Here is a 115343-nt window from a genome sequence, read left to right on the forward strand (position 1 = left end):
AAAAATATTGAAAGTTGTGTTTAAAAAAATATAATCTACTTCATTAACTTTAAAACAGACTTTGTTAACCAGTTTTGTTTTTGGTTTACTAACTTGTTCATTAAGGTGTCTAAATCGTCTGTAAGTTCTTTTAAAGCCTTGGTTTGTTTAATCAATTCCTTTGTCTTTTCTGTGCCATCATCTTTAATAGAGGAGACATCTTCTAAAACTTTGATTACAGGTTTTATTTCTCTACGGCTACGTTCTTTGGCAACAATGCGAGCAAGCTCTTGTACATCTTTTTCTGTTGTAAAAAACTCTTTGCGTTCACCACTTACTAAGACCTTGGTTACAATTCCCCAATCTATAAGTTGTCTTAAGTTCATACTGGTATTACCACGTGAGATTTTAAGTTCTTCCATAATCTCTTCCATGGATAAGGGTTTTGTAGAAATAAAAAGCAAAGCTTGTATCTGAGCCATCGCTTTATTGATGCCCCAAAGTGTACCTAAACTACCCCAAGTACTAATAAACTTTTCTTTTGCTTCTTGATAATCCATGTAGCAAATATACAATAAATTTTAAACTTTCAATAATTACTGAAAGTTTATTTTATTTCAAAATGTATATGGTCGTCATGCCTTACAGCTTGGCATCCATGAAATCTGACATTATCGTATTTGCTTAATCCTAATTCTTTTTTTAGATAAGGTTCTATAAAAATTTTTGAGTTTTTATCTCTGTAAAGCAATCCTTGAATAAGCGTTTTAGTGTTTTCTCTATCCAATTGGAGTGCATCACTTTTGTCTGGAGATAAGTATTTCGTTAGGTCGTACTGCCAATAGCCTTGTTTTTTACACTGATTGGACGTAGGGTTTGATTCAGTTGTAAAAGCTCCATAACCCATAAACGAAGGCTTTTGATCTGTTTTGTTGTTGTTTTCTAAATACATAAATGCGATATCTATTTTTTTTCCATCATTATGACTAAGATGAGGAAATAGAGGAAACCCATTTAAAAAAGGGAAATTAGCATCTAGGTAAGTTGTTTTAATGCCTAAGTGAGCTAAATCTATGGTTGATTTTTGTAAAACATCATAAAGTTCATTGTCTACATAATTTCGGAACAATAACGGATAGATAAGGTTTTGAGGTTTTAGTGCACTTTTTATTAGTGGGAGTTTTTTTCTTCCAAAATAAGGCGTCACACTTGGAATTATAATGAGATTGAAAGCAAGATATACAATAGGGAAAGTGTACCGTTTCCTTTTTTGAAGCTTTGCAGCAATAAAAACACTCATTAACCATAGTAATCCACCAACTTGGGTTAATATGGTTAAGAGCGCTATAAATAAGATATGTCCTATAGGTTTTAGAAACTTCATGCAGTACTAAAACGAATTAAGTTTGTGCTTATTTTATCAAACCAGCACGTCGTAACAACGCTTCAGGTTGAGGTTCTTGCCCTCTAAACTTTTTATATAATGTCATTGGGTTTTCAGTCCCTCCTTGAGATAGCACAAACGTTTTAAATTTATCGGCAACCGTTTTATTAAAAATGCCTCCCTGTTTAAAATATTCAAACGCATCTGCATCTAAAACTTCTGCCCATTTGTAGCTGTAGTAGCCAGAAGAATAACCTCCTTGAAAGATGTGTGCAAAAGCTGTGCTCATACAGTTTTCTTCAACATCAGGATAAAGTTTTGTCGCACCAAAAGCTTTAACTTCATGCGCTTTTACGTTTGTAATTGCTGTTGGATCTATACCATGCCAGCTCATGTCTAGCATTCCAAAACTCAGCTGACGTAAGGTTTGCATACCTTCATGGAAGGTTGATGATGCCTTTATCTTTTCAACGAGATCCATCGGAATTACTTCTCCTGTTTCGTAATGCGTAGCAAAGAGTTTTAGAGATTCTTCCTCGTAACACCAATTTTCTAAAACCTGGCTTGGTAATTCTACAAAGTCCCAATACACGCTTGTGCCAGAAAGGCTAGGATAGGTGGTGTTGGCTAACATGCCATGAAGTGCGTGCCCAAATTCGTGAAACAAAGTCGTAACTTCATTAAAGGTTAATAACGAAGGTTTACTCTTTGTTGGTTTGGTGAAATTACAAACGATAGATGCATGAGGTCTTTCATTAACACCATTTTTTATCATTTGTGGTTTATAAGAGGTCATCCAGGCACCATTACGTTTTCCTGATCTAGGGAAAAAGTCGGCATAAAATATAGAAACCAATTCGCCTTCACTGTCTGTAACTTTATAAGTTAAAACATCTTCATGATATTTATCGATAGTATTTATTTCTTCAAACTGAAGCCCAAATAATTTATTGGCAACAGTAAATGCACCATCAATAACATTTTCTAATTTGAAATATGGCTTTAATTTTTCGTCATCCAAATCGAATAATTTTTGTTTCAATTTTTCAGAATAGTAAGCCGAATCCCATTTTTGTAATTGATCTATATTATCAATTTCTTTTGCAAAAGCTTCAAGTTTTTCAAATTCTTCTTGTGCGGCTGGTTTTGCTTTATCTAAAAGTTCATTTAAAAAAGCATTGACTTTCTCAGGTGTTTCTGCCATTCGCTCTTCTAAAACAAAATGAGCATGGGTTTTATAGCCTAAAAGTTGAGCGCGCTCAAAACGAAGATTAGCAATCTTTAGTACAATATCTTGGTTGTCTAAGTCGTCGTTATGAAATCCTTTGCTGCCAAAAGCTTTGGATAATTTTTCGCGTAGTTCGCGATTATCAGCATAAGTCATAAAAGGGATGTAACTAGGATAATCTAAAGTGATTAGCCAGCCATCTTTACCTTTGCTTTCAGCTAATTGTTTTGCTGCTTCTTTTGCTCCTTCTGGTAAACCAGAAAGATCAGATTCGTCAGTAAGAAGCATTTCAAATTTATTGGTTTCTGCTAAAATGTGCTCACCAAATTTTAGTTTTAGCTGACTTAATTCTTTGTCAATAGTACGTAATTTTTCTTTTTTGTCTTCAGATAAATTAGCACCATTTCTCGAGAAACTTTTATACTTTTTATCCAGAAGCGTTTCTTGTTCTGTTGTTAATTCTAAGCCATTTTTAGAATCGTAAACAGCCTTTACACGTTTGAACAAATCTTCATTCAATGTAATATCGTTGCTAAATTCAGATAATATAGGCGAAACTTCTTGAGCAATTTTTTGAATCTCATCATTTGTTTCTGCTGAATTTAAATTGAAGAAAATACTAGAGATTCTATCTAATTGTTCGCCCGAATAATCTAGGGCCTCAATAGTATTTTGAAAAGTTGGTGATTCAGTATTGTTTACAATCGCATCAATCTCATTTTTAGCGTTCTCAATAGCTGTTTTAAACGCTGGAAGAAAATCTTCATTTTTTATTTTTGAGAATGGAGCTGTATTGTATTGAGTATCAAAAGTTTTATTTAGAATAGTCATTGTCTTATCGTCTAATTTTTCTTACGTATATTGTTGATAATGTGAATTTTAACGCTATTTTATGATGTTGGTGTTTACCAGTTAAATAAGTTTAATTACCTTTGCAGCATCTTTGACGAACAAGAACTTTTTGTTCTTAAGGATTGGTTAATAGCAAAAAAAGCCTTGACGGAAGTTGAGGCTTTTTTATAGGTCTTTTGCAGACTCGATAACCTTAGCTTTTAAACCTTCTTTGTAAACAATTACCTTGTCTAAAATACACTGATCTGAACTGCCTAAAATTTGAGCTGCTAGGATGCCTGCATTTTTAGCTCCATTTAGTGCTACGGTCGCCACAGGAACTCCGCCTGGCATTTGTAAAATTGATAAAACAGAATCCCAACCATCTATTGAGTTGCTACTTTTAACTGGAACTCCTATAACAGGCAGAGGTGATAATGAAGCTACCATACCTGGTAAATGCGCTGCACCACCAGCACCAGCAACAATTACCTTAATACCTCTGGTATGTGCATTTTTACTATAATCGAATAATTTATCTGGTGTACGATGTGCAGATACGATATCAACTTCTACTTCGATATCAAATCCTTTTAATATATCAATAGCGTCTTGCATTACTGGCAAATCGCTTTTGCTTCCCATTATAACTCCTACTTTGCTCATGGTTATTCGCTTATTACTTCTATAGTTCGTTTTACGTTTTCGGCAATTTCTCTTGCTTTGTTGATGTCTTTATTTACAATGGTTACATGGCCCATTTTACGGAAAGGACGTGTTTGTTTTTTACCGTAAATGTGTGGTGTTACGCCATCCATTGCCATAATGTCTTCAATGTTTTTGTAAAGTACATTTCCTGTGTGGTCCTCAGCACCAACCAAATTCACCATAACACCTGCTACTTTACTGTCTGTATTACCTAGCGGAAGTCCTAAAATACATCTTAAATGCTGCTCAAACTGGTCTGTATAACTCGCTTCTATGCTGTAATGACCAGAGTTATGAGGTCTTGGTGCAACTTCGTTTACAATAATATCATCATTTTCAGTTTGAAACATTTCTACAGCCAAAAGTCCAACATGCTCAAAAGCTGCTGCAGCTTTTAAGGCTACAAGTTCGGCCTTTTTTGCAATGTTATCTGGAATTCTAGCCGGACAAATTACATACTCAACTTGATTGGCTTCAGGATGAAACTCCATCTCAACCACTGGATATGTTTTTAAATGACCTTTACTGTTTCTTGCAACAATGACTGCCAATTCGTTTTTAAACGGAATTAAATCTTCTGCAATGCATTCAACATTCGGTAAATCTACCAAATCCGTGTAGCGTCTTACAACTTTTACACCTTGCCCATCATATCCAAACCGTGCACTTTTCCAAACGAATGGATAATCTAATCCACCATTATCTACAGCATCTTCAATTTCGGATGTATGTGCAAATCTCGAAAAATCAGCCGTTGGGATGTCGTGGTCGCGATAAAATAATTTTTGATTTGCTTTATTTTGAATGGTGCGTAACGTCTTTGCAGAAGGGTAAACTTTTACGCCTTCCTTTTCAAGTGCTTCAAGAGCTTCAACGTTTACGTTTTCAATTTCAATAGTAAGGATATCAACTTGTTTTCCGAAGTTAACAACCGTTTCATAATCCAATAAATCGCCAACCGAAAATTCATCACAAGCCAGTCTTGCAGGTGCATCTTTGCTAGGGTCTAACACGCATGTATGTATGTCGTATTTGCGCGTATGATACAAAATCATTTTGCCTAATTGTCCACCACCAAGAATGCCGAGTTTAAAGTTTGAAGAAAAGTAGTTCATGTTTACTTCCCGAATACATGGGAAATTTTTAAGATTCAACATTAATTCAATGCAAAAATAAGCTAATTATAGCAGATACTGTTAAATTCGTAATTCAAAAAATCGGCAATCGGCAATCAATTCATTATCTTTGCATTTCTAAAATAATACCATGGTTGTTAAGCTTCACGATTTATATTTCAAACCTTTTGTAAATGCAGATGAAATTGATGTTATCGTTCAACGAATGGTTAATGAGATTGCTGCTGATATAGGTGATGAAATTCCTGTGTTTGTTGGGATTATGAATGGGTCATTTATGTTTGTGAGTGACTTCGTGAAAAAATATCCAAACCCTTGTGAAGTTACGTTTATAAAATTAGCGTCTTACGAAGGTGTTAAATCTACCGAAGATATTCAAAGACTTATTGGATTAACGCAAGACTTAACAGGTAGAACGGTTGTTATTTTAGAAGATATTATAGACTCAGGTAACACGCTTGAAGAAGTGCATCGCATTTTTAAGAACGAAAACGTAAAGCAGCTTCTTATTGCTACACTGTTTTACAAGCCTGAAGCTTATGACAAAGATTTTAAACTTCATTATGTAGGTAAAGAAATTCCGAATAAATTTATTGTAGGCTATGGATTAGACTACGATGGTTTGGGAAGAGATTTGCCAGATGTATACCAATTAAAAACAACACAACACATGACAAACATCGTGCTATTTGGCCCTCCAGGTGCAGGAAAAGGAACACAAGCAAACTTCTTAAAAGAAAAATACGATCTAGTACATATCTCTACAGGAGATGTTTTTAGATATAACATTAAAAACGAAACGGCCTTAGGTATGTTAGCCAAGTCTTACATGGACAAAGGTGAACTGGTACCAGATCAAGTAACAATTGATATGTTAAACAAAGAGGTTGAAAAAAATGCCGATGCTAACGGTTTTATTTTTGATGGTTTTCCAAGAACAAACGCACAAGCTAAAGCATTAGACGAATTGATGGATAGCAAAGATTCTCAAATTAATGCTATGGTGGCTTTAGAAGTTGATGACGAGGTGTTGGTAGAGCGTTTATTAAAACGTGGCGAAACTAGTGGAAGAGCCGACGATGCAGACGAAAGTATCATAAGAAATCGTATTAAAGAATACTACGATAAAACAGCAATACTGAAGGATTATTACTCTGCACAAGACAAATATTACGGTGTTGATGGAGTAGGTAGTATTGAAGATATCACAGAGCGTTTAAGTGCTGTGATTGATAAGCTGTAAAAGTTTATTCCTGCGAAAGCAGGAATCTTATGATTATAAGCTCTATTTTAATTTAAAAGATTCCCACTTCCGTGGGAAGTTAATATGACAGAAGGAAATTTTGTAGACTACGTAAAAATGCATGTTGCTTCCGGTAATGGAGGTAAAGGTTCTGCGCATTTACATCGCGAAAAATATATAGCCAAAGGTGGACCTGATGGTGGTGATGGTGGTCGTGGAGGTCACGTGATTATTAGAGGAAATGAAAACCTATGGACGCTATTGCATCTTAAGTTTAAGCGACACATTAGAGCAGGTCATGGTGAGCATGGTAGTTCTGGTAGAAGTACAGGAGCCGATGGCGAAGATGCTATAATCGAAGTGCCACTTGGAACTGTGATAAGAGATACAGAAAGCAATAACATCCTTTTTGAAATCACAGAAGCTGGCGAAGAAAAAATCGTTGCAGAAGGTGGTAAAGGTGGTCGTGGTAACTGGCATTTTAAGAGTTCTACAAACCAGACTCCTCGTTATGCACAACCAGGTATTCCTCTCGAAGAAAGAGATATTACTTTAGAGTTAAAAGTACTAGCAGATGTTGGTTTGGTTGGTTTTCCAAATGCAGGAAAGTCAACGTTGCTGTCTGTGTTAACGTCTGCAAAACCAAAAATTGCAGATTACGAGTTTACAACGCTCAAGCCTAATTTAGGTATTGTGAAATATCGCGATTTTCAGTCGTTTGTAATGGCAGATATTCCTGGTATTATTGAAGGAGCAGCCGAAGGAAAAGGACTTGGCTATTACTTTTTAAGACATATAGAGCGTAATTCAATCTTACTGTTTTTAATTCCTGCAGACGCAAAAGATATTGTTGAGCAGTACGAAATTTTAGTAGATGAGTTAAGACGCTACAATCCAGAAATGTTAGATAAAGAGCGTTTTGTTTGTATTTCAAAATCTGATATGCTCGATGACGAATTAAAATCTGAAATGTCTACCATTTTAGACAAGGATTTAGAATGTGAGTATATGTTTATTTCATCTGTAGCACAGCAAGGGCTTACTGAACTGAAAGACAAACTTTGGAAAATGTTAAACAATTGATGTCTCTAAAATCGATCTCTTGTCATTCTGAACTGTCATACTGAGCGCAGTCGAAGTGTTGTTTCAGAATCTCATTTTTTAGACTAATTATTTAGACACTGAAACGAGTTCAGTGTGACAAATAATGCTATTTTTAACTAAATTATTTAGTTACGAGAAGATGAAAGATACCATTAAAAACATTGTAGAATATAATGACAATAAGCTCAGTAAGAGTTTTGCTTTTTTTATTCAGTTTTTAATTGTGTTGTCTGTCATTACTTTTTCGGTAGAAACACTTCCAAACTTAAAACCGCAAACCAAAGCAATTCTCAATTCTATTGAAGTGTTTTGTGTGGTCGTCTTTACGGCTGAATATTTAGCTAGAATCTATGTAGCAGGCAACAAACCAAAATTCATTTTTAGCTTTTTTGGTCTTATTGATTTATTTGCCATTCTGCCTTTTTACTTGTCTTTTGGTTTAGATCTTCGATCTCTCAGAGTGTTGAGAATGTTTAGGTTATTTAGACTGTTAAAATTGGTAAGATACAACAGAGCGATGCGACATTTTGCCAAAGCCATGCTATTGGCAAAAGAGCAAATAATTCTCTTTATGGGAGTCACTTTAGTGCTTATTTATTTTGCAGCAATAGGCATTTACTATTTTGAAAACGAAGCCCAGCCAGAGCATTTTTCTTCTATTTTCGATAGCCTTTGGTGGTCTATCGTTACTTTGACAACTGTAGGTTATGGAGATGTGTATCCTATAACAGTTGGTGGCAGAATTTTTACCTTTTTTATACTTTTAATTGGTTTAGGTATTGTGGCTATCCCAACCGGAATTATTTCTTCTTCGCTCACTAAAGTTGTTGAGCCAGATGCTGAGGAAGAATAGTTAAAGTTTTCCTACTGTTTTTTTGTAAACGATACAGCATCTAATTTTTAAGTATCTTTAAAATAAAAAATGAAAGCTATAAAATATTTATTCTTGTTACTCTTAGTGTCGTCTTGTGGATCAACTTTTGTTAACTACGACTACGAAAAATCAACAGATTTTAACCAATACAAAACCTATAACTACTTCGATGACATGCAAACAGGTCTAAGTAAGTTTGATAGTATTCGTATTGTGGAGACCATTGATGCTAAACTATCAACAATGGGTATGTCTAGATCTGAAAATCCAGATTTCTATATTGATATTCAAAGTAGAGAACTGATAAACCGAAACAGTCCTAATGTTGGAGTTGGTGTCGGTGGAGGTGGTGGAGGCGGTTTTGGAGGTGTCTCTGTTGGAGTGCCTTTAAATAGCAATAAGTACACGAGGGAAATTACCATCGATTTTGTAGATAAAAAGCAAAACGAACGCTTGTTCTGGCAGGCTATTAGTGAAAGTACCTACAAGGGAAATGCCTCAGTTGAAAAACGCGAAGCTACTTTGGCTAAATTAATAGACAAGATTTTTGAAAAGTATCCTCCCGAGTAGAAGTAATGTCATTCCGAACTTGATTCGGAATCTATTGTAAGCTTAGAACTTTATCATTTTCCTAACATTATAAACTTCATCGTGGTCATTCGGTTTTGTAATTTTGGTTGAATTCAAAAAAAACAAAAACGATGAGCATATTAGAAGGTAAAGTAGTACTGATAACAGGCGGAACTAAAGGTATTGGTTATGGTATTGCTGAGGCATTACTTAACCAAGGTTTTAAAGTTGCTATAACAGGAAGAGATCAAGAATCTACGGAAGCAGTGGCGAAAGAACTAGCATCTAAAACCAATTCAGAAAACCAGGTAATCGGACTTGAAGCCGATGTAAGACAATTAGAAAGTCAGGAAAAAGCAGTAAAAGCAACGCTTGACACTTTTGGTCAACTAGATTTAGTGGTTGCAAATGCAGGTTTGGGGCACTTCGGAAGTATTGAAGATTTAACCGTAGACCAGTGGAATGCAGTTATAGATACTAACTTAACTGGTGTTTTCAATTCTATAAAAGCAAGTGTTGATGCATTAAAGGATTCCAAAGGCTATTACATCACGATTTCAAGTTTAGCAGGAACCAATTTCTTCGCAGGAGGTTCTGCATACAATGCTAGTAAGTTTGGTGTTACAGGATTTACACAAGCTGTAATGTTAGACTTGCGCAAATATGGTATCAAAGTCAGTACGATAATGCCAGGTTCGGTTTCTACACATTTTAATGGTAATGAACCAAGTGAAGCAGGTGCTTGGAAAATTCAAATTGAAGATATAGGCGAACTGGTTGTAGATTTATTAAAAATGAATCCAAGAACCTTACCAAGTAAAATTGAGGTAAGACCAACTACTCCTCCTAGTAGTAAGTAAAAATTAAATAGCTGTCTGAAAATTTAAAAAATCTGTCATTCTGAATTTATTTCAGAATCTCAATAGATAGATTTTCTATTGTTTTAGAATCTGAATCAAGTTCAGATTGACAAAACAGAAATTTCCGGACAGCTTTAACTTTTTTTCCTTTGCGTCTTAGCAAGAATAAGATTTTAGTCATAAACAAAAGTTCTCGATACAATTTTTCATACTTCAAAATCACTCGAACTGACGCTTTGTTGAGTTTAATTGTTTTCAACGTTTATTTTCTTATCTGCACTTCGACAATTGAATCTAGAATAACAGCTTTAGCTTATTCACTTTGCGTCTTTAGCGTCTTAGCGAGAATTAAAACCTATTCAACTGTAACTCTCACTCCCTCACTATGACTACTGAACTCAGGTGCATACATTGACTGAATTGTGCTAATACCATTACTCATATCTCCAGCATTGTTGACACGTAAATCATATTCAAACACATAAACGCCTTTTGGTAAATAATCCATAAAGAAGTTTGTTGCTGCATCTTTAGTGCTTTCATAATAGCCTAAACCATCTTGCCATTTGTATTGCGATAACACATTGATAGGCTCAAAACCTGCCGCACGCATATCTTTGAGATGAACAAATTCCATGTCTCTATCAGAACGCAACTCAATACGAACGCGAACTAGATCACCAACGTTTAGTTTAGTGTCTTTATTAATTTCTGAAATTTCTTCACCTTTATCAGTATTCGATTTTAAGAATAGTTTTTTACTCAACTTTAAAGGTGTCTCTGCTGACGTAATTTTATCTAAATCTTCAAAATACTGCCAGTAAAGTGCTCCCCAAGCAATACCATCTCCCTTTTTAGAAATAGTAACATTGGCTTGTTCTGCTTTAATTTCTTCACCTGTCCAAGAAGTTTTATAGTAACCTGTGCCAGCTTCAACTTTTACATTATCTAATGTTGAAGGGTTTATAGTTTCGTTACCAATTTTTACATCAACCATTTCAGTAACCTCTAACCAAGAACTACCTTGAAGCAATAAAGCATATACAGCTTCAGTGGTTGCTTTTGTGGTTTCCCACTTATTGGTTTGCTTATTTTTAAGAAGCCAGATTTTTAGGTTGTCGATGTCTTCAAGGTTCTTCGCTTCGCTTTGAATCACAGTTCCAACTTCAGAAAACGCTTCAATTAAAAGTGCTTGCGTCTCAATAGGTGCTTGGTGCCAGTACCAAGAACTCGTGTTCGCTTTCCAGTACATACCCAATTCGTCTGAGGTGATGCTGTTTTCTTTTAGTGATTTTAAAATCTTTCCTGCTGTTGCATCATCATTCATTCTGTGAAGCGTTAAAGTCATTAAACCTTTGGCATATAACGAACGTTTTAACCAATACTTCTGCATTTGCGATTTGTAGTAAGCCATTATGCTTTCCACTTCTTTTGAAGCTTTTACTTCAGGATAAAAACTACGAACATACATATAATGCAGTTGCGTGTAAGATAAATGGTCTTTGCTTAAATCTGCATCCTTATTGTATTTTCTGATGTCTTTATATTCTTTAACGAATTGAGCATCTAGGTACTGAATGGCGTTTTGAATCATTCTGTTTTCAGAAGCGCCTTCGACTGCGCTCAGGCTGACACCCAATTTGTTCAGATGACCAAACCCAGAAATAATGTGTTGTGTGATAAAACGATTAGCATAGCCACCATTAAACCAAGGCCAAGCACCAGATGGTAGTTGGTTTTGCTTTAGTTTATTTAAAGCTGAACTCAGTTCATTATTCATTTTATTAAGATCGAATAACAAACCAATACGTTTTTTCTGCTCAGTTTCAGATTGTGCATCACGTAACCAAGGTGTTTCCTGAATTAAAAGTGATTTTAATTCTTGATTTTTCTCAAGGTTAGAAAGTAATGCGTCTGAAGATTTCCAGCTGTTAAACACAGCTTCAATCTTAGGATTAGACTTTACAATATGCTGAGCCAAAGCATTAGCATAATATCTTGAAAATGTCTGCTCGTTACAATTATAAGGATATTCCATTAAATATGGTAAAGCCTGTACAGCATACCATGCAGGATTAGACGTCATCTCTAAAGTTAACTTATGATTGGTCAACGTTGTTGAGGTGTTGTCCTTTAGCTTATCCAAAGTAAACGTCTTCGTTTCATTAGACTTTACCCACATTGGTAATGTTTCTGTAACTAACATTCTGTTGGATAATACTGGTAAAGCGTTTTGTTCACCATCGCTAAAATCACCAGCTTTTGCAATGATTTGGTATTGCACAGATTGTAAACCTTTAGGAATATTTAGTTTCCAAGACACTTGCGTGTTCCCTTTTGCATCAACAGAAAAAGAAGAAGCCCCTTCTAACTTCCCCAAAGGGGAAGAACTGAGCAAGTTTGCGGATATATCTTCTCCTGTAATAGGATTGGTTAATATGAGTTGTGCAACTCCAGACAATTCCTTCTCAGTAAGATTAGCAATTTTTGTACTAATCGTAATTTGGTCACCTTCTCTTAAAAAACGAGGTGCATTTGGTATCACCATTAACTCTTTTTGAGTTACAGTTTCTAATTGTGTTACTGCACTTTCTAAAGTTTTGGTATGAGCTAATAATTGCAGTTTCCATTTGGTTAAAGCCTCTGGTGCTTTAAAGTTGAAACTTACATTACCATCTTCATCAGTTTGTAATTGTGGAAAGAAAAAAGCTGTTTCGTTCAGGTTTTTTCTAACTAGAATATCCTTTTTAGGGACATCATAAATATACATCTGAGACATTCCTGTAGTTATTTTTTTATCAGAGGTTATTTTCTTTTTTTCAGCTAGAATATTACCTCCGCTTTGCTCTGTAACACTATTATAAACAAGAGCTTTTTTGTTTGTTGAATCCATTACTATAACTGATTCTAATTCTTCATCTGCTTCAAAAGCACTGCTTGCAAGTTCATTTAACTCTATTCCAGATGCTCTGCCTCTTAAAAGATATTTAGTTCTGCCAAACCCAAAATAAAAACCAAACCAATTTAATTGGTCATATTTTTGAGGGTTTAAATCGGCAATATTTCTAAAATGATTAAAAAGTCTAAAGCTATTAGTACCAAAACTGCGTCCACCATTCTTGTTTATTCTACTGTAGTAGTGTGGTTGCTGTATAGGGTTGAAACTCCAGTTGTGTGTTCTAAATTCATCTAAAGAGGCATCGTACATACTTGCTAAAAGTTCAGCAGAGACTTTATCTCCTTTTGGTCCTTTAATTTTAAAACTCCAGGTTTCATCTTGTCCTGGCTGTAACTTGTCTCTAAAGGTTGTGGTTTCAATCTCTAAATCTGTTTTAGGGTAAGGTACATTGATATTAAAGGATTGAGACACATAACTATTAAAAGCCGCAAAACTAGTGTGAACTTCGAAACCACCTAAGTCATCTTCTAAAACAGGAATGCTAATGGTTTGTTTAGAGTTGTTCAATTTTACCAATTGCGTTACAATGATGTTGTTGTCTTTTTCAACTTCTACAGTCACTGTGATGTCTTTTGCTGCTGAACCAATAGTGAGTTTTGCAACATCACCAGCTTTGTAGCTGTCTTTGTCTAAAGACGCTTCAAAAAGTTGATTGTCTGCAACGGTTTTATCTTTTTCGCTAAATAGTTTTGTGAATGCTTCTGCTTTTACGTCTTCTCCAAATTTATCCTTGCTTTCTGCAATAATAATGTACTGACCAGAGTTCCATTTTTTTAGTTTTTTTAATGTGATTGTCTTTTCTTTTTCAGTATCGAAATCTGTTGAGAAAACTTCCTCTCCTTTATCCCAGTTGGTCGATAAATGCTCATCGTTGTATGGATCGTGAGGAAATAAACGTTTAAATTCTTCCTTTGAAATTACCTGAAAATCTGGCGCATCCCAAGGTCTGGCTCTCAGTATAGCATTAGGTGACTTCAGTTTAAAGACCTTTAAGGTCCCTTTTGCAGGTACAAACTCTCCATTAAGATTTTGGGAATTTAAAGTTAGTTCTACTTCCTTTTTAGCTTTATCAATCTGATTTGGAGTAGAAATCTCCAAAGTCATAGCATGATAACCGACATTTACAACCGTTGATGTAGAACGTGTTTCTCCATTGACATCTGTAATGTCAGCAGTGACTTCATAATTAAAAACAGGAAGGTTGTCCTTAGAAACGCTTTCATCTGGTAAGGCTTTAAATGTGATTTCAAATTCGCCTTTGTCGTTTGTTGTACCTTCTCCAAAAGCGATTTCTTGTGCTTCAGAACTGTAATAACCTGGTCGTCTCCAATACCACCAAGTTGGATATTGTACCTGACGTTTTACACGATACACCACCTTAGCATCTGTAATATTACTACCTGCAAAAGCAACGGCTTTTCCTTTTACGGTAATACTGTCGTTAACTTTAAACGTTTCAGTAATTGGTTGAAATTCTGGTTTAAATTTTGGACGTTTATATTCTTCAACAGAGAAGTACGTGTAGCCTTTTTTGCCACAAACCATTTCAATTGTAAAGCTTCCTGTAAGTCCATCGTTAGGTAAAATAAATTCGCCAGCAACAGAACCAAATTCGTTAGTCTCAAGTTCTAGTTCGCTTACAACTTCGCCATTAACATTTTTTAATTTTACAGTTGCTTTTTCGTTAGCATACACTTCGGTTTTGTCATCTTTGGTAGCTGTAACAATGCCTTTAAAATAAGCTGTTTGTCCAGGTCTGTAGATGCTACGGTCTGTAAATAAAAAGACGTTGTATTGCGTGTCTGTATTTTTGCGAGGTTTGTACGCTCTAGAAAAGTAATAATCGCCAAAATACGCTTCGTTGTTATTGTGGTCTATTTTAATTTCTACTTGTCTGTAGTAGTTGTCGTCTTTTTTAAAGTTGAATTTCCCAAAACGATCCGTTTTTAGACTTTTAGAAAAATCCTTGTTTCTATTATTTGTATACGAGATTTTTACAGAAGCATCAGAAAATGGCTCTCCATTATTTCTGTTAATAAGTTGATAGTATATAATCTCATTCTGTATGCTCTCTAAAAGAGCAAAATCTGTGATTTGAATATGCGTTGCGGCAAATACATTGTCTTTATTACTGCTAGCTTTAATAATATAAAGACCATTTTGCAATTGTAGAAAAATGATTTCTGTGCGATGTGCTTGGTAATCGTTTTCAGACTTTAATGTGCTTGTAAATGAATTTATTGGTTTTAGATTCTTAAAAAAGCGTTCTTTTTCCTCAGCGTTGTATAATTTTTGGTAATTTTTTAATTGTTTTTTGTTGACTTTATAAATAATGAAATCAAGCGCCTTTAGATTTTTGTAATTCACTAAAATTCTAGACGGAGTATTTACAGAAATAAATTCTTCAGCTTGAAGTCCTAAAGATGGTTGAAGAATTTGTTGTTTAAGAATTTCACATTTTTTGGCACCATCACTTTCTGGAAATGCAGCTATCACTTCGTTGCATAGGTCTATAGCCTCTTTGTTTTTCCATCTGTTTTTTTCGTTCGCTTTAGTGTTTAAAATCTCTGAATCATATTCAAAACCTTGTTGTTGATAAAGGCTTGCTATTTCGTAATTGTAGAGCGCAGATAATGGTGAGCTCTTTAAGGCGTCTGCGTTAGTCGTTAAAGTCTTAATTAATACATCTTCTTTGTTATCAAAAGTGGCATGTTGTAAAACAAAACTTAGTCGCGCAATATCTATATGTACAAAGGCTTTACTTTGTTTGTCCTTACGATGAAATTTTAAAAGATTCTGATAAACTTTAAGTGCATTTAGCTCTAAGCTTGTAGAGTCTTTTGAGCTTAATTTTAAATTGATAAAAACCTCACTATCACCTAAAAATGAATGATTATCAAACTTAAATTGATATGCAGGTTTGGTAATGCTATTTTCACTGGTTTTATAAAACTCAAGTGCGTTATGACTCAATAAGTCAAACAACGTAGGTCTGTAGATTTTGGAATCTTTGGCTTCATATAAAAGTGCACTATAATTTTCTAAAGACTCTTGTTGAAGCAATAAACCATTCTCTAAAGAACGTTGATAATACACATGAATTTCATTGAACAGGGTTTCTAAATCCCAAGTTCTAAAATCATCGCTTGCCTTTTCTTCGGTTTTAGATCTATTGTAAAACTTATATCTGTTTTGCTGAAAATACTGCCAATACATCGTTGCCAGCATATTTTCTAATAAGCGTTGTGTTGGAATATCTTTAGTAGCTTCAATTTCAGATTTAAAAATATTAACAATACTAAGCTGAGCATCTTCTTCAAGAATCAACATGTATTTACTTTTGTGCAATAAGGCTTTTATCTGCTGCTGTTTGTTTTTAGCAGATTTTGTGCTTTGGTATATGGTGTCAACAAGTACTGCCGCACTTTTTGTTAAGCCTTCACTTTCTAGTTGTATAACCTTTTTCCATTGGTCATCAAAATCGTTTTGTGCTGAAGAAAATGTTGCAAAGCAAATAAGCATTAGTAGAGATATATAGTTTTTCATGTGTATTCTAATTTTCTACAAAATACCTTCAAAAGGTATTCCAAACAAAGTTATAAAACGTCAAACTCTTATTTGGTTGAGTTAAGTTAAACAATTTGTGAGTGAATGCGCTCGTTATTAAATTGTATTTTTGTAAAAAATAGTCTTTAGCCAATGAATAAGTTTCTGTGGATTTTTTTCGTGTCTGCCTTTTGCTTTTCTCAATCTTCCAAGGATAATGCAAAAAGCTATATTTCAGACAAAAATTATAAAAAGGCACAACAAGAATTGACCTCTTATTTAGAATCTAATTCCACAGATATAGAAGCAATTGAGCTGTTGGGTGATGCATATGGTTACCAAAAGAAATGGGATGAAGCCATAGAACAGTATGAAAGGTTAAAGGATAACTATCCAAACAATGCCAATTACCATTATAAGTATGGAGGAGCTTTAGGTATGAAGGCGTTAAGTATAAGTAAAATTAAGGCTCTTGGTATAATTGGAGATGTAAAGAAAGCGTTTTTAAGAGCTGCTGAGTTAGATCCTAAACATATTGATGCACGATGGGCTTTGGTAGAGCTATATGTGTCGCTTCCAGGAATAATAGGAGGAAGCAACTCTAAAGCCTTAAAGTATGCTAATGAACTTCAAAATCTTTCTAAAGTTGATGGCTATTTAGCTAAAGGATATGTCTACGAGTATGATGACGAACCAGAACTAGCAGAAAAATATTATAAACTAGCGATTAAGGTAGGTGGTTCTGTAACCTGTTATGAAAAGCTTACCAATTTTTATGAATCTAACGATCAGCCAGACAAAGCCATCGGAAATCTTGAAGAAGCACAACAAAAGCACCAACGAAATGCTATGCATTACCAAATTGGGAAAGTTTGTGCAGATTATAATATTCAATTAGATAAAGGAGAAAAATGCCTTAAAGCCTATTTGTCTAACCATTCGGCAAAAGACGGAGTGCCAAAAGCGTGGGCTTATTATCGTTTGGCGCAAATCTACAAGCATAAAAAGAATAAGGCAGAAGCACTTAAGTGGATTGATAAAGCCATTACAGGTTTACCCGAAATTGAGGTTTTTCAAGAGGAGAAGAAAACCATCAATAAGCTGTAACTCACTGATTTTTTGAAATTACTGTTTTGCAGCAGAAAAGTTTGTTGCTAAATTTTTGTTAATCAAAAACAAAATTAATAGTAATACTATTATTTTTGCAATCAAATGCTTTGATTATGTTAAACCTACTATCAAACTTAAGAATTTCTGTACCAGAATCTATCTATATTAAGGACCCTGAATCTTCAGATTTGGGTAAACGAATTATTGAGCATAGCATACTTTTAATAGACGAGATTGGTTTTGATCATTTTACCTTTAAAAAACTTGGAGCCAAAATAGGCTCTAACGAGAGTTCAATCTATCGCTATTTTGAAAGCAAGCACAAGTTGTTATTGTACATAACGTCTTGGTATTGGGCTTGGTTAGAGTATCATCTAGTATTTGCTACCCACAATGTTTCCGATGCAAAAGAGAAATTATTTAAAGCCATTGAAATAGTAACTCAGACTATAGAACAAGACATGAGTTATGCTCATATTAATGAAGTCGCTTTAAGTAGAATAGTGGTTAATGAGTATTCAAAGTCTTATTTAACAAAAGAGGTAGATGTTGAAAACAAGGAAGGTTATTTTGTGGTATATAAACGTTTAATCACAAGGTTAAAAGAAATGCTTTTAGAGATTAATCCAAATTATAAGCATCCTTCTAGTTTGGCGAGTACTATATTAGGTGGTGCATTGCATCAACATTTTTTAAAAGAACATTTTAAATCTATAACAGATTGCCATTCAGATAATTCTACAACTAATTTTTTTAAGGAACTAGCTATAAAAACCATCAGTTAATCCATATGATAGAGCAAAAAAATACAATGTCACCGTGGGAGAGGCTCATGGGACTTTTAAAATTAGAGAAAAGAGACATTTTGCAAGTAGTATACTATGCAGTGTTCTCGGGACTTTTAGGTCTTACATTGCCATTAGGAGTTCAAGCTATTGTAAATTTAATACAAGGTGCCCAAGTAAGCACATCATGGATTGTCCTGGTTGTTTTAGTTACAATTGGTGTTGCTTTTGTTGGTGTGTTGCAAATAATGCAGCTGAGAATGATTGAAACTATACAGCAACGTATTTTTACCAGAGCATCTTTTGAATTTACGTATAGGTTTCCAAAGATTAAAATGAACGAATTACGCAACTATTATCCACCAGAATTAGCGAATCGTTTTTTTGATACACTAACTATTCAAAAAGGATTGGCCAAGATCCTTATTGATATACCATCAGCTGTACTTCAAATTATATTTGCTTTAATTCTATTGTCATTTTACCATCCATTCTTTATTGTCTTTGGTATTTTCTTACTGTTGCTTATTTACATCGTATTTAAGTTTACGGCAAAAAAAGGTTTAGAGACAAGTATACAAGAGTCTAAACACAAGTACAGAGTAGCGCATTGGATTGAAGAAATTGCTAGAGCCGTTGTGAGTTTTAAGCTATCTGGAAGGACAAATTTGGGTATGCAAAAGAACGATGATATCGTTAATAGTTACCTGGAGGCAAGAGAAAATCACTTTAAAATATTAGTACTTCAGTTCATTCAAATGATAGGCTTTAAAGTTATAGTTACTGCCAGTTTACTATTAATTGGTGGTTTGTTAGTACTCAGTCAAGAAATGAATATAGGTCAGTTTGTTGCAGCAGAAATTATAATACTTTTAGTTATAGCTTCAGTTGAAAAATTGATTTTGGGCTTGGAAGCATTTTATGATGTATTAACATCGCTTGAAAAAATGGGTGAGGTTGTAGATAAGGAACTAGAGTCTCAAGATGGTGATAGGCCAGATTTTAAGGATGATTTTGTTTTAGAGTTAGACAAAGTAAACTATAGTGTGCCAGGAAGAGAAGATCCTATTCTTAGAAATATTTCACTAAAAATAAAACCTAAAAGTAGAATTTTAATAGAAGGCGCAAGTGGCTCAGGTAAATCTACGTTATTAATGTTAATAGGTGGACTTGTTGAGGCAACCAAAGGAAAGATCTACCTAGATAAGTTTATGTTAAGTAATGTGAATCTTAACCACTATAGATCTCATTTAGGGCTAGCACTTTCTGAAGAAACCACCTTTGAAGCTACTATAAAAGAAAATATCACTTTTGGAAATCCAGATGTGTCTGATGAGCAGCTAATGTGGGCTATTGAGAAAGTTGGTCTGTATCAATTTATTAAAGAAAGTCCTAAAGGTGTCAATACTATACTACATCCAGCCGGAAATCAGATTCCTTTTACAATTACTAGAAAAATAGTATTAGCCAGAGCTATTGTAAATAAACCAAAGATTTTAATTCTCGAAGATCCTTTAGAGCAGTTCGAAAAATCAGAAGTTGATAGAATTATTAAATTTTTGTTAGACAAATCTAACCCTTGGGCATTAGTAGTTGTTAGCAAAAACAATGATTGGTCTCAAGGCTGTACAGAGGTTATTACTTTAAAAAATGGTGAAATCGCTTAAAGAAATTTAATATGCTTAATATATCTAAAAACCAGCTTAATAAAACTGTTGACATTAAGAGTTCAAAATCTGGTCAGCGTGTGTTTCATGGCAGATATTATAAATATTTTAACCAATTCTTGGGTGCTTTTGCCATCGTTGGTGTTATCATTTTATTCTTACCATGGACACAAACCATCACAGGAAGAGGTAATGTTACAACATTAACACCAGATCAAAGACCACAAACCATACAATCACCAATTCCTGGACGTATAGAAAAGTGGTATGTTAGAGAAGGAGATTTTGTATCTAAAGGTGATACCATTATTCAAATATCAGAAATTAAAAGTGAGTATTTCGATCCTAATCTTGTAGAGCGTACCGAGCAGCAACGCGATGCCAAAGCACAATCTGTTGGCTCTTATGCCGAAAAAGTAAAGGCCTTAGATCGTCAAATAAATGCTTTAATGAATGAGCGTTCATTAAAGTTAGAGCAAGCCAGAAATAAATTAACACAATCAAGATTAAAAGTTAAAAGTGATAGTATAGATTTAGAGGCTGCTATAACCAACAAGAATATTGCGCAACGTCAGTACGATCGTACAGTTACGTTACAAGAAGAAGGATTTAAAGCTACTAAAGATGTTGAAGATAAACGTTTGAAACTTCAGGAAACCGAAGCCAAATTAATTTCTCAAGAAAATAAATTATTGGCAAGTAAAAATGAGGTGATTAATGCACAAGTAGAATTATCTCGACTTGGAGCTGAATATGCCGATAAAATTTCAAAAGCACAGAGTGATAAGTTTACAGCACAATCTAGCCAGTTCGATACGGAAGCTCAAGTTTCAAAATTAGATAATGAGTATTCTAATTATCAAATTAGGAATGAACTGAGGTTTATTAAGGCTCCCTATGATGGCTATATCAATAAGGCGCTTAGAGCTGGTGTCGGACAAACATTTAAAGAAGGCGAAGCATTGGTTGGTATTATGCCAGCACAAGCAGACTTAGCCGTAGAGACCTATGTAGAGCCAATAGACCTGCCTTTAATTCATATAGGAGAAAAAGTAAGAGTGCAGTTTGATGGTTGGCCTGCTATCGTATTTAGCGGTTGGCCAAATGTCTCTTACGGAACCTATGGTGCAAAGGTGGTTGCAGTAGAAAATTTTATCAGTCCAAACGGAAAATTTCGAGTGCTTTTAGCACCAGATGAGGAAGACCATGCTTGGCCAAAGGATATTAGAGCAGGCTCAGGAGCTTATACAATGGCATTATTAGAAGATGTTCAGATCTGGTACGAATTGTGGAGGCAACTTAATGGTTTTCCACCGAATTATTATCAACCAGAAACAGGAAATTCAAACCCAGAAAAGAAATGATAAAGCACTTGGCAATACTTATAGTTTCTAGTTTTTTCTTTGTTGGCTTTTCTCAAACCGAATTACCAACGGATAACGTTATGCGTTTTAATGAGTATTTGGGTTATGTAAAAAAGTTTCATCCTGTTGTAAAGCAAGCGCAGTTGGTTATAGATGAGAGTCAAGCAAAATTGATGAAGTCTCGTGGTGCTTTTGATCCAAAGGTCGAGGTGGATTACAGCCGAAAGAAATTTAAAGGCACCGAATATTACGATAAGCTCAATGGAATGTTTAAAATACCAACGTGGTTTGGTGTGGAGTTAAAAGCAAAGTTTGAAGAAAATTCCGGATTTTATCTAAATCCAGAGTCAACTGTGCCAGACGATGGTTTGTTTAGTGCAGGAGTATCTGTTCCTGTAGGACAAGGATTGTTTATTAATAACCGAATGGCAGCTTTAAAGCAGGCAAAATTATACAGAGAACAGGCTAAGGCAGACCGTGATATTTATGTCAACAATATTTTATATGAAGCGTCATTAGTGTATTTTAAATGGTTGCAAGCCTATAATGAATTGGTGTTATTTCAGAATTTTTTAGCCAATGCAGAATTGCGTTACGAAGGTGTTGTTAAAGGAGTAGAAGTAGGCGAAAATGCAGAAATCGATGCTACAGAAGCAAAGATTGCTGTAAATAATAGAAAACTCGGTTTAGAGCAATCTAAAGTAAAACTGATGAAAGCAGCTTTAGAACTCTCTAATTTTTTGTGGTTAGAAAATAATATTCCTGTAGAGTTGCAACCAGATGTTATTCCAGATATAAATGCTGAAGCTAGTATTGATGCAACCTTTGATATTAATACATTACAAACTGAGGAACAAGAATTGGCCTCACATCCAAAAATGCAGTCTTTAGATTATAAGTTGCAAGGTTTGGAAGTGGATACCAGATTAAAAGCTAACAAGCTTTTACCTAAAATAAATTTGGAGTACAATTTTCTTACGGAAACACCAGACCAAACCAACAGCTTAAATACCGATGACTATAAAAGCGGGTTGAACATAAGTTTACCTTTATTTTTACGAAAAGAGCGAGGCGATTTAAAGTTAGCGCGAATAAAACAACGTGATGCTGAATTTGAAATAGATGCGACAAGACTAACACTTAAAAATAAAATTAACGCTATAAAGCAAGAGTTAGAGTCTTATGTTACCCAAACCGAAATCACCACAGAAATGGTTTCAGATTACCAACGAATGCTTAAGGCAGAAGAGCGTAAGTTTCAGCTCGGAGAAAGTTCTTTGTTTTTGGTTAATTCTCGAGAGTCAAAGCTTATTGATGGTCAGCTAAAAGCTATTGAACTTCAGAATAAATTCTTCAATACTAAAGCGAAGTTGTTTAATAGTTTGGCGGTGAATCCGGATCTTTAGTTTTGTGCCTCAGTTGGCAATGCGTCAGTTCGAGTGATTTGTGAAGTATGAACAAATCGTATCGAGAACTCAATCATAGAATTACCTACATGAATAGTTTACGTTAGCTCCGTTTTTAAGGTTAAAGTTTAGACTTTTGAGGAAAATAGTGTACTCTTAGTTTTTTCTCATCTCTCATCTCTAATATCTCTTTTCTATAATTTATATTTGTTGTATGAACGTACATTTTATAGCTATAGGTGGTGCCGCAATGCATAATTTAGCGTTAGCACTGCACAATAAAGGATACAATATTACAGGAAGTGACGATACTATTTTTGACCCATCAAAATCGCGATTAGAAGCTAAAGGCTTGTTGCCTGAAACTTTTGGTTGGTTTCCAGAAAAAATCACAACTGATTTAGATGCAGTGGTATTGGGTATGCATGCTAAAGCCGATAACCCTGAGTTATTGAAAGCCCAAGAATTAGGTCTTAAAATCTATAGCTATCCAGAGTTTTTGTACGAGCAATCTAAAAACAAAACCAGAGTAGTTATTGGTGGTAGCCACGGCAAAACGACGATTACTTCAATGATTTTGCACGTTATGCATTACCACGACAGAGATGTGGATTATATGGTTGGTGCGCAACTCGAAGGTTTTGATGTGATGGTAAAACTTACCGAAGACAATGATTTTATTGTTTTAGAAGGCGATGAGTACTTGAGCTCGCCAATAGATAGACGACCAAAATTTCACTTGTACAAACCTAATATTGCGTTGTTGAGTGGTATCGCTTGGGACCATATCAATGTGTTTCCTACATACGAGAATTATGTGGAACAGTTTAAAATCTTTGTAGATTCTATTGTTTTAGGTGGAAGTATTAATTACAACGAAGAAGATGAAGATTTAAAGCAAGTGGTTGAAGCTTCAGAAAACCAAATACGTAAAATTCCATATCACACACCAGAATATACGGTTGAAGATGGAGAAACTTTATTAGAAACACCAGAAGGTCCAATGCCAATTGAAATTTTTGGTGCTCATAATTTAAATAACCTTGCAGGTGCAAAATGGATTTGCCAACATATGGGAATTGATGAAGATGATTTCTACGAAGCTATTTCTACTTTCAAAGGAGCGAGCAAACGCTTAGAGAAAATTGCAGAAACTTCAAAAAGTGTGGCCTACAAGGATTTTGCACATTCGCCAAGTAAGGTAGAAGCTACTACCAAAGCAGTTAAGGCTCAATATAGTGATAGAACCTTGGTGGCTTGTTTAGAGTTGCATACCTACAGTAGCCTGAATGCTGAATTCTTAAAAGAATACAAAGGCGCTTTAGATGCTGCTGATGTGGCAGTTGTTTTTTATTCGCCTCATGCTGTAGAAATTAAAAAATTAGAAGAAGTAACGCACGAGCAAATAGCTAATGCCTTTGAGCGCGATGATTTAATTATTTATACCAATCCAGAAGAATTTAAAGCCTTTTTATTCTCTCAGAATTTTGATAACAAATCCTTATTGTTGATGAGCTCTGGAAATTATGGAGGTTTGGATTTTGATGAGGTGACAAAACTGTTTTGATGATTTTGTCATCCTGAACTTGTTTCAGGATCTTATTTATAGTTTTCCATGTTTGTAGATTCCAAATTAAGTGCGGAATGACAAAAGATTTTCAAGATTCTGTTGTCTTATCTTCTTTAATATTTACTGTTGGGATATTTACAATTTCAAATGTAGCAGATGCCAAAGTCACTTTACCATTAGTTTGCTCAATACGTTTGCCAATTTCTTCGTTTAGCAAATGTTTGGTGTACCTTCTTTTCTTGTAATCTACAATGTACCTAAGGTTAAATTGTACCCAATTGTCTGTCATTGTAATGGCAAGTGAAGGGTTAACCTGTGCATCTTCGATATAGTACTTATCTACAACATCTTTCCATTTTGAGATGGATTCTGTTACATAGTCGGAGAGCTTTTCCTGAGCTACAGAAATTACAATTTCTTTCGCCAATTCTATATCAGAACCATATCTAATAGGCAAATTAAATTCGTCCCAAACAAAAGGGAAATCCTGTGAGTAATTATAAACAGGACCTTTAAACACAAAGGCATTACTGAGCTTTACAATTCTGCCACTATAATTATCGCTGCTTACCCATTGGCCAATTTCCATCATTGTGGTATAAATGCTATCAATATCTATAACATCGCCTTTTATTCCGTTTATTTCAATACGGTCGCCAGGTTTGTAAACACGCACAAGAAAAATATAGAACGAACCTGCAATGCTCAGTATTAATTCTTGAAGTGTTATGGTAATACCAGCTGTTAATAAACCAATGGCAAGACCAAAATCTTTAATGTTACCTGTAAAATAGGTTATGGTAATAAGTACAACCAAGAAGTAACCAATAATCTCAATGCCTTTTTGAGATTTGTAGCGTAAAGCATTGTCTGGAAGTCGTTTTTTTAGCAGTCGTCTTACCCAAGCTATAATAAGGAAGATAAGTATAATCCAAACCAAATATTTGGTAATACTCACAATAACAGGATATGCCTCTAACCAATGCTTTATGTCTTCCACAGTACTCTAAATTAAGAGTTTATATTACCTTATAATGACGTTGAAACTATCAACTAAGTCAAATATAAATGAAAGTTGGCTCGATGATAATGATTTTAATCAGTTGAAGATTGAAATTAAGAGTTTAGGTAACTCCTATGTTTATGGTTTGATATAGAAAAGTAAGTCGTTATGTTTTCGTTCTAAAATACTAGAGTAAGTAATTGTAGTTATTTATTATTCCCAAATATAGTTGTCGACATATCATGATTAATTGACGAATCGGTTATTCTTAAATAACAGTACTCTTTCATTTTGTAAGCCATTATTTTTCTGTTTTTTTCAATCCAATAATGTGTAAATGGTCCATTTTCTTTTGTTTTTGAAAGAACTGAGTAAAGTTTTAAGTGTTCATTACCATATTTTTTTCTTAAAAACTCAATTAATTTTTCAAATCCGAGTTCAATATTTTTTTCATCTGTGATAAAGACTAATTCCAATTCATGTAGTTTGTCTTTGTGATGATTAACTCTTATTAAAGTTGGAACCTCAAAGTCGGTGAATTTCCAATTTATACCATAATTCTCAAACTCATGTGTGCTCGTGTTTATGGATTCAAAATCAGACTTTTGTTTTAGAATCGAATCAACCGTCTTACTAGATTGGCCAAATTCTAAATCTAAAATATTTAAATCTAAAATTGAGCCTTTAGATTTTTCTTCTTCCGTTATTCTATTTAATTCTCTTTGGTCACGTTCAATTAGTTGTGCCAAATCAGGTTCAGGGTTTGATTGACCTTTGCAGTTAATTGAAGTCAAAATTATTAATGATAGCAGTAGTTTTTTCATTGGATTGAAAAATTAGTGGCATGTTTTTAATACATATAAGTAGTTAGCTAGATTCACCCAAAACTTTAGCTAATTAAGCATGTGTCACCCAATCTTAGATTTAATTAAAAACAACAAAATCAAAATGTTGAGAGGTAATAACCACCAAACCCATTTGGTGTTGTTGTTTCCAAATATGGTGTTAGAGATAAAGCCATCCATTTTGTTGTAAAGTTTCGAGCTGGCTTCCATTTTATTACCACTTGTAATTTCTTCTTTTAAGTCTATGAGCATACCAGCAAAAGGAATTTTACTTAGAATTAAGATGATACCTTTTCGCAAAAACTTTGGTGTTTTTTTGTATCTGGAATTTACCATTTTACCAAAGTCTAAGGTTTTCTGTAGCTGATTGTCCGACACTTTGCCTTTACCTTTAAATACGTGCTCGGTTTTATCAATAATGAGTTCGCTTATTTTGTGAAAAAGCGATGATAGATTTTCATAAATAACTCTCATGGTGTCAATAATAACGTACTGATACGCTCTGTAAGAGGCATAAATAGTTACGGCAAGACCAAGTATAAAAACCAGAATAACGAACATAAGTTTGCTGAACTCAAAATCCGTAGAGAAAAGCCGCTTTATAGCATAAAAAAACAAAATGGTATTAGATATGGCAAAAAGAAATAATACAGTAAAAAAGCGTTTTACACCATTTACACCAAGTTTTCCTCCCTCTTTTATCAATCGCCAAGGGTGATTGAGTAGTTGCAGAAGTCTGTTGTTGTTTTCTTCGTTTTCAGGAAGGTTGTTGTATTCTATTTCAAACTCTTTTTCTTCACCGCCATTTACTTGATAGCTACCATGAATTGAAAATTTCTTTTTCATCTGTATCGATTAATCAATTTTTTGTAAAAGGTCGTTTAAATTTTTGAAAAAGACAAAATCTTGTTGAAAGTTGGTTTGGTGGTTTAGATTTTAGTGGATTTTCAGAAGTAGTAGAGAACAAGCAATTACTTATAGCTTTTGTTGGGCGTAGTTATTTTTGAATATTTATGTTATTGTCAATATAATTTTCAAAACTATCTTTTATAAAAACAGTATTCTTATTAAGGCTTTTATAATTACTTTCAATATTATTATTTAAAAAAGGGTCAACTACTTCAATTATAGTGTCTTTGTTTAAATTTTTTTTGAATAATGCTTTAATATGAACATCTGCTTCTGGAAATGAATATCCAACAAAAACTATTTTTTGGGCTTTTCTTATTTCTATAGAAGCTTCGTCAAATAACTTTGATATTGCGTTATGATTCAAATCTTTTATATGAGAAGGTGGTACGATAAAAGTATCAAATGGATTATCATCTATTGGGCATTTGAGGTCAAATATTATTTCCTCTGGGTTTTCACAATTTGCTCGAATTCGCCCTTTGAACCCTTGAGCATCAACATCAATTTTAGTGTCCCATGGCGTCAATAGCACTTGACTACAACAATTACAATATTTCCAATTTAAAGAACCATGTATTTTGATAATCTTTATAGGGAAAGGAATTTCTTCATTCCAAATTGGTACAGGTTCGCGAGGATTTATCCACCAATTATAAGGGTCTATTTGGTCATAATCATCATAATTCATGAAATTTATGCAATAATCTATCAGTGCTTTACTTGGGTAAAGAAAATCAAATGACTCATCTAATAGAGTATCATAATTCATTGTAATGATTGAAATGTTTTTATCACTTTTATCTACAGCTTCCCAAAAATTACGATATACTCCTTTACTTTTATTTGATTCACTTATTGAGTGATGAATGAGTCTAATCAAAGCTTCTTTTAGAGATAATAATTTGGCGGTTGTAAATTCTCCACCTAAACTCTCTTTTTGCGAAATAAAGTAATCTAAATACCCAAAAACAGATTCTAAAGAAGGGCAATTTCCATCTTCAATATCAAAGTTATTTGAAATGAAATCTTTAACAAGAGTAGCTAATTCTGAATTATCGTATTTTTCACTCAAAATATCTGGAAGTAAATCCCTTTGTAATGGTCCTCCGTCGGCTATAGACGCACCAGCTCCAAATACATAAAGTGTTTTTCTTTTATCCTTATATGATATGTAAGCTGTAGGTTGATCCATCTTTGCTCTTAATTACGCCAAACTTTAATGATATGAGTCCATATAAATGACTTATATCAGACGATAGCGAAGTTCGGCTAAATTTCTGATAAAGTCAAAGTCTTGTTCAAAGTTAGCTAGGAACCTTACCTTCTATAAGATCCAAACTTAACTAAACTCCAAAAAATAAAGAGTCCTATTAGTCCAATTCTGGCATAACCATAAAAAACTGCCACTAAAAGCAGTAAGCTAATTATGAGAACAGCTGTTTTAAAAATGCGGTTAGACTTTGTTTTGAGTTTAGATGGTGGTTTGTTGTTTAATAGTTGATTTATGTAGATTTCATCAGATTTTTTTAAGTAAAACTCTATGTCAGTTTCATCAAAGCCATTAGCTTTCATTTCTTGGATTATTTCGTTTTTAGATAACCCTTTTTCTCTTAATGAAACACTATAGTTTAGTTTATTCAATTTTACTTAATCTGTGATGTTACATGCCTAATTCTGCATTAAATCTACAAACTTTCAACAAAATCTAAAAACACAGCCTTATGCTTTTCTAAATCTAAGTCTGGTGAAACCGCAACTCTGGCAATATAATCTTTGTCTCCTTCCTTGGTTGTACCTTGTGTTGAGGTCGCAGGAATGGTCCAATAACAACCTTTTAATTGGCCATAACTTACACAGTATTTACTTTCGGTAGGAACTTCAGTAATCATCAAATTAATTAATCTGAGATTTAAAGCACGTTTGTAAGTTTCGCGCTCTTCATCTGTATTACCTTTTGTTGGTAAGTCTAACGAAAAAACAGATGGTGTAAAGCCTTCAGCAGCAAGTTCTTCTGAAACAAAGTTAATTTTAGCATCTGGTAATACCTCGTGAATATAATTAACAAAAGCTCTTGTGTTTTTATAAGCGTCTGCAATACGCGTTAACATCGATGGCATTTGGGTAGCCAAAATTTGATATTGCAAAGCAGTAGCTTCGTTATCGCAAAGTTCTAAATGCCTAGCTATCGGTTGAATTAAATATTCAGCTTTTGCATTGGCTACAGCGTAACCAGCAGTACATTTTCCACCACTAGGAAACTTGGAGCCACTAACGTAAGCAATGGTTTTTATGTTAGAAAGGATACCGTCATCACCTAAAAACTGTACGTTAGGACAAAATGTTTGGTCTAAAATAAACACAGGTGCAATGGCAGTTGTACCATTTGGAGTTTGGCGCACTTTGCTTAATGCTGCATTAAGTTGCTCTAAATCCGGAACTTCTACACGTGGATTTGTTGGTATTTCTGCAATGATGTATGGTATAGCATCTTCTTTAGCAAGCTGTGTCAATACTTTTTCTACACTGTTTACCATATCGTTGTCACCATCAACTGGTAAATCAACAATTTCCACATTATCTAGACAAGCAGCAACACGTCTGGCTTGGTCGTTGGTGCCTCCATAACAGTTAGGTGGTACTACAAATTTTATGGCTTTGCCAGTATGTTCTTTTTGAGCGTTGTCTATCAATCCCATCATAATGGCATACTGGATAGACAATCCGCTAGAAGCCACTAAAGCTTCACCAGAAGTCGCGTTAATTTCATTAATGATAGATTTTACTTTGGCTTTGTGAGTAGCTGTATTTAACTGCTGTGGTGAAAAAGTAGTTTCATTAGTATATGCTTTTAAAGCCACCAAGCAATTTGATGGTGTCATGGCAATAGTCTCGCGACGTCTTACATGTTGAATATCTGAAATAAAACTTGTTTTTGCCTTATCTGAAATTAATAATACACTACCTAAATCTTCAAAAAGATTAACATAAAAATCAATAGCATCATTTTGAAGGTTGGCAGTAACCGTTTGATGTTTAGAAATTAGTATCGTTGAACCATCAAAAGCTTCAATATTTTTAATATCCTCAACCTGCAGAATTTCAAAATTGTAATTGTAAACAGATTTTAAAAGTTCAACATTTAGCCTTTTTGGTAAATTGTTAGTATATACAATCCGTGTGGCTCTTTGCTCTAAAAGATTGGTGCGTAATACGGCTAAAACCGGAATGCTTTCTGAAGAAAAACTAATCACATTTTCTGCGTTTAAACCATTTAGTTTGGCAATGGTCCATTCTAAAACCGAGGATAAAGGATGTCCAAGTCTTATGTAATCATAAGCCGTTGGTAACTGGTTTAAGGATTCGGTACTAGAATCTTCAGACTTGTAAAGGTTTTCAAATTGCGCTATAAATTGAGTTTTTGCTAATTTTTCGTTGTAAATGTCTAAACGATGTGTGGTTAAATTCAACCAATCGCTAGGCATATTTTCTATAGTATTTTTTATGTAATTCAGCATTTGAAAATCTTTCATTTATTCCTTTTTCTTTTGGCTTGCAAAGATACATTAGTTGAGCGTTCTCTAAAGCGTTATAGGTGTTTTGTTTGTCCTTGCAATAAATAAAAACATCTTTCGTTCTTAGTTAAAACCAACTAAACAAATTTACCCATAAAGTAAAATTACGTTTCAATTTATTAATCAATCTTATCAATTATGAAACGTATTATCTATGCTTGTCTTATTGTTGCTTTATTTTCTTCTTGTACATCTGACGATGATGGCGACTCACAAAACGACAATTCTAATTTTTATGCCCTTACTGTAGGCAATCAATGGGTTTATAAAAATTATAGGTTTAAGTTTAGTACTCAGGAATATGTTGATACAGGTATAGTGGACTCTGTAAGTATTATTGGTATAGAAAATATTAATTCTAAAGAATATTATAAATTCAGAATTTTTACTTCTGGAAATGATGACGGTATTCCCTTATATAATCTAAACGGAGAGCGCTTCGAATTGTTAAGAGACTCTTTGGGTTATTTAGTATATGATGACGGTACAATAAAATATACTAATAGTGATTTTTCATCAAGGCTACTTTTTTCGACAGAATGGGGAAGTGTTTATGAACGGCTTATTTCTTTAGGTCATGAGATTACTGTGGAAGCAGGTACTTTTAATAGTAGTTATACACAACGCTTCGTTATTTTAGAAAATGGGGAACAAGCCGTAGGAATGGACCATATTTATTATGCAGATGGTTATGGATTAATATACGATACAGTTTCTTTTGTTTCTCAGGAAAATCCACAAGTGATAAGGCGTTTAGATTCTTATTCTATTGAGAATTAGATTAAAATATGTTATCTAAAAACTCACGAATATTTTCTTGATTGGCTCTAATCAATTCTTCTCGAGCTGCTAGCATATCACTCTTTTTTTTGTCTTGTGAGAGTTTAAATTTTCCTTCCCAATGCGTAATGTCTATTTCAAACATTTTGATGTAACTGAGATTAGCATCTAGGCGAGGATTATCTGGTTCTAACGTGTATTTTGGGTTAGGATTTTCTAAAAACTCAGTCATTGTAATTAGTGACTGTTTTAAGGCGTTTTTGTCTTCAATCTCAGTTACTTTTCCTTTGAGGTGTACTCTAATGTAATTGTAGGTAGGCAATTGTGTGGTGGAATATATACTTGGTGAAATGTAGCATTGCGGTCCATAAAAGAGCACTGTGATATCGTTGTTATTTTTTAACAATTCGGTTTGCGGATTGTAAATATCAATATGCCCAATTAGTTTTCCGTTTTCATAAATTAAAGGAAGATGGGTTACTAAAGGTGTATTATCTACAACCGACATGATGGTTGCCAAAGGGTAAGCTTTAATCACTTCGATAATATGATTTCTATCTGAGTCTTGGTGGTGCTTTGGAGGGTATTTCATGTTTTGTCATGCTGAACTTGTTTCAGCATCTCATTTTTGATTTTTATTAGATCCTGAAACGAGTTCAGGATGGCAGCGTCATTATACACCAAACTGCTTTAAATGATGATCTAAATGTTTGTACTGCATTTGTCCCCATTGTTGTGCTGTAAAATAGCCAAATGCAGGATGAGGATTCCACTCTGACTTATCTTTATGAGAGTAGGTTTCGTCTAATAAAGCTTCGAGTTTTGCTTTTTCTGTATTAAAGTCTTTAGTGTCTTTGGTTTTTAGAAATTTAGCTGTTGGTAATCCCTTTTTCCAAGGTTTATCATTGTACAATGATTTTTTGAAAAACACCTTGGCAATCCAACTCGGTTTCATGCCATAATCCTCTTTTTCTAAAATAATATTAAGAGGACCTTGACAATGCCATGCCATTTGCCCAACATTCATTTTTCCCCAATTCGCTTTAGCATTTTCATTTAGGTTTTTAAGTCGATCTTTAATTTCGTTATAAGCGCTTTCTTCAAATATAGATTTCATTTTGATTGATTTTAATTGAAAAATTTAGACGCTTCAAGTTACAATTTTTTATCTTTAGAGCATGTCGGAAAATTCAAGTTCATTCTCCATAAAAAACTGGTCTCAAGACGATCAGCCCAGAGAAAAATTAAGAGACAAAGGTAAGTCTGTGCTTTCTGATGCAGAGTTAGTTGCCATTCTCATCGGTTCTGGAAGCAGAGAAGAAAGTGCAGTTGATTTGTGTAAGCGCATATTAGCCAGCGTAGATAATAATCTAAATGCTTTAGGGAAATTATCGATTAAACAATTGATGGAATTTAAAGGTATAGGTGAAGCTAAAGCCATAACCATTGCTGCGGCTATGGAGTTGGGTAGAAGAAGACGATTAGAAGATGCAGTGCAGTTAGATAAAATAACATCGAGCCGTTCTGTTTTTGATTTGATGCAACCTATAATTGGCGAATTGCCTCATGAAGAATTTTGGATTCTTTATTTAAATAATTCTAACAAAGTTATTCAGAAAAATCAGTTGAGTAAAGGTGGTATTACAGGAACCTTGGTAGATGTACGTTTGGTGCTAAAGTCTGCACTAGAGGTTGGCGCAACAGCTTTAATACTTTGTCATAACCATCCATCGGGTACTTTAAAGCCAAGCCAAGCTGATAAGGATGTTACATATAAATTAAAAACAGCAGCCCAGAGTTTAGATATAAAAGTTTTAGATCATTTAATTATAACAGAGAATACCTATTTTAGTTTTGCAGATGAAGCAATGCTTTGAATTATTTAAAATAAACTCAATAAAATACTGCAAAGAGTAAATATGCTATTAGTTTACACACATAAAATTACTCCACGTCTTACGTATACCTTTAAGCATATTTGTAAGCGTATTTTAGGTTTAGATATAAAGTTTACCTCTAAGGTAGAGGATTTTATAGCGCACGATAGCCTTAAGATGTCTTACACTAAGCAGCCATTGAGTAATGAGTTGTTTGTTCGTAGTCATTATTTATTATTTGAAAGTGGTATTTCAGATTTAGATATAAGTGTACAGCAATGGGAAAATACCAAAGGCTTCTTTCCTACAGGAGAACGTAGCGATTTAGCTTTCGACATTTTTGCAGCTTCATTTTATTTATTAAGTCGATACGAAGAGTATTTACCTCATGTAAAGGATGATTTTGGAAGATTTACTGCAAAAGAAAGTCTGGCATACAAACATCGGTTTTTAAGCCAGCCAGTTATAGATATTTGGGCATATAAGCTAAAGGACGTACTGCAAGAGCGTTTCCCAGAATTTGTTTTTCCTAATCGCAACTATAAAGTGCAGCCAGTTATAGATGTACCTATGACGTATTATTTTCGAAAAAAAGGGTTGTTGCGTACTATTGGTGGTACTTTAGCAGATATTGGTAGATTTAGGTTTAAGCAATTGTATCAGCGTTATTCTGTGCTTATGGGTTTTAAACGTGACCCTTACGATACATTCAAGTGGATTATTACCAAACAAAAACAATGCGATTTTAAGTTCATGGTTTTGTTTTTAATAGGAGATTATTCTACCTACGATAAAAACATCAGTATTAATAAAAAGGAATTTGTGTCCCTCATAAAGTCGGTTGCGGATTATTGTAATGTAGGTTTAAAAGCCTCTTATTTTGCTTTAGAAGATATTTCGATTTTAAAGAAAGAAAAGCTAAAAATGGAAGCTGTAATCAATAGAGATTTGCAAGCGGTTAGGCATTCCTTTTCAAAACTAAATCTTCCACAGTCTTATAGAAATTTAGTTGAATTAGAGATTCATCAAGATTATACAATGGGTTACATAGATACGCTTGGTTTTAGGGCAGGTACATGTACGCCATTTCAGTTTTATGATCTCGATTTTGAGGTGCAAACTCCATTGCAAATCAATCCGTATCATTGTTTAGATTTTGCCTTATTAAAGTATCAATCAGAGTTAGATAAAAAAGAACATTTACAAAAGCTAATCAAAGAAATTAAAGAAGTTAATGGTACATTTACACCAGTGTTTCATAACTATACATTTAGTAATCTAGAACGTTGGGAAGGTTTTAGGTCGCTTTTTACATTAATATTAGAATCTGTAGATGAAGGATAAAATAAAGCATGTTTTTTTTGATTTAGATCATACGCTTTGGGATTTTGATAAGAACTCTGGATTAACATTCGAGAAGATTTTTAAAATTAATAATCTAGATGTAGAACTTTCAACATTTCTTAAGGTTTATGAACCTATAAATTTAGATTATTGGAAACTCTACAGAGAAGAAAAAGTGACTAAAGAAGCTTTGCGGTATGGTAGATTGAAAGATGCGTTTAATGCTATAAATATTAACGTAGAAGATGATATGATAAATCATTTGTCGGTTGCGTATATAGATCACCTTACTACTTTTAACCATTTGTTTGACGGAACACTAGATATCTTAAATTATTTGAGAGATAAATATGAACTGCACATTATAACTAATGGTTTTGAAGAGGCCCAAGAACGCAAAATGGATAATGCTAACATAAAAAGTTATTTTAAGACCATAACCAACTCTGAAATGGTTGGTGTAAAAAAGCCTAACCCTAAAATTTTTAATTTTGCATTAGATAGCGCTAAAGCTAGTCCAACCGAAAGTGTAATGATTGGTGATAGTCTTGAAGCTGATATCGAAGGAGCCCACAGTATTGGAATGGAAACCATTTATTTTGATTACAGAAATTTAAATAACTCTAATGGATATAATAGAGTAACGACCTTAAAATCTATAGAAACTTACCTTTAAAAAAGAGAATATTATGAATAAGAGATTAACAGTATTAATGTTTTTTATGTGTATAGGATTTACAGCCATAGCACAGAAGAATATCAATAATTATAAATATGTCATTATACCTTTAAAGTATGAATTTTTAGATGAAAATAATCAGTATAGACTTAATACATTAACCAGATATTTATTTAAACAAAGAGGATTTGAAGCTCTTTTTGATGAAGAAGAATTCCCTGAGGAATTAAATAAGGATAGATGTAAAGCACTATTCGCAAATGTAGAAAAAGCTAAAGGAGGACTTTTTACGACTAAAGTTGAAATAACACTTAAAGATTGTTTTGGTAAAGAATTGTTTAGAACAGAAACTGGTTCTAGCCGAGAAAAAGATTTTCAAAAAGCATACACGGAAGCCATAAAAAAAGCCTTTTCTTCCTTAGATCTTATTGATTATGAGTATCAACCATTAGAAGAAAAGGTAGAAAAAGAAGAGTCTGTTATTGAGAGTGCGGTAGATATTAATGAAGTAGAAACTAAAACGGAAGAGGTAGAGGCATCAACAGAAGTGGTTGAGGTAAAAGCGCAAACTACTAATACAACTCTTTATGCTCAAGAAAAATCTTATGGTTATCAAGTTGTAGATGCAACACCAAAAGTAGTTATGCAGCTATTTAAAACGTCGGCAGTAGATGTTTTTATTGTAAAAGATAGAAATGCGATTGTATATAAAGAAGATGGCTTTTGGTATTACTCCGAAAATGACGGAGAACTAAAAGAACCAAAAACTTTAGATATTAAGTTTTAGTTAGTGTTTAGTAAATGCAGTAAAGTAAATTGTATTTATCTAACAAATCTAATACCCATATTTTTCTTTCCAACGCGCTTTTAAAAATTGGCGTTGTGCATTTTCGCGAGTATTATTTCCTGGATTGTAGAGTTGGATGTTCTTAATTTCATCAGGTAAAAACTCATGCTCAGCAAAGTTGTTTTCGTAATTGTGAGCGTACTTGTATTCATCGCCATAACCGAGTTCTTTCATCAGTTTTGTTGGAGCATTTCTAATAGATAAAGGAACTGATAAATCACCTGTTTCTTTGACTAGTTGTTGTGCTTTATTAATAGCCTCATATGCAGCATTGCTTTTAGGAGAGCTTGCTAAATAAGTAGCGCATTGACTCAGAATAATTCGAGATTCTGGATTACCAATTACAGAAACAGCCTGAAAAGTATTGTTAGCAATAACCAAAGCTGTTGGGTTGGCATTACCAATATCTTCACTTGCTAAAATTAACAAGCGCCTGGCAATAAACTTTACATCTTCGCCACCTTCAATCATTCGCGCTAAATAATAAACAGCAGCATTTGGATCGCTACCTCTAATAGATTTTATAAATGCTGAAATAATATCGTAATGTTGTTCTCCGGTTTTGTCGTAACGAGCTGCTTTGCTTTGCACTTGTTTGGTAACAAGCTCGTTGGTGATTACAACCGGTTCCTTTTCAAAAGAGGTAACTAATAATTCAAAAATATTAAGCAGTTTTCTGGCATCTCCACCAGAAAATCTCAGTAGTGCTTCTGTTTCTTTTAATTCTATCTTTAATTTAGATAAAACGTCATCTTCAGACATGGCACGTTTTAGTAAAGCTTCTAAATCGTCTTTGCTAAAAGCTTTTAAAGTATAAACCTGACAACGTGAAAGTAATGCAGAAATAACTTCAAAACTTGGATTTTCTGTAGTGGCACCAATTAAGGTTACCCAACCTTTTTCTACAGCTTCTAATAATGAATCTTGCTGCGATTTACTAAATCTGTGAATCTCATCAATAAATAAAATAGGATTTTTAGCCGTGAATAGTCCTCCACTTTTTTTAGCTCGGTCAATAACATCTCTAATGTCCTTAACACCAGAATTTATGGCGCTCAGTTTAAAAAAAGGTCGCTCAGATTCATTAGCAATAATGTTAGCTAGAGTAGTTTTTCCAATTCCTGGTGGTCCCCAAAGTATCAGTGAAGGTATAACACCACTCTTTATTTGGTTGTAGAGCATACCGTTTTTACCTACCAAATGTTGTTGGCTTAGGTAGTCGTTTAGGGTCTTTGGTCTTAAGCGTTCTGCTAATGGAATATTCATAAATCAAAATTACAAAATGAGAACTTAACGATGGTGATTATGACAATATTTCATACAATGCTTTTTTGGTTTTAAATTTGAAGGAGGTATTAGAAAATAGTACAATGTCTAAGCAGCAATTCAAATTTTCAAATGGTGTCATCATATATCCGGTTTTGATGTTACTTGCTGTGTGGTTGGTGTTTTGGTATCAGACAACCGTTGATTATGGTATAAAGTCGTACGGAATAAGACCGCAAAAAACTGAAGGCTTATTAGGTGTTTTTACAAGTCCGTTTTTGCATGGAGATTTAAACCATCTTTATAACAACTCATTTCCGTTATTAATTTTATCGCTCGCTTTGTTTTATTTCTACAACAAAATAGCGTGGAAGGTTTTAGGTTTTGGAGTTTTGCTTTCAGGATTTTTAACTTGGCTTATTGGGAGTTCAGGAAATCATATAGGAGCAAGTGGACTTATCTATGTGCTGTTTAGTTTCATCTTTTTTAAAGGCATTTTTGCTAAACACTACAGGCTGATTGCTTTATCTTTAGTTGTGATTTTTATGTATGGTAGTATGATATGGTACGTATTTCCTATAAAACAAGGCATGTCTTGGGAAGGACATTTAGGAGGTCTAATTACAGGTTTGTTGTTTGCGTTAGTGTTTAAAAACAATGTCGCAAAACCAGAACGCTATGTTTGGCAGCAACCAGATTATAACGAAGAAGAAGATCCCTTTATGAAGCATTTTGATGAAAATGGAAACTTTATAGAATCCTTACCAGAAGAAGCTATTGATCAAGAGATAGAAACTGAACAGTCGACTCAGATTAATTATGTTTTTAAGGAGAAAGAAGATTAGTTTTTTTAGTAAAAAAAAATAAATTTCACTAACTACTAACTACTAACTACGTTGCCTTACAGCTTCATACAAAAATGCACCACAAGCTACAGAAACATTAAGTGATTCAATCTCACCTAAAATTGGAAGTTTAGCTTGTTTGTCTACCACTTTTAATACCGAAGGATTAATACCTTTTCCTTCAGATCCCATAATAATAGCGCAAGGTTCTTTAAACGAAACATCGTAAATAAAATCATTGGCTTTTTCGGTTGCAGCAATAACTTTTATTCCAGAAGATTGCATGTGAAAAACCGCATCTTTAATATGGTCTACTTTACAAATCGGAATTTTAAAAATAGCACCTGCACTGGTTTTTATAGTATCTCCATTAATAGGAGCACCACCTTTTTTCTGAATGATAATTCCTGAAACACCTGTACATTCTGCGGTTCTTACTATAGCACCAAAATTTCTAACATCACTAAGTTGGTCTAAAAGCAGAAACAATGGTGTTTTTCCTGATTCTATAACATTTATAACTAAGTCGTCTATATCATGAAACTCGATAGGAGAGATGTTGGCAACAGCTCCTTGGTGATTACCTCCTTTGCTAAGTCGGTTTAATTTTTCAACAGGTACGTAAGATGAGTTAATTCCTTCAGAGCGAAGCAAAGCTTCAAATTCCTGAAAGAGTTCTCCTTTTAAACCTTTTTGAACAAATACTTTGTCTATAGTTTCGTTAGACTTTATAGCTTCAATAATAGCTCTAATGCCGAATATGGTTGTTTCGTTTTTCATTGGTGTAAAGGTATAAAAAAACCATCCTAACTTAGGATGGTTGTGTATATTTTAAAGCAACTTAGTTTTTGACAACTTTTTTGGTTAAGGTCTTTTCATCAGAATGTATTTTTAATACATAAACACCATTTGGTTGTTGAGATAAATCCACTTTAGGTCCTGCAGTTACGGAAATTCGTTTTCCTAAAATATTGAAAACTTCAATTTTGTCAATTATATTTTTCGATTCAATTTGAACAAAATCTGCTGTAGGATTTGGATAGATATTAACTGATGTAATTTCAAATTCAGAGGTACTTAGATTGTTACATATTGTTAAATTTGGGTTTAATTCTATTGGATTACCTGGTGTTAAGTCTCTGCTAGTGAAAGCAGAATACGTTACTGGGTATTTCTCAGCTCTGAAAGTTAAGTTTGCATTAGGTGGAGGATTTCCTTGGGTAGAAATAACACCAGTATTACTATTAACAGGATTAATATATTCCCATACCTTTTCTTCGTTACTGTTTATCTCAAAAAAGTGACCTTGGTTACCTTCGCAAATTAAGATGTTACCATTAGGTAATTGTTGAGCACTGCTTACAATAGGGCTATAAAAATCTGATCCTCCTGTAGTGTGCTCATCGTAGGTGTAGTCTGAACTAACAGGAAGGTAGGAGGTGTTTGGTGTATAATCGTATACTCCAAGACTTGATTCAGGTGGTGAAATTATATCTATTTGTGAATATGATGGAGTTCTGGTAATCCCATTATTAAAAAGTAATATTTTTCCAGCATTTGGGAGACCAGATGGTATAAAGTAAGGTGTATGCTGTCCAAATAAAGTGCGATTACCAGAATTACCTTGTCTATATGCTTCAGGATTTCCCCAGCGATATAATAAATCGCCACCTTTACCATAAGTTCCGCCAGTATCTGATGCGGCTTCTATAGTTGTAGTTGAGTGGTCTATTATCCATATTTCACTAAGATTTCTAACACTAAGTACAATTTGATCTCTTTCAATATTGTACTGAATTGAATTGATGTGTAGCCAGTTAGATGCGCCTGAGCCTCCGTTTAAGAAATTTACATCGAGTTTGTTGGGATTCAATCCAACATCACCAAAATTATCTTTAGTGGCATCAAAGTCTTGTATAAGATGATCTTTTATGTTCCATTCCCAAACAATATTGCCACCATTAAAGTCTACAGGAGTAACTTCTGTAAGTTGCTCATTATATAATTCCGATTCGGTGAGTAATACTGGGTTTCTTCCTGCTTGTATAGCTTCATTATTACTCATTACTGTAGCAGCCAAAATAAGAACATTTCCATTAGGCATTGGATATATATCATGATGTTGTCGCATTGTAGGAGTATCATAAAAATATTGCCAAATTAAATTTCCTTCCCAGCTGTAAATCTCTACAACACCACCTTGTCCGCCAAAAGTAATATCTGTACTACTGGTTCTACCTGCTCTGAGTAGATTTCCATTGGGTAGTAAATAAACGGAATTACCAGGAGGAAAAGAGCTAGTCCATTGGTTTATTACCTCTCCGCAATTGTTAATTAAGTAAGTCTCATTGTACACAGTAAATAATGTATAACCATCATATACGTCTTCAGTAATAAGGGTTGTTCCGATGGTATTTTGTGCAATAACAAAATTTGAGACAGTAAAAAGTATAAGAAGTAATTTTTTAATCATAGTTTTCTTTTTCTAACGATTTCAAAAGTACCGGTTTATTTCAAGTAATCAAAAAGTGGCTGTTAAACTCACATGAACTTTAGAGTCCGATAATCTAAATTGTCTGTTTTCAGATTTTCCGCTAGAATAGTTTAACCTAAACAGTCCTGCATTGGTAAGAAGTCCTAAACCAAAGCCAAATCCAAACAATTTTTCCTTTGTGTCTGTAATTTGATTTTCAAAATAAGCAGCATCTAAAACAGAATGTACATATATACTATTACTTAGTCTGTATCTATATTCCGTATTTACTACTCCATAAAGGTTTGCTACAAGACTATTTTCTTCAAATCCTCTGATAGAGTTGATACCTCCAAATCTAAAAAGTTCATTGTCGAGATAATCATCTGAAGTTAAGATTACACCATTAAGTCTTGTGTAAATACTGTTTTTAGAGTTTAGGTTGAATATTTTATACGTGTCTATATCAAAGACAGTTTGATTTTGAATTCCTAAATTATTTTCTCTGTCTCCGAATCCGGCAGAAAAATTCAACCAAAAGTTTATTGGAAACAAAGGGTCTTGGAATTGAGGCTTTGTAAAAATGTAGCCTAGTGTGTAATAATTTGTGGTGAAATCGTTTAAAACAGAGGTGTCATTATCGAGAAGGTTAGTAGAGTTGGTTGACGATATACCGGCTGCAATACGATGCTGAGAATTAATTTGATAATTAATTTTTAAATACTGCTTGGCATTAGAAAAAGTTGTGTCTTTTCTAAAAAGATTTAAGCCTGCTTGTATACCTATGGGTGTGCCAAATATATATGGCAGATCGGTATCAATTCTAAATGTTTGTTGGTCTATCTCGTCACTTTTGTAAAAAAGATTTATTGCTTCACCGTAATTAAGGTTGTTGACTAATCGTAAATCTAAGTAACCATCAAACTCAATTTTGTTGGTGTTTTCATTCGTGCCAAAACCCAGAAATCCATCAAAGTTATTGGTGCGCGCCTTTTCAATATATAAATATAAAGATGTAGAATCTTGGGTGAATAAAACCTCAGGTTCTCTTATTGTTTTTGCAAAACGTAAATCTTCAAGTAGCTCAACTTTTTCTTTTATTTCATTTAGATTAAAGGTTTTGCCTTTTTTGAGTTTTAAAAATCTCTTTATGTAGGATTTAGGAAACTTCTCATACCCTTTAACTATAATCTTATCTATTTGTCTTTTTTGATTCGTCACAATTCTCAGTTCGGCAGAAATTAAGTCTGAATGCTCTTTTGAGATATTAATAAGCTGTAGGGTAGAAAAAGGGTCTCCTTGCTCAGCGATTTTAGAATTAAGGGTATGTAAGGAGTTTTCTAATTCTATAATTTCAATTTCAAAGGAGTTTTCTGTTAGCTTATGGTCAATGAAATTTAGAAGATTTTCATTAAATTCTTTATCATATTTTATTCGTATTCGCTCAATTCTTTCACCTAAAAAGAAATATGCATTAAATAACGTATCTTTTTCTCTTATGATGTTATCAATAGTAGCATCAATGTATCCTAATCTGGTAAGTTTGTTCTTTAGTCTATTTAGTTCATTTTCTACACCATTATAATTGTCAAAGGCCTTAACATACTTAATAGAGTCTATGATTTTCGTTTTCATCTCATTTTCACCTTTAATATTTAAACTTAACGATTGACTAAAAACCTGATGAGAGAAAGTCAATAGAAGAAGTAAAAGATAATGTTGAATGTTCGTCATTAAATTAAAGGTGCAATAACTAAAAAGGTAACGTAAAAATAGACCATTATATATATGTATAAAATGAATTTTAATAATTCTTTGAAAAATAAATTCTCAACTATTTGAATTATAAATATATATTTCTACCTTTGCAGCCCTCAAAAGTGAGGGTTAAACAAATATTTATATAGTAATATATGCCAACAATTTCACAATTAGTACGAAAAGGAAGAGCCAAAATAACTAAGAAGAGTAAATCGGCTGCTTTAGATTCGTGTCCTCAAAGACGTGGTGTATGTACTCGTGTTTATACAACGACACCTAAAAAACCTAACTCAGCAATGCGTAAGGTAGCAAGGGTTCGTTTAACAAACGGAAACGAGGTTAACGCATACATCGGTGGTGAAGGTCACAACTTACAAGAGCACTCGATAGTATTAGTTAGAGGTGGAAGGGTAAAAGATTTACCAGGTGTTAGATATCACATCGTTCGTGGTGCATTAGATACAGCAGGTGTTGCTGGTCGTACCCAACGTAGATCTAAGTATGGTGCAAAACGCCCTAAAAAGTAATTTAAAAAACTTTAAGAAGAAGACATGAGAAAAAGAGCAGCAAAAAAGAGACCGCTTTTACCAGACCCAAGGTTTAACGATCAGTTGGTAACACGTTTTGTTAACAACATGATGTGGGATGGTAAGAAGTCTGTGGCTTTTAAAGTATTCTACGATGCAATTGATATTGTTGAGGAGAAAAAGAATGACGAAGAAAAAACAGCTTTAGAATTATGGAAAGATGCTTTATCAAATGTGATGCCTCACGTAGAAGTACGTAGTCGTCGTGTTGGTGGTGCTACATTCCAGATTCCAATGCAAATTCGTCCAGATCGTAAAGTTTCTACAGCGATGAAGTGGTTAATTGGCTACGCGCGTAAAAGAAACGAAAAATCTATGGCACAACGTTTAGCAGCAGAGATTTTAGCTGCAGCTAAAGAAGAAGGTGCAGCCGTTAAGAAAAGAGTTGATACTCATAAGATGGCAGAAGCAAATAAAGCATTCTCACACTTTAGATTTTAATAATAATGGCACAAAGAGATTTAAAATTCACTAGAAATATAGGTATTGCAGCACATATTGATGCTGGAAAAACCACAACAACAGAACGTATCCTTTATTATACAGGTGTTTCTCACAAGATTGGTGAGGTACATGATGGTGCGGCTACAATGGACTGGATGGAACAAGAGCAAGAAAGAGGTATTACAATTACTTCTGCCGCTACTACTTGTACCTGGAACTTTCCATTAGAGAATGGTCAGCCAACTCCAGATACAAAAGGATATCACTTTAATATTATCGATACTCCTGGTCACGTTGACTTTACAGTTGAGGTGAACCGTTCTTTACGTGTATTAGATGGTTTAGTATTCTTATTTAGTGCAGTTGATGGTGTTGAGCCTCAATCTGAGACTAACTGGAGACTTGCAGATAACTATAAAGTACCACGTATTGGTTTCGTTAACAAAATGGACCGTCAAGGATCTAACTTTATGGCAGTATGTCAGCAGGTTAAAGATATGCTTGGTTCTAACGCAGTGCCAATCGTTATGAATATTGGTGACGAAGCAGATTTTAAAGGTATTGTAGATTTAGTTAAGAACCGTGCAATCGTATGGCACGATGAGACTCAAGGATCTACTTTTGATGTTATCGATATTCCTGAAGAATTAAAAGCGGAAGCAGCTGAGTTAAGAGCTCAGTTAATAGAAGAGGTTGCTAGTTACGACGAGAACCTTCTTGAGAAATTCATGGAAGATGAAGATTCTATTACAGAAGAAGAAGTGCACGCTGCATTAAGAGCTGCTGTTATGGATATGTCTATCATTCCAATGATTTGTGGTTCTGCATTCAAAAATAAAGGTGTACAGTTTTTATTAGATGCTGTATGTCGTTATTTACCTTCTCCGGTAGATAAGGATGCAATTGTTGGAACTGATCCAGATACTGATAATGAAATTTCTCGTAAGCCAGATGTAAAAGAGCCTTTCTCTGCATTAGCATTTAAAATTGCAACAGATCCATTCGTTGGTCGCTTAGCATTCTTTAGAGCTTATTCAGGTCGTTTAGACGCAGGTTCTTATGTTTTGAATAACAGATCAGGTAAAAAAGAGCGTATCTCTCGTATCTATCAAATGCACTCTAATAAGCAAAATGCTATTGAGTATATTGAAGCTGGAGATATCGGTGCAGCTGTAGGTTTTAAAGATATTAAAACAGGTGATACACTTTCTGATGAAAAAGCACCAATCGTTTTAGAATCTATGGACTTCCCAGATCCAGTAATTGGTATCGCGGTTGAGCCAAAAACTAAAGCGGACGTTGATAAGTTAGGTATGGCTTTAGCCAAATTAGCTGAAGAGGATCCAACATTTACGGTTAGAACAGACGAAGCTTCAGGTCAGACTATTATTTCTGGTATGGGTGAGCTTCACTTAGATATTATTGTAGACCGTCTTAAGCGTGAGTTTAAGGTAGAGGTTAACCAAGGTCAGCCTCAAGTAGAGTACAAAGAAGCTATTACGCAACGTGCAGAGCACAGAGAAGTTTATAAGAAACAATCTGGTGGACGTGGTAAATTTGCCGATATTGTATTTACAATTGAACCAGCAGAAGAAGGTAAGCAAGGTTTAGAATTCGTTTCAGAAATTAAAGGTGGTAACGTTCCTAAGGAATTTGTTCCTTCAGTTGAGAAAGGATTCAAAATGGCAATGGTTAATGGTCCTTTAGCAGGTTACGAAGTAGATGCAATGAAAGTTACTTTAACTGATGGTTCTTACCATGATGTAGATTCTGATCAGTTATCGTTCGAGTTAGCTGCTAAATTAGGATTTAAGGCTGCTGCAAAGGCTGCAAAGGCTGTAATCATGGAGCCAATCATGAAGTTAGAAGTGTTAACACCAGAAGAAAGTATGGGTGACATTGTTGGAGACTTAAACCGTCGTCGTGGTCAGGTAAATGACATGAGCGATAGAGCAGGTTCTAAAGTTGTTAAAGCAAATGTACCATTATCTGAAATGTTCGGTTATGTAACATCATTGAGAACATTATCTTCAGGTAGAGCAACATCTACAATGGAATTCTCTCACTATGCAGAGACTCCATCAAATATATCAGAAGAAGTAATCAAAGCAGCTAAAGGCGTAGAAGCTTAAAACTAAAAGAAAATGAGTCAGAAAATTAGAATAAAATTAAAGTCTTACGATCATAATTTAGTTGACAAGTCTGCTGATAAGATTGTAAAAACTGTAAAAAGCACAGGTGCTGTAGTAACTGGTCCAATTCCATTACCAACACATAAGAAAATTTTCACTGTGTTACGTTCACCACACGTTAATAAGAAGTCGAGAGAACAATTTCAATTAAGCTCTTACAAGAGATTATTAGATATCTACTCTTCATCTTCTAAAACAATTGACGCTTTAATGAAACTTGAATTACCAAGTGGAGTTGAAGTTGAGATTAAGGTGTAATTACATATTTCTGTAAAAACAGAAATTATAAAATGTCCCACCGATGCGGTCGCGGGAAAAACGGAAAAAAATACAATTCAAGGCTGAAAGTATTTTTCGGCCTTGAGTTTTAAATAAAAACTAATAATTAATAAATAATAAATATGTCTGGGTTAATTGGAAAAAAAATCGGTATGACCAGCATTTTCGATGAAAATGGGAAGAATATTCCATGTACAGTAATCGAAGCAGGTCCATGTATCGTTACCCAAGTCAGAACTGAAGAAGTAGACGGTTATAGCGCACTTCAATTAGGTTTCGATGACGCGACAGAAAAGAACGCTACTAAAGCTGCAATTGGGCATGCTAAGAAAGCTGGGACTTCTGTAAAACGCAAAGTCGTAGAATTTAAAGGTTTTGACAAGGAGTACAAGTTAGGTGATGCTATCACAGTAGAGCAATTTATCGAAGGTGAGTTCGTGGATATTTCAGGAACTTCTAAAGGTAAAGGGTTTCAAGGTGTTGTAAAGCGTCATGGATTTGGTGGTGTAGGTCAAGCAACGCATGGTCAGCATAACCGTTTAAGAGCTCCTGGTTCTATTGGTGCAGCTTCTTATCCTGCGAGAGTATTCAAAGGAATGAAAATGGCCGGAAGAATGGGTGGCGACACAGTAAAAGTTGAAAATTTAAGAGTTTATAAAGTAGTTCCTGAAAAGAACTTACTTGTTGTAAAGGGCTGTGTTCCTGGTCACAAAAACTCTTATGTAATTATTGAGAAGTAATGAAGGTAGCAGTTTTAGATATAAACGGAAAAGATACGGGTAGAAAAGCTGAGCTTTCTAAAGACGTATTCGCTATTGAGCCTAATAACCACGCTGTTTATTTAGATGTTAAGCAATATTTAGCAAATCAAAGACAGGGCACACATAAGGCTAAAGAAAGAGGTGAAATCGCTGGTAGTACACGTAAGATTAAGAAACAAAAAGGAACAGGTACAGCACGTGCTGGTTCTATAAAGTCTGGTGTATTTAAAGGTGGTGGTCGTATGTTTGGGCCTAGACCAAGAAATTACGGTTTTAAATTAAATAAAAACGTAAAACGATTAGCACGTAAATCAGCATTAAGTATTAAGGCAAACGATAAAGCGATTGTAGTATTAGAGGACTTCAATTTTGATGCTCCAAAGACTAAAAATTTCGTGAACGTATTGAAAGCCTTAGAGGTAGATAATAAAAAGTCTCTATTTGTGTTGGGTGACTCAAATAATAATGTATATTTGTCGTCGCGCAATTTGAAAGGCTCTGAAGTTGTAACTAGCTCAGAATTAAGCACTTATAAAATAATGAATGCGAATAAAGTAGTTCTTTTAGAAGGTGCATTAGAAGGAATTGAATCGAATTTAAGTAAATAGAACACAGATGAGTATCTTAATTAAACCTATCATCACAGAAAAAGCAACCACTCAGAGTGAGTTGTTAAATGCTTATGCATTCGAAGTGAATACAAAGGCGAACAAGGTAGAAATCAAAAAAGCGGTTGAAGCTGCTTATGGTGTTTCTGTAGAAAAAGTTCGTACGATAAATGTCCGTCCAGATAGAAGAACGCGTTATACAAAAACGGGTATTCAGCATGGTAAAACAAATGCTATTAAAAAAGCAATTGTACAACTGGCGGAAGGTGAAACAATAGATTTATACGCTAACATGTAATTAGACTAAAATGTCAGTTAGAAAATTAAAACCGATCACATCAGCTCAGCGTTTTAGAGTAGTAAATGGATTTGACGCCATCACTACTGATAAGCCGGAGAAAAGTTTATTAGCTCCGAAAAAAAGATCTGGTGGTAGAAACAGTCAAGGAAAAATGACCATGCGCCACATGGGTGGAGGTCATAAGAAAAAGTATCGTATCATTGATTTTAAACGTAACAAAACTGGAATTCCAGCAGAAGTTAAGACAATAGAATACGATCCAAACAGAACAGCATTTATTGCATTGTTAAACTATCAAGATGGTGAAAAGAGATACATCATTGCTCAAAATGGTTTACAAGTAGGTCAAAATGTTGTGTCTGGTGAAAGTGGCGTAGCTCCAGAAATTGGAAACGCAATGCCATTAAGTGAAATACCTCTAGGTACTATTATTTCTTGTATAGAGTTACGTCCGGGTCAAGGTGCTGTTATGGCGCGTAGTGCTGGTGCTTTTGCTCAATTAATGGCAAGAGATGGTAAGTTTGCAACGATCAAGTTGCCATCAGGTGAAACTAGAATGGTATTAGCTACTTGTATGGCTACTATTGGAGTTGTTTCAAACTCAGATCATCAGTTATTAGTGTCTGGTAAAGCAGGTAGAAGCAGATGGTTAGGAAGACGTCCAAGAGTTAGACCAGTAGTAATGAACCCAGTAGATCATCCAATGGGTGGTGGTGAAGGTAAATCTTCAGGTGGTCATCCAAGATCTAAGAATGGTATTCCTGCTAAGGGTTATAGAACACGTTCTAAGACGAAAGCGAGTAATAAGTATATTGTAGAACGTAGAAAGAAATAAGTAAGATAGTATGGCACGTTCATTAAAAAAAGGACCTTATATTCATTATAAGTTAGAAAAGAAAGTTGCAGAAAATGTAGCTTCAAACAAGAAGACTGTTATCAAGACTTGGTCAAGAGCATCTATGATCTCTCCGGATTTCGTAGGTCAGACTATAGCTGTACACAATGGTCGTCAATTTGTTCCAGTATATGTAACTGAGAATATGGTAGGTCATAAATTAGGAGAATTTTCACCAACAAGATCATTTAGAGGTCATGCAGGTGCTAAGAATAAAGGTAAAAAATAAGAATCATGGGAAGTCGTAAAAAACAAATGGCGGAAGCTATTAAGGCTGAGAAGAAGCAGGTTGCTTTTGCTAAGCTAAATAACTGTCCTACATCACCAAGAAAGATGCGTTTAGTTGCAGATTTAGTTAGAGGTGAAAAGGCAGAGAAAGCTCTTCAGATTCTTAGATTTAGCCCTAAGGAAGCGTCTCGTCGTTTAGAAAAATTGGTTATGTCTGCAATTGCAAACTGGCAAGCTAAAAACGAGGATGCTGATGTTGAGGAAGCTAATCTATTTATCAAAGAGATTAGAGTAGATGGTGGTACAATGCTTAAGCGTTTACGTCCAGCACCTCAAGGTAGAGCACACAGAATTAGAAAAAGATCTAACCACGTTACTGTAGTGGTAGATTCATTAAATAAAACACAAAGCTAAGATAGAGATATGGGACAAAAGACAAATCCAATCGGAAATCGCTTAGGAATTATCAGAGGATGGGAATCTAACTGGTATGGCGGAAATGATTATGGAGACAAACTTGCAGAGGATGATAAAATCCGTAAGTATATCCATGCTCGTTTATCTAAAGCTAGTGTAAGTAGAGTAATTATTGAGCGTACGCTTAAACTTGTAACCGTTACTATCACTACTGCTAGACCTGGTATTATTATCGGTAAAGGTGGTCAAGAGGTAGACAAGCTAAAAGAAGAGCTTAAGAAAATTACTGGTAAAGAAGTTCAATTGAACATCTTTGAAATTAAAAGACCTGAACTAGATGCACATTTAGTAGCAGCAAGTATCGCTCGTCAGATAGAAAGTCGTATTTCTTACAGAAGAGCAATCAAAATGGCTATCGCTGCAGCTATGCGTATGAATGCTGAAGGAATCAAGGTTCAAATTAGTGGTCGTTTAAACGGTGCTGAAATGGCACGTTCTGAGCACTATAAAGAAGGACGTATTCCTTTATCTACATTTAGAGCTGATATTGATTACGCTCTTGTTGAAGCACATACTACTTATGGTAGATTAGGTGTAAAAGTGTGGATTATGAAAGGCGAAGTTTATGGGAAAAGAGAACTTTCTCCATTAGTAGGTCTTTCTAAGCAAAAAGGAAAAGGTGGACGTGGAGGAAACAAAAACCAACGTCGTAGAAAGTAATTTTTTAAAGAAAAGACAAAATGTTACAGCCTAAAAGAACAAAATTTCGTAAGCAGCAAAAAGGTCGTATGAAAGGTAATGCCGGAAGAGGTCATTTGTTATCAAATGGTACTTTTGGTATAAAATCTTTAGACTCGTCATTTATAACTGCACGTCAAATAGAAGCAGCGCGTATTGCCGCTACTCGTTATATGAAAAGAGAAGGGTCGTTATGGATTAAAATATTTCCAGACAAGCCTATTACAAAAAAGCCTCTTGAAGTACGTATGGGTAAAGGTAAAGGTAGTGTAGAATATTGGGCAGCCGTTGTAAAACCGGGTCGCGTATTATTTGAAATAAGTGGAGTGCCGTTAGAAACAGCTCAAGAAGCTTTACGTTTAGCAGCACAAAAACTTCCAGTAAAAACTAAGTTTATCATTGCTAGAGATTACGAAGCATAATAAAAAGAAATTATGAAGCAATCAGAAATTAAACAGCTTTCAACAGCTGAGTTACAAGAAAAACTTAGTGAGACTAAAAAGAGTTATTCAGACCTAAAAATGGCTCACACAATATCTCCTTTAGATAATCCTATACAGTTGCGTACTGTACGAAGAACTGTAGCTAGATTAGCGACAGAATTAACTAAAAGAGACGGACAATAATTGTATTCTGCTGAAAGATGGAAAAAAGAAATTTAAGAAAAGAACGTATAGGAGTAGTTACTAGTAACAAAATGGAGAAGTCTATTGTTGTTTCAGAAGTAAAAAAAGTTAAACATCCTATGTATGGAAAATTCGTGTTAAAGACAAAGAAATATGTTGCGCACGATGAGAAAAACGACTGCAACGAAGGAGATACTGTAAAGATCATGGAAACAAGACCTATGAGTAAATCTAAGTGTTGGAGATTAGTAGAAATAATTGAAAGAGCGAAGTAATTATGGTACAACAAGAATCAAGATTAAAAGTAGCAGATAACACAGGTGCTAAAGAAGTTTTAGTAATTCGTGTTTTAGGTGGTACAAAAAGAAGATACGCTTCTGTTGGTGATAAAGTAGTAGTCTCTGTTAAAGATGCTACTCCTAATGGAAATGTAAAGAAAAAAGCAGTTTCTACTGCGGTTGTTGTACGTACAGCTAAAGAAGTAAGACGTCCAGATGGATCTTACATTAGATTTGACGATAATGCATGTGTGTTATTAAACCCACAAGGTGAAATGAGAGGTACACGTGTATTTGGTCCAGTAGCAAGAGAACTTCGTGATAAACAATTCATGAAAATTGTATCATTAGCACCAGAAGTGCTTTAATTGATAAATAAGATGACAAAGCTTAAAATAAAATCAGGAGATACTGTAAAAGTAATTGCTGGAGATCACAAAGGATCAGAAGGTAAAGTACTTAAAGTATTAAAAGATAAGAACAAAGCCATTGTGGAAGGTGTAAACATGGTGAAGAAACACACTAAACCAAGTGCACAAAACCCACAAGGAGGTATTGTAGAGAAAGAAGCATCAATTCATATTTCAAACTTGTCTTTATTAACAAGCAAGGGTGAAACTACAAGAGTAGGTTACAGAATGGATGGCGACAATAAAGTAAGATTTTCTAAAAAATCTAATGAAGTAATTTAATTATGGCTTACGTTGCAAGATTAAAAAAAGAGTATCAGGACAAAGTAGTTCCTGCTCTTACAGAAGAATTTGGATATAAAAATGTAATGCAAGTTCCTAAGCTAGAAAAGATAGTATTATCTAGAGGTGTAGGTGCTGCTGTAGCAGATAAAAAATTAATTGATCACGCTGTTGATGAATTAACAAAAATATCTGGGCAAAAAGCTGTTGCTACAATTTCTAAGAAAGACGTTGCATCATTTAAGTTACGTAAAGGAATGCCAATTGGTGCAAAAGTAACGTTACGTGGTGAGCAAATGTACGAGTTCTTAGATAGATTAGTAACAACTGCATTACCACGAGTAAGAGATTTTAACGGTATCAAAGCTACAGGTTTTGATGGTCGTGGAAATTATAACTTAGGTATTACAGAGCAAATCATTTTTCCTGAAATTGATATCGATAAAATCAATAAAATCTCGGGAATGGATATTACATTTGTGACTTCTGCTGAAACAGACAAAGAAGCGAAGTCTTTATTAACAGAACTAGGATTACCATTTAAAAAGAATTAAGTATGGCTAAAGAATCAATGAAAGCTCGTGAGGTGAAGCGTGCAAAGACAGTAGCTAAATATGCTGAGAAAAGAAAGGCTTTAAAAGAAGCTGGAGATTACGAAGCGTTACAAAAGTTGCCAAAAAATGCATCACCAATACGTATGCATAACCGTTGTAAACTTACAGGAAGACCAAAAGGTTATATGAGACAGTTTGGTATCTCTCGTGTAATGTTTAGAGAAATGGCTAACAAAGGGTTAATTCCTGGTGTGAAAAAAGCAAGTTGGTAACATTGAGGAAGCGAGTTAGCTTCTGTACAATTATCAATATAACTATTGTATAATCGGAATCTAGGTTCGAGAAGTTCGAAAACCATTTTCCTAAATTTTAAACTATGTACACAGATCCAATAGCGGATTATTTAACGCGAGTTAGAAATGCTGTGAAAGCTAACCACAGAGTGGTAGAGATTCCTGCATCTAACTTAAAAAAAGAGATAACTAAAATATTATTCGATCAAGGATATATTTTAAGTTACAAATTTGATGACGAGTCTACTGCTCAAGGTACAATTAAGATTGCCTTAAAGTATAACAAAGACACTAAAGAGTCAGTTATCAAAAAAATTCAAAGAATCAGTAAACCAGGTTTACGTAAATACGCTGGTGCTAACGAAATGCCAAGAATCTTAAATGGTTTAGGTATTGCAATTGTTTCTACATCTCACGGTGTAATGACAGGAAAACAAGCGCAAAGAGAAAACGTTGGTGGTGAAGTATTATGTTACGTATACTAAAAACAGGAAATTATGTCAAGAATAGGTAAAAGCCCAATCACAGTTCCTGAAGGTGTAACTGTTGAAATTAAAGACAACGTAATTACAGCAAAAGGAAAGTTAGGAGAGTTAACTCAAACTTACTCTGATGTTGAAATTACTATAGAAGACGGTACAATAACATTAAGCCGTCCTTCAGAAAAGAAAGATCACAGAGCAAAGCACGGTCTTTACAGAGCGTTAATTGCTAATATGATAGAAGGTGTATCTAACGGATTTACTAAAGAGTTAGAATTAGTAGGTGTAGGTTATAGAGCATCAAATCAAGGACAGAAGTTAGATTTAGCAATAGGTTTTTCTCATAATATTGTTATGGACATTGCTCCAGAAGTAAAAGTTGAGACTATCTCAGAAAAAGGTAAAAACCCAATCGTTAAATTAACATCTCACGACAAACAATTAGTTGGTCAAGTAGCAGCTAAAATCCGTGGTTTCCGTAAGCCAGAGCCTTACAAAGGAAAAGGTATCAAGTTTGTTGGTGAAGAAATTAGAAGAAAAGCAGGTAAATCAGCTTAATAAGTAAGTTATGGCATTGACAAAGAACGAAAGAAGATTAAGAATAAAAAACAGAATCCGTAAGGTAGTTTCTGGGACAGAAGCTAGACCTAGATTAGCTGTTTTTAGAAGTAATAAAGAAATTTATGCTCAAGTCGTAGATGATGTAACTGGTAAAACTATAGCTGCTGCATCTTCAAGAGACAAAGATATAGCAACGTCTAAAGGAAATAAGACAGAAATTGCTGCTTTAGTAGGAAAAGCTGTTGCAGAAAAAGCTATGAAAGCTGGTGTAGAGACAATCTCTTTTGATAGAGGTGGTTATTTATATCACGGTAGAGTAAAATCATTAGCAGAAGGTGCTAGAGAAGCAGGACTTAAATTTTAAGACATTATGTATCAAAAATATAAAAACGCAGAATTAGTAAAACCAGGCGGATTAGATTTAAAAGACCGTTTAGTAGGTGTACAGCGTGTAACTAAAGTAACAAAAGGTGGTAGAGCATTTGGTTTTTCTGCTATTGTAGTTGTTGGTGATGAAGCTGGTGTTGTAGGTCATGGATTAGGTAAATCTAAAGACGTGGCAACAGCAATTTCAAAGGCTGTAGAAGACGCGAAAAAGAACTTAGTAAGAATTCCTATCGTAAAAGGTACTTTACCTCACGAACAAAAAGGTAAATACGGTGGTGCTAGAGTAAATATTATTCCAGCTGCACCTGGTACAGGAGTTATTGCTGGTGGTGCTGTAAGAACAGTACTTGAAGCAGTTGGTGTACATGATGTATTATCAAAATCTCAAGGATCTTCAAATCCTCATAACGTTGTAAAGGCTACTTTTGATGCTTTATTACAATTAAGAGACGCAAAAGCTGTAGCAAGAGAACGTGGAATTTCACTTGAAAAAGTATATAAAGGATAATCTAGGACAAGATGGCAAAGATTAAAGTAACTAAAGTAAAAAGTGCAATCAATCGTACTAAAAGACAAAAGCAAACATTAGAAGCTTTAGGTCTTAGAAAGATTGGACAAGTAGTAGAGCACGATGCCACACCAAATATCCTTGGTATGGTGAAGAAAGTTGAACATTTAGTTTCTGTAGAGGAAGCTTAAAAATACAAACTTAACAATGGATTTAAGTAATTTAAAACCTGCAGAAGGTTCAGTTAAAAATCAAGGAAAACGTGTTGGACGTGGTCAAGGATCTGGTAAAGGTGGTACTGCGACAAGAGGCCACAAAGGAGCTAAGTCACGTTCAGGATACTCTAAGAAATTAGGTTTTGAAGGTGGTCAAATGCCTTTACAAAGACGTGTTCCTAAGTTTGGATTTACTAACATTAACAGAGTAGAATATCAAGGTATAAACTTAGATACTTTACAAGAGTTAGTAGACGAAAAGAAGATAAAAGATACTGTAGATTTTGAAACACTTGTATCATTAGGTAAAGCTGGAAAGAACGATCTAGTTAAAATCTTAGGTAGAGGTGAATTAAAAGCAAAATTAACGGTAACTGCACATAAATTTACTGCAACAGCAAAAGCTGCTATTGAGGCTGCTGGTGGTGAAGCTGTAACTTTATAAGATTTAAAAGATGAAGATAATAGAAACATTAAAAAACGTCTGGAAAATCACTGAGCTTAAGGATAGAATTCTTCTAACCTTAGGCTTGTTATTAGTGTACCGTTTTGGTGCTCAGGTGGTTTTACCAGGTGTAGATTTTCCTAAGTTATCAGAATTACAAAGTTCTGCTGCTGAAGGTGGTTTATTATGGCTTATTAATGCGTTTACTGGTGGTGGTTTTTCAAAAGCATCAGTTTTTGCACTAGGTATAATGCCATACATCTCGGCATCTATCGTTGTACAACTTATGGGTATAGCAATTCCTTATCTACAGAAACTTCAAAAAGAAGGAGCTAGTGGACAGAAGAAAATTACCCAGATTACAAGATGGTTAACTATTGGAATTTGCTTGGTTCAGGCACCTGCTTATTTAGGTACCATTCCATCATTATCTGGTCTTCAGTCAATTAATCAAATGTTAATACCAGGTTTTTCAGAAAACATTTTCTATTTCTCTTCAGTGATTATCTTAGTGACAGGCTGTGTTTTTGCTATGTGGTTAGGTGAAAAAATTACTGATAAAGGTATAGGTAATGGTATTTCATTATTAATTATGGTTGGTATCATTGCTACTATGCCACAGTCATTTGCACAAAATATGTTCTCTAGATTAGAGGGTGGAAATGGTGGATTTATGATGATTTTAATAGAATTAGTTATCTGGTTCTTAATCATCTTAGGTTCTGTATTCTTAGTAATGGCAGTACGTAAAATTGCCGTACAATACGCAAGAAGAACAGCTTCTGGTGGCTATGAGAAAAATGTATTTGGATCTCGTCAATTTTTACCGTTAAAATTAAACGCTTCAGGTGTAATGCCTATCATATTTGCTCAAGCAATCATGTTTGCACCAGCATACATAGGTAAATTATTTGGCCCAGAAAGCGGAGTAGGACAATGGATGCAAACTAACTTCCAAGATATATTTGGATTTTGGTACAATCTTGTATTTGCACTATTAATTATAATATTTACATATTTCTATACTGCAATAACAGTGCCTACAAATAAAATGGCAGACGATTTAAAACGTAGTGGTGGATTTATTCCAGGAATTAGACCAGGTACAGAAACGGCTGAGTACTTAGATAAAATTATGTCTCAGATTACATTACCAGGATCTATTTTCTTAGCCTTAGTTGCTATCTTCCCTGCTTTTGTTTATCAGTTAGTTGGGGTTCAACAGGGTTGGGCATTATTTTTCGGTGGTACATCATTATTAATTATGGTTGGTGTGGCTATTGATACTATGCAGCAGATTAATTCTTATTTATTAAATAAGCATTATGATGGCTTGATGAAAACGGGAAAAAACAGAAAATCTGTTACCGCATAATTATAAAAGGATTAAAATGTTCAATAAAGTTTAGGCAAGGTATTTGTTAAATGAAGACTGAACATTAAAAATAAATTATGGCAAAACAAGCAGCAATAGAACAAGACGGAACGATTATAGAAGCATTATCTAATGCAATGTTCCGTGTTGAATTAGAAAATGGTCACATTGTGACAGCACACATATCTGGAAAAATGCGTATGCATTACATTAAGTTGTTACCAGGTGATAAAGTAAAATTAGAAATGAGCCCTTACGATTTAACTAAGGCTCGTATAACCTATAGATACTAATAAGTATTTAAAAACAGATACAGATGAAAGTAAGAGCATCAGTTAAAAAGAGAAGTGCTGATTGTAAATTAGTACGTCGTAAAGGAAGACTTTACGTTATTAACAAAAAGAATCCAAGATTCAAGCAAAGACAAGGATAAAAAAGTCAATTAGTAATTAGTAGTTAGATGAATCTGTTCGAAATCGAAAGGTTTAGGATTCTAACAACTAAAAGCTAACAGCTAAAAACTAAATTATATGGCAAGAATTGCAGGTGTAGACATACCAAAACAAAAAAGAGGAGTTATCTCTTTAACTTATATCTATGGTATAGGTAGAAGTAGAGCTAAGGAAATTTTAGAAACTGCTAAAGTTGACGAGAGCACAAAAGTACAAGACTGGACTGACGACGAGATCGGAGCTATCCGTGAAGCAGTTGGTGCATTTAAAATTGAAGGTGAATTACGTTCTGAAACACAATTAAACATTAAGCGTTTAATGGATATTGGTTGTTACAGAGGTATTCGTCACAGAGCTGGTCTTCCTTTAAGAGGACAGCGTACTAAGAACAACTCTCGTACAAGAAAAGGTAGAAGAAAAACAGTTGCTAACAAGAAAAAAGTAACTAAATAATAACAGACATTAGTCATTAGTAATTAGACGTTAGATGAATCTGCTCGAAATCGGAAGGTTTAGGATTCTAACAACTAAAAGCTAACAACTAGAAACTAAAAAACATGGCAAAGTCAAATACAAAAAAACGTAAAGTAATAGTAGATGCTATAGGTGAAGCGCATATTACAGCCTCATTCAACAACATCATTGTTTCTTTAACAAATAAAAAAGGTGACGTAATTTCTTGGTCATCTGCTGGTAAAATGGGCTTTAGAGGTTCTAAAAAGAATACTCCTTACGCAGCACAATTAGCTGCAGAAGATGCTGCTGGTGTAGCAAAAGAAGCTGGTTTAAAGAAAGTAAAAGTATACGTAAAAGGTCCTGGTAACGGTAGAGAATCTGCCATCAGATCAATTCACAATTCAGGTATTGAAGTTTCAGAAATTATCGATGTAACTCCAATGCCACATAATGGTTGTCGTCCTCCAAAGAGACGTCGCGTATAATTATGTACACATACTTAAGTTAATATCAGTCGATTATTCGGTTGGTATTAACTTTTTTTATGTACATTTGCAAACTGAAAAAAATTAAAACAAGTATCAACGAGAGATTAACGGTTATAGAAGGATAAGTTTAAGACCTTAATTTTATAATCACTCTCAAAATCAATTTAAAATGGCAAGATATACTGGTCCTAAAACTAAAATAGCTCGTAAATTCGGTCAAGCTATCTTCGGAGACGACAAAGCCTTCGAAAAAAGAAACTACCCTCCAGGTCAACACGGTAACAACAGAAGACGTGGAAAAAAATCTGAATACGCAATCCAGTTAATGGAAAAGCAAAAAGCAAAATATACTTATGGTATATTAGAGCGTCAGTTCAGAAACATGTTTAAAAGAGCAACTGCAGCCCAAGGTATTACAGGTGAGGTTTTATTACAATTATGTGAGTCTCGTTTAGATAACGTGGTTTTCAGAATGGGTGTTGCACCAACTAGAAGTGCTGCAAGACAATTAGTATCTCACAGACACATTACTGTTAATGGCGAAAAGGTAAACATTCCTTCTTACCAATTAAAGGCAGGTGATGTTGTAGGTGTAAGAGAAAAATCTAAATCTTTAGAAGCTATTCAAGCTTCATTATCTAACTCTAGCAACGTATATGAGTGGATAACTTGGAATAATGATAAAATGGAAGGAACTTATGTTTCTGTACCAGCTAGAATCCAAATTCCTGAGCAAATCAATGAGCAGTTCATCGTCGAACTTTACTCTAAATAATAAATTAATCACATTGGTATTTGGCCAAAGGGTTTATTTGTCTTCTTCAAACTTATAAACCGCGCAACCAAATAACAATTAAAACGAAGAATTAAATGGCAATATTAAATTTTCAGAAACCAGATAAAGTAATCATGATTGATTCTACTGATTTTGAAGGTAAGTTCGAATTCAGACCTTTAGAACCAGGATACGGATTAACAGTTGGTAATGCTTTACGTAGAGTATTATTATCTTCTTTAGAAGGTTTTGCAATCACTTCTGTTAGAATAGAAGGTGTAGATCACGAATTTTCTACAATTTCTGGAGTAGTAGAAGATGTAACAGAAATGATATTAAACTTAAAGCAAGTAAACTTTAAGCGTCAGATAGATGAAGTAGATAACGAAACAGTTACTATTTCTATTTCTGGACAAGAGCAAATCACTGCTGGTGATTTCCAAAAGTTTATTTCAGGTTTTCAAGTTTTAAATACAGATTTAGTAATCTGTAACTTAGATCCTAAAGTAAATATCAACATGGAGATAACTATAGAAAAAGGTAGAGGTTATGTTCCTGCTGAAGAAAACAAAAAAGCTTCTGCACCAATGGGAACAATCTTTACAGATTCTATCTATACTCCAATAAAAAATGTTAAGTATAGCATCGAGAACTTCCGTGTAGAGCAGAAGACAGATTACGAAAAGTTAGTTTTCGAAATTCTAACAGATGGTTCTATCCATCCTAAGGATGCTTTAACAGAAGCAGCAAAAATATTAATTCACCACTTCATGTTATTCTCTGATGAACGTATAACATTAGAAGCTGATGAGATTGCACAAACAGAAACTTATGATGAAGAGTCACTTCACATGAGACAGTTACTTAAGACTAAATTAGTTGATATGGATCTTTCTGTACGTGCGCTTAACTGTTTAAAAGCTGCTGAAGTAGATACTTTAGGTGATTTAGTATCTTTTAACAAAAATGATTTAATGAAATTCAGAAACTTTGGTAAGAAGTCTTTAACTGAGCTTGAAGAATTAGTGAGCGTTAAAGGTCTTAACTTTGGAATGGATTTAAGTAAATACAAATTAGATAAAGACTAATTACAAATAATTATTAATCATATTTTGCTCCTCAAAAAATGAGTTTGGTAGCAAGATGATAACACAAAAGTCATGAGACACGGAAAAAAATTCAATCATTTAGGAAGACAGTCTGCACACAGAAAGTCAATGTTAGCTAATATGGCTTGTTCGTTAATAGAACACAAGCGTATTAACACAACAACTGCTAAGGCAAAAGCTTTAAAACAGTTTGTAGAGCCATTAATTACTAAGTCTAAAGAAGACACTACTCACAATAGAAGAGTTGTGATGTCTAGACTAAGACAAAAAGAAGCAGTTGCAGAATTGTTTAGAGATGTAGCAGCTAAAGTTGCGGACCGTCCAGGTGGTTACACACGTATCATTAAGTTAGGAAACCGTTTAGGTGATAACGCTGATATGGCAATGATTGAGTTAGTAGATTACAATGAGTTATATAATGCTGATAAGCCAGCTAAGAAATCTACTCGTAGAAGTAGAAGAGGTGGTAAGAAGAGCACAACTGCTGTTCCTCCAGTAGAGACTCAAGCTTCAAACGAAGAAGAATAATTGATGTTAATAATCATTAATAAATATAAAGGATAGACTTTTTAAGTTTATCCTTTTTTTTTGGAATTTTGTAAAACCTTTTCTGCTAATGCAGAAATCTTATAAACATTGCACATGAAATACAAACAAAGAAAAAAAGCACTGATTCTATTAGAAGATGGTACCATTTTTTATGGTAAGTCAATAGGTAAAGACGGTACATCATTCGGTGAAGTATGCTTTAATACAGGTACAACAGGTTACCAGGAAATTTTTACTGATCCTTCGTATTATGGCCAGCTTATGGTTACTACAAATGCACATATCGGTAATTATGGTACTAAGGAAGACGAAATGGAATCAGCTGATGTAAAAATAGCAGGTTTAATTTGTAAGAATTTTAGTTTTGAATACTCTCGACCTGCAGGAGATAGCTCATTAGAAGATTTCTTTGAAAAATATAACACGTTGGCAATTGCAGATGTAGATACAAGAGCTCTGGTAAGTTATATTAGAGATAATGGCGCAATGAACGCTGTTATTTCTACCGAAATAGATGACATAGAAGGTCTAAAAAAACAATTAGCAGAGCAACCAGATATGAAAGGTTTAGAGTTGGCTTCAAAAGTATCAACTAAAGAACCTTATTATTTTGGTGATGAAAATGCAACCTATAAAATTGCAGCTTTAGATATAGGAATTAAAAAGAATATTCTAAGGAATTTAGCTAAGCGCGATGCGTATATAAAAGTATTCCCTTACAATTCTAAATTTGAAGATTTAGAAGCATTCAATCCAGATGGTTACTTTTTATCTAATGGACCAGGTGATCCGGAGCCATTAGTTGAAGCACAGGCTGTAGCAAAAGAAATTATTGAAAGAAATAAGCCATTATTCGGTATATGTTTGGGGCATCAGGTTATAGCTCTAGCTAATGGTATTTCTACATACAAGATGCATAATGGTCATAGAGGAATAAATCATCCTGTGAAAAATTTAATTACAGGAAAAGGTGAAATCACCTCTCAAAATCATGGCTTTGCTATCAATAGAGAAGAAACTGAGGCTAATGAAAATGTTGAAATAACTCATGTTCACCTAAATGATAATACAGTCGCTGGAATTAAGATAAAAAATAAGAACTGCTTTTCAGTACAATACCATCCTGAAGCAAGTCCTGGGCCAAATGATTCTGTTTATTTATTTGACCAATTTATAGAGAATATTAAAAACAACTAGTATAAAAAACGTAACAAATCTCAATATTTGTTGCGTTTTTTTAGTTTCGAAAACATTATAGTAAATATTAATCGTAAATATGATTTTTGTTCTGTTTTACGGTCTATATTTTCGTAATTTTGGAATAATCAACAATTAAAATATAAAGAAATGAGCATTATAATTAATGTACACGCAAGACAAATTTTAGATTCTAGAGGTAATCCTACTGTAGAGGTAGATGTTGTAACAGAAAGTGGAATTATGGGAAGAGCAGCAGTACCTTCAGGCGCTTCAACAGGTGAGCACGAAGCTGTGGAGTTAAGAGATGGTGGTGATACATATATGGGAAAAGGAGTTTCTAAAGCAGTTGAGAATGTTAATGCTGTAATCGCTCAAGAGTTACTTGGTGTTTCTGTATTTGAACAAAATGCCATCGATCAATTAATGATTGATTTAGATGGTACAAAGAATAAATCAAAACTTGGGGCAAATGCTATATTAGGTGTTTCACTTGCTGTGGCAAAAGCTGCCGCTAATGAATTAGGAATGCCATTATATCGCTACGTCGGTGGTGTGTCTGCAAACACGTTACCATTACCAATGATGAATATTATTAACGGTGGTTCTCATAGCGATGCTCCAATTGCATTTCAAGAATTTATGGTAATGCCTGTTAAAGCAAAAAACTTTACTCACGCTATGCAAATGGGAACAGAGATTTTCCATAATCTTAAAAAAGTATTGCACGACAGAGGTCTTAGTACAGCTGTAGGTGACGAAGGTGGCTTTGCGCCAAATTTAGAAGGAGGAACAGAAGACGCCTTAGATTCTATAAAATTGGCAGTAGAAAAGGCAGGATATACATTTGGAGACGATGTTAAGATCGCTTTAGACTGTGCAGCAGCAGAGTTTTATGTAGATGGGAAATATGATTATACAAAGTTTGAAGGTGAATCTGGTAAAATAAGAACATCTGCAGAACAGGCAGAATACTTAGCTGAATTAGCGTCTAAATATCCAATTATATCTATCGAAGATGGTATGGATGAAAACGATTGGGACGGTTGGAAAGTTTTAACTGATAAAATAGGCGATAAAGTACAATTGGTAGGTGACGATTTATTTGTAACAAATGTAGAGCGTTTATCTCGTGGTATTGAAAATGGAATAGCAAATTCTATACTAATTAAAGTAAACCAAATAGGTACTTTAACTGAAACTATTTCAGCAGTAAACATGGCTCACAATGCAGGTTACACATCTGTCATGTCTCATAGATCTGGAGAGACTGAAGACAATACTATTGCGGATTTAGCTGTTGCATTAAATACAGGCCAGATTAAAACAGGTTCTGCTTCACGTAGTGATCGTATGGCAAAATACAATCAATTATTACGCATAGAAGAAGAGCTAGGAGATGTAGCTTACTTTCCACAAGAGAAAGCTTTTAAAGTGAAGTAATATAATCTTTAATAAATTATTAATAAGTTAGAAGAAACCTGTCCGATTGGATAGGTTTTTTTTTGCTTTTTTTTCAGAAAATAAAGGACTAAATAACATTTAAAGAAAAATACAGTTTATTCCTTTTGATCTATTGATTTCAATAATACCCAAATTGTTAAAACGATTGTAAATTGACTTCCGAAATCGTTTGATATTTCGTAAATTAGCAGTCCTTAAAAATTCACAAAAACAAGTAAAAAAATATGTCAGATAAAGCTACCTTAGAAATTAATGGTGAAAAATATGAGTTACCACTAAAAGTAGGAACAGAGAACGAAGTTGCCATTGATATAAAAACCTTAAGAAGTGCAACAGGAGGTGTTATTACCATAGATCCAGGTTATAAAAACACAGGAAGTTGTGAAAGTGCGATAACATTTTTGGATGGTGAAAAAGGAATACTAAGGTACAGAGGTTATTCAATTGAAGAATTAGCTGAAAAAGCTGACTTTTTAGAAGTTGTATACTTATTAATTTTTGGCGAATTACCAACACAAGATCAGCTAGACAAATTTTCTAAAGATATTAAGGAAGAGTCTGTTGTAGATGACGATGTTAAAAAGATATTAGATGCTTTTCCAAAGTCGGCACATCCAATGGGAGTGCTATCTTCTTTAACTAGTGCTTTAACGGCATTTTATCCTTCTTCTGTAGATATAAACTCAGAAGAAGCAATGTATAATGCTATTGTAAGAATCTTAGCTAAGTTTCCAATTTTAGTTGCTTGGACCATGCGTAAAAAACATGGTTTGCCATTAGATTATGGTGACAAAAATTTAGGTTATGTAGAGAACGTTCTTAAAATGATGTTCAAAAGACCAGATAGCGAGTATGAACAAAACCCTATTTTAGTAAACGCATTAGATAAGTTGTTAATTCTGCATGCAGACCATGAACAAAATTGTTCAGCTTCTACGGTTAGGATAGCTGGTTCTTCTCATGCAGGTCTCTTTGTTTCTTTAGCATCAGGTATATCTGCACTTTGGGGACCATTACATGGTGGTGCTAACCAAGCTGTATTAGAAATGCTAGAAGCTATTAAAGAAGATGGAGGAGATACTAAAAAGTATATGGCTAAAGCTAAGGATAAAGAAGATCCATTCCGTTTAATGGGCTTTGGTCACCGTGTTTACAAGAATTTTGATCCTAGAGCAAGAATTATTAAGAAAGCAGCAGATGAGGTTTTAGGTGATTTGGGTGTAGAAGATCCTATTTTGGATATTGCAAAAGGGTTAGAGAAAGAAGCTTTAGAAGATCAATATTTTGTTGATAGAAAATTATATCCTAATGTAGATTTCTATTCTGGTATTATATATAGAGCTATGGGAATACCTGTAGAAATGTTTACTGTAATGTTTGCACTTGGTCGTTTGCCAGGTTGGATTGCACAGTGGAGAGAAATGCGCATGCGCAAAGAGCCAATTGGACGTCCAAGACAACTATATATCGGTGAAACTTACAGGGAGTTTAAAACCATTGACAAAAGATAAATTATTGAATTAAATAGCAAAAAGCTTCATAATCTACTATGAAGCTTTTTTGTGTTTTTAAAAGATGAAGCTAAACATAAAAAACGAAACGTCTCGCCTTAGGGCAGTTATATTAGGGACAGCGGAGAGTAATGGACCAGTACCTTCAATTGAAGATGCTTATGATCCAAAATCGTTAGAGCATATTAAAGCAGGAACTTACCCAACAGAAGAAGATATGGTCGTCGAAATGGATGCAGTTGCCAAGGTGTTTGAAAAATATGACGTTAAAGTTTACCGACCAAAAGTTATAAAAGATTGTAATCAAATCTTCACTAGAGATATTGGTTTTGTAATAGATGATGTGTTTATTAAGGCAAACATACTGCCTGATAGAGAAGAGGAGCTAAATGCTATTCAATATGTTATTGATAAAATAGATAAAGATAAAGTAACGCGACCTCCAGAAGAAGTTCATATTGAAGGTGGTGATGTTATTGTCTGGAACGATTATGTTTTTATAGGAACATATAGAGGTAAAGATTACTCAGATTATATAGTTGCCAGAACCAACCAAGCAGGCGTAGATTACATTGCAAACAAGTTTCCTCGTAAAAAAGTAAAAAGTTTTAATCTTAGAAAATCGCAAACTAATGCTATGGAAAATGCTTTACATTTAGATTGTTGTTTTCAGCCTATAGGAAAAGACAAAGCTATTTTACATAAAAATGGATTCTTAGAAGAAGATGAATATCAATGGCTAGTAGATTTCTTTGGTAAGGAAAACATTTTTGAAATTACAAAAGAAGAAATGTACTACATGAATAGTAATGTGTTTTCAATTTCTGAAAACGTTATTATTTCTGAAAAGAATTTCACAAGATTAAATTCTTGGTTAAGAGAAAATGGTTTTATTGTTGAGGAGGTGCCTTATGCCGAGATAGCAAAACAAGAAGGTTTACTTCGATGCTCTACTTTACCTTTAATACGAGATTAATTATTTTCTGTACAAAAAGTAATTATTAACTAAGTTAATATATTCTCTCTTAGCTTCATCTTGGCTAATGTTTTGTACTTGAAAAAGTGCATTGGTTTTAAATGCATTAATTATAGGCTTACGACTACTTGGTTGTCCATAATCATTAGTAGCTTTTTTGTAGTAAGCATACAAGCGTAGTAAAAAATCTGCAGGAAATGGTTCGGTATGCGCATTAATGCGGTCTACAGCATCTTCAAACTCTTTATGTAGTTCCTCTGAAGTCATCCTATTTCATTTCAGCAATGATACTTTCTCCTCCTCTAACTTTTTGGTTAAGGTTAACTTTAATTTCTGCATCTAAAGGTAAAAATAAATCTACTCTAGAGCCAAATTTTATAAATCCAGAGTCTTCACCCTGTACAGCCTTAGAATTAACTGTTGCGTAGTTTACGATGCGTTTTGCGAGGGCACCTGCGATTTGACGATATAGTACTTTCCCAAAACTTTCATTTTCAACAACCACTGTGGTGCGTTCGTTTTCTTCACTAGCTTTTGGGTGCCAAGCGACTAAATATTTTCCTGGGTGGTATTTGCTAAAACTTACATTTCCGCTTATAGGATATCTTGTGACATGCACATTAATTGGAGACATAAATACAGAAACCTGTATGCGTTTATCTTTAAAAACTTCATTTTCCATAACCTCTTCTATAACTACAACTTTACCATCAACAGGAGATAATGCATGTTTTTCATTAGCATGAGTATGACGTTTGGGGTTTCTAAAAAATTGTAGAATTAGAATAAAGAATATGAGTATAGAAATCATTAGCCCCTTTCTGAGCCATTCATTAGTAACAAACTCATCGATTAAAAAAAATGATCCTACAACAAGAACTAACGTAATAAATATAATTTTGTGGCCTTCTTTATGAAACATAGCTTAGTATTCTTAAAAACAAATATATAAATGGTGAAGCAAAGATAATACTATCTAGTCGGTCTAAGAGCCCTCCATGACCAGGCATTATCACTCCGCTATCTTTAACACCTGCTTGTCGTTTAAATTTTGATTCTATTAAATCTCCTAAAGTGCCCAAAACACTAACAATAATTGCCATTATTAACCAGCTTGTAAAGCCTAAAGTTTCTGTATACTTAGCTATGAAATAACTAGAAATACAGGCAAAAAATAATCCGCCAAGAAAACCTTCAACGGTTTTCTTTGGTGATATACTTGGAAAAAGTTTTTGTTTTCCAAAATTCTTACCAACCAAATAGGCAGCACTATCATTAACCCATATAAGTATAAAGCTGCCTAGCAGTAATAATGGTGTAAACATATTTTTATAATTAGCTATAAGTAGCATAAAAATAAAACCACTAGTTAGGTAAAACGTAGTTACAATAAAACTTTTTGAACTAAAAATAGGGATACGTTTGGTGGTAAATAAATCTTTTATAAGAATTAAGTTTACAAATATGGTGGTAACCAATACAATCTGAATAGCTTCGTGACCACCTATTAGATTTTTATTCCAAATGCATAAGTACCAAAACCCTCCAAATAGAAGTATAAAAATAAAGTATTGGGCAATTGATTTTAGCTTGATAAGGTTGCTGAATTCAGCTAAACTTAACATTCCAAATAAGATAAGCAATACAGTAAGCGTATTTTGCATATACAAAGATCCAATAAGCAATAAAACGTAGATAACGCCAGAGATGGCTCTTATATAAAATTCTTTCATTACAAATCTTCTAAGAGAAGTAGGTATAGATTTTTTGCACTACTTCCATAGGTAAGAAAATCTTTGTCGTCAGCAGTTTTAAAGTGCTTTATAGTAGTAATATTTGTTGGGATTTTAGATTTACTCTTAGCTTTAATTCCTTTTAAACCATCACCTATATTTTCTGCAAATTGACTTGTAGTGGCATAGATTATAAAATGTTCTGGTAACTCTTTAAGCTTCTTCTCAGCTATTTGATTAGATGAAATTAGGAGAGAACCATCATCAGATATTAAATATTCACAAGTTGACAAGAAGTACTTACTTTCAGATGCTTTATTAGTGCTATTTAGTTTAAAATCTTTAAATAAGTCTAGTAGACGTTCATCAATAACAAAGACTTTATCGTTGTGCCACTCATTTTCTTTTAAAATAGCATCAAAACTTTCCTTTACTTCGTTCATATTTTCGCAATACAAGAACTTGCCTCCGTTTGCCTTGAAGTTTATGGTAAAACGTTCATCGGCAGGCAACTTAATTTCAGGCATATACTTGCCACGCTCTTGATTTGGTATTTGTTCTTCGGACTGATCTGTTTTTTTTCCGAAGAGTTTACGAAATAAGCTCATTCAACTGCTACTATTAATCCTAGGTTAGTGCATTTTCTCAAATATAAAAAAACTTAAATTAACAAGAAGTCAATTTAAGTTTTTTATATGACTACTGTGAGGTTTATTCTTCTTCCTCTACAGCAATTTCTTCTTTTTCGAAAGCACGCTTTCCAAATATTTTTTCAAGATTATCCTTGAAAATCACCTCTTTATCTAATAAGACTTCAGCGAGTTCGGTAAGTTTGTCTTTATTTTCTTCCAGTAATTTTACGGCTCTATCGTATTGATTTTCAATGATATCCGAAATTTCCTTATCGATAAGCTCAGCTGTTTGCTCGCTATATGGTTTAGTAAATCCATATTCCGACTGTCCAGAAGAATCGTAATAGGTTAGATTTCCTACTTTATCACTAAGTCCATAAATGGTAACCATAGCTCTTGCTTGCTTGGTAACCTTTTCTAAATCACTTAAAGCACCTGTAGAAATTTTACCAAAAATAACTTGCTCAGCAGCTCTACCACCTAATGCAGCACACATTTCATCTAACATTTGCTCAGGCCTTACAATAAGACGTTCTTCTGGTAAATACCAAGCAGCTCCAAGAGAACGACCTCTAGGTACAATAGTAACTTTTACTAAAGGAGCAGCATGCTCCAGCATCCAGCTTATGGTGGCGTGACCAGCCTCATGAAAAGCGACTGCACGTTTTTCATCTGGTGTTATGATTTTGTTTTTCTTTTCTAAACCACCAATAATTCTATCTACTGCATCTAAGAAATCTTGCTTATTTACGGCCTTTTTTCCTTTTCTAGCAGCAATTAATGCAGCTTCATTACAAACATTTGCAATATCAGCTCCAGAGAAACCAGGAGTTTGTTTTGCTAAGAAATCTACATCTAAAGTTTCTTCTTTTTTAAGTGGACGAAGGTGTACTTCAAAAATTTCTTTACGCTCTCTAACATCTGGTAGATCTACATAAATCTGTCTGTCAAAACGACCAGCACGCATTAATGCACTATCTAATACATCCGCTCTGTTGGTTGCAGCAAGTACAATAACATTGGTATTAGTGCCAAAACCATCCATTTCGGTTAGTAATTGGTTTAGTGTGTTTTCACGTTCATCATTAGAACCTGAGAAATTACTTTTTCCTCTCGCTCTACCAATGGCATCAATCTCATCAATAAAAATAATTGAAGGCGACTTTTCTTTAGCTTGCTTAAATAAATCTCTTACACGAGAAGCTCCTACACCTACAAACATTTCTACGAAGTCCGATCCAGATAAGGAAAAGAAAGGCACTTTTGCTTCGCCTGCTACGGCTTTTGCTAATAATGTTTTACCAGTTCCGGGAGGTCCTACAAGTAATGCTCCTTTAGGAATTTTACCTCCTAGTGAGGTGTATTTTTCTGGGAATTTTAAAAAGTCTACTATTTCTTGTACTTCTTCTTTCGCACCTTCTAGACCGGCTACATCTTTAAAAGATGTTTTTGTGTCAGATTTCTCATCAAAAAGCTTGGCTTTAGATTTTCCTATGTTGAAAATCTGCCCACCAGCTCCGCCACCTCCACCAGATGACATGCGTCTCATTATAAAAATCCAAACACCAATGATAAGTATAAAAGGTAAAAGTGTAAGTAAGAAATCTCCCCAAACATTTTGTTCAGTTTCGTACTCAACAACAGTATCAAGATTGTTGTCTTCTATACTTTTTCTTATGTCTTTTTCAAAATTTTGAAGATCACCAAATTCAAACTTATAATTAGGAATTGGAGTTACCGAAGGCAAAATAGTATTCGGTTTCGATTTTTTGTGTATTTCTTGTTGTTGAGCCTCTTTTGTTAAATAAACTCTAGCTTCACGCTTATTAACTATTTCTACTTTAGCAACATCACCTTTATCTAAGTAATCAATAAATTGAGAAGGGTTAATCTGCATACCAGTAGATCCACCAAATCCTCCAGAAAATAACTGAATTGATAAGAATATAGCAATGATTACGCCGTAAATCCAATACGGATTTACTTTAGGTTTTTTATTTAAATTTTTATTGTCTTTTGCCATTATAAGCCTTTTCTCTTTTTAGTAACTTGTTTCTATTTGCGTCATTTTAGCGTCTCCCCAAAGACTTTCTATGTCGTAATATTCTCTGATGTGCTTTTGGAAAACGTGTACAACTACGTTTACATAATCCATTAAAACCCACTCTGCATTGTCAGTTCCTTCTACGTGCCAAGGTTTGTCTTTAGTGGTTTTGCTTACTAACTTTTGTATGGAGTTGACGATTGCGTTAACTTGTGTATTAGAAGTACCTTCACAAACTATAAAATAATCGCAAACCGTATTTTCAATATCTCTTAAATCTAAAATTGTAATTTCTTTTCCTTTAACCTCTTCTATTCCAGCAATGATTGTTGTAATGAGTTGGTCTGCACTAGTTTTTTCTTTCGTCATTAATTTGAATTAAATTTATGCAAAGTTATTATTTTTTTAGTTCTTGTAGACCCTAAATGTCATAAGAAAACCATAAAAATAGACCTTTATTTGTATGTACATTATCAAACTTGATGCCATTGACTCAACAAACAGCTACCTAAAGGCTATGTCTACGGTTAATTTGCCAAAAGATTTTACGGTTGTAGTTGCTGATCATCAAACACAAGGAAGAGGGCAAATGGGTACAGTTTGGCAAACTGAATATGGTAAAAACCTTACTGCTAGTGTGTTTAAGTCTCTTGAGTTTGTTAGTGTTGAAAAACAATTTTACATAAGTATGGCTGTAGCTTTATCTATTTGTAAGGCTCTTGAAGGTTTAAAAATCTCACAATTATCTGTAAAATGGCCTAACGACATTTTGTCAGCAAACAAAAAAATTTGTGGAACTCTTATTGAAAATGTTATAAAACAGAATAAACTAAAAGGTTCGGTTATTGGTTTTGGACTGAATGTAAACCAAAAGAATTTTGATAGTTTGCCTAAAGCGTCATCAATGAGTTTACTCACAGGAGTTGTGTATAATAAAGATGAAGTTTTATCTCATATTTTAAAACAGCTACAATATTATTTTGCGATTTTAGAGTCTAAAGACTATGAGAAATTAAAAGTAGACTACGAATCCCTTTTATTCAGAAAAGATAAACCTTCAACATTTAAAAATGAAGATGGTACTACCTTTTCTGGAATTATAAAGGGTGTAACTGAAACTGGCAAACTTAACGTTTGGACCGAAGATGATGTAATAAAAACTTTTGATTTAAAACAAGTGACCTTGCTTTATTAAATCGCAGTTTTCATATTGGTTACAAGGGTTTCAATAAATTTATTGATAGGACCTTTTATCATCATAGCCATCATAGCATTAAACTCTCCGCTAAAAGTTAACTGTACTTCACTTTTATTAGCTTCTACTTCTGTAATATGGCCAATAAGTGAGAAATCTAACTTTCCGCCAGCTGCACCTAAAACAATTTTGCTATGTGGTATTTCTTCTTTTTTCTTAAGTACTATTTCTGGCATTCCTTTTAAAGCAAAAAGAAATTTATCATCGTCTAGAACTTCAAACTTGCTGATGTTTTCTGGCATAAGAGTTTCAAAATTCTTAACGTCTGACAAGAAATTGAATGTTTCTTCTGCAGATTTATCTAAAGTAACCTTTGGTGATTCTAAATTCATTGTTTAGTAATGTTAAGTTGTTTATTTGTTTATGCGTTAAGTTGATGTCGTTTTATTTTAATAGGTTTAAACGAATCAACAACTAAACGACTCAACGATAATATATCAATTAGCGTTCCATTCACTAGGATTAGCATTCCATTGTGCTAAAATGTCTTGTTCTGCTTTGGTTATGTAGTTAGTATCTAAGGCTTGCTCTAAAAGATTTTCGTAGTTGCCAAGGGTGTGTAATTCTATATTGGCGTCCTTAAAGTTTTTTTCCGCAACATCAAATCCGTAAGAAAAAATAGCAACCATACCTTTTATATTAACTTCAGCCTCTTTTAAGGCTGCAACTGCGTTAAGGCTACTTTTTCCTGTACTTATTAAATCTTCTACAACAACAACAGTTTGTCCTTTTTCTATATGACCCTCAACTTGGTTTTGGCGACCATGTTTTTTAGCCTCTGGTCTCACATAAACAAAAGGAAGATTAAGATAGTCTGCCACTAAGGCTCCAATACCAATAGCACCAGTTGCTACACCAGCTATTACATCTGGTTTTCCGTATAGTTCTTCAATCTCTCTAGCTAATGTTTCTCTTATATAGTTTCTTATTAATGGATAAGAGAGTACAATTCTGTTGTCGCAGTATATTGGTGATTTCCAGCCAGATGCCCAAGTAAAAGGCTCTTTTGGTTGTAGTTTTATTGCGTTAATCTGCAGTAAAACTTCTGCGGTTTTTTTTGCGGTTTCTTTATTAAAAATCATGCCGTAAAATTAATGATTTTTATAAGTTTTTAAATTTTAAAACTAATTTAATTCTAAGTTTAAAAGTGGTTTAATAAAAAATAATACTTTTACAATTGATAAGTTATAACTAACCCAATCTATGTACACTATTTATGTAGGCGATAAGCCTATAATTTTAACTACTAAAGTTGAAAAGGAAACAGATTTTAAATCCTTCCTTCTTAAATCCGTTAACATTGGTAAGGTTATAAAAATGCTAAATAGTACAGATTTAAAGGCTGTACATTTAATTCACAATAATCCAGATAAGCTTTTAAAACATTTTCTAAAACTGTTGCCAAATGTTGTTGCAGGTGGTGGTAAGGCATATAATGAAAATAATGAAGTGTTGTTTATTTATAGAAATGATAAATGGGATTTACCCAAAGGTAAGATAGAAGGAAAAGAATCTATAGAAGAAACTGCTATTAGAGAAGTAGAAGAGGAGACTGGAGTAGAAGGCCTTAAAATAACCAAAGCTTTGCCTACGACTTACCACATTTTTAAGCGCAATGGTAAGCATAAAATTAAGATTACCTATTGGTTTGAAATGAAAACCAAATTTAATGGTAAGCTTTATCCGCAAGAAAAAGAAGGTATTACTAAAGTAGAATGGTTAGACAAAAAAGCTGCTCAAAAAGCTTTAGAAAATAGTTATGCTAATATTAAGTTATTGGTGTAGCTATTTAGAAAAATCTTTTAGTTTAATCTATAAACAGGATACTGCAAATGTGCTTTTTCGTAGTGTCTACTTTTTTTATGAAGCCAATCTAATTGGGCAAACCAGTTATTTGCAAATTCTTCATCGTAACTTATTTTAACGTTGTACTCTATTTGTAAGGTTGGATTTTCTCTAAGCACCTGTTTTGCTTTGTCTTCCCAAACATAAGGTGAAAATCCTTCTTTTTGTTGTAATATGGTATCAAAGAAGTTCCAATTAAAAAACGAGTCTGGTGCTGTTGGTTCAAGTGTTTCAATAAGATAACGTATTGCTTTTTGGTCTGTTTTTACTAAATAATCTCCTTTTCTAAAAGTTAAGCTTTCCTTTGTTGTTTTTACTTTAGTATTGTAGTGTGGGTAATGTCCTTCGTATGGAGATGTTCTGGTTTTGTAATCATCAATTTTATATGACTCTACGGTTAAAGTGGTGTCTTTTTCAAATGGTTTTAAATCTACTTTATTCAACTTTAGTAATTCTACCACATTATGCCAACCTTGAGGAATTACATATGCCTTAGGTATAGTAACTTTATTTTTTGGGACAAAGAAATTTTGGTATTTCACAGGCTTTGTAAACGATTTAGACCTGTCGTATTTTAATCGTTGAGCACCTGTTAGGTCACTCTCTATCATTTGGCCTTCGTAACCTTTAAACTGAAGCGTTGTAGATTGTGTTGTATCGATTGTCCATGAAATAGGATAGTCGTTACCAGATTTCCATTTGTGTTGTTGAGCACTTCTTAACTCAGCTATTTTGTCGGCATCTTCTTCTGTAATTTCTATCATGCTTTTCATTAATTCATATGTGCCTTCAACGCGTTGTTTATAAGGTTTCAACATGTGTGTTTCGACCATCATACCAAGCGTGTTAAATAAAGTGGTATAACCTGTGGAATAACGTGGTGAGTCCAAAAATTGAGAAAAACCAGACTCAGGTGTACGATTAAAAACATTGACATATGGAGTGATATCCCACTTTTTTTGAGCCAATTTTTGCTCTAGTTTTGGCATCATTTCCAAATGGAGATAAGCTCCCAAATTACCACCTAACTTGTTATGTTGGGTAAATAAATGCGTTAGTGTGTATTGGTAATCTGCACCGTTGCTTACATGGTTGTCTATAAATACATCTGGCTGTACTTTGTGAAATATTTCAGCAAAGGCCTTTGCATTTTTGGTATCGCACTTTATAAAATCTCTGTTTAAATCGTAGTTGCGTGCATTACCTCTAAAGCCATATTCTTTAGGTCCATTTTGGTTGGTGCGTGTGCCAGAATTTCTATTAAGGCTTCCACCAATATTGTAAATAGGAATTGTCACCAAAACGGTATGCTTAGGTGCTTTAATCTTACCTTGTAAGATATCTCTATATAGCATCATAGTAGCATCTATGCCATCAGATTCGCCTGGGTGAATTCCATTGTTAATTAACATGATTCTATTTTTTTCTCTCAATAGTCTAAAATCATTATGAACTTGCGTTGGATTGTATATTACAATATGCAGAGGTTCACCAGAGTCTGTCTCACCCATTTCTCGGATTGAAATTTCTCTGTAATTATCTGCTAAATCTGAATAAAACTGAATAGTCTCTTGGTATGTTGCTGTTTCGGTTCCGTTGCTTTTTTCAAAAACTGTTGTAAAATCTATAGTTTCAGTGTGGTTACTTTTTTCTGTGCATGACACAAGAAATAACAGAAGAATTATAAGTTTTTTCATTTAGTTAAAAATTTTCAAGAGCTTTTGGTTCAGTAATTTAATTACATGGTTAGTAAAGCTCATAGTATGCTAAATGCCCATTATGGGCTTTCAAACTTACAGATTTTTAATCTAAAAAATGTTAACATCATAAATTTCAAAATAGAAAAAAGACTAATTTTGCATCACTTTCAAAAATTAGATAATGCAACAAACTACAGATACTATTTTAATGATTCGTCCTGTAAATTTTAGGATGAATGAGCAGACTGCTGTTAACAATTATTTTCAGGAGGATATCGATTTAAAAAATGCAGAAATCAATGCTAAAGCTCAAAAAGAGTTTGACGCTTTTGTTGAAAAATTAAAGGCAGTAGGTATTAATGTTGTTGTAGAAAGTGATGATGAATTAATGGATACTCCAGATTCTGTTTTTCCAAATAATTGGGTAAGCTTTCATAGTAATGGTGATATAGCTTTGTATCCAATGTTTGCAGAAAATAGGCGTAAAGAACGACGAGATGAGGTATTTATTAGGCTGGAAAATGAAGGTTTTAAAATTGAAAATATTGTAGACTATACTGCTGCTGAAGAGGAAGATGTATTTTTAGAAGGTACAGGTAGTCTCATCTTAGATCGTGTTAATAGAAAGGCTTACTGTGCATTATCACCAAGAGCAGATGAAGATTTGTTTATTGAGTTTTGCGAAGATTTTGAATATACTCCAATAGTTTTCGTGGCTAATCAAACAGTAGAAGGAAAGCGTTTACCAATCTACCATACCAATGTTATGATGTGTTTGGCAGAAACGTTCGCAGTAATTTGTTTAGAAACAATTGACGACAAAAAAGAGCGCAAAAATGTAATTAAGCATCTAAAAGAAGATGGTAAAGAAATTATATCAATTTCTGAAGCGCAGATGCACCAATTTGCTGGTAATATGTTACAGCTTAGAGGTAAGGATAATCAGCGTTATTTAATTATGAGTGAAGCAGCTCATAATAGCTTAACAAAAGACCAAATAAATAAAATTGAAAAGCACTGTCCTATAATTTCAAGTTCTTTAGAAACTATTGAGACATGTGGTGGAGGTAGCGCTCGTTGTATGATGGCTGAGGTCTTTTTACCAAAAGCTTAATACGTCCAAGACTAATTTCTATGAATTTTTTGGGGCTGACTTAGGAAGTTCTATAAAGAATTTACTTCCAACATTTACAGTACTTTCTACCCAAATGCGTCCCTTGTTTAGCTCAACTAAGTCTTTAGCAATAGTCAGTCCAAGACCAGTGCCTTTTTCGTTTTTGGTGCCAATTGTAGTAAAGTTTTTATTGGCATTAAAGAGTTTGTTGATATTTTCTTCAGAAATACCAACACCTGTATCTTCTACACAGATTAAAGCTTTTCCATTAACATCTTGATTAGATACCGTAATAACATCGCCAGTTCTACTGAATTTTACAGCATTGGTAATTAAATTTTGGATAACAATTTCTACCATACTCTTGTCGGCATAAACAAAGTCACGTTGAGACTCATCAATTAGAACAATGCGTTTATCTTCAACCTTTTGTTCTACCAATGCCATTTTGGTATGAAATACTTCCTGAATATTAAATAGTTCAGGATTTGGCTCTAAATTCTGCATTTGAGATTTAGACCAGTTTAGTAAATTAAACAAAAGTGAAGACGCATTATTTGCATTTTCACTTAATTCAGGGATTAATTCTCTAAACTCCTCCTTAGAAATACTGTCTTCTTTCAATAAATCTAAAAAGGCTTTAATTGATGAAATAGAATCTTTTAAATCATGAGAAACTATAGAGAATAACTTATCTTTTACTTGATTAACTTCTTCTAGATGATGTGTTTGCTCTAGTATAGCTTCACTTCTAATTTGCTCTTGTTTAAGCTGCTCTCTGTAATCAATTAGTGTCTCTTTGTACTTTTTGCTTTTTAAATAATTGAGTAACAATAGTGTTAGTAAAATAGCAGTAGTAGCGAGAGCTCCATATACAACAATAGGATTATTTAACCAGGTTTTTATAGTTTTATTGCTGTTTTCTTCCTCTTCAAAATTGTCTATTTCTTCCTCAATAGGATTAGAGCTAATAAGATCCAAAGGTTCGGTATTAGAAGGAAAAACAGGTTGGTCTACCTTAGATAGTTCTTCCTTTAAATCGTAATATTTATTTTGCCAAAAAAAGGCATTCTGAAAATAACCTCGTGTAGAGTCTAATGCTATGTGGAGTTTGTAATTTTCTAAAAGAGCAGGTTTGTTATCAATTTTTTGTGCAATGCTGTAAGCTTCGTTTAGCTGTATTTCTGCTAACTTAACTTTTTGTTTTTGAAGGTTGAGGTTGCCAATAGCATTTAATGCTAATAAAATACCTTCTTCGTTATTTTGCTTACGGTTATATTTTAAGCCTTCAACCAAATACTCAGAAGCTTTCACGTATTCCTTAAATTCTAAATACTGGCTACCTAGTTTAGGAAGTATTTCACCACGTAGATTTTGATCTTTGGTGGGATTTAACATCTCCAAGACGTTTTCGTAATACTCAATAGCTTTACGATGTTCTTTTCTTAGAGCATAAAGTTCCGCAATATTTTTTGTAGAAGCGATAATCCCAGAACGATCATTTATTTTTTTCCTAACATCAAGTGCTTTAAAGTTAAAGTCTATGGCTTTATCGATCTGGTTGGTTTTAAAGTATGCTTCTGCCAAATTGTTATAAGCCGTACTGAGCTCATCAAAAAGATTTTGTTTTTCAAAAATGTCAATGGCAGATAAAGAATTCTGAAGTCCAACACTATAGTTGCCTCGTTTTATTTCTATAAGCCCAATACTGTTGCTTACTTTGGCAACACCAAGTGTGTCACTAATTTGCAGATAATACTTTCTAGACTTGTCGTAATTGTCTATAGCATTAAAATAATCATTTCGTTGTGAATATATCTGAGCTCTGTAGAAGGTGCTTTCTGCGAGTCCTTTGGTGTATTCTAATTTTTCAGAAAGTTTAGCTGTTTGGTTTACATACAGCAAAGCTTTTTCATAATCTTCAATTGCATAAAGTTCATCAATGAGCATTAACGAGAGGTCAACCTTTGTAGAGTCAGCTTCTTGATACGCTAACTTTACTGTAAGGTCGTCTATTCTTTCATTTTGAGAAAACCCAATGAAAGTTAGTAGACAAACAGTTAATGTCATTAACTGCTTCATCATTTAGCGGTTGATAGACGAAGTGTTATGTTTTGGTTTACGTAACTTTTATAGTGAGGTGTAAAAAGTAAGTCAACACTAAACAATAACAACACGGTTAATGTTCGATTATAAAGCCTCATTTAATGTTTGGGACATTTGTTAATAGCCTACCAAAAATGCCATAATGCACTTAAATACGCTAATTATTGGGACTTAATGCTAATAAATTAGATGAAATGACAGATGAAATTCACAAAAAAAATGATGTATCGATTAACGGCAAAAATCATAGGAAAACGACCATTTTATCGATGAAATGCAGGTTTGTCGTAACGTTTTGAAATTCAGTATTTTGAAATTTGTGAAGAAGTGTTTTTAGATTTCATTTTTAAACTGAATTTTTGATTTCTTGACCAAATTTAATCATATTTCCATCGAGATCTAAAATGGCAAATTCTCGCATGCCATAAGGGTGATTTTTTAAGGTGCCATTTGGGTGAATTACACCAAAAGTTTTTAACTCTTCATAGAGTGTGTCGATATCCTCAACATCTACATAACAACTTGTGTTTTCTGGATGAATTTTGTCGTTACATTTCCAAAAATGAACCACAAAATTATCACGTGCAATTACTGCATAATTGTCGTCGAGATAACCAACTTTATTAAAGCCAAGTTTAGTTTTATAGAACTTTACAGTCTTTTTAATATTTAAAGAAGCTAAAACAGGAATACCTTTTAGGAGGTGCGATTTTCGTTCCATTTTTAATTGATGTTTTTATATGTCTTTAAAAATAGGGAATTATGATGCGCTATTGTCTTAATAGAATAATAAAACTGCTATCTTTGCAAGCGTTTTTATAAGCCTAAATTAAAATTAATATGAAGCTTCAGGATACTTTAGAATTACACGTTAAAGCAGCTGTAAAGGAATTGTTTCGGTCAGATTTAGAATCTGTAGAATTTCAGGCAACTCGCAAAGAGTTTACTGGAGACATCACTGTTGTTGTTTTTCCTATGTTGCGCGTGGTAAAAGGAAATCCTGTGGTTATTGGCGAGCAGATAGGACAATATCTTCAGGATAATGTAACTCTGGTTAAAGGATTTAATGTTGTAAAAGGCTTTTTAAACATAGAAATAGATGATTCGTATTATGTAGATTTCTTCAACACAATAAAAAATCAAAGCAATTATGGTTTTGCAAGCTTAAAAGACGATAAAGCCGTAATGGTAGAGTATTCTTCGCCAAACACTAACAAACCACTGCATTTAGGCCATGTTAGAAATGTACTTTTGGGCTATTCGGTTTCTGAAATTTTAAAAGCTTCAGGGAAGAAAGTTTATAAAACGCAAATTATAAATGACAGAGGTATTCATATTTGTAAAAGTATGTTGGCTTGGCAACGATTTGGTAATGGCGAAACACCAGAGTCTACTGGATTAAAAGGTGATAAACTTGTTGGGAATTATTATGTGGAATTTGATAAAGCCTATAAAACGGAAATTGCAGAACTGGTAGTACAAGGTCAAAATGAAGAGGATGCTAAAAAAAATGCACCAATTCTTTTAGAGGCCCAAGAAATGTTAAGACAATGGGAAGCAGGTGATGCTGAGGTTGTAGCACTTTGGGAAAAAATGAACGGTTGGGTTTATGAAGGTTTTGAAGAGACTTACAAGGCTATTGGTGTTGATTTTGATAAATATTATTATGAAAGCCAAACCTATCTTTTAGGTAAAGAATTTGTTGCTGAAGGTTTAAAAACAGGAGTTTTCGAAGAAGATCCAGATGGTTCGGTTTGGTGTGATTTAACAGATGAAGGTTTAGATAGAAAGATCGTATTAAGAGCTGACGGAACAGCGGTTTATATGACTCAAGATATTGGTACAGCGATTCAACGTATTAAGGATTATCCAGATGTTGGAGGTATGGTGTATACTGTTGGTAACGAGCAAGATTATCACTTTAAAGTATTGTTTTTAATCCTAAAAAAACTAGGCTTCGATTGGGCAAAAAATCTATACCATCTAAGTTATGGTATGGTAGATTTGCCAAGTGGTAAAATGAAGAGTAGAGAAGGTACTGTAGTAGATGCGGACGATCTTATACAAGAAATGGCAGATACTGCAGAGGAGATTTCTAAAGAATTAGGAAAGCTAGATGATTATTCAGAAGCCGATAAAAAAGCACTGTATAAAACCATTGGTTTGGGTGCGCTTAAATATTACATCTTGAAGGTAGATCCTAAAAAACGAATTCTATTCGATCCCAAAGAGTCTATAGATTTTCAAGGAAATACAGGGCCATTCATTCAGTATACTTATGCGAGAATTCAGTCTATTTTAAGAAAGTCTAACATAGATGAGAATATTACGCTGAGTGCAGCCGAAGTGTCACTTCATGATAAAGAAAGAGAGCTTCTAAAACAGTTAGAGCAGTTTCCGGAAGTTATACAAAATGCAGCATCGCAGCATAGTCCTGCTTTAGTTGCTAATTATACTTACGATTTGGTTAAAGATTTTAATTCACTCTATCAGAATGTATCCATTCTTGGTGCAGATAAGGAGGAAGAAAAAGTCTTTAGAGTGCAGTTGTCTAAAACTGTAGGGCAAACCATAAAAAATGCATTTAGTGTCTTAGGTATCGAAGTGCCAGAGCGCATGTAGTTTTATTAAGAAATATCTTACCAAACATAGCTATAACGGTAGTTTTAACAATTCACTAAGTTGAATTTTACCTGTTTTTAAGTATCTTAGAAGAGGTTAATCGTTAATAAGTTATGCTATGAAAACAACATTATTTTTTAAATCTTTGACCAGTACATTTATCATTGGCTTGTTGGTAACTTTTGCCTTAAATGCTCAGGGGAATTATTCTGAGTTTAGCGGTAAAGTCGTAGACGGTAAAACAAATAAGACGCTAGAAGCGGTTAGTCTTAATGTTAATGAAACCAATGTAAGTACAATTACAAATTCTGAAGGTGAATTTGTTTTGAAAGTTTCAAATGAATATCTAGATTCTAAGGTTGTTGTTAGCTTTTTGAGTTATAATACCAGAGTAATTCCGTTATCTGAATTATCTAAGGAAAACAACAAAATAGAATTGTTTAAAGCTGTAACTGAACTTTCTGAAGTTAATATTTCGGCATTTAAAGATGCTGAAAAGCTGGTAAGAAAGGTGTTCGATAAAAAAAGCAAAAACCATCAAGACGAGTCGGTGTATATGACTGCTTTTTATAGAGAAACAATAAAGAGGCGTAATATAAGCGTTTCTTTAACTGAGGCCGTAGTTAATATTTTAAAGTATCCTAACAGATCTTCGGTTAGAGACGCTATATCGCTTAATAAAGCAAGAAAAAGTACAGATTACAAGCGGCTAGATACAGTTTCTGTAAAGCTGCAAGGAGGTCCGTTTTCTGCTATCTTTTTAGATATAATGAAGTATCCTGAATATATTTTCACAGATGCCACTATAAATAGCTACAATTACTCATTTGACTCACCTTCTAATGTAAATAATAGAAATGTTTACGTGGTAAATTTCAGTCCAAAAAACAACGCGCTTAATTATAGTTATAATGGTAAGCTATTTATTGATGTCGAATCTCTGGCATTAGTAAGTGCAGATTATGCTTTAGACCTTAGTAATAAAAGTAGAAGCAAAAACCTCTTGGTAAAAAAGAAACCAAGTAATGTTATAGTTTATCCTTTAGAAGCTAATTATAAGGTAAACTACAAGGAGAAAGAAGGGAAATGGTACTACAGCTATTCTAATTTGTTTTTAAAATTTAAAGTGAATAAAAAACGTGAGATTTTTAACAAGGTTTACTCGTTATCGAGTGAAATGGCTGTAACGGATTGGGAAATAAATTCTACAGACCGAAAGATTAAAAGCAAAGATAAATTAAGACCTTCAGTAATTATTACAGATGCTATTTCTGGTTTTTCAGATCCAGATTTTTGGGGAAAATACAATCTCATAGAACCCGATAAATCTATTGAGTCTGCAATAGAAAAGATTAAAAAGAATATTGAAAAACAAAAGGAAAAAGAAGAGCGTACTGCTAACGGAAGTCCTTAAGTTTATTTAAAAGCTCCTTTATACTCAAGAGCTTGTTCAATATGAGCAAAATGATGATTGCTGTGCCAGGTGTAAAGACCTATAGTTTCTGCAATAGAGAATCGTTTACCGTGTTCTGGATGGATGAATTCACGTTTTAAGTCGTCTTCAGATAAGTTTTTAAGCAAAACGCCGAGTTTGTGATGCACGCCTTTTAAAATAGATATTGAGGCTTCAAGAGACTCTGAGTAATCAATGAGTTTGGCAAATCTATCTTCAAAATAAGGACGTATAGTTGGTGTGTCTTCTGTAAGTGCTAACTTAAATCTAATAATACTATTTATGTGGCTATCTGCACAATGATGTACTACTTGTTTTATGGTCCAGCCATTGGGTCTGTAGTTGTAGTTTAGTTCTACTTCACTTAAATTTTTGGTTATATTTTCTACGTTTTGAGGAAAGTTTTCAATAGTAGAAATCCAGCCATTGATAAGGTCTTTAGTAATTTGTTTAGGCTTTTCAAATTGACCAATCGGAAACCTTAGTTTATATAATTCTTGTTCATTCATTCTAAGTAATTTAAAAGTTAACTCTAAAACTTAGATTGGGTGTAAATTTTAAAGACCGATTATCGATTTCAATAATGTTATCATCAGAGTCTAAAGTGTAATAGCGGTTCAAAATGTTATTCTGATTAAACATATTCCAAATTGAAGCACCAGCTTCAGCTTTTATGCCTTTAGAAAGTTGAAATTTATAAATAGCCGATAAGTCTGCTCTAAAATAATCCGATAATCTAGAGCTGTTAGGGTTTTGATATTCAATGGTAGAGTTGCTATGGTCTTGATTGTCTAAAGGTTTTGTGTAAGCTCTACCAGAATGCCAATTTAGACCTAAGCCTATTTTAAAATTATTAAGACTATAGGTTAGTGAAGCATTGGCAACATGTGTTAAATCTAACGAACTGGTAAAAGAGCTGCCTTCGTTTATAGTGCTAAATTTATAGTCATTGTTACTTAAAGTATAGCTCAGCCATGTGCTAAAATTGCTAAAGCGTTTGTTGATTAAGAAATCCAATCCAGTAACAGTATATGCTCCTATGTCGTTTATAAACTGAAACTGATTTTGAAACCCTTGACTTTGTGCAGTAATGCCTTCTACATTTTTATAATAACCTTCGAGTGAGATAAACAAATTATTCTGGTTGTAACTTAAACCTAATGAAATTTGCTGACTCTTAACAAGTGGTACACTCTCTAAATTAGAAAGTTGCCATCGTCGTTTTTCAATACCAAAAAAGTCTTGTTGTAAATCTATAACCTGAGAAATTGTCTGACTTTTTAATTCTCCTAAAACTTCAAGCCTTATGTGGTCAGAAATTTTCTGATTAAAAGCAAATCTTGGTTCTAATACGAGTTCTTTTAGTTTTTCAAAATAACTAATACGCGCTCCTAATCGAATGTATGTGTTATGGGATTTTGAATAGCGCTCAGTTTCACCAAAAATAGCATGAGTTCTAATAATCTCTTTTACTAAGCTGGTAAAATCTGGGTTAGATACATCTTCAAAATTAGTAACACCAACTTCATTAAACTGGTAGCCTCCTCTAACTTCAATATCATTATCTATGGCTTTTTTTATGTCAAAGCGCAACCCATAATCTTCTACTTTGTTTTCTTGAATGAGTAATTGGTTATTGGTAATGTCGTTATTTTGAGCATCCAAATCATAATTAGAATAATACATCTGCGCTGAGGTTTTTATATCATTCTCAAAGGTTTTGTAGTGAGTAGCGCTTGCTCCAAAACTTACTTGATTGAGAGCACTTTTGGTCTCTTGTATATTGTTGTTAGAATCTGCAAAAACCTGATTGTAGTCTAAGCTATTGTATATGTTAAGTAGGCTTATTCTAAGTTTAGAAGTATCATTAATGTCGTATAGAAATTTGGCATTAGCATCATAAAATAAAAAGCGTTCATCTAGTGCTAATAGAGAGTTAACGTTATTGGCAGTATTAAGCTCAGAGTCTCTAAAGATTCTATCAAAGTATGCATCATAAGTTTTTGAAACCAAAATGTCAGTAAAAGAGCGTCTTAAAGACAGTTGTATTTCTGTTTTTTTACTCAGAGGGACTTTAGCATAACCATCAAGACTGAGTAAGTTGGTGCCAATGCCTGCACTAAATTTATTGTCTAATTCATCAGTGTTTTTAATAGAAATAATACCTGAAACTCCATTGCCAAAGAGTGCGCTTGTACCATTTTTAGAAATACGTATATCATCAGATAAATATGGATTAAATGCAGAAATTAAACCAAAAAAGTGACCAGACTGATACATTCTTATGCCTTCATAAAGAATGAGATTTTCGTCGTTAGTGCCTCCTCTAATGTTTATGTTAGAGATACGCTCGTCCACACTTACTACACCTGGTAAATTTTGCACAATCTGTAAAACATCTGGCTCTATAAGACCTGGTAGAATGTCAAAGGCGTTTGCATCTACTGTTACAGTTCCGTTGTTTGTTTTAGATATACCTTTGGATAAGTAATTATTTACAACAACTTCTTCTAGTCTGTGAACGGTTTTATCGCTCGGTGTTATGGCTATAAAACGACGACTTAAAACTTCAAAATTAAGATTTGTGGTTATTTTTAGTTGTTCTAAAGCTTCTTCAAGAGTGAGATTTTCCTTCAAAGGATAAAGCTCAATATTCAGAATAGTTTTGGTTTCAAAAGAAAACTTTACTTCATAGCGTTTTTCTAAGGTTTCTAGTATTTGAACGAGTTGTTGTGGTTCCTCTTTTTGGCTAAATGCAAGATTAGAGAAGTTGAAAATTAATAGAAATAAAACAACTCGATGTAAAAGTTTATTCACGCTTTAATACAATAGAAGTTCCAGACTTACTATAGCTTAAATTTAATGGTATTGTTACAGATTGCAATGCTAAATCTAGATTTTTATGCGAAAAACCACCTGTGTATAGTCTATTTGCATCAGCTTTATCTATAACTATTTTTATGTCGTAATAATTTTCTAACTCCTTAATAACGTGTTTAAGAGGTGTGTTTGTGAAGTTGCTTTCACTACGCAACCAAGCAGGTTGCGTAGTGGATTCTTTTTCTTTAGCAAATAACTTCCCATCTATTATTTTTATACCGTTTCCTGGTTTTAATTCTGTGTAATTGTCTTTTGTTTTAACACCTACAAGTCCTTCGTAGCATATAACTTCAAAGTAACCATCACGTTGTTTTACGTTAAATTGTGTTCCTAAAACACTCACAACACCGTTGTCTGTGATTACATCAAACTTCTTGCCTTTAGCAACTTTAAAAAATGCTTCGCCGTTAAGCTTCACCTCACGTTTATCATTCCAATGGTTTTCGTTAAAAACCAAATTAGAGTTTGCGTTGAGAATTACTTCTGAAGTATCAGGTAAGTCTATAGTTGTTTGCGATGCAATTTCGGTATTAAAAGAACTGTCTAATGTTGTTGTGTAATAATAAGCACTAACGCATATAGCCAATATAGCAGCAACTTTAAGCAGTGGTTTGTGCCAAGTTTGTGTAGTTTTCTTTTTTAGATTAGGTTGTAATGCTTTGTAATTTTTTTCCACAGAGAACTCTGGAGACTTAAAAGAGTGTAAAGCATTGTTAAGCTGCATTAAATCTTTATAGTCCTCTAACCGCTCAAAAGCTTTTTGCTCTTCTGAGTTAAGGCTATGGTCTAGCCATTTTTGTATGAGTTCTTCTCTTGTCATAATTGCATTTCAGTAATAGAACAGTTAAGCTCTAAAAATTCCTACCCACAATTTATTTTATAATTCATCAATATCTTCTCGTAGCTTTTTTAAAGCTCCGTAAATACGTTTTTCAACAGCCTTGGTTGAGATGTCTAAAAGCACTGCAATTTCTTTGAATTTTTTACCTTCAACTCTGTTCATTAAAAATGCAACACGTTGTGCTTCTGTTAATTTAGAAAGTGCTTTTTGTAGTTTTTGATGATACTCTTTCTCTTGTAAAACAAACTCAGGAGTCTCATTAGTTGATTTTTTTTGAGGTAATTTCTCATATTTTAAAACCACTTTACGATGAGCAACAGCATTTAGCATTAGGTTGTTGGCTGTTGTAAATAAAAAACTTTTGGCTTTGTCCGGAGAAACTTTTCCGCAGTTTTGCCAAAGTTTTATAAACGCTTCTTGTACTTTATCACTAGGATTTAAGTGATCTCCAAACTTGTAATATAAAAAATCATGCAGATTCTTTGAGTGTTTTTTGTACAAACGCTCAAACAACTGTTCTTCGCAAATATGATTTTTTATTGGTTGGCTCATAATTATTGAGACGCAAAGTATAAATAAATTTTCTAATCAAGAGGTAGGAGATTTAAAAGAGTAGTTGTTCTATAATAAAAAAATCTATAATAAAAAAAACTAAGTGTTATGAAATTTAAATTCAGTCATTTATTTGTTTACGTCTTTGTTGCGCTTTTGACCTTTACTGCTTGTCAAGATGAAGCAATAGATATCAATAATCCGGCAGAACAAGAAATGATTCAGCCTAACACTCCATTGGCAAATTTCATGGGTAATGTTACCGCAAACTATGCCGATTATGATAATTTTTTAGATGAGTCTAGTTGTTTTTCAGTAGAGTTACCAGTGACGATTGTAATGGGAGATGTTACCATTGTTGTTGAAACTTTAGATGATTTAGAAGACCTTGAGGATTTATTTGAACAATATGAAAATGAAGATGATTTCTTTGATTTTGTGTTTCCTATTACAATTATTTTTAATAATTATTCTGAAGTAGTTATTGAAAATGAAGACCAATTAGAGGATTTTATTGAAGACTGTGAGCTAGAAGATGATGAGGTTATTGAATGTGTGGATTTTGTTTATCCAATTACGTTTTCCGTATTTAATGCAGATTTTAATATTGTAGATACGATTACTATAACTAGCGATGAGGCCTTATATAGTTTTCTTGAAGGCCTGGAGGAAGATGATAATGCACTGGTTGTAAGTATTAACTATCCTGTGTCGCTTGTTTACGCAAACGGAAATACAATAGAAGTGAACTCCAACCAGGAGTTGTCTGATGCAATAGAAGCAGCAGAAGATGATTGCGATGACAGTTCTGATGACTGTGACATAAATTTAGATGAACTCGAAAATTTATTGTTAGAGTGTGGCTTTGAAGCTGAATTTTATAATGAAGCAGGTGAGCTAGAAAACACGTTACAGTTGCATTTTGACGAATCTGGTTCTGTAACAATTACAGGAGATTCAACGGTAGTTGAAACAGGAGATTGGGAGGTTATAGAAACAGATTTGGGTTATAAACTTGTTATTGAAGGTTTAGAGACTTTTGGCATAGCTAATGGGTTATGGTTATTAACAGATTGTGATGACGATGATGAAGACCTAGAGTTTAAAAAGGAAACAGACAATGGCTTTGTAACAATGAAGTTAGAGTTAGATTGTGAAGGAAGCTTAGATTGCGACGCTCAGGAAGTAGCTTTAAATCTTAAAGAATGTGAATGGTGGATAGGTACAGATTTATTGAGCCCTAACTATAATGGACCTCTGAATTTCCAAGAAGGCGGAGCAGTAATAGTAGGAAGTAATTCAGGAAACGAAGTAACAGGTACTTGGGAGGTGCTTCTTGGTAATACAGGAGTATTCTTAGTTTTAGACTTACCAGGAGACTATCAGGTGCTTTCTCTAGATTGGAGATTCGTAGAATGCGAAGACGACAGATTAGAGTTGGTATCAGATAATAATGAGTTAGTGCTAGAGCAAAGTTGTGATGTTGAGTCAGATTGTAACCAGTCAGACGTAAGCGAGTATCTAATGTCTTGCTATATAGTGCCTACGATTAACGGCTATACATCTCCAATGACCTATTTTGAGTTTTCAGAAAACAATAGTCTCTTTACATTGTATCAAGGCGACATGCCTCATAATGGTACATGGGATATAAGCTCAGATGACAACGGTGTATTTATTTTCATAGATTTCCCTTCTTCTATAGACCAATACAATGGTCAATGGTATTTGCAAGACTGTGACGATGATGGGTTGGTGTTTAATCAAGGAGATAATATCTTAATTCTAGCCTGTGATGAGAATGTAAGTGGTGCTTTCGATTGTTTTGAAGATAGAGAAGTTGTTATGTGCGACGATGATAATGATGGTTCTGTTGCTTTCGATTTAAATGCCATTTATGATTGCCCTGAAGATAATGTCACTTGGACATTTTATGAATCATTAATGGATGCAGAGGCAGAGACCAATGCACTGATATCACCTTTTGTTAATACAACAAATCCTCAAATAATTTATATGAGAGTTGGGTTAGCTGATAATCCTAGTGTTTCAGAAATATTCACTGTAGAACTAATTGTAGAAGATTGTTCAAACAGTTGTAGCGAAGAAGATGTAGATGGTTTCTTAGTAGAATGTATTTGGAATGCTGTAAACTATAATGGTAGTGATAACCTTCTAAATTGGAATTTCGATTTTGAACCTAATAGTCAAAATGTCATAATTTATAATAACGAAACTACAATTGATGCAACATGGACAACATCACAATCAGAAGATGGTGTAATAGTTACCTTCTCAAATGTAGCTGGGCCAAATATCCAGGCAATAACAGGTGAGTGGCTTGTTGTAGAATGTGAAGAAGATAGATTGCAATTGCATAGTGGAGACAATATTTTAGTCTTAGAACAAACATGTGAATAATATATAAAAGAACCGCTTAGTTAGTAATTTTAGTAAGTTTAAGTTGATGAAGAGAGTTGCCAACCGCTAGGCAGCTCTTTTCTTTTATGATATTCTGAAAGATATAAGTGTATAATTATAGATATGCCGTTCGTTTATCTCTTGTAAATTCTTAAATTTGCAACTTCTAAAAGAGATAAAGATTATGTTCAATAATTTAAGTGATAAGTTAGATAAAGCGTTACACGTATTAAAAGGACATGGCAGTATTACAGAAGTCAATGTTGCCGAAACTTTAAAAGAAGTAAGACGTGCGCTTTTAGATGCCGATGTTAACTTTAAAATTGCTAAACAATTTACCAATAAGGTTAAAGAAAAAGCACTTGGCCAAAATGTATTAACGACACTTCAACCAGGTCAGTTAATGGTTAAAATCGTAAAAGATGAGTTAACCGAACTTATGGGAGGTGATGCAGAAGGTATTAACCTTTCTGGCAATCCAAGTGTAATTTTAATGTCTGGTTTGCAAGGTTCTGGTAAAACTACTTTTTCTGGTAAGCTTGCTAACTATCTTAAAAATAAAAAAACAAAGAAACCTTTATTAGTAGCTTGTGATGTTTACCGTCCTGCAGCGATAGATCAGCTTCACGTTGTTGGAGATCAAATCAATGTTGAGGTTTATAGTGATAAAGGAAATACGGATCCAGTTGCTATTGCACAAGCAGGTATTGCCCATGCAAAAGCTAATGGTCATAATGTGGTAATTATAGATACAGCTGGTCGTTTGGCTGTAGATGAAGCTATGATGACCGAGATTTCTAACATTCACAAAGCTATTCAACCACAAGAAACCTTATTTGTGGTAGATTCTATGACAGGTCAGGATGCTGTAAATACAGCAAAAGCCTTCAATGATATATTAAATTTTGATGGTGTTATCCTAACCAAATTAGATGGTGATACACGTGGTGGTGCCGCAATTTCAATTAAGTCTGTTGTAAACAAGCCAATTAAATTTATTGGTACAGGTGAGAAGATGGAAGCTATAGATGTGTTCTATCCATCACGTATGGCAGATCGTATTTTGGGAATGGGAGACGTTGTATCTCTTGTAGAACGTGCTCAAGAACAATTTGATGAAGAGGAAGCGCGTAAACTTCAAAAGAAAATTGCCAAGAATCAATTCGGATTTGATGATTTCTTAAAACAGATTCAACAAATCAAGAAGATGGGTAATATGAAGGATTTAATTGGTATGATTCCTGGAGCAGGAAAGATGATGAAAGGTATTGATATCGATGATGATGCTTTTAAAGGAATTGAAGCTATTATCCACTCTATGACACCAGCGGAACGTGCTAACCCTTCAATTATAAATGCAAGTAGAAAGAAGAGAATTGGTAAGGGTTCTGGTACATCTGTACAAGAAGTTAATCAGTTGCTAAAACAATTTACTCAAATGAGTAAGATGATGAAAATGATGCAAGGCGGTGGCGGAAAACGCATGATGCAGATGATGAAAAACATGCCGAGATAGTTGGCAGTAAACAGTATAATGTAAGTAGTCACTTCGAGCGTAGTCGAGAAGTTATAAATAAATATATTTTCAATTAGCTTTTGCGCCTTTGCGTCTTAGCAAGAAAACAACAACAAATGACCATACTAGACGGAAGAAAAACCAGTAACGACATTAAAAACGAAATAAAGGCTGAAGTTGATAAAATGAAAGCTAATGGCGAAAAGGTGCCACACCTAGCCGCTGTAATTGTTGGTAATGATGGAGCAAGTTTAACCTACGTTGGAAGTAAAGTAAGAGCTTGCGAACGTGTTGGTTTTGAGTCTACAATGGTACGTCTTCCTAATACAACTAGCGAGATTGAATTGTTAGATAAAATTGAAGAGCTTAACAATAATGACGATATAGATGGTTTCATAATTCAGTTGCCATTACCACCACAAATCAATACTCAAAAAGTATTAATGGCTGTAAATCCAGATAAGGATGTAGATGGTTTTCACCCTACAAACTTTGGTAAAATGTCATTGGATATGTCAACTTTTATTCCTGCTACACCATTTGGTATTTTAGAGCTTATAGACCGTTATGGAGTTGAGACTAAAGGGAAACATACAGTTGTTATTGGTCGTTCTCATATAGTTGGTCGCCCAATGAGTATTTTAATGGGACGTAAAGGTTTCCCAGGAAACTCAACAGTAACTTTAACGCATAGTCATACTAAAAATATTACCCAGATTACTTCTCAGGCAGATATTGTTATTTCAGCATTAGGTATTCCTAACTTTTTAAAAGCAGAAATGGTAAAAGACGATGCTGTAATTATAGATGTTGGTATAACGCGTGTGCCAGATGATTCTGAAAAAGGCTATCACATTACAGGAGATGTTGACTTTGAAAATGTAAGTAAAAAAGCAAGTTTTATAACACCTGTTCCTGGTGGAGTAGGACCAATGACAATTGCTATGCTTTTAAAGAATACATTGTTAGCTAGAGAGCAACATAGAAAGAAATAAATAAAACTCTATTTGTTATTTTGCAAATAGTTGATTTAAATCCTTAAAGGCTTTAAACTCTAAAGCATTACCAGAAGGGTCTTTAAAGAACATTGTAGCTTGCTCACCAACTTGTCCTTCAAAACGAATGTAAGGTTCTATGATGAAATTTATGTTTTTGCTTTTTAACAAATCAGCAAAATCATAAAAATCTTCCCAAGGTAAAACAACACCAAAATGCGGAACAGGCACATCTTTTCCATCAACAGAATTGGTATGCGTGTCTTCTTCAGTTTTTGGTTTATAATGAATTACTAACTGATGACCAAAAAAGTTGTAATCTACCCAATGATCGCTACTTCTTCCTTCTTCAAGATTTAGAGTGTTGGTGTAAAAATCTCTGCATACATCTACATCGTCAACAGGAATTGCTAAGTGAAAAGGAGATAAATTCATGCCTTGTAAAATTAATGTCTTCTGTTTCTGCGTTGTTGGTTGGGTTGAAACGTTTTCTTAGAATCTCCAATTAAATCGGTCAATGTTTTAAACTCTTCTTTAGTGAGTTCTCGATATTTTCCTATTGGTATGTCTAGTTCAATATTCATAATTCTAACACGCTTTAAGGTCTGTACTTCGTAGTTAAGATACTCACACATACGACGAATTTGTCTGTTAAGACCTTGGGTTAAAATAATACTAAAGGTGTATTTGTCTATTTTTTTTACCTTACACTTTTTGGTGCGTTGTTTTAATTCTTCAATATAAATACCACCTGCCATCCGTTGAATAAATGTTTGTGAAATAGGCTTATCAACAGTAACTACATATTCCTTTTCGTGATTGTTACTGGCACGTAGAATCTTGTTGACGATATCGCCATCGTCTGTTAGCAAAATCAATCCTTCACTTGGTTTATCTAGTCTTCCAATAGGAAAAATTCGTCTTGGGTAATTAATAAAGTCAATAATATTATCTTTCTCAACACGAGTATCTGTAGTACAAACGATACCAACAGGTTTATTAAATGCTAGATAGACAAAATCTTTTTTGCGTTCGCCAATGATTTCACCATCAACTTTAACCACATCATCAGAAGCAACTTTAGTGCCCATTTCTGGAATAGCATCATTAATGGTAACTCTACCTGCATCGATTAATCGATCGGCTTCACGACGAGAGCAATAACCAGCTTCACTTAGGTATTTGTTAAGACGTTTTAAATCATCAGACATAGTGCAAAAATACAATAAAGTCTTTTAGGACTTTGGTAATAATAATGACATTTCATTAAAAACAACATCGTCTAGATGACCCATTTTGTCTTGTCTTTAGAGATAAGATGCATGTGCAAAAAGGAATCATGATGAGTAAAAATACCTTGATGTTCGGTAGAGAAAAAACCAATAATTTCTACATCTTCACTTTCTAATTGATAGTTAATCTGTCCTTGGTGAGCTTCTTTAGGCGAAGAAACTTTAGTGCCTTTTGGTAAATTTTGAATATGAATTGTTGCCTTTGAGATATTGCCATCTAATTTAAAAGTGAATGGCCTCTTTTTGTCTTTTGTCTCGCTATCGATAAACGTTTCTAAATCTTTTATAGATGTTACAGAACTCGGTAATTTGACTGCATTCCATTCATTAACATTGGCATAAACAAAAAATGGGGCTTCAGCGTCTGCTATTTCATTTACAGCCATTGTAGAATCTGTAAGAACTCTTGAAACATAAGTTTTTCCGTTATTAATTACTATTTCGCCACGCAGATAAGCTTCTGGACCAAGACCATAAAGTCCATTTTTAGGTTTTATAGTGTCAAGCTTTATTTTGCTAAAAAGTTCACCTTTCCACATTACATCTTTCATAGCAGCTATACTAACAACATCTGTATATGTCTTGCTTTGCTGTTTTTCCTTGTTTGATTTGCAACTAAAACAAAGAAGAATTAAAAAGATGTAAGCTAGTTTTTTGTTTATCATAATCAAGAATTAACCATTTATAAATTCAATAATTTTTGGCGTTAAGGATTCATCTTTTAATCCGTGACCAAAACCATTGGTTTCTATAAACTTAGAGTTTTTGTAGCGATTGGCAAAAAGTTGTCCGTCTTCAAAAGGAATAATTCTGTCTTTTTTATCGTGAATGATTAAGCCTTCAGCTTCAATAGTTTTGGTGAAGTTGGCTGCCGAAAAATAATCTACAGGTTTGCCAAAGCGTTCAATAACAATATTGTCCAGGCCTTTAGAAATACGATTGTTGTAACCCATCATAGATTTGTATCTGGAAAAAACACCTGTAAAATGAGCTGGTGCTCCCAATAAAACCAACTTTTTAACTGAAGATAGTTGGTAGTTGTGCATAAAGAATACTGTTGCCATACCACCAACCGAGTGACCGATAACAATTTCAGGTTGATACTTTTTTGCAACTATATTTATAAATTCTGAATATAAAATAGCGTTACATTGTTTCCCGTCTGAGCGACCATGTGCAGGTGCATCTAATGCTATGATGTTGTAACTTTGAGCTTTTAAATCGTTGAGAATATAACTCCATCTAGAAGCGTTGCTTTCCCAACCGTGTGCCAACAAAACAGTCTTTCCATTTCCTTTCCAACGATAAACTGCAATACTTTGCCCTTGGTAAGACAGTTCTTCAAACAAAGCAGAATCAATTATTTTTGTTTGTGCTTCTGTGTAGCGACCTTTACGTGGCGATGCAAATAAGTTTAAAGCCTTCTTAGAGGCATATTTTGAAGAAATTAAACTGGTGGCATTAAGTGCGTTGCCTATAGATTTTATAACAAAACTACTCATGCTATTCGTTTTCTCTGTTTACGGCTTCTATTGAAAATGCAGGAAGGCAAATAGCAATGTATTCACAAGGCTCATCAAAAGGATTAGAATATTGAAGTCTTGTGTTTTTTTCTACTTTAATAGATTGTCCTGCTTCTAAAGTAATGGTTTCATCTTCAATGATAAATTGCTTTTTTCCTTTTAAGATAAAAGTGTATTCATCAAATTCTGGTGTTTGAAAAGGTTCACTCCATCCAGGAGGCGCTACCATATGTGCTATACTTATTTCAGAATTACCATCACTAGCTTTTCCAAAATGTTCTTTTATTATTTTTCCATCGTCAGTTGGGACTATGAATGGTGAGTTTTGAATTGTATATTTTTTCTTTTTGCTCATTTGTGCTTTACTGCTTACTGTGACTGGTGACTGAAAACTGAATTACCAATGAACCATAAAATATTTAATCTTGGCTTTTTCTGGTATTTGTATGGCATCTATGGTTGCGTCCATATTAAACCTTAAACTACTTGGTAGTTCTTTTTTGTCAATACTAAAAGCGGTGTTTATTTCATTAATTGAAATTTTAACTGTATTTATAAGATTATCAATTTTTGAAATTCTGTAATTATCCTTAATATCCTTAAAAGTACTAAGTATTGAAATGTCTTTTTCAGTTCTATAGCGTTCGTCATTAATACGTACATTTGAAATTACAGATGTAGAATCTAGTGCTTCTTTAGGATACAGGTCTAAAAGCTTCTTGCCACTTTTGTCAAATATTTCAATAACATTTATAGAACCAGCAAATTCATCACCAGAAACATATCTTACGATTGAATCATTTTTAAAAATGGTGTCTAATTCTCTAACTGTTGTAGAGTCCGTTAGCAATCCTATATTATACTTTTTTACTAAAAAAGGATCCACTGGTTTGTCATTAGAACAGCTTGTAATAAGTAAGGTTATAATTAAAATTATAAAAATTGATTTCTTCATTTATTTAAATTTTTCAAAAGCTTATGATTTTGTTATTCAATTATTTGGTTAGATAATGGTCATTATTAGCCAAATGCCCATTATGGGCTTTCGTGTTTTAGATTTAGGGTTAGTTATTTTAGCATTTTGGTTAGGATTCCTAATACACTTCTAATTACTGTTGGGCTAGAAAGTACTTTTACAATTGGGTTTTGTCTTGTGCTTCGTCTTCTGCTAGAACTTGCTTTGTGTTTGCTTTCGGCTTTTTTTAGCGCTTCTTTTTCTTCTTCCGCTTTACGTTTTGCTTCTTCCGCTTCAGCTTGCTTTATTTTTTCGTTTAGCATTTCATATGCACTTTCTCTATCAATCTCTTTATTATATTTTTTGGCTAATTGAGATTGAGCGAGCAAGCTGCTAAGTTCAGATTCTGTTAATATATCCATGCGACTCATAGGTGCACGCATCATTGTAGCTGCTAGAGGAGTTGGTTTTCCCTTTTCGTCTAAAGCGGATACTAAAGCTTCACCAATTCCTAAGGAAGTCAGCACATCTGCAGTATCATAATATTCTGTGTCTGGATAGTTTTGTGCCGTAAGTTTTATCGCTTTTCGGTCTTTTGCGGTAAACGCACGTAAAGCATGTTGAACTTTTAATCCTAATTGTCCAAGCACAGCTTCAGGAACATCAGTAGGATTTTGAGTTACAAAATACAAGCCAACCCCTTTACTACGGATAAGTTTTACAATACTTTCAATTTGGTTTAATAACGCATCAGAAGCTTCATTAAAAATCAAATGTGCTTCATCTATAAACATTACAAGTTCTGGTCTTCCACTATCTCCTTGTTCTGGGAATGTAGAATAAATTTCTGCTAAAAGACTCAACATAAACGTTGAAAACAACTTCGGTTTGTCTTGTATATCAGTAAGTCTTATTATGTTTATATAGCCACGACCATTCTCGTCAATACGCAATAAGTCTTGTGTGTCAAAAGAGGTTTCCCCAAAGAATAAATCACCACCTTGCTGTTCAATTTCAATAATTTTTCTCAGAATAGCTCCTGTAGAAGCTGTTGAAATTCTACCATAAGCTTCCTGAAATTCTTCTTTACCTTCATTAGTAGCATATTGTAAAATCTTCTTAAAGTCTTTTAGGTCTAAAAGCGGTAGTTTATTGTCATCACAATATTTAAAAATTACAGAAATGATTCCGGCTTGTGTTTCGGTAACACCTAGTATTCTCGAGATTAGAACAGGGCCAAACTCACTAATCGTTGCCCTAAGTCTAACACCATCTTGCTCAGATAGAGTTAAAATCTCAACAGGAAAAGATTTAGGATCAAACGGAAGTCCTATTTTTTCATGACGTTCATCAATTTTGGCATGTCCTGGACTTGGTTTTGCCAAACCACTTAAATCTCCTTTAATGTCCATCAGTAAAACAGGAACACCTTTTTCAGAAAGGTTTTCAGCCAACACCTGAAGTGTTTTTGTTTTTCCTGTTCCTGTGGCTCCGGCAATAAGACCGTGTCGGTTCATTGTTTTTAGAGGCACATTAACAAAAGCATTAGTTTTGGTTTCTCCATCTAACATTGCAGCTCCTAGGGTAATATAATCTCCTTTAAAAGTGTTGCCTGTATTAATGTCTTGTATGAATTTTTCAGAATTGCTCATTGATCAGAAAATTTGCATAAAAATAGTGTAATTTTAATCAAGTATAAAATAGAAATAACCGCAAGTATATTTGCTGCAATTGGCATTTTGCCCTTTGGTAATACACAAATAGTACAGAGTTATTGGTATATTTGCGCACTATGACAAGAAGAGAAAAACAACAATTGATAGATCAAGGGCATTTATTGCCATTAATGGAAGAGTTTTATACCATTCAAGGTGAAGGTTATCATAAAGGAACCGCAGCGTACTTTGTTAGGATTGGTGGTTGCGATGTTGGTTGTCATTGGTGTGATGTAAAAGAGAGTTGGTTGCCAGAACTGCATCCTGCAACTGAGACAACAAAAATTGTTGAAAACGCTGTAAAATATAGTGATATAATTGTTGTAACAGGAGGAGAACCGCTTACTTGGGACATGGGTCCACTTACTGAGCAGTTAAAAGCTAAAGGAGTACAAACACATATTGAAACTTCAGGAGCCTATAAACTAACAGGTGAATGGGATTGGATTTGCTTATCTCCAAAAAAAGTAAAACTACCTACCGAAGAGATTTACGATAAGGCGCATGAGTTAAAATGTATCATTTATAATAATGACGATTTTAAATTTGCCGAAGAACAAGCAGAAAAAGTAAATAAAAATTGTATATTATACTTGCAACCAGAGTGGAGTAAGCGAGAGAAGATGATGCCTAAAATTGTGGATTATGTAATGGCTAATCCTAAATGGAAGGTATCCTTGCAAACCCATAAATATTTGAATATCCCTTAAATGTTCTTTAACGAAATTAAAAATTACAGAGGTGAAGTTTGGAAAGCATTAGAATCCCCTAAAGAAGACAAAATTTCACCACAAGAAAAATTTTTTGTTTCAAACTATGGTAGAATTATAAAAGTTGAGGAAGAAAAACCAAGATTAATAGACCCTTATCTGTTAAATGGTTATCCTCATATTAAGATTAAAACCACAGAAACAAAAGTTTACAGAGGCTACAAAAAGTACAAATACAAAGGCTATTATGTGCACAAACTTGTTGCCCAGTATTTTTTAGAAAATACTAAAGAAGGTGTCTACGTTATCCACTTAGATTATGATAAGCAGAATAATAAAGCTAATAATCTAAAATGGGCTTCTAAGAGTGAAAAAGAAGCTCACCAGTGGAAAAACCCTCATTTTATTAAAGCCAAGAAAAAACAGGAGCCGCCATCTGCTAAGCTCACAGAAAATAATGTGAGGTTAATTAAGAAAATGTTGAATGATCCTAATAGACGAACGCGACTAAAGGTTATAGCAAAGCGCTTCGGAATTTCTACAACGCAACTTAACAGAATAAAATCTGGCGAAAATTGGGGACACATTCCTTCATTATAGAAACAAAAAAAGACTGTCTGTAAATAATTCTTACAGACAGTCTTTTGTAGTTTTTTATGTAAAGAATATTACTTTTTCTCAAATGGAACAGCAACTCTAACAGTGCCCCAGCCTAAGTGCATATCTGCACCTTTTTCAGATTCTTCAAAGGCTATAGAAAATGCTTCAAGAGATTCGTCCCCTTCGGTTGTTGGTACAGTTATCCTAGCAACATCATTTTTTTCATTATAAAAATAGCTTCCCCAAACATTTAAATCTGTATTTATAATAATGGTCCATTCTTTCTCTCCAGGTATAGCATATACAGTATATGTGCCTTTCTTAACATCTTTACCATTTAGTTTCATGTCGCTGTAAACATGAAGTTCGGCAGCTTCATTAGCACCCATTCTCCATACATTTCCAGGCTTAGCCAAATCATACACATCTCTATCTTTAAGTTGAGGTCTGCTGTAAACTATTTTTATTTGTTTGTTAGACTCTTTGTAGTTGCTAGGAAACGAGGCAGCATCCATTGGGCTCTTATCTAATCCTGAAAATTTTTGAGCTTCAGCATTAAAAGATAGAAGTAAAGCAAATGCAAAGGCAATGGTTGAAATTAGTTGTGTCGTTTTCATGTTTTTTGGTTTTTAGTTTTAATAAAATTAAGTCTTATTACATCAAATGGTCGAAAAGAAATCCTAAAGTTTACAGATTAAAAGTTAAACAGGTGATTTGGGTTGTTTTAACTTTTAATAATTTTAAAAATAAATGTATTTTATTTTATATTGAAACCATTATAGTTGTTTATGTTTAAAAAATGAAAGTTTAATTTCATATTTGTTTCATAATTAATAACAAAATAAAGAGTTATGTGCGGAATAGTATGTGCGTTTGATATAAAACAGAAATCAGAAGACCTAAGACCTCAGGTATTAGAAATGGCAAAGTCTATTCGTCATAGAGGGCCAGATTGGAGTGGTGTTTACAGTGATGAAAAAGCAATTTTGGCTCACGAGCGTTTAGCTATAGTAGATCCTGCTTCTGGAAAACAGCCATTGTTTAGTGAAGACAAAAAACTAATCTTAGCAGCAAATGGTGAGATATATAACCACAAAGCTTTAAGAGCTCAATTTCCAGATTACAAGTTTCAAACTGAAAGTGATTGTGAGGTAATTCTAGCTTTATATAAAGAAAAAGGAGTCGACTTTGTGGACGAAATGAACGGTATCTTCGGTTTTGCAATCTACGATGTAGATAAAGATGAGTATTTCATAGCGAGAGACCATATGGGAATTATACCATTATATATGGGTTGGGACCAACACGGAACATTCTATGTGGCTTCAGAATTAAAAGCTTTAGAAGGAGTTTGTACTAAGATTGAATTATTTCCTCCAGGCCATTACATGAGTAGTAAGGATGGAGAGTTAGTGCAGTGGTACAAACGCGATTGGGAAGATTTTGATGCTGTCAAAGATAACGAAACAAGCATTGCAGAAGTAAAGCAAGCTCTAGAAGATGCGGTACACAGACAGCTTATGAGCGATGTGCCTTATGGTGTATTGTTGTCTGGTGGATTAGATTCTTCTGTAACTTCTGCTATTGCAAAAAAATATTCGCAACGTCGTATAGAGGCAGATGATAAAGAGCAAGCTTGGTGGCCACAATTGCATAGCTTTTCTGTAGGATTAGAAGGTTCTCCAGATTTGGCTGCTGCCAGAAAAGTAGCTGATCATATTGGTACAGTTCATCATGAAATTAAGTTTACAATTCAAGAAGGCTTAGATGCTATAAAAGATGTAATTTATCAATTAGAAACCTACGATATTACAACCATCAGAGCGAGTACTCCAATGTACTTAATGGCTAGAGTTATTAAGTCAATGGGAATAAAAATGGTACTATCTGGAGAAGGTGCGGATGAATTATTTGGTGGCTATTTGTACTTCCACAAAGCACCTAACGGGAGAGAATTTCATGAAGAAACTGTACGTAAATTAAGTAAGTTACACATGTACGATTGTTTAAGAGCTAACAAAAGTTTAGCGGCTTGGGGAATTGAAGGTCGTGTACCATTTTTAGATAAGGAGTTTATGGATGTTGCTATGCGCATCAACCCAGAAGATAAAATGATAAAAGATGGTAGAATTGAAAAATGGGTGGTGCGCAAAGCATTTGAAGATATGTTGCCAGAAAGTGTGGCTTGGAGACAAAAAGAACAATTTAGTGATGGTGTAGGTTACAGCTGGATAGATACTTTAAAAGAATTGGTGAACGAGGATGTAACTGACGAGCAAATGGCAAACGCACATTTCCGTTTCCCAATACAAACACCACAGAACAAGGAAGAGTATTATTACAGAACCATTTTTGAAGGGCATTTTCCAAGTGATGCAGCTGCATTGAGTGTGCCACAAGAGCCAAGTGTAGCATGTAGTACTAAAATTGCATTAGAATGGGACGAAGCTTTTAAAAACATGAACGACCCAAGTGGTAGAGCCGTTGCTAAAGTGCATGATGATGCTTATTGATAATATTTAAATAATTGAAAGCCAGTTTTTAAGCTGGCTTTTTTTGTGCTGTATTTTGTAACAATTCATTACATTTATAAACATATAAGCATAACCAACCATCTCTACTTTATAATTTCCTGCTTACACCCAACTGTAAGCCGATGATAAAATTCTTTAGAAGTACCCGAAAATCACTTCTTAATGAAGGTAAAACAAGTAAATACTTAAAATATGCCATTGGCGAAATAGTGCTTGTTGTCATTGGTATTTTGATAGCCCTACAGATTAATAATTGGAATGAAAATCGTAAAAAAAGGCAAGTAGAATTAAATTATCTTGAAAGGTTGATTATCGATTTAAGAGAAAATGAAAAGCTTTTATCCGAATTTCATGACATAAAACAGAAACAATTAGAAGCCGCTAATATTTTTTTAAACTTTAGTTTTAGTAAGAATAAAGATTCTGTGTTTAATGTTATGCCTTACTTCAATTCTATTTTTAGTTGGCAAGACATTAATATTAACCAGGTTACTTTTAATGAAATGGTAAGTAGTGGAAATTTAGATCTCATCTCAAATGACTCTATCAAAATAAAGTTGTTAGAACTAAACAAACAATACAATTCCATTTTAATTATTCAAGATAAAGAAAAAGAAAGTCATGACAGATTGTTATTTCCTCCTATAAATGAAAAGTTTAACATGCGTTATATTATGGCTCTTGAGCCAAGTAAAGAAAAAGAAATCAATAGAACATTTACAGGTTTAGAAAAGGGATTTTATTTAAATGAGTTTAAAAAAGAGTTGCTACAGCTTATAGAGAATCAAACTTTTATGAATGGAGTTACAGTTGTCCAATCTAGTGCTGATGTGATTATGAAAGAATACTTAAAAGCCAAACAACAAGTAATTGATTTACAGAGACTAATTAACGTAGAACTTAATAATAACGGTTAATGTGATAAAATTCTTTAGAAATATCAGGAGGTCACTTCTAAATGAAGGAAAGACAAGTCGGTATCTCAAGTATGCCTTGGGAGAAATCATTCTTGTAGTTATAGGTATTTTGATTGCCATACAGGTAAACAATTGGAACCAAAAACGTCTAGAAAAGGATAAGATGCAGTCATATTTTAATAAGCTTAGCGAAGAGGTGGAAGAGCAGATTTTAGTTATTCATAAGCTAATTGAATCAGAAAGTTATTTAGAAAAGAGGCATAAAAAAGCACTACAGATTTTAGCATCTAAAAACCAAGATAGTATTCCAGAGTTATTAGAAAATATAGGTTCTATAGCTACGGCTTGGACCAATAATTTATCTTATGAAACTTTCAATGAGTTTTTACAACAAGGACTGCTTATAAAGGTTGAAAAAAAAGAACTTAAACAATCATTATTAGAACTTAGAGATGCACTTATTTTTTTAGAAAGAGGAGATGTATACGTAGATAATCAGTATAATTCACTTATAGAACCCTTTTTTGCTAAACATATTAACTATTCAAATGCCGCTTTGCCAATGTATAGAGAGCATTTTATTGTTGGCGGACCTCAAACAGATTTTAATTTTTTATTCGAATCTATGGAATTATGGAATGTGGCAACGCTAAAATTAGAAACTACCGTAGGTAATTTAAGAACTTTACGGAATCTATTAAGTTTATTAGAAAAACTGAAAAAACAACTTCACGAAGAAATACATTAATGTAACTTGTAAAATAAATGTCAATAACTCTTTTATTTTGGATTAAAATATATCGTCTAAGGCACTTTCGTAAATTTCAATTTTCAGTGTTGTAAAAAAAACGCTTAAATTCAATTTAAGGTACTTTTTAGCTGTTTTAAGACACTTTTAGGTTCTTAACAATTGTTGATAATTATTGCTTAAAGTCGATAAAAAGCTATGTTTAAGCTCTAATTTTTTGTATCTTTGAAAGTACTCAAAAGAGACGCAATAAGCGTCTTTTTTGCTGTAAAATTAGAACTAAATCTTATTAAATATAAAATGAGCGAAGAAAACAAAAAACAGTATGGCGCAGACAGTATCCAAGCCCTAGAAGGGATGGAGCACGTACGTATGCGTCCATCGATGTATATTGGTGATGTTGGTGTAAGAGGTTTACACCACTTGGTTTATGAGGTTGTAGACAACTCTATTGATGAAGCTTTAGCAGGACATTGCGATAACATTACAGTTACCATAAACGAGGATAATTCCATAACTACAGAAGATGATGGTCGTGGTATTCCAGTTGGTCTTCATAAAAAAGAAGGTGTTTCTGCATTAGAGGTTGTAATGACCAAAATTGGTGCAGGTGGTAAGTTCGATAAGGACTCATATAAGGTTTCAGGTGGTCTTCACGGTGTTGGTGTAAGTTGTGTTAACGCACTATCTGAACATTTAAAAGCTACAGTTTACAGAGAAGGTAAAGTATGGGAGCAAGAGTATGAGCGTGGTAAAACTTTATATCCTGTAAAAACTGTTGGAGATACAGATAAGACAGGTACTATTGTAACCTTTAAGCCAGATCCGCAAATTTTTCAGCAAACATTAGAATATAATTACGATACCTTAGCTAGTCGTATGCGTGAATTAGCATACCTAAACAAAGGTATTACAGTTCATTTAGTAGATAAGCGTCACAAAAAGGAGGATGGTTCTTTTGAAGGAGAAACTTTTCATTCAGAAGAAGGACTTTCAGAATTTGTTAGATTTTTAGATGGTAACAGAGAACCTTTAATGAAAGATGTTATTTCATTTGAAGGTGAAAAGAACGGTGTTCCTGTTGAAGTGGCTATGGTGTATAATACCTCTTATGCAGAGAATTTACACTCTTATGTTAACAACATTAACACGCACGAAGGTGGTACACACCTTTCTGGTTTCCGTCGTGGATTAACGCATACACTTAAGAAATATGCTGATGGTTCTGGAATGTTAGATAAATTGAAATTTGACATTTCAGGTGATGATTTTCGGGAAGGTTTAACAGCTATTGTTTCTGTAAAAGTTGCTGAACCTCAGTTTGAAGGTCAGACAAAAACTAAACTTGGTAACCGTGAAGTTTCGGCATCTGTTTCTCAGGCAGTTTCAGAAATGTTAACCGATTACTTAGAGGAGCATCCTGAAGATGCTAAGACAATTGTACAAAAAGTAATCTTAGCAGCACAAGCACGTCACGCAGCACAGAAAGCTCGTGAAATGGTGCAACGTAAAACGGTAATGAGTATTGGTGGTTTACCAGGAAAGTTAAGCGACTGTTCTGAGCAAGACCCAGCGCAATGTGAAGTGTTCCTAGTAGAGGGTGATTCTGCAGGTGGTACAGCAAAGCAAGGTCGAGATAGAAAGTTTCAAGCTATTTTGCCATTAAGAGGTAAGATTCTTAATGTTGAAAAAGCAATGCAGCATAAGGTTTTTGAAAATGAAGAAATCAAGAATATTTTTACAGCACTTGGTGTAACGATTGGTACTGAAGAAGATCCAAGAGCATTAAATCTTTCAAAATTAAGATATCATAAAGTGGTGATTATGTGTGATGCCGATATTGATGGTAGCCACATTGCTACACTTATATTGACGTTCTTCTTTAGATACATGAGAGAACTAATTGAAAGTGGCTATGTTTATATAGCAACACCACCTTTATATTTAGTAAAGAAGGGTGCCAAAAAGCAGTATGCTTGGTCAGATAAAGATCGTGATGCTATCGTAGCAGATTTTGGTGATAATGCTAAGATACAACGTTACAAGGGTCTTGGTGAGATGAATGCTGAGCAACTTTGGGACACTACAATGAATCCAGAGTTTAGAACGTTACGTCAGGTAAACATCGATAATGGAGGTGAAGCAGATCGTATTTTCTCTATGTTAATGGGAGACGAAGTGCCACCACGTAGAGAGTTTATTGAGAAGAATGCTATTTATGCCAATATTGATGCGTAATTAGTAACTGTATATAAAAGAAAACCGCATAAGTGATTATGCGGTTTTTTTATTGCTTTAATGTTTCTGTTAGAAATCGAAGCCTACAGAAAATTGCCATACTCTGTTTTTAGGATTTCCTTCTTCATAAATATCTCCAAGTCCAAGATGGTATCTTACACCTAAGCTAATGCCAGAGTTGGTTTTAAAACCACCACCAAAATTAACTCCCCAATCAAAACTATTAGGTTCAAATTCTTGTGATGTATCAAAAAGATTAAAGTTGCTGTCAAACGTTTCTTCGTGAGAAATGGCTAAACCTATTTGAGGACCAACTTCTAAGAAAAAGTTATTATCTGGATACATTTTAAACATTAATGGTACATTGATGTAGTCTAGCTTTTGCGTAAATGTACCTCCATTGCTTTCAATCTCGTAACCTTGTTGTGAATATAAAAGCTCTACTTGTAAAGCTATGCTTTCTGTAAAAAATGATTCGCCGTAGAAACCAACATGAAAGCTATGACGTTGACCAGTTTCACTATCTTCATCAAAACTTACAGCAGCTAAATTATAGCCACCTTTAATTCCAAAGTTTGAAGTTTTTGTTGTTGTGTCATCTTGAGCACTTAAATTGAAGAGTGCACAAAATAGCATCGAAAGTGTTAAGATTTTAGTTTTCATTTTTAAAATATATTTGAGTTTATATTATTTGCCTCCATTAGCTTGAAGGTCTGCAATGCATTGGCTGTCGAGTTCTGGTGCAGAGGTCATATTTAGCATATTGTCTACTCCTTGCGAAGATTCTGTTGCCCAAAACATTAAGCAGTCTTCGTTGTTACAATGTTTAGGATGTTCGGTATCTTCATGATTTGTTACCATTTCTGTACCGAGATTTGTAAGGCCAAATATATGACCAAACTCATGAGTAATCACTATGGTTTCTAACAGTGTTCTGTTAGGTTCAAAAGTACTATTGCTATAGTCTTGTATGGTTTCTTCAAAAATTACAAAAGAGGTGTTCCAGTATGCAGAACCTAGTACAATATTACCATTAGCGTTATTTTCAGATTCACCATCTATAAATAAAGCCCAAACAGCAATAGTATTATTGGTATTGTAATATTGACGTTCTGCAATTTCTATGTCAGCAATCTCTTGTATAGAGTAGCTTGTGTTTCCTGGAGATGGAATGGCACGTTTTTCAATTGTAATACCATTAGGTTTGTGTGTTCTGTTTTCTAGAAATGAAACAAAATTAGTCACAGTTTCCTCTGTAGGTTCTAATCCTTCTACATATACTATTTCAACAATCATTTTCTCAAAAATAGTAGCGGATAATAAATCGTTTGCCGAACTACCAACGGTTTGTCTGTTGAGGTTTTCGTTTATGCCGTTGTTTCCATTTCCATTATTAGAACCTGAATCTTCTGTTGTACAACCTGTTATAAACAACAGAAACAAAAAGAGGTATGTGATTTTAAGTCTCATGATAAAATGTTTTGTTAAAAAGCAGCTGTCTAAAAAAAACAGCTGCTTTTACCTTAACCTACGTAACTAATGCCCTTTTGGTTTAGATTTGGGATAAAACCACGGTTATGGCAGCATTAGTTGTGCTTTGTAGAGAAATAGAATTTTCAGAATAACTTGTTACTTCCCACGTTTGATTAAGTAATTCGAAAGTTGTATTTCCTGTAAAGGTTAAGCTTAAGTATACATCAATGTCTGACGTTACTTGGTACACGCCTTCAACATCGGCAATTGTAGTGTTTACAACATTTTGCGCTGTACAAGTTAAGTCGTTAGCAAAATCTATAGTGTAATCTGCAAACTCAGCTACAGCATTTCCAGCAGCATCTACATAGCTTTCAATAACAAAAGTACCTTCAACTAGTATTTCTTCAACTTCTTCGGCATCATCTTCAGCATCGTCTTCCATGTCATCAAAATCTAAACACTCATCAATGTAATTTTCCAGATCAGCATCGCTTGTAATTTCTACAGTATTACCATTACTTAATGTTGCTGTGATTGGGTAGTTTACAGAAAAGTAAGCGTCATCATCAAAATTATCCATATAGTTGTATAATTGTTGCTCAGACTCAATTACAACACTTCCACTTTGCTCTAAGTTGGCATCATAAGTTAAGATTGTAATAGGGAAATCTATTTCTAAACAGTTTATAGCATCTTCAAAGTTGTCTTCTGCATCATCGCAGGCATCTTCTAGCGCGTCTAATTCTGCTTGGTTATTAATTACAACTTGCGTATAATTGCTAAGCTGTACAGTTATCGGGAATTGAAATTGAACCGAATCATCATCGTCTGTAAACTCTCCAATGATGTCTAGTACCAATTCGTAATCAGATTCTGAAACTAAAGTAATCTCTGTATTATCTACAATAACAGTTACAGGAAATAAAACCGAAGAACAAGAAATATCGTCTAAGAAATCATCAAAACTACCATCATACATAGCAGATCTTTCTAAGTTTTGAGCAGTTGGTGATGTTGCTGAGTTAGTGTTTGGGTTGTTTCCGTTTTCGTCATCTATTTCATCTTGACAAGAGGTTAAGCTTAAGATTGAAATAAATAAAAGTGCTGATAAGAATTTTAAATTTTTCATAATATTGATTTTTGGGTTTTGTGTTCTTAAATTAATTATTGCGATTTTTTTCGCTTTCTGTATTTAAGACGTTTAGGATTTAATTTACCCTATGGTTTTCTTGAAATTTTTTTAAAATAAATTTTAACATTCTGAAAATCAATGTTTTTAATGTGTGATTTTTTTATTCCTATTTTTGCATTTACAATTATTGATTAATAATTAATGGCAAATAAACACCCAAATCTTTGTGAAGAAGAACACTTCAATGCTTTTTATCTTGAGCATATAAAAGCTGTGAATAATTTTGCGTTTTATAAGTCTGGAGACAAGTCAGTTGGGTTAGATTTGGTACAAGATGCCTTTTCTAAGGTATGGGAAAATTGCTCTAGTGTAGACTATACTAAGGCCAAAACTTACTTATTTACAACGGTAAATAATTTGTTTTTAAATATAGTAAGACATCAGAAAGTAGTATTGACTTACGCTAAAGCTTCGCCATATTTAGATAAGACTAACCAAACTCCAGAATATTTACTCGAAGAAGAAGAATTTAAAAATAAGTTGCAAGCTGTAATAGCCGATTTAAGTGAGGAACAGCGCGAAGTATTTTTACTCAACCGAATCGAAGATAAAAAGTATAGAGAAATTGCAGAATTACTTGGAGTTTCTCAAAAAACAGTAGAAAAACGAATGTCTGCAGCACTCAAGATTTTAAGAGAAAAACTAAATAATAAAACAATTTAGAACTTAGTATAGGGTAAAACAGCACTAAAGTGTCTTAAGGTAGAATAGCATTAAAAATGAATAAAGATAATGACATATTAAAATGGTTTAATGGTGAAATTTCTACCGAAGAAATAAAAACCATGTATCCTAATGAGGATTTTTCTGCATTAGAAAAGGCTGGTTTTTATTCAAAACAAATAGAAACACCATATATCGATGCTAATAAGGCATTGGCAGATTTTAAAACCAGATCTTTAAATAAAACCAAAAAAGAGACCTCTAAGGTTGTACCACTTAATTATAAGATGTTATTGCGTGTTGCTGCTATTGTAGTACTTATGTTAACGTGCTCTTATTTTATCTTTTTTAATACAGAAGCTTCCTATAAAACAGGCGTTGCGGAGACAACTACGCTTAATTTACCAGATGATTCTGAGGTTGTTCTTAATGCAAAATCACAGTTAACCTATGATAAAAAGGAATGGGACAATCAGCGATTGTTAACCTTAGATGGAGAGGCTTATTTTAAAGTTACCAAAGGCAAAAAATTTACTGTAAATACAGATGCAGGATCTGTTGAGGTACTGGGAACACAATTCAATGTAAAAGAGCGCAGTAACTTTTTTGAAGTAAAGTGTTATGAAGGTTCGGTTGCAGTAACTTATAATAATGAAACTACGGTTTTAGCACCAGGAAAAACTGTGAGAGTTGTAAGTGGTAAGATGATTAAGACAGACGATTTTACATCGCAAAATCCGTCTTGGATTAATGAAGAGTCTAGCTTTAATAATGTGCCGTTATGGCAAGTTGTAGAAGACTTACAACTGCAGTACAATATTAAAATTAAGGTAGCAAATGGTGTTGATACATCTCAATTATTTTCCGGAAGTTTTACCCACAAAGACAAAAATATTGCCTTAAAAGCGGTAACTATACCATTAAAGCTTAGCTATAAAATAAATGGTAATGACGTAGAGTTTTATAATTATGGAGCTAACTAAGCGTCTTGTATGTATTCTAATAACGCTATTTTCTTTGCAAAGTCAGGCACAAGAAAAAATACCACTTTTGCAATTAATTTCTGAAATTGAAACCAAGCACGAGGTTAAATTCTCGTACTCTGCAGAAGATGTAAAATCGGTTACGGTTGAGCAACCACAACTATCTGCATCTTTAGAAGAAATCATTACAAAACTAAACAGCACCACCTTACTTAATTTTAAGTTTTTAACCGATAGATATATTACTATTTCTACGATTGATAAAACGATTTCTGTTTGTGGAATATTGAAAATTGATGCCAATACATCGCTCTACGGAGCTTCAGTTGTTGTAGATAATACACTAAATGGGGCAGTATCCAATAATGAAGGAGAATTTAAGTTAACAGATGTGCCGGTTGGTGCTGAGGTTGTGATTTCCTATTTAGGGTACAATACAGAAAGGATTAAAGCTACAGATTTGTGGGAATATAAAGGTTGCAAAACAATAGTGTTAGAAGAAAAGTTAGAGCAACTCAATCAGGTTTTAATTACAAAGTTTTTAACTACAGGTTTACAAAAGCGTTTAGATGGCAGTACGCAATTAAATTCTGAAACTTTTGGCGTGTTACCAGGTTTAATAGAGCCAGATATTTTGCAAACTATTCAGGTTTTGCCAGGTGTAGAGAGTGTAAATGAAAGTATTGCCAATCTTAATGTAAGAGGTGGTACAAATGACCAAAACCTCATGCTTTGGGATGGAATTAAAATGTATCATTCCGGTCATTTTTTTGGCTTAATATCGGCTTATAATCCTTATCTCACAGATAAGACCATTGTGTCTAAAAACGGAACATCGAGTGAGTATAGTGATGGTGTGTCTAGTACTATAGATATGCGAACTAAGAATACCGTAAATGATGATTTTTCAGGAGGATTTGGTGCAAATCTTTTGCATGCAGATGCTTATTTAAAAGTACCAGTTAGCAAGAAACTGGCATTTCATTTTTCAGGCAGAAGATCCTTTACAGATGTGTTGGCTTCTCCAACGTACGATAATTATTTTGAGCGTAGTTTTCAGGATAGTGATATTAACACCAGTACAGAGTCGGATGCTGCAGGTAATCAGTCTTCAGACTTTTCGTTTTACGATTTTTCAGCCAAAGTATTATTCGATTTAAATGATAACCATAAGTTTAGAGCAAACGTTATTGGGATTAATAATAATTTAGATTATGCTGAATCTAACACCAACAATACAAGCGAAACAGTTTCAAAATCTAGTAAACTTACACAAGAAAATTTAGGCTTTGGCGGACAATGGAATGCTGTTTGGAACGATCGGTTTTCAACACAATTAAGTGGTTATTATTCAAAATATACTGTTGAAGCAACAGATGCACGAGTTGAAACTAATCAGGAAGTAAAGCAGTCTAACGAGGTTTTAGAATCAGGTTTTAAAATAAAATCTAATTTAAAAATTAATGATAGCTTTAATCTACTTACAGGTTATCAATTTACCGAAGTAGGTATCTTAAATGCTACAGATGTAATTAACCCAAATTACAACCGAACTAAAAAAGATGTATTGCTTAATCATGCTTTGTTTGCCGAGGCTGAATTTAGTAACAAAAAAACCTATGCAAGAGTAGGGGTAAGAGGTAATTATTTTCAGAAGTTTAGTAAGCTTATTATTGAACCACGATTGAATGTAAGACACAAGCTTTTCAATAACCTTGCTCTTAAACTTCAGGGAGAATTTAAAAATCAATCAGCAACACAGATTATTGATTTTCAAGATGATTTTTTAGGAGTAGAAAACCGTCGTTGGATATTGGCAAATGAGGAAACTATTCCAATTTCAGAAAGTAAACAAGGGTCATTTGGGTTAGAATTCAGTAAAAATAATTTTTTAATTGATGTTGAAGGGTTCTACAAAAACGTACAAGGTATAACGGTTTCTAACCAAGGGTTTTATAACAATTTTCAGTTTTTAAATGCTATAGGCAGTTATAATGTTAGAGGTGTTGAGGTCTTAGCAAGCAAAACCGCGCAGCGTTTTAGTACGTGGTTTAGTTATACATATAGCATAAATGATTATGAATTTAATACGCTAACACCTTCGGTTTTTCCTAATAATGTAGATGTAAGACATTCGTTTGGTTTGGGACTCAACTATACTATTTTATCTAATCTAGAAATGTCTGTTGGTGGCATTTGGCGATCAGGACAGCCGTTTACAAAACCTGTTGAAGGTAACGAAACCGTGCAAGATGGTAATAATACGTTTGTTAATTACGATACACCAAATAGTGAAAATTTAGATCATTTTATGCGTTTAGACGCATCATTAAAATATAGTTTCACTATTTCTAATAACGTCAAAGCTGTACTGCGATTTGGAGTTATTAATGCCTTAGACAGAAAAAACAGTATAAATACCTACTATAAAGTCGATCCTAATGACTCTAATAAAGCCATTAAAGTAGAAAATAAGTCTTTAGGATTAACACCAAATTTTAGTTTTAGATGCCTTTTTTAATCCGATAAAAAACATAAAATAACGATAAAATGCATTTTTTGTCGTTATTTTAATATATTTGTCTCAATATTAAAAACTTAACCATAATGAAGAAATTAATTCTATTCACGGTATTTTGTAGTTCGTTTTTAGTTTCAAAAGCTCAGAATGATATAGATGTATTGCTGTCTGCAGGTGTAGATGATGCGCAACGTTTTGCAAATGATTATTTAGCACCAGGAACCAATGGTGTAATGCATAGTATGAATGCCAATTGGTTTAATTCTGCAAAAGTAAAACCATTAGGAGGTTTTGAGATTTCTTTGGTAGCAAATGCATCTTTGGTGGGTGATGACGATAAGGTTTTTAGTATGAATACAGCAGACTATAATAACGTTCAGTTTGTGTCTGGGCCAAGTACTCAGAATGTTGCTACAGTTTTAGGTGAAAATGACCCTTCAATTTTTGTTGAAGTAGAATATGATGATCCAATTTTTGGTTCTCAGACTGCAGAATTTGAGTTGCCACAAGGTATTGGTGATGAAAGCTATAATTTAATTCCGTCAGGTACATTACAAGCAGCAGTAGGATTAGGCAGTGGAATTGAGGTTAAAGCAAGATACTTTCCAAAGTACGAAAATGATGATGTTGCTCTAAATATGTATGGAGCAGGCTTACAGTTTGAGTTTACCGAATGGTTACCAGCAGATAAGTTATGGCCTGTTGCATTATCTGGATTAGTAGCTTACACACATTTAGACGGATCTTATGATCTTACAGAATCTTCAGGTATAGATGGCGAAAATCAAAGATTAGAAAATAATACAAATACTTGGTTGTTTCAATTAGCGGTTTCTACAAAGTTGCCTGTTTTTAACCTTTATGGTGGTTTGGGTTACATCTCTGGTAAAGCTGAATCAGATTTGTTAGGAGACTACGTGGTTACAAACGGTATAGTTTCTTCAGACACAATTACTGATCCATTTTCGGTATCAAGTGATGTTTCTGCTGTAAGAGGAACTCTAGGTTTTAAATTAAAATTAGGATTCTTCAGACTTAATGGAGAATATCATATATCAGAGTTTGATGCCTTCTCTGTTGGTGTAAATTTTGGTTTTAGATAAAAACGAATTAAACATATTTTATAGCAGCCTGAAAAGGCTGCTTTTTTTATTTAGATAGATGACATAAATCATGGAATTTAGATTGTAAAACCGTAAATTTGTGTCAGATTTTTAACGATTTAAAATAAAATATAAAATGAAAGTAACCGTAGTTGGCGCTGGTGCAGTAGGCGCAAGTTGTGCAGAGTACATCGCTATTAAAAATTTTGCATCCGAAGTTGTTTTATTAGACATCAAGGAAGGTTATGCAGAAGGTAAAGCAATGGACTTAATGCAAACAGCTTCTTTAAATGGATTTGATACTAAAATTACAGGAAGTACTAATGATTATTCAAAAACAGCAAATAGTGATATTTGTGTTATTACCTCTGGTATTCCTCGTAAGCCAGGTATGACTCGTGAAGAGTTAATAGGTATTAACGCTGGTATCGTAAAAACAGTTTCTGCCAACTTAGTAGAGCATTCGCCAAATACAATTTTAATTGTAGTGAGTAACCCAATGGATACAATGACGTACCTAGCTCACAAAACTACAGGTTTACCAAAGCATAGAATTATAGGAATGGGTGGAGCTTTAGACTCTGCACGTTTTAAATACAGATTAGCTGAAGCTTTAGAAGCACCTATCAGCGATGTAGATGGTATGGTAATAGGTGGTCATAGCGATAAAGGTATGGTGCCATTAACATCTCATGCAACAAGAAACAGTATCAAAGTTTCTGAGTTTTTATCAGAAGAGCGTTTAGACCAAGTAAAAGAAGATACTAAAGTCGGTGGTGCAACCTTAACAAAATTATTAGGAACTTCTGCGTGGTATGCGCCAGGTGCTGCTGTAAGCGGATTGGTACAGGCCATTGCTTGCGATCAAAAGAAGATGTTCCCTTGTTCTACATTACTAGATGGAGAGTATGGGTTAAGCGATCTTTGTATCGGTGTACCAGTAATCTTAGGAAGAAACGGTATTGAAAAAATCGTAGATGTACCATTAAGTGATGCAGAAAAACAACATTTAGCAGAAAGCGCAGAAGGTGTAAAGAAGACAAATGGTCTTTTAGAACTTTAACAAAGAGCTTTTTTAAATAAGAAATAACCTCACTGGCATACTTGTTGGTGAGGTTTTTTGTATATTAAAAAAAATTATAAAACATGAAAAGAATACTAATGCTTACCGTACTATTAACTTTAAGTTTTACGGTAACAGCTCAAGAAAAAATTACAGAAGGAGTAATTACATTAAAGCAGACCTATAACTCTAGCGACGAAGCTACTCAAGCGCAACTAGCAATGATGGGCGAAATGATAACAACAACATTCTTCAAAGGAAAAAAATCTAGAGTAGAAGTTTCTAATCCTATGTCTGGTGATATTACAGTGATTACTGATTCTGATAGTATGGAGAGTCTTACTTTAATGGATAACCCAATGTTGGGTAAGAAATATCAAAAGCAAACTATAGAAGAACCAAAAGACAAATCAGAAGACTATAAAGTTGTAGAAGGCTCAGATACTAAAACTATATTAGGTTACAAGTGTAAACAAAAGAGCCTAACAATTAGTGAAGGTGGTAATAATATAAAAATGGTAATGTACGTTACTGATAAAATTGCGCCAGTGCTAAGTCAACAAAATGCGCAATTTGGAAATGATCTCGGTGGTTTTCCACTTTATACAGAAATGACTATGACACAAGGAGGAATAGAGGTTAAGGTTATTTCTGAAGTAACTGAGGTTAAAAGTGAGAAAGTAGATGACTCTAAATTTAGTCTAACACCTCCAGAAGGATATTCCAAGATGGAAGGCATGTAAAATCCAATCACACACTATAAAACAAAGACTGCAGAAATGCGGTCTTTATTTTTTGTTATATTTGCCGAATGCGCACCAAATTACATTTTGGTATTATAATAGTTCTATTAGCTTTATTAGGAAGGTTAGTAGAGACGCCTGCTACTCCCAATCAAGAGATAACCATCCAATTTTCTGATGCTAATATTTCAGAAATTGAAGCGCAAAACACACTCAGAGATATTCAGCAAAAACTACAAAAAATAGGTGCTGAAAACCTTTTGGTAATAAAAGATGATTCAGGGAGTTTTAAAATTGCATATTATAGCCTTACAGATGCCCAAAGCATTGAGCAAATATTAACCGATAGTAGTGAATTTAGTTTTTTATTAGGAGTTGATACTAATAACTCTAATAAAAAATCTGACGAAGACACTGTAAAAGACTACAAGCTCAATGTATCAGAAATTCAAAAGAAAGATCAAAAAAATGATTGGGATTTTGATAGAGTACAGATTACCGAGCATAACCAGAAGAGTGATAGGTTTAATAAATTAGAGAAAGACGTTTTTAGTTGTCTCTATCAATCAGATGTATTACAAAAATTAGTTAAGGCGACCTTTAGATTTAATTCTGGTATCTTTTATTTAGAAGATAAAAAATCATACCAATCACCAGAAGTAAGAGCAGGACCTGTAGCTTAAGGGATTCATTAAAAAAATGTTCCAAAAACACTTCATTTAACTTTTGAATCAATCAAAAGACAAAAACAAATTATTACATAAAAAATCAATTGTCTGATTATACGGTAAATTCTATATTTGCGCGTTAAAAAAATCAGACGTAAAACAAAACAAAATGCAAAACAAAGGAATAGTTAAACTGTTTGCACTGCTATTTGGTTTGGTAAGTATTTACCAATTGTCTTTTACCTTTAAGGCTAACCAAATTGAAGATGCTGCAAAAAAAGCTGCAGTAGCAAAGTATGACGAAACAGTAGACGGTTATCAAGATTTAAGAGCGGAGGCAGAAGTACGCTACTTAGATTCTTTAAAAACAGAAAAAGTTCAAGTAGGTGAAAACGAGTTCGAACCTATAGAAGTTTATAACCTATTAGGTGTGTCTCAATACACATATACTGAGGTTGAGAATAATGCCATGAAATTAGGTTTAGACCTTAAAGGTGGTATTAATGCTATCATTCAGATTTCTGTAAAGGACATCTTAAAAGGACTGTCCAACAATAGTAAAGATCCTGTATTTAATAAGGCATTAGCTGAAGCAGAAGAATTACAAAAAGATGCACAA

The 115343-nt window shown here is 33.8% G+C and carries 119 protein-coding genes (1 of these 119 only partly in view); 75 read left to right on the forward strand and 44 right to left on the reverse strand.

From position 1 onward, the window contains the following. Positions 1 to 35: 35 nt before the first annotated feature. The 5 genes from V1468_RS14210 to V1468_RS14230 form a co-directional block, all read right to left on the reverse strand. Entirely contained in the window at positions 36 to 539 is a 504-nt protein-coding gene (locus V1468_RS14210) for a GbsR/MarR family transcriptional regulator (protein WP_331810887.1), read from the reverse strand. A gap of 47 nt (positions 540 to 586) precedes the next feature. Then, positions 587 to 1363 carry a hypothetical protein gene (locus V1468_RS14215; protein ID WP_331810888.1) on the reverse strand — a complete coding sequence of 259 codons (777 nt, stop codon included), beginning with the start codon at positions 1361 to 1363 and terminating at the stop codon, positions 587 to 589. A gap of 28 nt (positions 1364 to 1391) precedes the next feature. Continuing rightward, positions 1392 to 3422 (reverse strand): M3 family metallopeptidase, encoded by a 2031-nt coding sequence (locus V1468_RS14220; RefSeq protein ID WP_331810889.1) that lies wholly within the window; start codon positions 3420 to 3422, stop codon positions 1392 to 1394. 186 nt (positions 3423 to 3608) lie between these two features. After that, the gene (purE, locus tag V1468_RS14225) at positions 3609 to 4088 is read right to left on the reverse strand and encodes a 5-(carboxyamino)imidazole ribonucleotide mutase (protein ID WP_331810890.1); all 480 of its coding nucleotides are present in this window, start codon (positions 4086 to 4088) and stop codon (positions 3609 to 3611) included. Between the two features lie 2 nt (positions 4089 to 4090). Beyond that, a complete protein-coding gene (locus V1468_RS14230; protein ID WP_331810891.1) occupies positions 4091 to 5245 on the reverse strand; it encodes a 5-(carboxyamino)imidazole ribonucleotide synthase in 1155 nt (384 codons plus the stop codon). 151 nt (positions 5246 to 5396) lie between these two features. Between V1468_RS14230 and V1468_RS14235 the strand changes: the two genes are divergently transcribed. The 5 genes from V1468_RS14235 (at position 5397) to V1468_RS14255 (ending at position 9917) form a co-directional block, all read left to right on the forward strand. Next, positions 5397 to 6509: an adenylate kinase gene (locus tag V1468_RS14235; protein WP_331810892.1), complete on the forward strand. Its 1113-nt coding sequence runs from the start codon at positions 5397 to 5399 to the stop codon at positions 6507 to 6509. A gap of 84 nt (positions 6510 to 6593) precedes the next feature. Next, positions 6594 to 7592, forward strand: coding sequence for a GTPase ObgE (gene obgE / locus V1468_RS14240; RefSeq protein WP_331810893.1), 999 nt, complete (start codon positions 6594 to 6596; stop codon positions 7590 to 7592). 160 nt (positions 7593 to 7752) lie between these two features. Next, positions 7753 to 8466, forward strand: coding sequence for an ion transporter (locus V1468_RS14245; protein WP_331810894.1), 714 nt, complete (start codon positions 7753 to 7755; stop codon positions 8464 to 8466). Between the two features lie 69 nt (positions 8467 to 8535). Then, positions 8536 to 9057: a DUF4136 domain-containing protein gene (locus V1468_RS14250; RefSeq protein ID WP_331810895.1), complete on the forward strand. Its 522-nt coding sequence runs from the start codon at positions 8536 to 8538 to the stop codon at positions 9055 to 9057. A 131-nt stretch (positions 9058 to 9188) separates the two neighbouring features. Continuing rightward, positions 9189 to 9917, forward strand: coding sequence for an SDR family oxidoreductase (locus tag V1468_RS14255; RefSeq protein ID WP_331810896.1), 729 nt, complete (start codon positions 9189 to 9191; stop codon positions 9915 to 9917). A gap of 355 nt (positions 9918 to 10272) precedes the next feature. On the opposite strand, the gene V1468_RS14260 is transcribed toward V1468_RS14255, so the two are convergent. Then, positions 10273 to 16422, reverse strand: a complete 6150-nt coding sequence (locus V1468_RS14260) for an alpha-2-macroglobulin family protein (protein ID WP_331810897.1) — start codon at positions 16420 to 16422, stop codon at positions 10273 to 10275. A gap of 153 nt (positions 16423 to 16575) precedes the next feature. Here V1468_RS14260 and V1468_RS14265 point away from each other — a divergent pair, with 153 nt between their 5' ends. From V1468_RS14265 to V1468_RS14290, 6 genes are all read left to right on the forward strand, one after another. Then, positions 16576 to 17529 (forward strand): tetratricopeptide repeat protein, encoded by a 954-nt coding sequence (locus V1468_RS14265; protein WP_331810898.1) that lies wholly within the window; start codon positions 16576 to 16578, stop codon positions 17527 to 17529. A gap of 116 nt (positions 17530 to 17645) precedes the next feature. Next, positions 17646 to 18317 carry a TetR/AcrR family transcriptional regulator gene (locus V1468_RS14270; protein WP_331810899.1) on the forward strand — a complete coding sequence of 224 codons (672 nt, stop codon included), beginning with the start codon at positions 17646 to 17648 and terminating at the stop codon, positions 18315 to 18317. A gap of 47 nt (positions 18318 to 18364) precedes the next feature. Beyond that, positions 18365 to 19984: a peptidase domain-containing ABC transporter gene (locus tag V1468_RS14275; RefSeq protein ID WP_331810900.1), complete on the forward strand. Its 1620-nt coding sequence runs from the start codon at positions 18365 to 18367 to the stop codon at positions 19982 to 19984. Positions 19985 to 19995: 11 nt separating this feature from the next. After that, positions 19996 to 21348: an HlyD family secretion protein gene (locus tag V1468_RS14280; protein WP_331810901.1), complete on the forward strand. Its 1353-nt coding sequence runs from the start codon at positions 19996 to 19998 to the stop codon at positions 21346 to 21348. Continuing rightward, a complete protein-coding gene (locus V1468_RS14285; protein ID WP_331810902.1) occupies positions 21345 to 22754 on the forward strand; it encodes a TolC family protein in 1410 nt (469 codons plus the stop codon). The genes V1468_RS14280 and V1468_RS14285 overlap by 4 nt, the downstream gene beginning before the upstream one ends. 214 nt (positions 22755 to 22968) lie before the next feature. Continuing rightward, complete coding sequence (locus V1468_RS14290) at positions 22969 to 24321, forward strand: UDP-N-acetylmuramate--L-alanine ligase (RefSeq protein ID WP_331810903.1); 1353 nt, start codon at positions 22969 to 22971, stop codon at positions 24319 to 24321. Positions 24322 to 24412: 91 nt separating this feature from the next. Here V1468_RS14290 and V1468_RS14295 read toward each other — a convergent pair whose 3' ends face one another. From V1468_RS14295 to V1468_RS14320, 6 genes are all read right to left on the reverse strand, one after another. Further along, positions 24413 to 25324, reverse strand: coding sequence for a mechanosensitive ion channel family protein (locus V1468_RS14295; RefSeq protein ID WP_331810904.1), 912 nt, complete (start codon positions 25322 to 25324; stop codon positions 24413 to 24415). Positions 25325 to 25533: 209 nt separating this feature from the next. Next, positions 25534 to 26151 (reverse strand): hypothetical protein, encoded by a 618-nt coding sequence (locus tag V1468_RS14300; protein WP_331810905.1) that lies wholly within the window; start codon positions 26149 to 26151, stop codon positions 25534 to 25536. A gap of 84 nt (positions 26152 to 26235) precedes the next feature. Next, a complete protein-coding gene (locus tag V1468_RS14305; protein WP_331810906.1) occupies positions 26236 to 27018 on the reverse strand; it encodes a hypothetical protein in 783 nt (260 codons plus the stop codon). A 151-nt stretch (positions 27019 to 27169) separates the two neighbouring features. Beyond that, the gene (locus tag V1468_RS14310) at positions 27170 to 28276 is read right to left on the reverse strand and encodes a hypothetical protein (protein WP_331810907.1); all 1107 of its coding nucleotides are present in this window, start codon (positions 28274 to 28276) and stop codon (positions 27170 to 27172) included. A gap of 125 nt (positions 28277 to 28401) precedes the next feature. Further along, a complete protein-coding gene (locus V1468_RS14315) occupies positions 28402 to 28725 on the reverse strand; it encodes a hypothetical protein (protein ID WP_331810908.1) in 324 nt (107 codons plus the stop codon). A gap of 44 nt (positions 28726 to 28769) precedes the next feature. Next, a complete protein-coding gene (locus tag V1468_RS14320) occupies positions 28770 to 30614 on the reverse strand; it encodes a PLP-dependent aminotransferase family protein (protein WP_331810909.1) in 1845 nt (614 codons plus the stop codon). A 180-nt stretch (positions 30615 to 30794) separates the two neighbouring features. On the opposite strand from V1468_RS14320, the gene V1468_RS14325 reads away from it, so the two are divergent. Beyond that, entirely contained in the window at positions 30795 to 31436 is a 642-nt protein-coding gene (locus V1468_RS14325) for a hypothetical protein (protein ID WP_331810910.1), read from the forward strand. 1 nt (position 31437) lies between these two features. Here the strand turns inward: V1468_RS14325 and V1468_RS14330 are convergent, their stop codons facing one another. Together V1468_RS14330 and V1468_RS14335 are read right to left on the reverse strand one after the other, a co-directional pair. Continuing rightward, positions 31438 to 32028, reverse strand: coding sequence for an FMN-binding negative transcriptional regulator (locus tag V1468_RS14330; RefSeq protein WP_331810911.1), 591 nt, complete (start codon positions 32026 to 32028; stop codon positions 31438 to 31440). Between the two features lie 81 nt (positions 32029 to 32109). Further along, on the reverse strand, positions 32110 to 32553 hold the full coding sequence (locus V1468_RS14335; RefSeq protein WP_331810912.1) for a DUF1569 domain-containing protein: 444 nt from the start codon (positions 32551 to 32553) through the stop codon (positions 32110 to 32112). A gap of 61 nt (positions 32554 to 32614) precedes the next feature. Here V1468_RS14335 and radC point away from each other — a divergent pair, with 61 nt between their 5' ends. From radC to V1468_RS14355, 4 genes are read left to right on the forward strand one after another with little or no spacing between them, the layout of a single operon-like run. Further along, positions 32615 to 33313 (forward strand): RadC family protein, encoded by a 699-nt coding sequence (gene radC, locus V1468_RS14340; RefSeq protein ID WP_331810913.1) that lies wholly within the window; start codon positions 32615 to 32617, stop codon positions 33311 to 33313. A gap of 42 nt (positions 33314 to 33355) precedes the next feature. After that, on the forward strand, positions 33356 to 34657 hold the full coding sequence (locus tag V1468_RS14345; protein ID WP_331810914.1) for a polysaccharide deacetylase family protein: 1302 nt from the start codon (positions 33356 to 33358) through the stop codon (positions 34655 to 34657). Next, positions 34647 to 35333: a YjjG family noncanonical pyrimidine nucleotidase gene (locus tag V1468_RS14350; protein ID WP_331810915.1), complete on the forward strand. Its 687-nt coding sequence runs from the start codon at positions 34647 to 34649 to the stop codon at positions 35331 to 35333. Before V1468_RS14345 ends, V1468_RS14350 begins: the two co-directional genes overlap by 11 nt. 13 nt (positions 35334 to 35346) lie before the next feature. Beyond that, the gene (locus V1468_RS14355; protein ID WP_331810916.1) at positions 35347 to 36123 is read left to right on the forward strand and encodes a hypothetical protein; all 777 of its coding nucleotides are present in this window, start codon (positions 35347 to 35349) and stop codon (positions 36121 to 36123) included. Between the two features lie 48 nt (positions 36124 to 36171). Here the strand turns inward: V1468_RS14355 and V1468_RS14360 are convergent, their stop codons facing one another. Beyond that, positions 36172 to 37449, reverse strand: coding sequence for a replication-associated recombination protein A (locus V1468_RS14360; protein ID WP_331810917.1), 1278 nt, complete (start codon positions 37447 to 37449; stop codon positions 36172 to 36174). A 104-nt stretch (positions 37450 to 37553) separates the two neighbouring features. On the opposite strand from V1468_RS14360, the gene V1468_RS14365 reads away from it, so the two are divergent. After that, the gene (locus V1468_RS14365; protein ID WP_331810992.1) at positions 37554 to 38294 is read left to right on the forward strand and encodes a rhomboid family intramembrane serine protease; all 741 of its coding nucleotides are present in this window, start codon (positions 37554 to 37556) and stop codon (positions 38292 to 38294) included. Between the two features lie 42 nt (positions 38295 to 38336). Here V1468_RS14365 and rlmB read toward each other — a convergent pair whose 3' ends face one another. From rlmB to V1468_RS14380, 3 genes are all read right to left on the reverse strand, one after another. Next, positions 38337 to 39074, reverse strand: a complete 738-nt coding sequence (gene rlmB / locus V1468_RS14370; RefSeq protein ID WP_331810918.1) for a 23S rRNA (guanosine(2251)-2'-O)-methyltransferase RlmB — start codon at positions 39072 to 39074, stop codon at positions 38337 to 38339. 61 nt (positions 39075 to 39135) lie between these two features. Then, positions 39136 to 40767 carry an aryl-sulfate sulfotransferase gene (locus V1468_RS14375; protein ID WP_331810919.1) on the reverse strand — a complete coding sequence of 544 codons (1632 nt, stop codon included), beginning with the start codon at positions 40765 to 40767 and terminating at the stop codon, positions 39136 to 39138. A 48-nt stretch (positions 40768 to 40815) separates the two neighbouring features. Then, positions 40816 to 42402 carry a POTRA domain-containing protein gene (locus V1468_RS14380; protein ID WP_331810920.1) on the reverse strand — a complete coding sequence of 529 codons (1587 nt, stop codon included), beginning with the start codon at positions 42400 to 42402 and terminating at the stop codon, positions 40816 to 40818. Between the two features lie 278 nt (positions 42403 to 42680). On the opposite strand from V1468_RS14380, the gene rpsL reads away from it, so the two are divergent. The 36 genes from rpsL to V1468_RS14560 all read left to right on the forward strand — a co-directional run bounded on the left by rpsL (position 42681) and on the right by V1468_RS14560 (position 65371). After that, entirely contained in the window at positions 42681 to 43055 is a 375-nt protein-coding gene (gene rpsL, locus V1468_RS14385; protein WP_008269190.1) for a 30S ribosomal protein S12, read from the forward strand. Positions 43056 to 43079: 24 nt separating this feature from the next. Then, positions 43080 to 43556 carry a 30S ribosomal protein S7 gene (gene rpsG, locus V1468_RS14390; RefSeq protein WP_278006370.1) on the forward strand — a complete coding sequence of 159 codons (477 nt, stop codon included), beginning with the start codon at positions 43080 to 43082 and terminating at the stop codon, positions 43554 to 43556. A gap of 5 nt (positions 43557 to 43561) precedes the next feature. After that, positions 43562 to 45691 carry an elongation factor G gene (fusA, locus tag V1468_RS14395; RefSeq protein ID WP_331810921.1) on the forward strand — a complete coding sequence of 710 codons (2130 nt, stop codon included), beginning with the start codon at positions 43562 to 43564 and terminating at the stop codon, positions 45689 to 45691. 12 nt (positions 45692 to 45703) lie between these two features. Further along, positions 45704 to 46009 (forward strand): 30S ribosomal protein S10, encoded by a 306-nt coding sequence (gene rpsJ, locus V1468_RS14400; protein ID WP_007650482.1) that lies wholly within the window; start codon positions 45704 to 45706, stop codon positions 46007 to 46009. 143 nt (positions 46010 to 46152) lie between these two features. Further along, the gene (gene rplC, locus V1468_RS14405; protein WP_331810923.1) at positions 46153 to 46770 is read left to right on the forward strand and encodes a 50S ribosomal protein L3; all 618 of its coding nucleotides are present in this window, start codon (positions 46153 to 46155) and stop codon (positions 46768 to 46770) included. Further along, positions 46770 to 47399, forward strand: a complete 630-nt coding sequence (gene rplD, locus V1468_RS14410; protein ID WP_331810924.1) for a 50S ribosomal protein L4 — start codon at positions 46770 to 46772, stop codon at positions 47397 to 47399. The genes rplC and rplD overlap by 1 nt, the downstream gene beginning before the upstream one ends. Before the next feature lie 7 nt (positions 47400 to 47406). Beyond that, the gene (gene rplW, locus V1468_RS14415; RefSeq protein WP_138434828.1) at positions 47407 to 47697 is read left to right on the forward strand and encodes a 50S ribosomal protein L23; all 291 of its coding nucleotides are present in this window, start codon (positions 47407 to 47409) and stop codon (positions 47695 to 47697) included. Between the two features lie 10 nt (positions 47698 to 47707). Further along, positions 47708 to 48535, forward strand: coding sequence for a 50S ribosomal protein L2 (rplB, locus tag V1468_RS14420; RefSeq protein ID WP_331810925.1), 828 nt, complete (start codon positions 47708 to 47710; stop codon positions 48533 to 48535). A 10-nt stretch (positions 48536 to 48545) separates the two neighbouring features. After that, a complete protein-coding gene (rpsS, locus tag V1468_RS14425; RefSeq protein ID WP_008269180.1) occupies positions 48546 to 48824 on the forward strand; it encodes a 30S ribosomal protein S19 in 279 nt (92 codons plus the stop codon). 5 nt (positions 48825 to 48829) lie between these two features. Then, complete coding sequence (gene rplV / locus V1468_RS14430) at positions 48830 to 49237, forward strand: 50S ribosomal protein L22 (RefSeq protein ID WP_138434826.1); 408 nt, start codon at positions 48830 to 48832, stop codon at positions 49235 to 49237. 9 nt (positions 49238 to 49246) lie between these two features. Further along, positions 49247 to 49960, forward strand: a complete 714-nt coding sequence (gene rpsC, locus V1468_RS14435) for a 30S ribosomal protein S3 (RefSeq protein ID WP_076620335.1) — start codon at positions 49247 to 49249, stop codon at positions 49958 to 49960. A 20-nt stretch (positions 49961 to 49980) separates the two neighbouring features. Further along, positions 49981 to 50400: a 50S ribosomal protein L16 gene (gene rplP / locus V1468_RS14440; protein ID WP_331810926.1), complete on the forward strand. Its 420-nt coding sequence runs from the start codon at positions 49981 to 49983 to the stop codon at positions 50398 to 50400. Between the two features lie 12 nt (positions 50401 to 50412). Beyond that, positions 50413 to 50604, forward strand: coding sequence for a 50S ribosomal protein L29 (rpmC, locus tag V1468_RS14445; protein WP_138434824.1), 192 nt, complete (start codon positions 50413 to 50415; stop codon positions 50602 to 50604). 17 nt (positions 50605 to 50621) lie between these two features. Further along, entirely contained in the window at positions 50622 to 50879 is a 258-nt protein-coding gene (gene rpsQ / locus V1468_RS14450) for a 30S ribosomal protein S17 (RefSeq protein WP_076620340.1), read from the forward strand. Between the two features lie 2 nt (positions 50880 to 50881). Next, a complete protein-coding gene (gene rplN / locus V1468_RS14455) occupies positions 50882 to 51250 on the forward strand; it encodes a 50S ribosomal protein L14 (RefSeq protein WP_278006379.1) in 369 nt (122 codons plus the stop codon). Between the two features lie 12 nt (positions 51251 to 51262). Then, the gene (gene rplX, locus V1468_RS14460) at positions 51263 to 51574 is read left to right on the forward strand and encodes a 50S ribosomal protein L24 (RefSeq protein WP_138434823.1); all 312 of its coding nucleotides are present in this window, start codon (positions 51263 to 51265) and stop codon (positions 51572 to 51574) included. 2 nt (positions 51575 to 51576) lie between these two features. Further along, complete coding sequence (gene rplE, locus V1468_RS14465) at positions 51577 to 52128, forward strand: 50S ribosomal protein L5 (RefSeq protein ID WP_331810927.1); 552 nt, start codon at positions 51577 to 51579, stop codon at positions 52126 to 52128. A gap of 2 nt (positions 52129 to 52130) precedes the next feature. Next, positions 52131 to 52400, forward strand: coding sequence for a 30S ribosomal protein S14 (gene rpsN / locus V1468_RS14470; RefSeq protein ID WP_076620346.1), 270 nt, complete (start codon positions 52131 to 52133; stop codon positions 52398 to 52400). Positions 52401 to 52504: 104 nt separating this feature from the next. Further along, positions 52505 to 52906, forward strand: coding sequence for a 30S ribosomal protein S8 (rpsH, locus tag V1468_RS14475; protein WP_331810928.1), 402 nt, complete (start codon positions 52505 to 52507; stop codon positions 52904 to 52906). 12 nt (positions 52907 to 52918) lie between these two features. Next, on the forward strand, positions 52919 to 53461 hold the full coding sequence (gene rplF / locus V1468_RS14480) for a 50S ribosomal protein L6 (protein WP_331810929.1): 543 nt from the start codon (positions 52919 to 52921) through the stop codon (positions 53459 to 53461). 10 nt (positions 53462 to 53471) lie between these two features. Continuing rightward, positions 53472 to 53828 carry a 50S ribosomal protein L18 gene (rplR, locus tag V1468_RS14485; protein WP_138434820.1) on the forward strand — a complete coding sequence of 119 codons (357 nt, stop codon included), beginning with the start codon at positions 53472 to 53474 and terminating at the stop codon, positions 53826 to 53828. A 6-nt stretch (positions 53829 to 53834) separates the two neighbouring features. Further along, the gene (gene rpsE / locus V1468_RS14490) at positions 53835 to 54359 is read left to right on the forward strand and encodes a 30S ribosomal protein S5 (RefSeq protein WP_076620350.1); all 525 of its coding nucleotides are present in this window, start codon (positions 53835 to 53837) and stop codon (positions 54357 to 54359) included. Between the two features lie 11 nt (positions 54360 to 54370). After that, the gene (rpmD, locus tag V1468_RS14495) at positions 54371 to 54550 is read left to right on the forward strand and encodes a 50S ribosomal protein L30 (protein ID WP_076620351.1); all 180 of its coding nucleotides are present in this window, start codon (positions 54371 to 54373) and stop codon (positions 54548 to 54550) included. A 16-nt stretch (positions 54551 to 54566) separates the two neighbouring features. Next, on the forward strand, positions 54567 to 55019 hold the full coding sequence (rplO, locus tag V1468_RS14500) for a 50S ribosomal protein L15 (RefSeq protein ID WP_243471096.1): 453 nt from the start codon (positions 54567 to 54569) through the stop codon (positions 55017 to 55019). A 10-nt stretch (positions 55020 to 55029) separates the two neighbouring features. Beyond that, positions 55030 to 56394 (forward strand): preprotein translocase subunit SecY, encoded by a 1365-nt coding sequence (gene secY / locus V1468_RS14505; RefSeq protein ID WP_331810930.1) that lies wholly within the window; start codon positions 55030 to 55032, stop codon positions 56392 to 56394. Positions 56395 to 56471: 77 nt separating this feature from the next. Then, positions 56472 to 56687, forward strand: coding sequence for a translation initiation factor IF-1 (gene infA, locus V1468_RS14510; RefSeq protein ID WP_007094967.1), 216 nt, complete (start codon positions 56472 to 56474; stop codon positions 56685 to 56687). A 23-nt stretch (positions 56688 to 56710) separates the two neighbouring features. Further along, the gene (gene ykgO, locus V1468_RS14515) at positions 56711 to 56827 is read left to right on the forward strand and encodes a type B 50S ribosomal protein L36 (protein WP_008269159.1); all 117 of its coding nucleotides are present in this window, start codon (positions 56711 to 56713) and stop codon (positions 56825 to 56827) included. 97 nt (positions 56828 to 56924) lie between these two features. Beyond that, positions 56925 to 57299 (forward strand): 30S ribosomal protein S13, encoded by a 375-nt coding sequence (gene rpsM, locus V1468_RS14520; RefSeq protein WP_243471098.1) that lies wholly within the window; start codon positions 56925 to 56927, stop codon positions 57297 to 57299. Positions 57300 to 57403: 104 nt separating this feature from the next. Then, the gene (rpsK, locus tag V1468_RS14525; protein ID WP_331810931.1) at positions 57404 to 57787 is read left to right on the forward strand and encodes a 30S ribosomal protein S11; all 384 of its coding nucleotides are present in this window, start codon (positions 57404 to 57406) and stop codon (positions 57785 to 57787) included. Between the two features lie 172 nt (positions 57788 to 57959). Then, positions 57960 to 58565 (forward strand): 30S ribosomal protein S4, encoded by a 606-nt coding sequence (gene rpsD / locus V1468_RS14530; RefSeq protein WP_331810932.1) that lies wholly within the window; start codon positions 57960 to 57962, stop codon positions 58563 to 58565. 95 nt (positions 58566 to 58660) lie between these two features. Beyond that, a complete protein-coding gene (locus V1468_RS14535) occupies positions 58661 to 59653 on the forward strand; it encodes a DNA-directed RNA polymerase subunit alpha (RefSeq protein ID WP_331810933.1) in 993 nt (330 codons plus the stop codon). A 72-nt stretch (positions 59654 to 59725) separates the two neighbouring features. Then, positions 59726 to 60202: a 50S ribosomal protein L17 gene (rplQ, locus tag V1468_RS14540; protein ID WP_331810934.1), complete on the forward strand. Its 477-nt coding sequence runs from the start codon at positions 59726 to 59728 to the stop codon at positions 60200 to 60202. A 114-nt stretch (positions 60203 to 60316) separates the two neighbouring features. Further along, on the forward strand, positions 60317 to 61420 hold the full coding sequence (gene carA / locus V1468_RS14545) for a glutamine-hydrolyzing carbamoyl-phosphate synthase small subunit (protein ID WP_331810935.1): 1104 nt from the start codon (positions 60317 to 60319) through the stop codon (positions 61418 to 61420). 150 nt (positions 61421 to 61570) lie between these two features. Beyond that, the gene (gene eno, locus V1468_RS14550; RefSeq protein WP_331810936.1) at positions 61571 to 62863 is read left to right on the forward strand and encodes a phosphopyruvate hydratase; all 1293 of its coding nucleotides are present in this window, start codon (positions 61571 to 61573) and stop codon (positions 62861 to 62863) included. A gap of 245 nt (positions 62864 to 63108) precedes the next feature. Beyond that, complete coding sequence (locus V1468_RS14555) at positions 63109 to 64395, forward strand: citrate synthase (protein WP_331810937.1); 1287 nt, start codon at positions 63109 to 63111, stop codon at positions 64393 to 64395. 64 nt (positions 64396 to 64459) lie between these two features. Next, a complete protein-coding gene (locus V1468_RS14560; protein WP_331810938.1) occupies positions 64460 to 65371 on the forward strand; it encodes a dimethylarginine dimethylaminohydrolase family protein in 912 nt (303 codons plus the stop codon). Here the strand turns inward: V1468_RS14560 and V1468_RS14565 are convergent, their stop codons facing one another. The 6 genes from V1468_RS14565 to rsfS all read right to left on the reverse strand — a co-directional run bounded on the left by V1468_RS14565 (position 65372) and on the right by rsfS (position 70149). After that, on the reverse strand, positions 65372 to 65638 hold the full coding sequence (locus tag V1468_RS14565; protein ID WP_331810939.1) for an acyl-CoA-binding protein: 267 nt from the start codon (positions 65636 to 65638) through the stop codon (positions 65372 to 65374). Between the two features lies 1 nt (position 65639). Next, entirely contained in the window at positions 65640 to 66293 is a 654-nt protein-coding gene (locus tag V1468_RS14570) for a phosphatidylserine decarboxylase family protein (protein ID WP_331810940.1), read from the reverse strand. Next, positions 66283 to 67104: a phosphatidate cytidylyltransferase gene (locus V1468_RS14575; RefSeq protein WP_331810941.1), complete on the reverse strand. Its 822-nt coding sequence runs from the start codon at positions 67102 to 67104 to the stop codon at positions 66283 to 66285. The genes V1468_RS14570 and V1468_RS14575 overlap by 11 nt, the downstream gene beginning before the upstream one ends. Next, on the reverse strand, positions 67104 to 67712 hold the full coding sequence (locus tag V1468_RS14580) for an LUD domain-containing protein (RefSeq protein ID WP_331810942.1): 609 nt from the start codon (positions 67710 to 67712) through the stop codon (positions 67104 to 67106). Before V1468_RS14580 ends, V1468_RS14575 begins: the two co-directional genes overlap by 1 nt. A gap of 103 nt (positions 67713 to 67815) precedes the next feature. Then, positions 67816 to 69759, reverse strand: a complete 1944-nt coding sequence (gene ftsH, locus V1468_RS14585; protein WP_331810943.1) for an ATP-dependent zinc metalloprotease FtsH — start codon at positions 69757 to 69759, stop codon at positions 67816 to 67818. Between the two features lie 18 nt (positions 69760 to 69777). After that, positions 69778 to 70149 carry a ribosome silencing factor gene (rsfS, locus tag V1468_RS14590; protein ID WP_243471111.1) on the reverse strand — a complete coding sequence of 124 codons (372 nt, stop codon included), beginning with the start codon at positions 70147 to 70149 and terminating at the stop codon, positions 69778 to 69780. Between the two features lie 94 nt (positions 70150 to 70243). On the opposite strand from rsfS, the gene V1468_RS14595 reads away from it, so the two are divergent. Then, positions 70244 to 70975 carry a biotin--[acetyl-CoA-carboxylase] ligase gene (locus tag V1468_RS14595; protein ID WP_331810944.1) on the forward strand — a complete coding sequence of 244 codons (732 nt, stop codon included), beginning with the start codon at positions 70244 to 70246 and terminating at the stop codon, positions 70973 to 70975. Here the strand turns inward: V1468_RS14595 and V1468_RS14600 are convergent. Both V1468_RS14600 and pyrE read right to left on the reverse strand, forming a co-directional pair. Continuing rightward, positions 70972 to 71367 (reverse strand): SRPBCC family protein, encoded by a 396-nt coding sequence (locus V1468_RS14600; protein WP_331810945.1) that lies wholly within the window; start codon positions 71365 to 71367, stop codon positions 70972 to 70974. The two genes, V1468_RS14595 and V1468_RS14600, sit on opposite strands and share 4 nt — an antisense overlap. 105 nt (positions 71368 to 71472) lie before the next feature. Beyond that, positions 71473 to 72117 carry an orotate phosphoribosyltransferase gene (gene pyrE, locus V1468_RS14605; protein ID WP_331810946.1) on the reverse strand — a complete coding sequence of 215 codons (645 nt, stop codon included), beginning with the start codon at positions 72115 to 72117 and terminating at the stop codon, positions 71473 to 71475. Between the two features lie 121 nt (positions 72118 to 72238). Here pyrE and V1468_RS14610 point away from each other — a divergent pair, with 121 nt between their 5' ends. Then, on the forward strand, positions 72239 to 72820 hold the full coding sequence (locus V1468_RS14610; protein ID WP_331810947.1) for an NUDIX hydrolase: 582 nt from the start codon (positions 72239 to 72241) through the stop codon (positions 72818 to 72820). A gap of 17 nt (positions 72821 to 72837) precedes the next feature. Here V1468_RS14610 and V1468_RS14615 read toward each other — a convergent pair whose 3' ends face one another. Beyond that, the gene (locus V1468_RS14615; RefSeq protein WP_331810948.1) at positions 72838 to 74577 is read right to left on the reverse strand and encodes a M14 family metallopeptidase; all 1740 of its coding nucleotides are present in this window, start codon (positions 74575 to 74577) and stop codon (positions 72838 to 72840) included. 184 nt (positions 74578 to 74761) lie between these two features. On the opposite strand from V1468_RS14615, the gene ctlX reads away from it, so the two are divergent. After that, positions 74762 to 75694 (forward strand): citrulline utilization hydrolase CtlX, encoded by a 933-nt coding sequence (gene ctlX, locus V1468_RS14620; RefSeq protein ID WP_331810949.1) that lies wholly within the window; start codon positions 74762 to 74764, stop codon positions 75692 to 75694. 18 nt (positions 75695 to 75712) lie between these two features. Here ctlX and V1468_RS14625 read toward each other — a convergent pair whose 3' ends face one another. Continuing rightward, positions 75713 to 77779 carry a tetratricopeptide repeat-containing sensor histidine kinase gene (locus V1468_RS14625; RefSeq protein WP_331810950.1) on the reverse strand — a complete coding sequence of 689 codons (2067 nt, stop codon included), beginning with the start codon at positions 77777 to 77779 and terminating at the stop codon, positions 75713 to 75715. 367 nt (positions 77780 to 78146) lie between these two features. Next, on the reverse strand, positions 78147 to 78521 hold the full coding sequence (locus tag V1468_RS14630) for a bleomycin resistance protein (RefSeq protein ID WP_331810951.1): 375 nt from the start codon (positions 78519 to 78521) through the stop codon (positions 78147 to 78149). A gap of 119 nt (positions 78522 to 78640) precedes the next feature. Between V1468_RS14630 and argS the strand changes: the two genes are divergently transcribed. Both argS and V1468_RS14640 read left to right on the forward strand, forming a co-directional pair. After that, positions 78641 to 80422, forward strand: coding sequence for an arginine--tRNA ligase (argS, locus tag V1468_RS14635; RefSeq protein WP_331810952.1), 1782 nt, complete (start codon positions 78641 to 78643; stop codon positions 80420 to 80422). Between the two features lie 118 nt (positions 80423 to 80540). Then, on the forward strand, positions 80541 to 81836 hold the full coding sequence (locus tag V1468_RS14640) for a carboxypeptidase-like regulatory domain-containing protein (RefSeq protein ID WP_331810953.1): 1296 nt from the start codon (positions 80541 to 80543) through the stop codon (positions 81834 to 81836). Between the two features lie 2 nt (positions 81837 to 81838). Here V1468_RS14640 and V1468_RS14645 read toward each other — a convergent pair whose 3' ends face one another. Genes V1468_RS14645 through V1468_RS14660 form a run of 4 tightly spaced genes read right to left on the reverse strand, consistent with a single transcriptional unit; the run spans position 81839 to position 86148 of the window. Further along, positions 81839 to 82384 carry a YfiT family bacillithiol transferase gene (locus tag V1468_RS14645; protein WP_331810954.1) on the reverse strand — a complete coding sequence of 182 codons (546 nt, stop codon included), beginning with the start codon at positions 82382 to 82384 and terminating at the stop codon, positions 81839 to 81841. Positions 82385 to 82394: 10 nt separating this feature from the next. Continuing rightward, positions 82395 to 84692 carry a TonB-dependent receptor plug domain-containing protein gene (locus V1468_RS14650; RefSeq protein WP_331810955.1) on the reverse strand — a complete coding sequence of 766 codons (2298 nt, stop codon included), beginning with the start codon at positions 84690 to 84692 and terminating at the stop codon, positions 82395 to 82397. Beyond that, complete coding sequence (locus V1468_RS14655) at positions 84685 to 85575, reverse strand: FecR family protein (protein ID WP_331810956.1); 891 nt, start codon at positions 85573 to 85575, stop codon at positions 84685 to 84687. The genes V1468_RS14650 and V1468_RS14655 overlap by 8 nt, the downstream gene beginning before the upstream one ends. 57 nt (positions 85576 to 85632) lie before the next feature. Then, entirely contained in the window at positions 85633 to 86148 is a 516-nt protein-coding gene (locus tag V1468_RS14660; RefSeq protein ID WP_331810957.1) for an RNA polymerase sigma factor, read from the reverse strand. Between the two features lie 108 nt (positions 86149 to 86256). Between V1468_RS14660 and V1468_RS14665 the strand changes: the two genes are divergently transcribed. The 3 genes from V1468_RS14665 (at position 86257) to V1468_RS14675 (ending at position 91080) form a co-directional block, all read left to right on the forward strand. Then, positions 86257 to 88569 carry a hypothetical protein gene (locus V1468_RS14665; protein ID WP_331810958.1) on the forward strand — a complete coding sequence of 771 codons (2313 nt, stop codon included), beginning with the start codon at positions 86257 to 86259 and terminating at the stop codon, positions 88567 to 88569. 184 nt (positions 88570 to 88753) lie between these two features. Continuing rightward, a complete protein-coding gene (gene ffh, locus V1468_RS14670; protein WP_331810959.1) occupies positions 88754 to 90085 on the forward strand; it encodes a signal recognition particle protein in 1332 nt (443 codons plus the stop codon). Between the two features lie 116 nt (positions 90086 to 90201). After that, positions 90202 to 91080 carry a bifunctional 5,10-methylenetetrahydrofolate dehydrogenase/5,10-methenyltetrahydrofolate cyclohydrolase gene (locus V1468_RS14675; RefSeq protein WP_278006415.1) on the forward strand — a complete coding sequence of 293 codons (879 nt, stop codon included), beginning with the start codon at positions 90202 to 90204 and terminating at the stop codon, positions 91078 to 91080. Positions 91081 to 91095: 15 nt separating this feature from the next. Here the strand turns inward: V1468_RS14675 and V1468_RS14680 are convergent, their stop codons facing one another. The 7 genes from V1468_RS14680 to V1468_RS14710 all read right to left on the reverse strand — a co-directional run bounded on the left by V1468_RS14680 (position 91096) and on the right by V1468_RS14710 (position 96502). Next, positions 91096 to 91515, reverse strand: coding sequence for a VOC family protein (locus V1468_RS14680; RefSeq protein WP_331810960.1), 420 nt, complete (start codon positions 91513 to 91515; stop codon positions 91096 to 91098). A gap of 11 nt (positions 91516 to 91526) precedes the next feature. After that, positions 91527 to 92291 (reverse strand): 23S rRNA pseudouridine(2604) synthase RluF, encoded by a 765-nt coding sequence (gene rluF, locus V1468_RS14685; RefSeq protein WP_331810993.1) that lies wholly within the window; start codon positions 92289 to 92291, stop codon positions 91527 to 91529. A 71-nt stretch (positions 92292 to 92362) separates the two neighbouring features. Continuing rightward, positions 92363 to 93037: an acetolactate decarboxylase gene (locus V1468_RS14690; protein WP_331810961.1), complete on the reverse strand. Its 675-nt coding sequence runs from the start codon at positions 93035 to 93037 to the stop codon at positions 92363 to 92365. Between the two features lie 9 nt (positions 93038 to 93046). Further along, positions 93047 to 93874, reverse strand: a complete 828-nt coding sequence (locus V1468_RS14695; protein WP_331810962.1) for an alpha/beta hydrolase — start codon at positions 93872 to 93874, stop codon at positions 93047 to 93049. Between the two features lies 1 nt (position 93875). Next, entirely contained in the window at positions 93876 to 94250 is a 375-nt protein-coding gene (locus V1468_RS14700; RefSeq protein ID WP_331810963.1) for a cupin domain-containing protein, read from the reverse strand. Between the two features lie 42 nt (positions 94251 to 94292). Then, positions 94293 to 94850 carry a hypothetical protein gene (locus tag V1468_RS14705; RefSeq protein WP_331810964.1) on the reverse strand — a complete coding sequence of 186 codons (558 nt, stop codon included), beginning with the start codon at positions 94848 to 94850 and terminating at the stop codon, positions 94293 to 94295. Positions 94851 to 94963: 113 nt separating this feature from the next. Continuing rightward, positions 94964 to 96502 (reverse strand): helicase HerA-like domain-containing protein, encoded by a 1539-nt coding sequence (locus V1468_RS14710; protein WP_331810965.1) that lies wholly within the window; start codon positions 96500 to 96502, stop codon positions 94964 to 94966. A gap of 140 nt (positions 96503 to 96642) precedes the next feature. Here V1468_RS14710 and V1468_RS14715 point away from each other — a divergent pair, with 140 nt between their 5' ends. Continuing rightward, the gene (locus tag V1468_RS14715) at positions 96643 to 97275 is read left to right on the forward strand and encodes a 7-carboxy-7-deazaguanine synthase QueE (RefSeq protein ID WP_331810966.1); all 633 of its coding nucleotides are present in this window, start codon (positions 96643 to 96645) and stop codon (positions 97273 to 97275) included. Next, a complete protein-coding gene (locus V1468_RS14720; protein ID WP_331810967.1) occupies positions 97276 to 97875 on the forward strand; it encodes an HNH endonuclease in 600 nt (199 codons plus the stop codon). It begins immediately after the preceding gene. Positions 97876 to 97943: 68 nt separating this feature from the next. Here the strand turns inward: V1468_RS14720 and V1468_RS14725 are convergent, their stop codons facing one another. After that, complete coding sequence (locus V1468_RS14725) at positions 97944 to 98492, reverse strand: DUF2911 domain-containing protein (RefSeq protein ID WP_331810968.1); 549 nt, start codon at positions 98490 to 98492, stop codon at positions 97944 to 97946. A gap of 234 nt (positions 98493 to 98726) precedes the next feature. Here V1468_RS14725 and asnB point away from each other — a divergent pair, with 234 nt between their 5' ends. The 4 genes from asnB (at position 98727) to gyrB (ending at position 104312) form a co-directional block, all read left to right on the forward strand. Then, positions 98727 to 100388 (forward strand): asparagine synthase B, encoded by a 1662-nt coding sequence (gene asnB / locus V1468_RS14730; RefSeq protein ID WP_331810969.1) that lies wholly within the window; start codon positions 98727 to 98729, stop codon positions 100386 to 100388. 143 nt (positions 100389 to 100531) lie between these two features. Continuing rightward, positions 100532 to 101326 carry a DUF6090 family protein gene (locus V1468_RS14735; protein WP_331810970.1) on the forward strand — a complete coding sequence of 265 codons (795 nt, stop codon included), beginning with the start codon at positions 100532 to 100534 and terminating at the stop codon, positions 101324 to 101326. Between the two features lies 1 nt (position 101327). Beyond that, entirely contained in the window at positions 101328 to 102074 is a 747-nt protein-coding gene (locus V1468_RS14740; protein WP_331810971.1) for a DUF6090 family protein, read from the forward strand. A 300-nt stretch (positions 102075 to 102374) separates the two neighbouring features. Further along, positions 102375 to 104312, forward strand: a complete 1938-nt coding sequence (gene gyrB, locus V1468_RS14745; protein ID WP_331810972.1) for a DNA topoisomerase (ATP-hydrolyzing) subunit B — start codon at positions 102375 to 102377, stop codon at positions 104310 to 104312. Positions 104313 to 104381: 69 nt separating this feature from the next. On the opposite strand, the gene V1468_RS14750 is transcribed toward gyrB, so the two are convergent. The 3 genes from V1468_RS14750 to V1468_RS14760 all read right to left on the reverse strand — a co-directional run bounded on the left by V1468_RS14750 (position 104382) and on the right by V1468_RS14760 (position 106917). Further along, complete coding sequence (locus V1468_RS14750) at positions 104382 to 104975, reverse strand: porin family protein (RefSeq protein ID WP_331810973.1); 594 nt, start codon at positions 104973 to 104975, stop codon at positions 104382 to 104384. Positions 104976 to 104999: 24 nt separating this feature from the next. Further along, positions 105000 to 105782, reverse strand: coding sequence for a zinc metalloprotease (locus V1468_RS14755; protein ID WP_331810974.1), 783 nt, complete (start codon positions 105780 to 105782; stop codon positions 105000 to 105002). An 82-nt stretch (positions 105783 to 105864) separates the two neighbouring features. Further along, complete coding sequence (locus tag V1468_RS14760; RefSeq protein ID WP_331810975.1) at positions 105865 to 106917, reverse strand: hypothetical protein; 1053 nt, start codon at positions 106915 to 106917, stop codon at positions 105865 to 105867. A gap of 204 nt (positions 106918 to 107121) precedes the next feature. Between V1468_RS14760 and V1468_RS14765 the strand changes: the two genes are divergently transcribed. The 8 genes from V1468_RS14765 to secDF form a co-directional block, all read left to right on the forward strand. Next, positions 107122 to 107643 (forward strand): RNA polymerase sigma factor, encoded by a 522-nt coding sequence (locus V1468_RS14765; RefSeq protein ID WP_331810976.1) that lies wholly within the window; start codon positions 107122 to 107124, stop codon positions 107641 to 107643. A gap of 56 nt (positions 107644 to 107699) precedes the next feature. Then, positions 107700 to 108626, forward strand: a complete 927-nt coding sequence (locus V1468_RS14770; RefSeq protein ID WP_331810977.1) for a FecR family protein — start codon at positions 107700 to 107702, stop codon at positions 108624 to 108626. Further along, positions 108613 to 111147, forward strand: a complete 2535-nt coding sequence (locus V1468_RS14775) for a TonB-dependent receptor (protein ID WP_331810978.1) — start codon at positions 108613 to 108615, stop codon at positions 111145 to 111147. Before V1468_RS14770 ends, V1468_RS14775 begins: the two co-directional genes overlap by 14 nt. An 86-nt stretch (positions 111148 to 111233) precedes the next feature. Continuing rightward, the gene (locus V1468_RS14780; RefSeq protein ID WP_331810979.1) at positions 111234 to 112250 is read left to right on the forward strand and encodes a DUF6588 family protein; all 1017 of its coding nucleotides are present in this window, start codon (positions 111234 to 111236) and stop codon (positions 112248 to 112250) included. Positions 112251 to 112386: 136 nt separating this feature from the next. After that, positions 112387 to 113313: a malate dehydrogenase gene (mdh, locus tag V1468_RS14785; protein ID WP_299097693.1), complete on the forward strand. Its 927-nt coding sequence runs from the start codon at positions 112387 to 112389 to the stop codon at positions 113311 to 113313. Between the two features lie 83 nt (positions 113314 to 113396). After that, positions 113397 to 114056, forward strand: a complete 660-nt coding sequence (locus V1468_RS14790) for a DUF4412 domain-containing protein (protein WP_331810980.1) — start codon at positions 113397 to 113399, stop codon at positions 114054 to 114056. Positions 114057 to 114124: 68 nt separating this feature from the next. Further along, positions 114125 to 114739: a hypothetical protein gene (locus V1468_RS14795; protein WP_331810981.1), complete on the forward strand. Its 615-nt coding sequence runs from the start codon at positions 114125 to 114127 to the stop codon at positions 114737 to 114739. A 154-nt stretch (positions 114740 to 114893) separates the two neighbouring features. Then, a protein-coding gene (secDF, locus tag V1468_RS14800) for a protein translocase subunit SecDF (protein ID WP_331810982.1) crosses the window boundary here: on the forward strand, positions 114894 to 115343 show its start. 2610 nt of this gene lie beyond the right edge of the window; the window shows 450 of its 3060 coding nt (coding positions 1–450); it begins with the start codon at positions 114894 to 114896; its stop codon lies beyond the right edge, outside the window.

This window comes from Winogradskyella poriferorum (genome assembly GCF_036553625.1).
GTDB lineage: Bacteria > Bacteroidota > Bacteroidia > Flavobacteriales > Flavobacteriaceae > Winogradskyella > Winogradskyella poriferorum.

What these genes read in the sequence shown, in the direction of transcription:
- ykgO (WP_008269159.1), top strand. Translation starts at nt 56,711, where the DNA reads ATGAAAGTAAGAGCATCAGTTAAAAAGAGAAGTGCTGATTGTAAATTA.
- V1468_RS14780 (WP_331810979.1), top strand. Translation starts at nt 111,234, where the DNA reads ATGAAGAAATTAATTCTATTCACGGTATTTTGTAGTTCGTTTTTAGTT.
- V1468_RS14335 (WP_331810912.1), bottom strand. Translation starts at nt 32,553, where the DNA reads ATGAAATCTATATTTGAAGAAAGCGCTTATAACGAAATTAAAGATCGA.
- V1468_RS14220 (WP_331810889.1), bottom strand. Translation starts at nt 3,422, where the DNA reads ATGACTATTCTAAATAAAACTTTTGATACTCAATACAATACAGCTCCA.
- V1468_RS14615 (WP_331810948.1), bottom strand. Translation starts at nt 74,577, where the DNA reads ATGAAAAAACTTATAATTCTTCTGTTATTTCTTGTGTCATGCACAGAA.
- rlmB (WP_331810918.1), bottom strand. Translation starts at nt 39,074, where the DNA reads ATGAAAAACGAAACAACCATATTCGGCATTAGAGCTATTATTGAAGCT.
- V1468_RS14695 (WP_331810962.1), bottom strand. Translation starts at nt 93,874, where the DNA reads ATGAGTAGTTTTGTTATAAAATCTATAGGCAACGCACTTAATGCCACC.
- V1468_RS14380 (WP_331810920.1), bottom strand. Translation starts at nt 42,402, where the DNA reads ATGAAAACGAAAATCATAGACTCTATTAAGTATGTTAAGGCCTTTGAC.
- V1468_RS14625 (WP_331810950.1), bottom strand. Translation starts at nt 77,779, where the DNA reads ATGATGAAGCAGTTAATGACATTAACTGTTTGTCTACTAACTTTCATT.
- rplP (WP_331810926.1), top strand. Translation starts at nt 49,981, where the DNA reads ATGTTACAGCCTAAAAGAACAAAATTTCGTAAGCAGCAAAAAGGTCGT.
- V1468_RS14755 (WP_331810974.1), bottom strand. Translation starts at nt 105,782, where the DNA reads ATGAGACTTAAAATCACATACCTCTTTTTGTTTCTGTTGTTTATAACA.
- V1468_RS14250 (WP_331810895.1), top strand. Translation starts at nt 8,536, where the DNA reads ATGAAAGCTATAAAATATTTATTCTTGTTACTCTTAGTGTCGTCTTGT.
- V1468_RS14350 (WP_331810915.1), top strand. Translation starts at nt 34,647, where the DNA reads ATGAAGGATAAAATAAAGCATGTTTTTTTTGATTTAGATCATACGCTT.
- rpsG (WP_278006370.1), top strand. Translation starts at nt 43,080, where the DNA reads ATGAGAAAAAGAGCAGCAAAAAAGAGACCGCTTTTACCAGACCCAAGG.
- rpsJ (WP_007650482.1), top strand. Translation starts at nt 45,704, where the DNA reads ATGAGTCAGAAAATTAGAATAAAATTAAAGTCTTACGATCATAATTTA.
- V1468_RS14790 (WP_331810980.1), top strand. Translation starts at nt 113,397, where the DNA reads ATGAAAAGAATACTAATGCTTACCGTACTATTAACTTTAAGTTTTACG.
- V1468_RS14305 (WP_331810906.1), bottom strand. Translation starts at nt 27,018, where the DNA reads ATGAAAAAGAAATTTTCAATTCATGGTAGCTATCAAGTAAATGGCGGT.
- V1468_RS14700 (WP_331810963.1), bottom strand. Translation starts at nt 94,250, where the DNA reads ATGAGCAAAAAGAAAAAATATACAATTCAAAACTCACCATTCATAGTC.
- obgE (WP_331810893.1), top strand. Translation starts at nt 6,594, where the DNA reads ATGACAGAAGGAAATTTTGTAGACTACGTAAAAATGCATGTTGCTTCC.
- eno (WP_331810936.1), top strand. Translation starts at nt 61,571, where the DNA reads ATGAGCATTATAATTAATGTACACGCAAGACAAATTTTAGATTCTAGA.
- V1468_RS14735 (WP_331810970.1), top strand. Translation starts at nt 100,532, where the DNA reads ATGATAAAATTCTTTAGAAGTACCCGAAAATCACTTCTTAATGAAGGT.
- secY (WP_331810930.1), top strand. Translation starts at nt 55,030, where the DNA reads ATGAAGATAATAGAAACATTAAAAAACGTCTGGAAAATCACTGAGCTT.
- rpsD (WP_331810932.1), top strand. Translation starts at nt 57,960, where the DNA reads ATGGCAAGATATACTGGTCCTAAAACTAAAATAGCTCGTAAATTCGGT.
- pyrE (WP_331810946.1), bottom strand. Translation starts at nt 72,117, where the DNA reads ATGATTTTTAATAAAGAAACCGCAAAAAAAACCGCAGAAGTTTTACTG.
- V1468_RS14290 (WP_331810903.1), top strand. Translation starts at nt 22,969, where the DNA reads ATGAACGTACATTTTATAGCTATAGGTGGTGCCGCAATGCATAATTTA.
- V1468_RS14260 (WP_331810897.1), bottom strand. Translation starts at nt 16,422, where the DNA reads ATGAAAAACTATATATCTCTACTAATGCTTATTTGCTTTGCAACATTT.
- V1468_RS14750 (WP_331810973.1), bottom strand. Translation starts at nt 104,975, where the DNA reads ATGAAAACTAAAATCTTAACACTTTCGATGCTATTTTGTGCACTCTTC.
- V1468_RS14360 (WP_331810917.1), bottom strand. Translation starts at nt 37,449, where the DNA reads ATGAATATTCCATTAGCAGAACGCTTAAGACCAAAGACCCTAAACGAC.
- radC (WP_331810913.1), top strand. Translation starts at nt 32,615, where the DNA reads ATGTCGGAAAATTCAAGTTCATTCTCCATAAAAAACTGGTCTCAAGAC.
- asnB (WP_331810969.1), top strand. Translation starts at nt 98,727, where the DNA reads ATGTGCGGAATAGTATGTGCGTTTGATATAAAACAGAAATCAGAAGAC.
- V1468_RS14355 (WP_331810916.1), top strand. Translation starts at nt 35,347, where the DNA reads ATGAATAAGAGATTAACAGTATTAATGTTTTTTATGTGTATAGGATTT.
- V1468_RS14275 (WP_331810900.1), top strand. Translation starts at nt 18,365, where the DNA reads ATGGGACTTTTAAAATTAGAGAAAAGAGACATTTTGCAAGTAGTATAC.
- V1468_RS14565 (WP_331810939.1), bottom strand. Translation starts at nt 65,638, where the DNA reads ATGACTTCAGAGGAACTACATAAAGAGTTTGAAGATGCTGTAGACCGC.
- V1468_RS14770 (WP_331810977.1), top strand. Translation starts at nt 107,700, where the DNA reads ATGAATAAAGATAATGACATATTAAAATGGTTTAATGGTGAAATTTCT.
- V1468_RS14265 (WP_331810898.1), top strand. Translation starts at nt 16,576, where the DNA reads ATGAATAAGTTTCTGTGGATTTTTTTCGTGTCTGCCTTTTGCTTTTCT.
- V1468_RS14725 (WP_331810968.1), bottom strand. Translation starts at nt 98,492, where the DNA reads ATGAAAACGACACAACTAATTTCAACCATTGCCTTTGCATTTGCTTTA.
- rplD (WP_331810924.1), top strand. Translation starts at nt 46,770, where the DNA reads ATGAAGGTAGCAGTTTTAGATATAAACGGAAAAGATACGGGTAGAAAA.
- carA (WP_331810935.1), top strand. Translation starts at nt 60,317, where the DNA reads ATGAAATACAAACAAAGAAAAAAAGCACTGATTCTATTAGAAGATGGT.
- V1468_RS14325 (WP_331810910.1), top strand. Translation starts at nt 30,795, where the DNA reads ATGAAACGTATTATCTATGCTTGTCTTATTGTTGCTTTATTTTCTTCT.
- rpsL (WP_008269190.1), top strand. Translation starts at nt 42,681, where the DNA reads ATGCCAACAATTTCACAATTAGTACGAAAAGGAAGAGCCAAAATAACT.
- V1468_RS14675 (WP_278006415.1), top strand. Translation starts at nt 90,202, where the DNA reads ATGACCATACTAGACGGAAGAAAAACCAGTAACGACATTAAAAACGAA.
- V1468_RS14535 (WP_331810933.1), top strand. Translation starts at nt 58,661, where the DNA reads ATGGCAATATTAAATTTTCAGAAACCAGATAAAGTAATCATGATTGAT.
- V1468_RS14720 (WP_331810967.1), top strand. Translation starts at nt 97,276, where the DNA reads ATGTTCTTTAACGAAATTAAAAATTACAGAGGTGAAGTTTGGAAAGCA.
- V1468_RS14215 (WP_331810888.1), bottom strand. Translation starts at nt 1,363, where the DNA reads ATGAAGTTTCTAAAACCTATAGGACATATCTTATTTATAGCGCTCTTA.
- V1468_RS14320 (WP_331810909.1), bottom strand. Translation starts at nt 30,614, where the DNA reads ATGAAAGATTTTCAAATGCTGAATTACATAAAAAATACTATAGAAAAT.
- V1468_RS14655 (WP_331810956.1), bottom strand. Translation starts at nt 85,575, where the DNA reads ATGACAAGAGAAGAACTCATACAAAAATGGCTAGACCATAGCCTTAAC.
- mdh (WP_299097693.1), top strand. Translation starts at nt 112,387, where the DNA reads ATGAAAGTAACCGTAGTTGGCGCTGGTGCAGTAGGCGCAAGTTGTGCA.
- rplC (WP_331810923.1), top strand. Translation starts at nt 46,153, where the DNA reads ATGTCTGGGTTAATTGGAAAAAAAATCGGTATGACCAGCATTTTCGAT.
- rplR (WP_138434820.1), top strand. Translation starts at nt 53,472, where the DNA reads ATGGCATTGACAAAGAACGAAAGAAGATTAAGAATAAAAAACAGAATC.
- purE (WP_331810890.1), bottom strand. Translation starts at nt 4,088, where the DNA reads ATGAGCAAAGTAGGAGTTATAATGGGAAGCAAAAGCGATTTGCCAGTA.
- V1468_RS14610 (WP_331810947.1), top strand. Translation starts at nt 72,239, where the DNA reads ATGTACACTATTTATGTAGGCGATAAGCCTATAATTTTAACTACTAAA.
- V1468_RS14600 (WP_331810945.1), bottom strand. Translation starts at nt 71,367, where the DNA reads ATGAATTTAGAATCACCAAAGGTTACTTTAGATAAATCTGCAGAAGAA.
- V1468_RS14310 (WP_331810907.1), bottom strand. Translation starts at nt 28,276, where the DNA reads ATGGATCAACCTACAGCTTACATATCATATAAGGATAAAAGAAAAACA.
- V1468_RS14595 (WP_331810944.1), top strand. Translation starts at nt 70,244, where the DNA reads ATGTACATTATCAAACTTGATGCCATTGACTCAACAAACAGCTACCTA.
- V1468_RS14345 (WP_331810914.1), top strand. Translation starts at nt 33,356, where the DNA reads ATGCTATTAGTTTACACACATAAAATTACTCCACGTCTTACGTATACC.
- V1468_RS14245 (WP_331810894.1), top strand. Translation starts at nt 7,753, where the DNA reads ATGAAAGATACCATTAAAAACATTGTAGAATATAATGACAATAAGCTC.
- V1468_RS14645 (WP_331810954.1), bottom strand. Translation starts at nt 82,384, where the DNA reads ATGAATGAACAAGAATTATATAAACTAAGGTTTCCGATTGGTCAATTT.
- V1468_RS14365 (WP_331810992.1), top strand. Translation starts at nt 37,554, where the DNA reads ATGTCTAAGCAGCAATTCAAATTTTCAAATGGTGTCATCATATATCCG.
- ftsH (WP_331810943.1), bottom strand. Translation starts at nt 69,759, where the DNA reads ATGGCAAAAGACAATAAAAATTTAAATAAAAAACCTAAAGTAAATCCG.
- V1468_RS14680 (WP_331810960.1), bottom strand. Translation starts at nt 91,515, where the DNA reads ATGAATTTATCTCCTTTTCACTTAGCAATTCCTGTTGACGATGTAGAT.
- rpsN (WP_076620346.1), top strand. Translation starts at nt 52,131, where the DNA reads ATGGCTAAAGAATCAATGAAAGCTCGTGAGGTGAAGCGTGCAAAGACA.
- V1468_RS14760 (WP_331810975.1), bottom strand. Translation starts at nt 106,917, where the DNA reads ATGAAAAATTTAAAATTCTTATCAGCACTTTTATTTATTTCAATCTTA.
- V1468_RS14555 (WP_331810937.1), top strand. Translation starts at nt 63,109, where the DNA reads ATGTCAGATAAAGCTACCTTAGAAATTAATGGTGAAAAATATGAGTTA.
- V1468_RS14665 (WP_331810958.1), top strand. Translation starts at nt 86,257, where the DNA reads ATGAAATTTAAATTCAGTCATTTATTTGTTTACGTCTTTGTTGCGCTT.
- V1468_RS14690 (WP_331810961.1), bottom strand. Translation starts at nt 93,037, where the DNA reads ATGATAAACAAAAAACTAGCTTACATCTTTTTAATTCTTCTTTGTTTT.
- rpsS (WP_008269180.1), top strand. Translation starts at nt 48,546, where the DNA reads ATGGCACGTTCATTAAAAAAAGGACCTTATATTCATTATAAGTTAGAA.
- rplN (WP_278006379.1), top strand. Translation starts at nt 50,882, where the DNA reads ATGGTACAACAAGAATCAAGATTAAAAGTAGCAGATAACACAGGTGCT.
- V1468_RS14235 (WP_331810892.1), top strand. Translation starts at nt 5,397, where the DNA reads ATGGTTGTTAAGCTTCACGATTTATATTTCAAACCTTTTGTAAATGCA.
- V1468_RS14795 (WP_331810981.1), top strand. Translation starts at nt 114,125, where the DNA reads ATGCGCACCAAATTACATTTTGGTATTATAATAGTTCTATTAGCTTTA.
- rplW (WP_138434828.1), top strand. Translation starts at nt 47,407, where the DNA reads ATGAGTATCTTAATTAAACCTATCATCACAGAAAAAGCAACCACTCAG.
- V1468_RS14660 (WP_331810957.1), bottom strand. Translation starts at nt 86,148, where the DNA reads ATGAGCCAACCAATAAAAAATCATATTTGCGAAGAACAGTTGTTTGAG.
- rpsQ (WP_076620340.1), top strand. Translation starts at nt 50,622, where the DNA reads ATGGAAAAAAGAAATTTAAGAAAAGAACGTATAGGAGTAGTTACTAGT.
- rpmD (WP_076620351.1), top strand. Translation starts at nt 54,371, where the DNA reads ATGGCAAAGATTAAAGTAACTAAAGTAAAAAGTGCAATCAATCGTACT.
- V1468_RS14630 (WP_331810951.1), bottom strand. Translation starts at nt 78,521, where the DNA reads ATGGAACGAAAATCGCACCTCCTAAAAGGTATTCCTGTTTTAGCTTCT.
- rpsM (WP_243471098.1), top strand. Translation starts at nt 56,925, where the DNA reads ATGGCAAGAATTGCAGGTGTAGACATACCAAAACAAAAAAGAGGAGTT.
- ffh (WP_331810959.1), top strand. Translation starts at nt 88,754, where the DNA reads ATGTTCAATAATTTAAGTGATAAGTTAGATAAAGCGTTACACGTATTA.
- rpmC (WP_138434824.1), top strand. Translation starts at nt 50,413, where the DNA reads ATGAAGCAATCAGAAATTAAACAGCTTTCAACAGCTGAGTTACAAGAA.
- infA (WP_007094967.1), top strand. Translation starts at nt 56,472, where the DNA reads ATGGCAAAACAAGCAGCAATAGAACAAGACGGAACGATTATAGAAGCA.
- V1468_RS14715 (WP_331810966.1), top strand. Translation starts at nt 96,643, where the DNA reads ATGACAAGAAGAGAAAAACAACAATTGATAGATCAAGGGCATTTATTG.
- rplF (WP_331810929.1), top strand. Translation starts at nt 52,919, where the DNA reads ATGTCAAGAATAGGTAAAAGCCCAATCACAGTTCCTGAAGGTGTAACT.
- V1468_RS14560 (WP_331810938.1), top strand. Translation starts at nt 64,460, where the DNA reads ATGAAGCTAAACATAAAAAACGAAACGTCTCGCCTTAGGGCAGTTATA.
- rpsC (WP_076620335.1), top strand. Translation starts at nt 49,247, where the DNA reads ATGGGACAAAAGACAAATCCAATCGGAAATCGCTTAGGAATTATCAGA.
- V1468_RS14580 (WP_331810942.1), bottom strand. Translation starts at nt 67,712, where the DNA reads ATGAGCTTATTTCGTAAACTCTTCGGAAAAAAAACAGATCAGTCCGAA.
- V1468_RS14775 (WP_331810978.1), top strand. Translation starts at nt 108,613, where the DNA reads ATGGAGCTAACTAAGCGTCTTGTATGTATTCTAATAACGCTATTTTCT.
- V1468_RS14255 (WP_331810896.1), top strand. Translation starts at nt 9,189, where the DNA reads ATGAGCATATTAGAAGGTAAAGTAGTACTGATAACAGGCGGAACTAAA.
- rplB (WP_331810925.1), top strand. Translation starts at nt 47,708, where the DNA reads ATGTCAGTTAGAAAATTAAAACCGATCACATCAGCTCAGCGTTTTAGA.
- V1468_RS14575 (WP_331810941.1), bottom strand. Translation starts at nt 67,104, where the DNA reads ATGAAAGAATTTTATATAAGAGCCATCTCTGGCGTTATCTACGTTTTA.
- gyrB (WP_331810972.1), top strand. Translation starts at nt 102,375, where the DNA reads ATGAGCGAAGAAAACAAAAAACAGTATGGCGCAGACAGTATCCAAGCC.
- V1468_RS14570 (WP_331810940.1), bottom strand. Translation starts at nt 66,293, where the DNA reads ATGTTTCATAAAGAAGGCCACAAAATTATATTTATTACGTTAGTTCTT.
- V1468_RS14270 (WP_331810899.1), top strand. Translation starts at nt 17,646, where the DNA reads ATGTTAAACCTACTATCAAACTTAAGAATTTCTGTACCAGAATCTATC.
- V1468_RS14375 (WP_331810919.1), bottom strand. Translation starts at nt 40,767, where the DNA reads ATGATTAAAAAATTACTTCTTATACTTTTTACTGTCTCAAATTTTGTT.
- rpsE (WP_076620350.1), top strand. Translation starts at nt 53,835, where the DNA reads ATGTATCAAAAATATAAAAACGCAGAATTAGTAAAACCAGGCGGATTA.
- V1468_RS14230 (WP_331810891.1), bottom strand. Translation starts at nt 5,245, where the DNA reads ATGAACTACTTTTCTTCAAACTTTAAACTCGGCATTCTTGGTGGTGGA.
- rpsH (WP_331810928.1), top strand. Translation starts at nt 52,505, where the DNA reads ATGTACACAGATCCAATAGCGGATTATTTAACGCGAGTTAGAAATGCT.
- V1468_RS14210 (WP_331810887.1), bottom strand. Translation starts at nt 539, where the DNA reads ATGGATTATCAAGAAGCAAAAGAAAAGTTTATTAGTACTTGGGGTAGT.
- V1468_RS14285 (WP_331810902.1), top strand. Translation starts at nt 21,345, where the DNA reads ATGATAAAGCACTTGGCAATACTTATAGTTTCTAGTTTTTTCTTTGTT.
- V1468_RS14765 (WP_331810976.1), top strand. Translation starts at nt 107,122, where the DNA reads ATGGCAAATAAACACCCAAATCTTTGTGAAGAAGAACACTTCAATGCT.
- ctlX (WP_331810949.1), top strand. Translation starts at nt 74,762, where the DNA reads ATGCAACAAACTACAGATACTATTTTAATGATTCGTCCTGTAAATTTT.
- rplV (WP_138434826.1), top strand. Translation starts at nt 48,830, where the DNA reads ATGGGAAGTCGTAAAAAACAAATGGCGGAAGCTATTAAGGCTGAGAAG.
- V1468_RS14710 (WP_331810965.1), bottom strand. Translation starts at nt 96,502, where the DNA reads ATGAGCAATTCTGAAAAATTCATACAAGACATTAATACAGGCAACACT.
- argS (WP_331810952.1), top strand. Translation starts at nt 78,641, where the DNA reads ATGAAGCTTCAGGATACTTTAGAATTACACGTTAAAGCAGCTGTAAAG.
- V1468_RS14640 (WP_331810953.1), top strand. Translation starts at nt 80,541, where the DNA reads ATGAAAACAACATTATTTTTTAAATCTTTGACCAGTACATTTATCATT.
- rsfS (WP_243471111.1), bottom strand. Translation starts at nt 70,149, where the DNA reads ATGACGAAAGAAAAAACTAGTGCAGACCAACTCATTACAACAATCATT.
- rluF (WP_331810993.1), bottom strand. Translation starts at nt 92,291, where the DNA reads ATGTCTGATGATTTAAAACGTCTTAACAAATACCTAAGTGAAGCTGGT.
- rplQ (WP_331810934.1), top strand. Translation starts at nt 59,726, where the DNA reads ATGAGACACGGAAAAAAATTCAATCATTTAGGAAGACAGTCTGCACAC.
- rplO (WP_243471096.1), top strand. Translation starts at nt 54,567, where the DNA reads ATGGATTTAAGTAATTTAAAACCTGCAGAAGGTTCAGTTAAAAATCAA.
- rplX (WP_138434823.1), top strand. Translation starts at nt 51,263, where the DNA reads ATGACAAAGCTTAAAATAAAATCAGGAGATACTGTAAAAGTAATTGCT.
- V1468_RS14330 (WP_331810911.1), bottom strand. Translation starts at nt 32,028, where the DNA reads ATGAAATACCCTCCAAAGCACCACCAAGACTCAGATAGAAATCATATT.
- rplE (WP_331810927.1), top strand. Translation starts at nt 51,577, where the DNA reads ATGGCTTACGTTGCAAGATTAAAAAAAGAGTATCAGGACAAAGTAGTT.
- V1468_RS14280 (WP_331810901.1), top strand. Translation starts at nt 19,996, where the DNA reads ATGCTTAATATATCTAAAAACCAGCTTAATAAAACTGTTGACATTAAG.
- V1468_RS14300 (WP_331810905.1), bottom strand. Translation starts at nt 26,151, where the DNA reads ATGAAAAAACTACTGCTATCATTAATAATTTTGACTTCAATTAACTGC.
- rpsK (WP_331810931.1), top strand. Translation starts at nt 57,404, where the DNA reads ATGGCAAAGTCAAATACAAAAAAACGTAAAGTAATAGTAGATGCTATA.
- fusA (WP_331810921.1), top strand. Translation starts at nt 43,562, where the DNA reads ATGGCACAAAGAGATTTAAAATTCACTAGAAATATAGGTATTGCAGCA.
- V1468_RS14705 (WP_331810964.1), bottom strand. Translation starts at nt 94,850, where the DNA reads ATGAAGAAATCAATTTTTATAATTTTAATTATAACCTTACTTATTACA.